This is a genomic window from Anaerohalosphaeraceae bacterium, from assembly GCA_037479115.1.
Taxonomy (GTDB): Bacteria; Planctomycetota; Phycisphaerae; order Sedimentisphaerales; family Anaerohalosphaeraceae; genus JAHDQI01.
In genome coordinates this window covers 1-104,767 of record JBBFLK010000011.1, presented here as the reverse complement: position 1 = coordinate 104,767, position 104,767 = coordinate 1, and the positions used below count along the sequence as shown (strand labels likewise).

91 protein-coding genes, 2 tRNA genes, 1 other RNA gene and 2 riboswitches are annotated in these 104,767 nt (G+C 55.7%); of the genes, 31 read left to right on the top strand and 63 right to left on the bottom strand.

Annotated elements, in window-relative coordinates:
- Window positions 1-111: 111 nt before the first annotated feature.
- Both WHS88_07285 and WHS88_07280 read left to right on the top strand, forming a co-directional pair.
- Window positions 112-1,428 carry an NCS2 family permease gene (locus tag WHS88_07285; protein ID MEJ5259973.1) on the top strand — a complete coding sequence of 439 codons (1,317 nt, stop codon included), beginning with the start codon at window positions 112-114 and terminating at the stop codon, window positions 1,426-1,428.
- Window positions 1,429-1,478: 50 nt separating this feature from the next.
- Window positions 1,479-2,102: a CDP-alcohol phosphatidyltransferase family protein gene (locus WHS88_07280; GenBank protein ID MEJ5259972.1), complete on the top strand. Its 624-nt coding sequence runs from the start codon at window positions 1,479-1,481 to the stop codon at window positions 2,100-2,102.
- On the opposite strand, the gene WHS88_07275 is transcribed toward WHS88_07280, so the two are convergent.
- The 8 genes from WHS88_07275 to thiF all read right to left on the bottom strand — a co-directional run bounded on the left by WHS88_07275 (window position 2,056) and on the right by thiF (window position 7,577).
- The gene (locus WHS88_07275) at window positions 2,056-3,264 is read right to left on the bottom strand and encodes an MFS transporter (protein ID MEJ5259971.1); all 1,209 of its coding nucleotides are present in this window, start codon (window positions 3,262-3,264) and stop codon (window positions 2,056-2,058) included. The genes WHS88_07280 and WHS88_07275 overlap by 47 nt on opposite strands.
- 16 nt (window positions 3,265-3,280) lie before the next feature.
- On the bottom strand, window positions 3,281-3,883 hold the full coding sequence (locus tag WHS88_07270; protein MEJ5259970.1) for an isoprenylcysteine carboxylmethyltransferase family protein: 603 nt from the start codon (window positions 3,881-3,883) through the stop codon (window positions 3,281-3,283).
- Window positions 3,880-4,239, bottom strand: coding sequence for a DUF190 domain-containing protein (locus WHS88_07265; protein ID MEJ5259969.1), 360 nt, complete (start codon window positions 4,237-4,239; stop codon window positions 3,880-3,882). The genes WHS88_07270 and WHS88_07265 overlap by 4 nt, the downstream gene beginning before the upstream one ends.
- A gap of 14 nt (window positions 4,240-4,253) precedes the next feature.
- The gene (gene crcB / locus WHS88_07260; protein MEJ5259968.1) at window positions 4,254-4,631 is read right to left on the bottom strand and encodes a fluoride efflux transporter CrcB; all 378 of its coding nucleotides are present in this window, start codon (window positions 4,629-4,631) and stop codon (window positions 4,254-4,256) included.
- Between the two features lie 73 nt (window positions 4,632-4,704).
- Window positions 4,705-4,766, bottom strand: a riboswitch (Fluoride riboswitch).
- A 35-nt stretch (window positions 4,767-4,801) separates the two neighbouring features.
- On the bottom strand, window positions 4,802-5,956 hold the full coding sequence (thiH, locus tag WHS88_07255; GenBank protein MEJ5259967.1) for a 2-iminoacetate synthase ThiH: 1,155 nt from the start codon (window positions 5,954-5,956) through the stop codon (window positions 4,802-4,804).
- Window positions 5,949-6,722, bottom strand: a complete 774-nt coding sequence (locus tag WHS88_07250; GenBank protein MEJ5259966.1) for a thiazole synthase — start codon at window positions 6,720-6,722, stop codon at window positions 5,949-5,951. The genes thiH and WHS88_07250 overlap by 8 nt, the downstream gene beginning before the upstream one ends.
- A gap of 31 nt (window positions 6,723-6,753) precedes the next feature.
- On the bottom strand, window positions 6,754-6,969 hold the full coding sequence (gene thiS / locus WHS88_07245) for a sulfur carrier protein ThiS (GenBank protein ID MEJ5259965.1): 216 nt from the start codon (window positions 6,967-6,969) through the stop codon (window positions 6,754-6,756).
- Window positions 6,966-7,577, bottom strand: a complete 612-nt coding sequence (thiF, locus tag WHS88_07240; GenBank protein ID MEJ5259964.1) for a sulfur carrier protein ThiS adenylyltransferase ThiF — start codon at window positions 7,575-7,577, stop codon at window positions 6,966-6,968. Before thiF ends, thiS begins: the two co-directional genes overlap by 4 nt.
- Before the next feature lie 53 nt (window positions 7,578-7,630).
- Window positions 7,631-7,742, bottom strand: a riboswitch (TPP riboswitch).
- A gap of 99 nt (window positions 7,743-7,841) precedes the next feature.
- On the opposite strand from thiF, the gene WHS88_07235 reads away from it, so the two are divergent.
- A complete protein-coding gene (locus WHS88_07235; protein MEJ5259963.1) occupies window positions 7,842-8,459 on the top strand; it encodes a methyltransferase domain-containing protein in 618 nt (205 codons plus the stop codon).
- Between the two features lie 100 nt (window positions 8,460-8,559).
- Here WHS88_07235 and rpoN read toward each other — a convergent pair whose 3' ends face one another.
- From rpoN to ffs, 5 genes are all read right to left on the bottom strand, one after another.
- Window positions 8,560-10,035 carry an RNA polymerase factor sigma-54 gene (gene rpoN / locus WHS88_07230; protein MEJ5259962.1) on the bottom strand — a complete coding sequence of 492 codons (1,476 nt, stop codon included), beginning with the start codon at window positions 10,033-10,035 and terminating at the stop codon, window positions 8,560-8,562.
- Window positions 10,036-10,134: 99 nt separating this feature from the next.
- Window positions 10,135-10,737 (bottom strand): recombination mediator RecR, encoded by a 603-nt coding sequence (gene recR, locus WHS88_07225; GenBank protein MEJ5259961.1) that lies wholly within the window; start codon window positions 10,735-10,737, stop codon window positions 10,135-10,137.
- Entirely contained in the window at window positions 10,734-12,440 is a 1,707-nt protein-coding gene (dnaX, locus tag WHS88_07220; GenBank protein ID MEJ5259960.1) for a DNA polymerase III subunit gamma/tau, read from the bottom strand. The genes recR and dnaX overlap by 4 nt, the downstream gene beginning before the upstream one ends.
- Before the next feature lie 22 nt (window positions 12,441-12,462).
- Window positions 12,463-12,819 (bottom strand): four helix bundle protein, encoded by a 357-nt coding sequence (locus tag WHS88_07215; protein MEJ5259959.1) that lies wholly within the window; start codon window positions 12,817-12,819, stop codon window positions 12,463-12,465.
- A gap of 63 nt (window positions 12,820-12,882) precedes the next feature.
- An RNA gene (gene ffs, locus WHS88_07210) (signal recognition particle sRNA small type) lies at window positions 12,883-12,980 on the bottom strand.
- 183 nt (window positions 12,981-13,163) lie between these two features.
- Between ffs and WHS88_07205 the strand changes: the two genes are divergently transcribed.
- Window positions 13,164-13,346, top strand: coding sequence for a ferredoxin (locus tag WHS88_07205; GenBank protein ID MEJ5259958.1), 183 nt, complete (start codon window positions 13,164-13,166; stop codon window positions 13,344-13,346).
- A 12-nt stretch (window positions 13,347-13,358) separates the two neighbouring features.
- On the opposite strand, the gene proC is transcribed toward WHS88_07205, so the two are convergent.
- A complete protein-coding gene (gene proC, locus WHS88_07200; GenBank protein MEJ5259957.1) occupies window positions 13,359-14,174 on the bottom strand; it encodes a pyrroline-5-carboxylate reductase in 816 nt (271 codons plus the stop codon).
- 49 nt (window positions 14,175-14,223) lie between these two features.
- A complete protein-coding gene (locus WHS88_07195) occupies window positions 14,224-15,864 on the bottom strand; it encodes a sigma-70 family RNA polymerase sigma factor (protein MEJ5259956.1) in 1,641 nt (546 codons plus the stop codon).
- Window positions 15,865-16,019: 155 nt separating this feature from the next.
- Between WHS88_07195 and WHS88_07190 the strand changes: the two genes are divergently transcribed.
- Window positions 16,020-18,116 carry an FAD-binding protein gene (locus WHS88_07190; protein ID MEJ5259955.1) on the top strand — a complete coding sequence of 699 codons (2,097 nt, stop codon included), beginning with the start codon at window positions 16,020-16,022 and terminating at the stop codon, window positions 18,114-18,116.
- Window positions 18,113-19,780, top strand: a complete 1,668-nt coding sequence (locus tag WHS88_07185) for an electron-transfer flavoprotein:ubiquinone oxidoreductase (protein MEJ5259954.1) — start codon at window positions 18,113-18,115, stop codon at window positions 19,778-19,780. The genes WHS88_07190 and WHS88_07185 overlap by 4 nt, the downstream gene beginning before the upstream one ends.
- Window positions 19,781-19,798: 18 nt before the next feature.
- Here the strand turns inward: WHS88_07185 and WHS88_07180 are convergent, their stop codons facing one another.
- A complete protein-coding gene (locus WHS88_07180; GenBank protein ID MEJ5259953.1) occupies window positions 19,799-20,314 on the bottom strand; it encodes a DUF456 family protein in 516 nt (171 codons plus the stop codon).
- 84 nt (window positions 20,315-20,398) lie between these two features.
- Between WHS88_07180 and WHS88_07175 the strand changes: the two genes are divergently transcribed.
- The gene (locus tag WHS88_07175) at window positions 20,399-21,268 is read left to right on the top strand and encodes a radical SAM protein (protein ID MEJ5259952.1); all 870 of its coding nucleotides are present in this window, start codon (window positions 20,399-20,401) and stop codon (window positions 21,266-21,268) included.
- On the opposite strand, the gene WHS88_07170 is transcribed toward WHS88_07175, so the two are convergent.
- The 3 genes from WHS88_07170 to WHS88_07160 form a co-directional block, all read right to left on the bottom strand.
- Window positions 21,258-21,677 carry a PEP-CTERM sorting domain-containing protein gene (locus WHS88_07170; protein ID MEJ5259951.1) on the bottom strand — a complete coding sequence of 140 codons (420 nt, stop codon included), beginning with the start codon at window positions 21,675-21,677 and terminating at the stop codon, window positions 21,258-21,260. The two genes, WHS88_07175 and WHS88_07170, sit on opposite strands and share 11 nt — an antisense overlap.
- 173 nt (window positions 21,678-21,850) lie before the next feature.
- Complete coding sequence (locus WHS88_07165) at window positions 21,851-22,183, bottom strand: hypothetical protein (GenBank protein ID MEJ5259950.1); 333 nt, start codon at window positions 22,181-22,183, stop codon at window positions 21,851-21,853.
- A 53-nt stretch (window positions 22,184-22,236) separates the two neighbouring features.
- Complete coding sequence (locus WHS88_07160) at window positions 22,237-23,085, bottom strand: class I SAM-dependent methyltransferase (protein ID MEJ5259949.1); 849 nt, start codon at window positions 23,083-23,085, stop codon at window positions 22,237-22,239.
- Window positions 23,086-23,421: 336 nt separating this feature from the next.
- Here WHS88_07160 and dapF point away from each other — a divergent pair, with 336 nt between their 5' ends.
- On the top strand, window positions 23,422-24,300 hold the full coding sequence (gene dapF, locus WHS88_07155) for a diaminopimelate epimerase (protein MEJ5259948.1): 879 nt from the start codon (window positions 23,422-23,424) through the stop codon (window positions 24,298-24,300).
- A 14-nt stretch (window positions 24,301-24,314) separates the two neighbouring features.
- On the opposite strand, the gene WHS88_07150 is transcribed toward dapF, so the two are convergent.
- Genes WHS88_07150 through WHS88_07135 form a run of 4 tightly spaced genes read right to left on the bottom strand, consistent with a single transcriptional unit; the run spans window position 24,315 to window position 30,615 of the window.
- Window positions 24,315-26,708 carry a glycosyl hydrolase family 65 protein gene (locus WHS88_07150; GenBank protein ID MEJ5259947.1) on the bottom strand — a complete coding sequence of 798 codons (2,394 nt, stop codon included), beginning with the start codon at window positions 26,706-26,708 and terminating at the stop codon, window positions 24,315-24,317.
- An 18-nt stretch (window positions 26,709-26,726) separates the two neighbouring features.
- Window positions 26,727-28,169, bottom strand: a complete 1,443-nt coding sequence (locus tag WHS88_07145) for an MFS transporter (GenBank protein ID MEJ5259946.1) — start codon at window positions 28,167-28,169, stop codon at window positions 26,727-26,729.
- A gap of 29 nt (window positions 28,170-28,198) precedes the next feature.
- The gene (locus WHS88_07140; GenBank protein ID MEJ5259945.1) at window positions 28,199-29,191 is read right to left on the bottom strand and encodes a glycoside hydrolase family 130 protein; all 993 of its coding nucleotides are present in this window, start codon (window positions 29,189-29,191) and stop codon (window positions 28,199-28,201) included.
- 17 nt (window positions 29,192-29,208) lie between these two features.
- Entirely contained in the window at window positions 29,209-30,615 is a 1,407-nt protein-coding gene (locus tag WHS88_07135; protein MEJ5259944.1) for an MFS transporter, read from the bottom strand.
- A 563-nt stretch (window positions 30,616-31,178) separates the two neighbouring features.
- Here WHS88_07135 and WHS88_07130 point away from each other — a divergent pair.
- The 7 genes from WHS88_07130 to WHS88_07100 all read left to right on the top strand — a co-directional run bounded on the left by WHS88_07130 (window position 31,179) and on the right by WHS88_07100 (window position 41,144).
- Window positions 31,179-34,640 (top strand): DNA polymerase III subunit alpha, encoded by a 3,462-nt coding sequence (locus WHS88_07130; GenBank protein MEJ5259943.1) that lies wholly within the window; start codon window positions 31,179-31,181, stop codon window positions 34,638-34,640.
- A gap of 119 nt (window positions 34,641-34,759) precedes the next feature.
- The gene (locus WHS88_07125) at window positions 34,760-35,521 is read left to right on the top strand and encodes a hypothetical protein (GenBank protein ID MEJ5259942.1); all 762 of its coding nucleotides are present in this window, start codon (window positions 34,760-34,762) and stop codon (window positions 35,519-35,521) included.
- Window positions 35,518-36,186 (top strand): dTMP kinase, encoded by a 669-nt coding sequence (gene tmk / locus WHS88_07120; GenBank protein ID MEJ5259941.1) that lies wholly within the window; start codon window positions 35,518-35,520, stop codon window positions 36,184-36,186. Before WHS88_07125 ends, tmk begins: the two co-directional genes overlap by 4 nt.
- Complete coding sequence (locus WHS88_07115) at window positions 36,186-37,331, top strand: DNA polymerase III subunit delta' (protein ID MEJ5259940.1); 1,146 nt, start codon at window positions 36,186-36,188, stop codon at window positions 37,329-37,331. Before tmk ends, WHS88_07115 begins: the two co-directional genes overlap by 1 nt.
- A gap of 36 nt (window positions 37,332-37,367) precedes the next feature.
- Window positions 37,368-38,714, top strand: a complete 1,347-nt coding sequence (ricT, locus tag WHS88_07110; GenBank protein MEJ5259939.1) for a regulatory iron-sulfur-containing complex subunit RicT — start codon at window positions 37,368-37,370, stop codon at window positions 38,712-38,714.
- Entirely contained in the window at window positions 38,711-40,720 is a 2,010-nt protein-coding gene (gene metG / locus WHS88_07105) for a methionine--tRNA ligase (protein ID MEJ5259938.1), read from the top strand. The genes ricT and metG overlap by 4 nt, the downstream gene beginning before the upstream one ends.
- Window positions 40,721-40,763: 43 nt before the next feature.
- Window positions 40,764-41,144, top strand: a complete 381-nt coding sequence (locus WHS88_07100; GenBank protein ID MEJ5259937.1) for a Minf_1886 family protein — start codon at window positions 40,764-40,766, stop codon at window positions 41,142-41,144.
- Here WHS88_07100 and miaA read toward each other — a convergent pair.
- A complete protein-coding gene (gene miaA, locus WHS88_07095) occupies window positions 41,123-42,073 on the bottom strand; it encodes a tRNA (adenosine(37)-N6)-dimethylallyltransferase MiaA (GenBank protein ID MEJ5259936.1) in 951 nt (316 codons plus the stop codon). The genes WHS88_07100 and miaA overlap by 22 nt on opposite strands.
- 151 nt (window positions 42,074-42,224) lie before the next feature.
- Here miaA and WHS88_07090 point away from each other — a divergent pair, with 151 nt between their 5' ends.
- The 6 genes from WHS88_07090 to WHS88_07065 all read left to right on the top strand — a co-directional run bounded on the left by WHS88_07090 (window position 42,225) and on the right by WHS88_07065 (window position 49,880).
- Complete coding sequence (locus tag WHS88_07090) at window positions 42,225-43,088, top strand: polyprenyl synthetase family protein (GenBank protein ID MEJ5259935.1); 864 nt, start codon at window positions 42,225-42,227, stop codon at window positions 43,086-43,088.
- 3 nt (window positions 43,089-43,091) lie between these two features.
- Window positions 43,092-45,065: a 1-deoxy-D-xylulose-5-phosphate synthase gene (gene dxs, locus WHS88_07085; GenBank protein ID MEJ5259934.1), complete on the top strand. Its 1,974-nt coding sequence runs from the start codon at window positions 43,092-43,094 to the stop codon at window positions 45,063-45,065.
- Window positions 45,062-45,955 (top strand): NAD(+)/NADH kinase, encoded by an 894-nt coding sequence (locus WHS88_07080; GenBank protein ID MEJ5259933.1) that lies wholly within the window; start codon window positions 45,062-45,064, stop codon window positions 45,953-45,955. The genes dxs and WHS88_07080 overlap by 4 nt, the downstream gene beginning before the upstream one ends.
- A 9-nt stretch (window positions 45,956-45,964) precedes the next feature.
- Entirely contained in the window at window positions 45,965-47,374 is a 1,410-nt protein-coding gene (locus tag WHS88_07075) for a hypothetical protein (protein ID MEJ5259932.1), read from the top strand.
- 26 nt (window positions 47,375-47,400) lie between these two features.
- Window positions 47,401-49,371 carry a helicase C-terminal domain-containing protein gene (locus WHS88_07070; protein MEJ5259931.1) on the top strand — a complete coding sequence of 657 codons (1,971 nt, stop codon included), beginning with the start codon at window positions 47,401-47,403 and terminating at the stop codon, window positions 49,369-49,371.
- Window positions 49,372-49,499: 128 nt separating this feature from the next.
- Complete coding sequence (locus tag WHS88_07065) at window positions 49,500-49,880, top strand: hypothetical protein (protein MEJ5259930.1); 381 nt, start codon at window positions 49,500-49,502, stop codon at window positions 49,878-49,880.
- Here WHS88_07065 and WHS88_07060 read toward each other — a convergent pair.
- Together WHS88_07060 and WHS88_07055 are read right to left on the bottom strand one after the other, a co-directional pair.
- The gene (locus WHS88_07060; protein MEJ5259929.1) at window positions 49,858-50,280 is read right to left on the bottom strand and encodes a hypothetical protein; all 423 of its coding nucleotides are present in this window, start codon (window positions 50,278-50,280) and stop codon (window positions 49,858-49,860) included. The genes WHS88_07065 and WHS88_07060 overlap by 23 nt on opposite strands.
- 163 nt (window positions 50,281-50,443) lie before the next feature.
- Window positions 50,444-50,516: transfer RNA gene (locus tag WHS88_07055), tRNA-Arg, on the bottom strand.
- Between the two features lie 137 nt (window positions 50,517-50,653).
- On the opposite strand from WHS88_07055, the gene WHS88_07050 reads away from it, so the two are divergent.
- Complete coding sequence (locus WHS88_07050) at window positions 50,654-51,952, top strand: 3-deoxy-D-manno-octulosonic acid transferase (GenBank protein MEJ5259928.1); 1,299 nt, start codon at window positions 50,654-50,656, stop codon at window positions 51,950-51,952.
- Here the strand turns inward: WHS88_07050 and WHS88_07045 are convergent.
- The 9 genes from WHS88_07045 to WHS88_07005 form a co-directional block, all read right to left on the bottom strand.
- The gene (locus WHS88_07045; protein ID MEJ5259927.1) at window positions 51,933-52,814 is read right to left on the bottom strand and encodes a homocysteine S-methyltransferase family protein; all 882 of its coding nucleotides are present in this window, start codon (window positions 52,812-52,814) and stop codon (window positions 51,933-51,935) included. The genes WHS88_07050 and WHS88_07045 overlap by 20 nt on opposite strands.
- A gap of 133 nt (window positions 52,815-52,947) precedes the next feature.
- On the bottom strand, window positions 52,948-54,345 hold the full coding sequence (locus WHS88_07040; protein ID MEJ5259926.1) for a hypothetical protein: 1,398 nt from the start codon (window positions 54,343-54,345) through the stop codon (window positions 52,948-52,950).
- A 107-nt stretch (window positions 54,346-54,452) separates the two neighbouring features.
- Window positions 54,453-56,591 (bottom strand): DNRLRE domain-containing protein, encoded by a 2,139-nt coding sequence (locus WHS88_07035; GenBank protein MEJ5259925.1) that lies wholly within the window; start codon window positions 56,589-56,591, stop codon window positions 54,453-54,455.
- A gap of 290 nt (window positions 56,592-56,881) precedes the next feature.
- Window positions 56,882-57,745 carry a PEP-CTERM sorting domain-containing protein gene (locus WHS88_07030; GenBank protein MEJ5259924.1) on the bottom strand — a complete coding sequence of 288 codons (864 nt, stop codon included), beginning with the start codon at window positions 57,743-57,745 and terminating at the stop codon, window positions 56,882-56,884.
- Window positions 57,746-57,951: 206 nt separating this feature from the next.
- The gene (locus WHS88_07025) at window positions 57,952-58,800 is read right to left on the bottom strand and encodes a hypothetical protein (GenBank protein MEJ5259923.1); all 849 of its coding nucleotides are present in this window, start codon (window positions 58,798-58,800) and stop codon (window positions 57,952-57,954) included.
- Between the two features lie 8 nt (window positions 58,801-58,808).
- Window positions 58,809-59,303, bottom strand: coding sequence for a hypothetical protein (locus WHS88_07020; protein ID MEJ5259922.1), 495 nt, complete (start codon window positions 59,301-59,303; stop codon window positions 58,809-58,811).
- The gene (locus WHS88_07015) at window positions 59,284-59,703 is read right to left on the bottom strand and encodes a helix-hairpin-helix domain-containing protein (GenBank protein ID MEJ5259921.1); all 420 of its coding nucleotides are present in this window, start codon (window positions 59,701-59,703) and stop codon (window positions 59,284-59,286) included. The genes WHS88_07020 and WHS88_07015 overlap by 20 nt, the downstream gene beginning before the upstream one ends.
- 18 nt (window positions 59,704-59,721) lie before the next feature.
- Window positions 59,722-61,197, bottom strand: coding sequence for an endo-1,4-beta-xylanase (locus WHS88_07010; GenBank protein ID MEJ5259920.1), 1,476 nt, complete (start codon window positions 61,195-61,197; stop codon window positions 59,722-59,724).
- Between the two features lie 170 nt (window positions 61,198-61,367).
- Window positions 61,368-61,931, bottom strand: coding sequence for a hypothetical protein (locus WHS88_07005; protein MEJ5259919.1), 564 nt, complete (start codon window positions 61,929-61,931; stop codon window positions 61,368-61,370).
- Between the two features lie 278 nt (window positions 61,932-62,209).
- Here WHS88_07005 and WHS88_07000 point away from each other — a divergent pair, with 278 nt between their 5' ends.
- Together WHS88_07000 and coaD are read left to right on the top strand one after the other, a co-directional pair.
- Window positions 62,210-62,914 carry a hypothetical protein gene (locus WHS88_07000; protein MEJ5259918.1) on the top strand — a complete coding sequence of 235 codons (705 nt, stop codon included), beginning with the start codon at window positions 62,210-62,212 and terminating at the stop codon, window positions 62,912-62,914.
- Between the two features lie 46 nt (window positions 62,915-62,960).
- Window positions 62,961-63,482, top strand: a complete 522-nt coding sequence (gene coaD, locus WHS88_06995) for a pantetheine-phosphate adenylyltransferase (protein MEJ5259917.1) — start codon at window positions 62,961-62,963, stop codon at window positions 63,480-63,482.
- Between the two features lie 27 nt (window positions 63,483-63,509).
- Here coaD and WHS88_06990 read toward each other — a convergent pair whose 3' ends face one another.
- The 4 genes from WHS88_06990 to ilvD form a co-directional block, all read right to left on the bottom strand.
- Window positions 63,510-63,977, bottom strand: coding sequence for a ferritin family protein (locus tag WHS88_06990; GenBank protein ID MEJ5259916.1), 468 nt, complete (start codon window positions 63,975-63,977; stop codon window positions 63,510-63,512).
- A 157-nt stretch (window positions 63,978-64,134) separates the two neighbouring features.
- Window positions 64,135-64,563, bottom strand: a complete 429-nt coding sequence (locus tag WHS88_06985) for a hypothetical protein (protein MEJ5259915.1) — start codon at window positions 64,561-64,563, stop codon at window positions 64,135-64,137.
- The gene (locus WHS88_06980) at window positions 64,544-65,005 is read right to left on the bottom strand and encodes a YkgJ family cysteine cluster protein (protein MEJ5259914.1); all 462 of its coding nucleotides are present in this window, start codon (window positions 65,003-65,005) and stop codon (window positions 64,544-64,546) included. The genes WHS88_06985 and WHS88_06980 overlap by 20 nt, the downstream gene beginning before the upstream one ends.
- A complete protein-coding gene (gene ilvD, locus WHS88_06975) occupies window positions 64,996-66,666 on the bottom strand; it encodes a dihydroxy-acid dehydratase (protein ID MEJ5259913.1) in 1,671 nt (556 codons plus the stop codon). The genes WHS88_06980 and ilvD overlap by 10 nt, the downstream gene beginning before the upstream one ends.
- Before the next feature lie 246 nt (window positions 66,667-66,912).
- On the opposite strand from ilvD, the gene WHS88_06970 reads away from it, so the two are divergent.
- The 6 genes from WHS88_06970 to WHS88_06945 all read left to right on the top strand — a co-directional run bounded on the left by WHS88_06970 (window position 66,913) and on the right by WHS88_06945 (window position 73,177).
- Window positions 66,913-67,878 (top strand): hypothetical protein, encoded by a 966-nt coding sequence (locus tag WHS88_06970; GenBank protein MEJ5259912.1) that lies wholly within the window; start codon window positions 66,913-66,915, stop codon window positions 67,876-67,878.
- Window positions 67,879-67,891: 13 nt separating this feature from the next.
- Window positions 67,892-68,935 carry a hypothetical protein gene (locus tag WHS88_06965; GenBank protein ID MEJ5259911.1) on the top strand — a complete coding sequence of 348 codons (1,044 nt, stop codon included), beginning with the start codon at window positions 67,892-67,894 and terminating at the stop codon, window positions 68,933-68,935.
- A complete protein-coding gene (locus WHS88_06960; protein ID MEJ5259910.1) occupies window positions 68,932-69,447 on the top strand; it encodes an HIT domain-containing protein in 516 nt (171 codons plus the stop codon). The genes WHS88_06965 and WHS88_06960 overlap by 4 nt, the downstream gene beginning before the upstream one ends.
- On the top strand, window positions 69,448-70,542 hold the full coding sequence (locus WHS88_06955) for a deoxyguanosinetriphosphate triphosphohydrolase (GenBank protein MEJ5259909.1): 1,095 nt from the start codon (window positions 69,448-69,450) through the stop codon (window positions 70,540-70,542).
- A gap of 31 nt (window positions 70,543-70,573) precedes the next feature.
- Window positions 70,574-71,053, top strand: coding sequence for a phosphatidylglycerophosphatase A (locus WHS88_06950; GenBank protein ID MEJ5259908.1), 480 nt, complete (start codon window positions 70,574-70,576; stop codon window positions 71,051-71,053).
- Window positions 71,054-71,671: 618 nt separating this feature from the next.
- Window positions 71,672-73,177 (top strand): alkaline phosphatase, encoded by a 1,506-nt coding sequence (locus WHS88_06945; GenBank protein MEJ5259907.1) that lies wholly within the window; start codon window positions 71,672-71,674, stop codon window positions 73,175-73,177.
- A gap of 144 nt (window positions 73,178-73,321) precedes the next feature.
- Here WHS88_06945 and WHS88_06940 read toward each other — a convergent pair whose 3' ends face one another.
- Both WHS88_06940 and WHS88_06935 read right to left on the bottom strand, forming a co-directional pair.
- Entirely contained in the window at window positions 73,322-74,221 is a 900-nt protein-coding gene (locus WHS88_06940; protein MEJ5259906.1) for an H-X9-DG-CTERM domain-containing protein, read from the bottom strand.
- Between the two features lie 12 nt (window positions 74,222-74,233).
- Window positions 74,234-75,643 (bottom strand): hypothetical protein, encoded by a 1,410-nt coding sequence (locus WHS88_06935; protein ID MEJ5259905.1) that lies wholly within the window; start codon window positions 75,641-75,643, stop codon window positions 74,234-74,236.
- 555 nt (window positions 75,644-76,198) lie between these two features.
- On the opposite strand from WHS88_06935, the gene WHS88_06930 reads away from it, so the two are divergent.
- The gene (locus WHS88_06930) at window positions 76,199-76,843 is read left to right on the top strand and encodes a PEP-CTERM sorting domain-containing protein (protein ID MEJ5259904.1); all 645 of its coding nucleotides are present in this window, start codon (window positions 76,199-76,201) and stop codon (window positions 76,841-76,843) included.
- 164 nt (window positions 76,844-77,007) lie between these two features.
- Here WHS88_06930 and WHS88_06925 read toward each other — a convergent pair.
- From WHS88_06925 to WHS88_06820, 22 genes are all read right to left on the bottom strand, one after another.
- Window positions 77,008-77,081 (bottom strand) — tRNA-Val (locus tag WHS88_06925).
- A gap of 207 nt (window positions 77,082-77,288) precedes the next feature.
- Window positions 77,289-77,798 (bottom strand): prepilin-type N-terminal cleavage/methylation domain-containing protein, encoded by a 510-nt coding sequence (locus WHS88_06920; protein MEJ5259903.1) that lies wholly within the window; start codon window positions 77,796-77,798, stop codon window positions 77,289-77,291.
- A gap of 18 nt (window positions 77,799-77,816) precedes the next feature.
- On the bottom strand, window positions 77,817-78,248 hold the full coding sequence (locus WHS88_06915; protein MEJ5259902.1) for a type II secretion system protein: 432 nt from the start codon (window positions 78,246-78,248) through the stop codon (window positions 77,817-77,819).
- A 15-nt stretch (window positions 78,249-78,263) separates the two neighbouring features.
- Window positions 78,264-79,424 (bottom strand): type II secretion system F family protein, encoded by a 1,161-nt coding sequence (locus WHS88_06910; protein ID MEJ5259901.1) that lies wholly within the window; start codon window positions 79,422-79,424, stop codon window positions 78,264-78,266.
- Window positions 79,425-79,438: 14 nt separating this feature from the next.
- On the bottom strand, window positions 79,439-80,545 hold the full coding sequence (locus WHS88_06905) for a type IV pilus twitching motility protein PilT (GenBank protein MEJ5259900.1): 1,107 nt from the start codon (window positions 80,543-80,545) through the stop codon (window positions 79,439-79,441).
- Window positions 80,542-82,476: an ATPase, T2SS/T4P/T4SS family gene (locus WHS88_06900; protein ID MEJ5259899.1), complete on the bottom strand. Its 1,935-nt coding sequence runs from the start codon at window positions 82,474-82,476 to the stop codon at window positions 80,542-80,544. The genes WHS88_06905 and WHS88_06900 overlap by 4 nt, the downstream gene beginning before the upstream one ends.
- The gene (locus WHS88_06895; protein MEJ5259898.1) at window positions 82,473-83,114 is read right to left on the bottom strand and encodes a hypothetical protein; all 642 of its coding nucleotides are present in this window, start codon (window positions 83,112-83,114) and stop codon (window positions 82,473-82,475) included. The genes WHS88_06900 and WHS88_06895 overlap by 4 nt, the downstream gene beginning before the upstream one ends.
- Window positions 83,115-83,166: 52 nt before the next feature.
- A complete protein-coding gene (gene pilO / locus WHS88_06890) occupies window positions 83,167-83,703 on the bottom strand; it encodes a type 4a pilus biogenesis protein PilO (GenBank protein MEJ5259897.1) in 537 nt (178 codons plus the stop codon).
- Between the two features lie 16 nt (window positions 83,704-83,719).
- A complete protein-coding gene (locus WHS88_06885) occupies window positions 83,720-84,454 on the bottom strand; it encodes a PilN domain-containing protein (protein ID MEJ5259896.1) in 735 nt (244 codons plus the stop codon).
- Window positions 84,455-84,488: 34 nt separating this feature from the next.
- A complete protein-coding gene (pilM, locus tag WHS88_06880) occupies window positions 84,489-85,463 on the bottom strand; it encodes a pilus assembly protein PilM (GenBank protein ID MEJ5259895.1) in 975 nt (324 codons plus the stop codon).
- Between the two features lie 423 nt (window positions 85,464-85,886).
- On the bottom strand, window positions 85,887-86,882 hold the full coding sequence (locus WHS88_06875) for an NAD(P)H-dependent glycerol-3-phosphate dehydrogenase (GenBank protein ID MEJ5259894.1): 996 nt from the start codon (window positions 86,880-86,882) through the stop codon (window positions 85,887-85,889).
- Window positions 86,883-86,944: 62 nt separating this feature from the next.
- Window positions 86,945-88,267 (bottom strand): GTPase HflX, encoded by a 1,323-nt coding sequence (gene hflX / locus WHS88_06870; protein MEJ5259893.1) that lies wholly within the window; start codon window positions 88,265-88,267, stop codon window positions 86,945-86,947.
- A gap of 123 nt (window positions 88,268-88,390) precedes the next feature.
- A complete protein-coding gene (locus WHS88_06865; protein MEJ5259892.1) occupies window positions 88,391-89,659 on the bottom strand; it encodes a hypothetical protein in 1,269 nt (422 codons plus the stop codon).
- Window positions 89,656-90,489 carry an outer membrane lipoprotein-sorting protein gene (locus WHS88_06860; protein MEJ5259891.1) on the bottom strand — a complete coding sequence of 278 codons (834 nt, stop codon included), beginning with the start codon at window positions 90,487-90,489 and terminating at the stop codon, window positions 89,656-89,658. Before WHS88_06860 ends, WHS88_06865 begins: the two co-directional genes overlap by 4 nt.
- A 13-nt stretch (window positions 90,490-90,502) precedes the next feature.
- Window positions 90,503-90,691 (bottom strand): DUF2892 domain-containing protein, encoded by a 189-nt coding sequence (locus WHS88_06855; protein MEJ5259890.1) that lies wholly within the window; start codon window positions 90,689-90,691, stop codon window positions 90,503-90,505.
- A gap of 3 nt (window positions 90,692-90,694) precedes the next feature.
- A complete protein-coding gene (locus WHS88_06850) occupies window positions 90,695-93,547 on the bottom strand; it encodes an MMPL family transporter (protein MEJ5259889.1) in 2,853 nt (950 codons plus the stop codon).
- 24 nt (window positions 93,548-93,571) lie between these two features.
- On the bottom strand, window positions 93,572-95,269 hold the full coding sequence (locus WHS88_06845; protein ID MEJ5259888.1) for an FAD-dependent oxidoreductase: 1,698 nt from the start codon (window positions 95,267-95,269) through the stop codon (window positions 93,572-93,574).
- Window positions 95,270-95,290: 21 nt separating this feature from the next.
- Window positions 95,291-95,572, bottom strand: a complete 282-nt coding sequence (locus tag WHS88_06840) for a metalloregulator ArsR/SmtB family transcription factor (protein ID MEJ5259887.1) — start codon at window positions 95,570-95,572, stop codon at window positions 95,291-95,293.
- 204 nt (window positions 95,573-95,776) lie between these two features.
- Window positions 95,777-99,373, bottom strand: a complete 3,597-nt coding sequence (locus tag WHS88_06835) for a LamG-like jellyroll fold domain-containing protein (GenBank protein MEJ5259886.1) — start codon at window positions 99,371-99,373, stop codon at window positions 95,777-95,779.
- 137 nt (window positions 99,374-99,510) lie between these two features.
- Window positions 99,511-101,592, bottom strand: a complete 2,082-nt coding sequence (locus WHS88_06830; GenBank protein MEJ5259885.1) for a LamG-like jellyroll fold domain-containing protein — start codon at window positions 101,590-101,592, stop codon at window positions 99,511-99,513.
- A 126-nt stretch (window positions 101,593-101,718) separates the two neighbouring features.
- The gene (locus WHS88_06825; GenBank protein MEJ5259884.1) at window positions 101,719-102,564 is read right to left on the bottom strand and encodes a LamG-like jellyroll fold domain-containing protein; all 846 of its coding nucleotides are present in this window, start codon (window positions 102,562-102,564) and stop codon (window positions 101,719-101,721) included.
- 85 nt (window positions 102,565-102,649) lie between these two features.
- A complete protein-coding gene (locus WHS88_06820; protein ID MEJ5259883.1) occupies window positions 102,650-104,650 on the bottom strand; it encodes an alpha-L-arabinofuranosidase C-terminal domain-containing protein in 2,001 nt (666 codons plus the stop codon).
- Window positions 104,651-104,767: the final 117 nt, after the last annotated feature.

The window sequence follows — 104,767 nt, the reverse complement described above, 5'->3', positions numbered from 1 at the left end:
TAAGTGAAGGGAGTTGTAACTCCTGTTGACAAAAAACACGCTTTCAGAGATGACGTGGGTTCGCGTGGGAATGAACGAGGGTTTTGTCCGACACACAAAAGGAGACGGTTTATGGGCAGGGAGTTTGTTGCAATCGGAAGATGGAAAAACCGGATGCGGACGGAAATCATCGCCGGCTTAACCACCTTTCTGACAATGGCCTACATCATTTTCGTCAACCCGGATATCCTATCCAAAACCGGAATGGATGCTTCCGCTCTGATTCTGATTACCTGTCTGGTAACCGGAGTCTCCACAATCGCCACAGGCCTGCTGGCCGATACCCCGATTGCAATGGCCCCCGGTATGGGACTGAATGCGTTTTTTGCCTATACGCTCGTGCTGACGGAACACATTTCCTGGCAGACGGCCCTCGGCGTAGTCTTCCTGTCGGGTCTGTTCTTTCTGATACTGACCCTGGCGGGCCTTCGCCGAAAACTGGTGGAGGCGATTCCGCCGTGCCTGATTGCCGCCATTTCCGTCGGAATCGGACTGTTTATTACATTCATCGGTCTTCAAAATCTGGGACTGGTTCGCGACCATCCGGTCACGCTGGTAACGGCCGCCCCGCTGAATAAAACCATCCTGATTGGTCTGGCGGGGCTTCTGATGATGCTTTTTCTGGAAATTCGCCGCATCCCCGGGGCTCTGCTGCTTGGGATTGCCTTTTCGACCGCTCTGGCCGCTGTGTTTGGAGAAATCACTCTTCCCAGGCAGTTCATCTCAGCCGATTTTCGGATTTCCGCAGTCGCCTTTCAGCTGGATATTCTCGGTGCGTTAAAATGGGGGCTTTTTTCGAGCATTTTTACCCTGATGTTTATCGACATGTTTGACAGCATCGGCACGCTGCTGGCCGTAGCACCCCAGGCGGGGCTGGCCGATGAGACCGGAAAGATTCAAAAACTCGACCGGCTGCTGGCCATCGATGCGGCGGCAACGATGTTCGGCGCCCTGATGGGAACCTCTACAACAACCTCCTATATCGAATCGGCCGCTGGGATTGAGCAGGGAGGCCGGACAGGACTGACGGCCGTGGTAACGGGGTTTTTATTCCTGCTGTCCGCCTTTCTGGCCCCTTTAGTAGCAATTGTCCCATCCTATGCCACGGCGCCGGCCCTCATCATGGTCGGTCTGTTTATGATGAAGCGGATAAAGGAAATCGACTTTTCAGACATCGAGCACGGCCTGCCCTCCTTTTTTATTATGGTTCTGATCGCCCTTTGCTATTCCATCAGCGAAGGGCTGGCCTTCGGCTTTCTCGCCCATACGCTGATTGTCCTGCTGAAGGGAAAAATCAGACAAATCAACCCAACTCTGTGGATTATCACGGGGCTTTCTGTTCTGTATTTTGTCTTTAAGGTGCTCCGGGAAGCAGGCATCCGTTTGTAAACAAAGATTTGCAGTTTGCCGCAGAGTTCGGTATATTCCCAGCGAGCGATATGGAACAGCAGAGATTGACAGGCATCATTCGTCACCTTCCTAATGCCCTGACGGTGGCGCGTCTGATGATGACGGTGCTCTTCCTGGGGCTGATTTTGTATGCGCCCCGGACCGGCCATCCCAAACCCGCCGGTATTCTGATGACAGCATTCGCTTTGTTTGTCTTGGCCGGAATAACGGACATTGTCGATGGACCGATTGCCCGCCGATTCAATGTCACCAGCCGATTCGGACGGGTCGTGGACCCGCTGGCTGACAAAGTGCTCGTCTGCGGCTCTTTCGTGTGTTTTGCCCTCGTCGGACAGCCCCTGCTGGCCAATTTCCATCTCCCGGAATGGTTGGGGCATACCATCCGCTGGGGAACCGCCCTGCTGCTGCTGGGGCGGGAAGTGATTGTCCAGACCCTCCGGCACATCGCCGAAGCCAGAGGAGTGCCCTTCGGGGCCGTTGTCTCCGGCAAGATAAAAATGTTTGTTCAATCCTTCGGAATCGGCACCGTCCTGATTGGATGGGCCTTTGTCTCGCGGACCTGGGGGGACTGGTTTACCCTGATTACCTACCTGATTGTGCTGGCCGTTACACTGTATTCGGGTCTGGAGGCGCTGCGGAGACCGATTCGGTAAGGATGCGCATCCGCTGAACATACAGAATCAGCGGAACCGAAAGCAGCTGAGCGGCGGCGGAAAGAACCGCCGGCCAAATCAAAGAATACGTGTACAAAACCCCCATCAGGGCGCTGCCGGCAAACCAGGCCAAACCAAAGCCGGCATTGAAAATTCCAAATCCGGTAGCCCGGCGTTCTTTGGGAACCAGTTCGGACACAGCCGCCCGCAGAATCGATTCGAGGGCCCCCATCCCGATTCCCCACAAGACCATTCCCGCCAGAAGCCCTCCGCGAGACGTCAGAAAGACCAGCGGTGCACAGCCCGCCGAAAGAACCGCCGCTCCGGCCAGAATAATCATTCCCTTTTTGTCATACCATCGCCCCAAAACCAGCGCGGCAACGGCATCAATGCCCATCACCACCGCATAGAGAAACGGAATCCACGCATCGCCCAGCAAATGCGTCGTCTTGATATGAAAAGCGATCAGCGGAAAATCCACAAAACCAAAAGCGATACACGCAGCGGCTGCCAGATACAGCCAGAAGATGCGATGCAAACCGCCTCTTCCGCCGGAAGAACCTTGTGATTCCAGACTCGACGGACACGGATACAGAACCCGAGCCAGAACCAGGGCCGCCATCGCCAGCAGAGCCGGAATCAGCAGGACCGCAAACCCAAATCGGTAATCGCCTCTCCAGGCCAACACAGCCGAGACAATCAGCGGCCCCAGAACGGCACCGATTTGGTCCATCGCCTCGTGGATGCCGAAGGCCCAGCCGCGTCCGACCGAAGCGGCGGCGTGCGAGAGCATCGCATCCCGTGCGGGCGTGCGCAGGGCCTTGCCGAAGCGTTCGGCCATCAGCAGAACGGCGGCAATCTCCCACCGGCCCGCCAGAGCCAGCGCCGGCACAGCCAGCAGATTCACCGCATAGCCGACCAGCGTCATCAGCCAATACCGTCCGGTGCGGTCGCTCACAAGACCGGAGACAATGCGCAGGCCGTAGCCGAGCAGTTCCCCCAGACCGGCCACCCCTCCCACCACCGCCGCTCCGGCCCCCAGCACTGCCAGATACGGTCCGCTGATGCTCCGGGCGGCCTCATACACAATATCCGACAACAAAGACACCACCCCCAGGAGCACAACAAACCGCATCGCCGTTTGGGAAGAAGACGCTTTCATTCGAACTCCCGAATCACTAAGAAGGAAAATGCCACAAAACCGGCAGAATATTGTGTTCGTGCAGCAGCTCCAAAAAGTCTTCCACCTGCGGCAGCAGCAAGACGCCGATTGTATCCAAGGCAATCCGCCGAACCGCCTTCACATTTACTTCAACGTATTCAGGGCTGTGATAGGCGGAAAAACGGGGCCAGAATCGGGGAACCTTCTTTTGGTACTCCAGATAAGCCGTACCAAACCTTTCCTTCAAATGCCTTTCTTCCATGATGACGGTAAGAAAATGAACCGGAATAATCACCGCCGGCACCAGCAAAAGCATCAGAAGATTTTCAAAACACAGCCCGACACCGATGGACAGCAGAAACGTCCCCACATACAGCGGATTGCGGCAGATTGAATACGGCCCCTCGGCAATCAGTTCTCGGGTTTTTCGCCCTCCGATATAAAAAATACACCAAATCCGGACGGTCAAACCGCTCAGCAAAAACAGATACCCGAGCAATTCAATAAAAAAAGCCCGATAGGAATCGAGCGACCAGGCGGGCCGGACAAACACCACCACAAAAAGAATCGGCACAAAAAGGAGTTTCAGGAAATCTAATCTCCATTTTCGCAGCTTCATTTTTCTTTGGCTCCAGAGTTTTTCTCATCATACCGATAAGCAAATATATTGACGGTTTCGAGGGTGACCAGCCCTTCCTGAATCATTCGGTCCAGTTCCGGAAGGAACGCCTCGATGCGCTCCGGCTTATCAACAATCTCAATCACAATCGGCAGGTCTTCCGACAGCCGGAGGATTTTGGCGGTATGCAGACGGCTGTGCGCCCCAAAGCCCATCAGTCCCCGCAGAACCGTTGCCCCGGCCATCCCCCGCTGACGGGCCAGCAGGACAATCGCTTCATAAAGAGGTTTGCCGTCCCACTTGTCCGCCTCGCCGATAAAAATCCGCAGCAATTGTGCTTCTGAAGGCAGCTGCATCGTCCTCTCCTTTCTCAAATCCATTTTCCAATTGCAAGGCCTGTCATCATCGCCATCAGGCCCAGTCCGTTCTGCAGAACCAGATTGCCGGCAACCCAGAACCACTGAGAATCATCAATCAGCTGAACGGTTTCAAAAGCAAACGTCGAAAACGTCGTGAATGCCCCGAAAAACCCCAGAAAAATCACCCCTTTCAGCTGAACGGGAATATTCAGACGCAGCTCAATCAAGGCCCACAGGAGCCCAAACAGAAGACATCCCAGAATATTTACGACAGCCGTCCCGACGGGAAACGTAGTGGAAAGCATCCGATGAACAAATCCCGAAAGCCAGTAGCGACAGAGCGTCCCCAGGGCTCCGGCAAAACCTAAATAACATAATTTCTGCCACATGGTATTTTCTCCTGCATCAACAGTTCTGCAGGATGCACAAAGTGGGGATGAGAAAAAGACTCCCACAGATAGCCATCCTGCAGGAGTCATCAGCTCGCAGAGCGTTTAAAGGGGGACTCCATCCCCTTGGTCAATCCTTTTAGCCGAAAAAGGACAAAAAGTAAAGTTTTTTATGAAAAAGCAAAAGCCGCATCCCAGTCCTTCCAGACGGGGTCTTTGCCTTTGGAGCGAATCATTTGGGCAATCTGGGCGGGCGTTCGGCTATCGGCCACAACAAACTGCTCAGCCGTATCCTCATGGCCGGTATAGCCGCCGGGGTTGGTTTTGGAACCGGCGCTCATACTCGTTACGCACAGGTCAACCAGATGATCGCGCAGCTGGGCACGCTCCCGGGTGGACAGCACAATCCCCGCATCGGCGAAACACAGCCGCAGCGCCAGCATCATCTGCACCAGATTTCGGTCCGAAAGCAGATGCGGCCAGTCCGAAGGAGCCCCCAGAGCGGGTCGAAGCCGCGGGAATGAAAACGCCACCTGCGAACGCCAGTATCGTTTCATCAGATACGCCGCATGCTCCGCCAGCGCCAGCGTTTCCAGACGCCAATCCGTCAGCCCCAGCAGAACCCCCAGTCCAATCCGGCGCATGCCGGCGGATGCAAACCGGTCCGGTGCCAGCAGCCGCCAGTCATAATCCCGCTTCGGACCGGCCGGGTGATAATATGCATAGGCCTCCCGGTCATACGTTTCCTGATAGAGTGTCACGCCGTCGATGCCCGCTTCAAAGAGAATCCGGTATTCCTCCTGCGTCATCGGATAAATTTCGACACTCAGAGAACTGAATCGCCGGCGAAGCCGAGCCGCCAATTCCGCCAGATACGCCGTCGTCACAAAGGCACGGTCCTCGCCGCTGACCAGCAGAAGATGGCGGAAACCTTCCTCCGCAATCACCGCCGCATCCGCCAGGGCCTCTTCAATGGACAGGCGCGTCCGTTCAAACACCGTATGGCGATTGTATCCGCAGTAGCGGCAGCTGTTGATGCACACATTCGACACATACAGCGGAGCATACAGCTGAATGGTGCGTCCAAACCGCTGAATCGTCAGGCGTGCGGCCTGCTGCGCCATTTCCTCCAGACACTCCTCCGCAGCGGGACTAAGCAGCGTCAAAAGACGCGGAAAAGAATACTTGCCGGCCGGCTTGGACAATTCCTTCTGCACATCCTCCGGACGAATCCGACGCATCTGCTCGGTCCAGACCTGCCGGTCATGGTCGAGATTTTTTTGAGCCAGAATGGTTCGGATTTCCTCCATGGCCCGCCTACTCATTCCGCAAAAATCCGGTCAGGGGACTTGATGCCTGTGCCGTTGTGCTCTTGGGCGGCAGCCCCGCCTCATAGGCCAGACGGCCGGCTTCGACGGCCTGCTTAAAGGCCGCCGCCATCCGAACCGGGTCGGCCGCCGTCGCAATCGCCGTATTGACCAAAACGGCATCCGCTCCCATCTCCATCGCCTCGGCCGCATGCGAGGGCGCCCCCAGCCCTGCATCCACCACCACAGGCACCGTCGCCTGCTCAATGATAATCGCAATCGAATCCTTCGTCCGCATCCCCTGATTGGACCCGATGGGACTGGCCAGCGGCATCACCGTTGCACAGCCGACTTCCTGAAGCCGTTTTGCCAAAACCGGGTCCGCGTGGATATACGGCAGCACGACAAACCCTTCCTTGACAAGGATTTCAGCGGCCTTCAGCGTTTCCGTGCCGTCCGGCAGCAGATAATACGGGTCAGGCGTCACCTCCAGTTTGACCCAGTGAATCCCGCTGGCGGCCCGCGCCAGCCGTGCCAGACGAACGGCCTCCGCCGCATCGCGAGCCCCGGACGTATTCGGGAGCAGCTGGTACCGTGTCCGGTCAATGGCCGACAGCATATCATCAGACGGATTCTGAATATCCACACGACGGAGGGCCACCGTCACCATTTCTGTGCCGGAGGCCTCAATCGCCGCCGCCATCACACTCGCCGAGGCAAACTTGCCTGTCCCGACAAACAGCCTCGAACGAAACGACCTGCCTGCTATCACCAGCGAATCCATTAGGACTCCTTATAGGGAGGATTCAAGCGGCTTATCCGCCGCCCACAAAACGAATCAATTCAATCGATTGACCATCCCGCAAAACCGTCTGTGCAAAATGCTCACGGGGAACAACCTGCCCGTCCACCTCCGCCACAACGGCGGCTTTGTCCATCTGAAGCTGCTTCAATAAATCCGCCAATGTGGCCGGCTGCTCGGACGGTTCAAACGTCTGCGGAGTTCCGTTAATCTTCAATGTCCAGCTCATTGCACACCTCGCGATAACGGCCGATGCTTGAGGTCCATCAGGGCTTCGACAATGGCGTTGGCCTGATGATAGGCCGCCACGCCGACCCGGGCGGCCGTCAAAGGAATTCCCGGACCCGTACCGCTGACCCCGTCGCCGACCAGAATCAGCCGATTGTTGATAGGACGCGTCACTATTTCATTGCTGGCCCCCCAGCCGGCCAGACCGCTGACTGAAACAATCACCTTGTCGGGCATTTTTGACAAAACCGTCTCCACAATCATCTGCTTCTGGTCCGCACGGTCGAAACACTCGGCTATCACATCCGCAGAAGCAAAAATCGATTGGACCGTTTCGGGCGTCAGTCGAACTTTGTGCCCTTCCAACTGGGCTTCCGGCCAGATTCGAAGCAGATTTTCTATGGTGGCATCGACTTTCCATCGGCCGATTTGGTCATAAAAATATTTTTGACGGTTGAGGTTGCCGGCCTCCACACGGTCAAAATCCACCAGAATCAGCTTGCCGATTTTCATCCGGACAAGGGCTTCGGCCACATTAGACCCCAGTCCGCCGAGTCCGGCGATTCCGACAACAGCTGATTTCAATTCATAAAAGACAGGCGGCGTCATTGTTGGGCCTTTTCTATAACAAAAAAACGCTCCCGAATTCGGGAGCGCATTCATCCTTCAATCTTGTGCCTCCCTACGCCGGTATTAGCCGGATCAGGTTCAAAGGGTTGGTCTTTCCAGACCTCTCAGCGTCGGCAGATGCCTTGCGCTCCCCTGACACGTCTCTGTTAATACGGACAAAATAAAAGAAGGTTGGCTGCTTTGCAAGAAGATTGTCAGATTTTTCTTGTTTTCTACCTCCATTGTCTGGTATTATGTTACACCATGTCTGACACAACAAAGACAGCCAAACCGCAGGGTTCTCTGCAAACGGGTCGGCTTTTTATCAGGGAGTTTTTACGAAACCCGACCCGAATCGGAGCCGTCGCTCCAAGCAGCCGTGTGCTGGCCCGAGAGATTGTGCGTTTGGCCAATGTGGCCGAAAGCCGAATCATTGTCGAATACGGCGCCGGCACAGGGGCTTTCACGGAAGAAATCCTGCGCTGCAAAAAACCGGAGGCCTCCTTTCTGGCAATTGAAAGCAATCCGACTCTCGTTCAGGTCCTTCGGGAGCGTTTCCCAAATTTGGTGATTCTGGAGAATAGCGTGGAGGAAACCCCCCGGCTTCTTCGGCAGTTCCAGTTTGCCCACGCCGACAGCATTGTCTCCGGACTGCCCTGGAGCAGTTTTTCCGAAGAGCTGCAGGACCGGCTCCTGAAGGCCACCCTCGAGGCCCTGCGCCCCGGCGGGGTGTTCGCAACATTTGCCTATCTGACGGGGCTGGTGCTGCCCAGCGGCATTGCCTTCCGGAAAAAAATCAAATCGCTCTTCAGCCGCGTAACGATTTCTCCGGCCGTCTGGAGAAACCTGCCCCCCGCCATTATTTATCAGTGCATTCGATGAACACTCAAGAAAACGCGTTTATGCCATTCCGCATCATTGCGAAACAAAGCCCCTTCCTTTCGGCATCCTCCAATGGAACCGGTTTTTCAAACAAATTGTGTTAATATTTTTTTCGGAAGCGGGCGGTGGGGATATTCAGGATTTTTCGGTATTTGGCGACGGTGCGGCGGGCGATATTGCCCATCCCCGCCTCGGCCAGTTTCTGACGCAGCTGGTCGTCGCTGAGGGGGTTGGATTTGTCCTCGCTGTCCACCAGCTCCTGCAGCTTGGCCTTCAGAGCGTCCCAGCTGCGCTCCTGTCCGTTTTCATCCTCCAGCCCGCCGCTGAAGAAACTGCGAAGCGGCAGAATGCCCTGCGGACACTGAACATATTTGCCCGCCACGGCACGCGAGACCGTTGCGACGTGAACGCCGACCTTCTCAGCGATTACAGACATCGGCAGCGGTTTTAAATACAGCGGACCCTTTTCAAAGAAATCCCGCTGATAATCCACAACGGCCTGCGCCACCTTCTGCAGCGTCTGGCGGCGCTGGGCAATTGCATCCATAAACCACTGGGCCGAACGGATGTTTTTCTGGAGAAACTGCCGGGTTTGCTCATCGATGCGCCGGTTTCGGGCCATCTGCTGGTAGAAACGGTTGACCCGCAGATTCGGCAGGTCGGTTTCAACCAGTACCGCCCGGAATCCGCCGGACTCATCCGGCTCCACCAGAATGTCGGCGGTGATGGGGTGATTGTCATTGCGTCCGATCTGCAATCCCGGCGACAGGTCCATCTTGCTCATCCGCTCGATGGCCTTGTTGACCTCCTCCAGGGAGCAGTTCATCTTTTTGGCAATCTGCGGCAGCCGGTTCTCCAGCAGTTCCTGCCAGTGATTTTCCAGAAGACGGATTTCAAAACTCCGGTCCTCCGGACACTGCCGCAGCTGAATCAAAAGACACTCGCGGACATCCCGGGCCCCCACGCCCGTCGGCTCCAGCTGCTGAACCAAACCGAGGGCCTGCTGAAGATGCTCGAGCGTAAAAGGAGACTTGTCTTTCTGATACAGCTGCTCCAGCGGAACCGTCAGATACCCTTTTTCATCCAGATTGTCGATAATCTGCTCGCCGGCGGCTTTGACCTCTTCCGCGGCATCCACCAGCCGCCACTGGTCTTTCAGATATTCCTGAAGGGACTGGCCCGCCGCCGGAGTATTTTGGATGGCCTCCAGTTTTCGGTCGGGCTCCGACGGGTCGTACGCGCTGCGGCGGAAAAAATCCCCGTTGGAAATGTACTCTTCAAACTCCTCGTCCAGACTTTCCAGACGCTGAAAATCCTCCAGCCGGTCCGGGTCTTCCGAAACAACCATTTCTTTTTCCGGGAGGGGCTCCTCGGACAGCTCCTGCGCCGGGGCGGCTTGTTCGGTGGTTTCTTCAACCCGTTCGAGAACCGGGTTGCTGTTCAGTTCGGCCTCGATTTTTTCCTGAAGGGCCAGCAAAGGAAGCTGAAGCACTTCCATCGACTGAATCATGCGGGGAGCCAGCTTCATCCGCTGCTCCATCCGCATCTGGCCGCTCAGGTTCATTCGCATATTCATAGGCTCTTTCCGTTGTCCAAATCAGGGATTCCAAAAGCCGAACGAGTCCTATTGTACAAATCCTGTACCAGAAAGGCAAAAATTTTTCGCACGATTGCCCTAAAGCTCGCTGCGGCCGAGAATTGCATCCGCCAAAATGGTGCCGCTGGAGAACTCGATTGTTGAGCCGCTCGGCAGACCTCTGGCCAGGCGGGTCACTTTGACGGACAGCGGCGTCAAAAGCGAGCGGATATACAGGGCCGTGCCGTCTCCTTCGAGGTTGGGATTGGTCGCCATCACAACCTCTTTGATGCCCCCCTGCCGGACGCGTTTGACCAGCGCATCGATGGTTAAGTCCGCCGGCTCAATACCTTCCAGGGGGGCAATATGGCCGTTGAGAACGTGATAAACCCATTTGCAAAGCCCGGTCTTTTCGAGCATGATGATGTCTTTGGGCTGCTCAACGACGCAAATCGTGCTTTTGTCACGCCGCGGGTCGCTGCAGATGCCGCAGACGTCTTCTTCGGAAAGATTACAGCAGATGCGGCACTGCCGAATGCTTTCCTTGACGTTTCGAATCGCCTCCGCCAGCGCCATGGCCTCGGTCTTGTCAGCTTTCAAAATGTGAAAGGCCAGCCGTTCGGCCGTCTTCGGACCAATGCCGGGCAGTTTGCCGAACTGCTCAATCAAATCATTCAGACTTTTGGTATAAGCCGGATTCATTCTTCAGACTCCGTCGGTTCGGCTCCGCTTTCTTCGAGGGGTTCGTCTTCGGATTCCTGCTTTGATTCCTCCTCGGAAGCGGGCAGCTCCACGATTTCCACAGGGGTGGCGTTCAGCTCCTTCAGAATCATTTGAACTTTGGGGTCATCCAGCACCTCGATACGCTGCTGCCGGCTTGCCGGGGCCGTCGCGGCGGCCTTCGGTGCAGGCCGGGCATTCGTCTCGCCGGACAGCTCAAAACGGACCGTCAGTCGGCTGCCGAAAAAGTCCTGCAAAGCCCTCTGAATGTCCTCCTGCCGTTTTCGGCAGAATTCGGCGGCAAAAAGAAAACTCGACGAAAAACGAAGTGTCAGAACCAAATCGGCAAAACCGCCGATTACCGCCTGCGTCAGATAATTAGCCAGCATCCCGTTCCGTTGTGCCAAGGCCGCCAAAAACTCCTTCCATCGGCTTTTGAAAGCTGCCTCCGTCAGGGCCGCAGGGACCGAACGAGGTTGGGAAGCCGCAGGCGGAGGGCTTCCGGCCGCTATGTCAGGGAGCGGAGCGTTTTTTTTTATGTCGGAGACCGCGGCCGGCTGGCCCTGTGCCAGCTGGTCCAGGCCGATGAAATGCTCGCTGAGGGCCAGCCGCAAAAGCGCCGCCTCCAGCAGATAACGGGCCGATTCGCTGTTGCGAATCATCCAGCGAAGCCGCTCCAGCGCCGTCACAGCGTAAATCAGCCCCGGAAGGTCAAACAAATCCCCCAGCTGGACCAGCGTCTTTTTTTCCGCTTCGGTGAGAATCAGAATGCCGCTGTCCGCTCCGGCGGCCTTGAGCACCATCAGGTCGCGAAAGAGCTCCATCAGAGCATCACAAATCGTCACCGGCATTTGGCCCATCTCCATCAGCCGGGCCGTCTCCGCCAGTACGCCCGGCGCGCTGTGGGAGGCAATCTGCTCCGCCAGGTTCAGCAGGTGCCGGCGGTCCGGCCGACCCATGCACTCCATCAGCATCGCCGACGTCAGCGGCCGCCGGCCGACACTGAGCAGCTGATCGAGCAGACTGAGCGCATCCCGCATCGACCCGTTGGCCAGCCGGGCCAGATGAACCAGCAAATCTTCTTCGTATTCAACCTGTTCCTGCTGAAGGATTTTGCGGAGCTGCGCTGTGATGGTCTGCGCGTTCATCGCTGCAAAATCAAACCGCTGGCAGCGGGACTGAATCGTCGGCAGAACCTTATTGGGCTCGGTCGTGGCAAAAATGAATTTTACATAGTCCGGCGGCTCCTCCAGAATCTTCAGCAGCGCGTTAAAGGCGTTGGACGTGAGCATGTGCACTTCATCGATGATGTAGATTTTGAAGCGCGCCCGGGCCGGCCGGTAAATGGCATTGGCTATCAGCTCCCGAACATGCTCGACCTTGTTGTTGGAGGCCCCGTCAATCTCAATCACATCGATATCGTCGCCGGTATGGATTGACCGGCAGCTGTCGCACTCCAGACACGGATGAACCGTTGGTTCCTTGGAATTCAGGCAATTCAGCGATTTGGCCAGGATGCGGGCCATCGTGGTTTTGCCCACCCCCCGCGTACCGGTAAACAGATACGCATGAGCCACCCGCCCGGACAAGATGGCGTTTTTAAGGGTTTGCGCAACGGCTTCCTGCCCGACTACGTCGTCAAAGGTCTGCGAGCGGTACCGTCTTGCCAAAACCGTATAAGCCATACAATTGATTAATGATTATGGATTATTGTTTCTTCGACTGACTGGTTTTCCTGGAGGCGATGAAAATGGCGGTTAATTCGCCTGCTTCTTTTAAGAGCGCCTCGCATTTCTTCAGAGGTATTATACTTTCTTCAATGAGAAATTCTATCCAAAAAGCTGTTTCGTCCGTTTCTTCGATGACAATACTGAGTTTTGAGGAAAAGGCCGCTTTGGAAGGTGCTGCACAAACCGCCCTATAATTGGCCGCAACAGATGTACTGGAGCGGATAAGTTGATTTTGGACATGTCGGCAAAGAGAAGTTTCTGGAAGCGAAGAGGCCATTTGTACACAACGATGGGCAAACTGCTTGGTCCGTCTCTTTAATTCTCCCGCATCCATTCACGCCCCAGCGCCCCCCATTTTTTAATAAACAATAATCAATAATCAATATTCAATAAAAAAGGTGGCCGGGTTTGCCATACACAGCCCCGCTGCCGCTTAGGGCTGCTCGGTTCCCCGCCTGACCCGGTTCACGCGCGGTGCTTGCATGGGACCCGACCACAAAAAACCATATTTGGATGAGCCCCTTCTTGCTTCAAGGGCCCCTCTACTATAAAAACCCGACAGCAAAATTTCCACAAAAAACAGGTTTCCCGGAGCACATTTCCGGGCTACAATATCCCCGTTCGGAAACCGACGGACAGGGAGGTTGAAAAACCCGGAAAAACTGGAGGTGTTTTGGTATGAAAGTTCGAATTGAAGACAATTGCACAGCATGCGGTTTGTGTGTAAATACCTGTCCGGAAGTCTTCACAATGGGGCAGGATATGGCGGAAGTCCTGGTCGAGACAGTCCCGCCGATGTATGAAGAGGCGGTTCAGCAGGCCGCCGACGAGTGCCCCGTCGAAGCGATTATTGTCGAATAAATAATCTCCCTTTTAAGCCGACAATTCTCTGGAACGCCGGGCCGCCGCGAACAGGGCTTGCCGCACCATCACACCGAAGGAATGGTCAGCGAAAACCTTCAGGGCCGCCTCCGTGGTCCCGCCCGGCGAAGTCACCTTTTTTCGCAGGAGTTCCGGTGTTTCCCCCCGGCCGGCAGCCTCCTCCGCCAGAAGCGCCGCCCCTTTGGCCGTTTGCAGTACAAGGGCTCGGGCAGTCGCCTCATCCAGCCCCAGCTCCGCAGCGGCCTTGAGCATCTCCTCCATCAGCAGGAAAAAGTACGCCGGCCCCGACCCGCTGACGGCCGTGACGGCATCGAGCAGCTCCTCCCGTTCGGCGATAACCGTTTTGCCGACTGATTCAAATATCCGCAGGGCCTCCTGCATCTGCTCCGGCAAAGCCCCCGCATTATACAGGGCGGCGGCTCCCGCAGAAACCATAGCCGGTGTATTGGGCATCACCCGGATAACCGGATTCTGAGGCACAAACGAGCGGATTTTAGCCGTTCGAACCCCGGCGGCAATTGAAATCACAAGCGCTCCGCGGCGAATGCTGCCGGCGATTTCCTCCAGAACAGCAGCCATCTGCTGGGGTTTGACGGCCAGAATCAGAACGTCGGCCTGTTCGGCCGCCGCCCGATTGTCCGCAGACGTGTGAACCCCGTAGGTCTGCCGCAGAAAGTCCAGCCGTTCCGGAAGGACATCCGAGACCCAAATCTGCTTCGGCTGATATATCCCCTGCTGCAAAAGCCCTTTCAGAAGGGCCTGAGCCATATTCCCGCCGCCGATGAATCCGAGTGTTTTATTTTCCATTTTGTCGGCCTTTCTCTATCCGGACAATTTCTGGGGGGTATTGTATGCATCAGCCGGTCAGCAAGTCAAACTGTTCCGGACTGAGCGTCCGACGGAGCTTCTGGAGCGCCTGCAGTTCAATCTGGCGAACCCGTTCTTTGCTCAAACCCAGGGCATCCCCGATTTCCTTGAGTGTCTTGGGTTTGGGCGGGATGACCCCCTCACTAAGGGGGAACCGGTTCAGCACAACAAAACGTTCCCGCTCGTCCAGTTCCCGTTCAATAATATCCCGCAGACTGCGCTGGGCCTGTTCGACGGCCCCGAAGCCCGGCGCAGCCGAACCTCCCGACGGCTGAGCCACGCGGGACAAATCCGACCCTCCGGCCCGGTCCGGACGGGCGGTCTCCGCGGGGATGCGGCGGGCAAAATCCTTGGCGATTGCCAGAGCCGCATACGTACTGAAACGATAACCCTTGGTGTAATCAAATTTTTCCAGGGCCGCCATCAGCGACAGATTCCCCTCTCCTACCAAATCTCCTATGGGAGCACCAAACTGACTGTGTCTGCCCGCCACCCGAATCACCAGCGGCATATTCACCTGCAGAAGGAAATGCTGGGTCTGTTCGGCCGAGGCCAGATACTCCTCAATGCGGCGCAGCTGCCGGCTGGACGGATGAGCCGGCTGAATCTGCGACCGCTCCGTGAAGGCCAGATACTTCAAATAATTGTACCGACGAAACAGCGCCGTCTCTTCCGCTCGGCTCAGGACCGACGGAGGGGCCTCCGACAGCTCCCGGAAAAGCTCATCCGTCGATTCAACGATCGTGCGGTACGCATCCGGAGCATGAAACTCCGGGCTGTCCACATACTCCAGTTTCAGCCCGAGCAGTTCTTTGGCCCGCTGCTGATTGATGATTCGATGGACGGAGCTGCAGCTTAATCCAAACCGCTCCATCAGCTGTCGGACGGGCGTCTTCTGCCTGGCAAGTTTGTAAAGGGCGGCGCGGTCTTTGGGGCTCAGTCGGCCGAACGGTCGGTCAAATACGGCTTTTTCCGGAAACCGCCGGTCATGTTCGGCCAAAATAGACCGCACGGTTTCGCGTGCCCTTCCCAGACGCCGGGCCACCTCCTGCAAAATCGGCTCTTTCGCACGGCTCGGCTTTGCCTTCTGCAGCTGGGAAGCCAGTTCAATCACCGCCTTTTTTTCCTCCTCCGTCAGACGGGAAAACTTTTTGGCCTTCTCCAGATGCTCCGGATGCAGCGAAACAAACTGATTGACTGCAGACTCCGGAAATGCCAGCCGCCTCCGTCCGTCCGGAAAAAGGTAGTGTTTGCCCAAAAGCCCCTGTTTCTGCCAGCGCCGAATCGTTTTGCCGGACACGGAAAACCGCTGGGCCAACTGAGAAACGGTATAAAGCGGCTCCCTTTGCTCAGCAGCGGACAGCTCCATCCGGCGGCTCAGCTGCATTGAAAACACCCGCAGGTCATCCAGAATCCGTCGTCCGGGAATCAGAAGGTCCTCAAGGGGTCCGTGAACACGCCGCCCGCTGAGCCGAAAGACAATGAAATCGAACGGATATTCTTTCCGCGGGTCTAAAAGAAGGAGAAGTTTTTCTATATTATCCAGAATCTTTCTCTGCTCTGAGCGAGAACCCTTCTGAAAAGGTTCCAAAAACTGCCGCAAAGCCGGATGTTCAACCTGAATCGCCATTCTAAGGATTATGGAGTCCAAAAAGAATCAAAGCAAGGGCATTTCTGACACAGAATGAATTGGAAACTTCATCATTTTGAGTTGACCGGTGAAAATCTATTGCTAATATATGGCAGCTTTTGAAAAGGGCTTGAAAACGGCTATTGCAGGGAAACATGAGCGACTATATCGTTTTAGTCAAGCAAGTACCAGACGTCTCTCAGATTACAGACAATGCCTTTGACCCCAACACCGGCAATCTCATCCGAACCCGCCTGCCGAGTGTGATTAATGAACTCGATGCCCAGGCCCTGGCCTTTGCCCGCCGAATGGCTTTTCTGGCCGGTGACCAAAAAGCCCGGATTATCGCCCTGACAATGGGTCCCCCAATGGCCGCAGAGGTTCTCCGGTATTGCCTGGCCCGCTGTGCAAATACCGCCATCCTTCTGACTGACAAGGCGCTTGGCGGAGCTGACACGTGGGCCACAGCCAACCCGCTGGCCTGGGCCATCCGAAAAATTGCCAAAGAAATGCTTCAGGACCCGCAGGATTACTACATCGTGGCGGGTATGCAGTCTGTGGACGGCGACACAGCCCAGGTTCCTCCCCAGATTGCCGAAGAAATGAATATTCCCTGTGTTTCCTATATTACCGATGCTCACTTTCAGCAGGGGCGGTTCACTTTTACACGAATCATCTCCGGCGGCAGCCAAACCGTTCAGCTGCGGCGGATGCCGGCGGTTTTGACAGTCGCCAAATACGAATATCCCCTGTTCGCCTCCTTCCAACGAACCCGCCAGGCCTCCAAACTCCCTCTGATTCAATGGGATGCCCGAACCATTCAGGCCAAGGCCATTGGCGTGGAGGGCTCAAAAACCCGGGTCATTCGGGTTTTCCCGCCCGGTAAAACCAGCCGCAAATGTCAGCCGGTTCACTCTGCCAAGGAACTGGCCCAAGTCATTGCTCAATCCCTGCGGCAGGCCTCCTCCGGCGAACAGGCCCAGGAAAAAAGCCGGCCGGCTTATCTTCTGCCCGTCAGACGAAAGAGCCCCTTTGACCGCTCCTTCGAAGGAACCGCCAAAGAATTGGAAGATTTTCATGTCCTCACCCAAATCCTTCAGGAAATGAAGATTACCCGTCCGGAGGAAATCACAGACCAGGTCTGCGAACAAATTCTTAAAGACCCTCGTGTGGATTTTCATAAAAAAGCCCTCGAGGATATGATTGAAGGGTATCGGCTGACAGACCCGACCTACAAAGGAGAGGTCTGGGTAGTCGCCGAGCAGGATGAAACCGGAATCCACCCGGCGGTCTTTGAACTGCTGGGCAAGGCCCGCGAGCTGGCGGATTCGCTGGAGGTCCAGACCGGGGTTGTCCTGGCCGGCAAATCCGTCCGGCCTTTGGCCGATTCGCTGATTGCCGCCGGCGCGGACAAGGTCTATCTGCTCGAACATCCTCTGCTGGAGCCCTTTGACCCCTTTGTCTGGCGAAAGGCCGTCGCCGACGTCTGGGAAAAATATCGTCCGCAGATTGTCCTGTTTGCCGCCACCCCGCAGGGGCGGGTGCTGGCCCCAATGGTTTCCTACCGAACCGGCTGCGGGCTTACGGCCGACTGCACCGGTCTGGACATCCGCGACAGCAGCCGCAAAAAACAAATCGCCATCCTGTTCCAGACGCGTCCGGCCCTCGGGGGCAACGTAATGGCAACCATCTGCACAAAGGATTCCCCCTGCCAGATGGCTACCGCCCGGCCGGGTGTGATGAAACGACTGGACGACAATCCGTCGCGGCGGGGAACCATCGTCTCCCATTTGGTTCAGCTGACGGATGAAGACCGCTCGCTGGAGATTTTGCGGACGGAAAAAGGCACCGGAAAGGTCCATTTCGACAGCGACTGCATCGTCAGCGGCGGCAAGGGAATGCAGAATCGAGATAATTATGACCGGCTCCTGAACCTGCTCTGTACGGCGATTCGGGAGCGGTTTGCCGTCTCTGTGGAAAAAGGCGCCTCCCGCACGGCGGTCGAACAGGGCTTTGCAGAGCGGATTTATCAGGTCGGCCAGACCGGTACAGCCGTCGGTCCCAAACTGTATATCGCCGTCGGCATCTCCGGCGCCATTCAGCATATGATCGGCATCGCCAATACCGAAACGATTGTGGCGATTAATACAGACCCGCACGCACCGATTTTCAAACAGTGTGATTATTACCTTATCGGCAGCGCCGAACAAGTGATCCCCCAACTGGCGGAAGAATTGAGGACAATGGGATGAGCACACCGCAGGCAAATCCTGTTTCGGTTTTGATTATCGGGGCCGGACCGGCAGGCCTGTCGGCGGCCATTCATCTGAAAAAGAACCATCCCCAACTGGATGTGGTTGTGATTGACAAGGCCTCCGGGCCGGGTCATCACAATCTGTCCGGCGCCGTGGTTGAATCCGCGGCCCTCGAGCGGCTGCTGAACCCGATTGACCCGAACTGGCAAACCTCCGAACAGGCCAAAAAAGTGCTCATCGGACAGGTTCAGCAGGATGACCTGCTCTTTTTGGCCGGAAAATGCACCGCAATCAAAATCCTGCCCGCCGTCCATCTGGCCAAAGCTCTGGGTCTTGGATTCGGCCAGCTCAGCCATCGCGGAGACTGGATTTGCTCGCTGAGCCTGCTGACCGCCTGGCTGTGCGAACTGGCGCAAAAAGCAGGCGCAGAGGTCCTGCACGGCTTTGCCGCCGGCGAAATCCTCTGGAACGAGCAAACCCATCTGGCCGAGGGCGTTCGGCTGGTGGACCAGGGACTCGACAAAGAAGGACATCCGCAGCCCAACTTCCTGCCCGGGGAAATCATTCCGGCCCGGGTTATCCTGATTGCCGAAGGATGCGACGGGCAAATCGCCGAGCAATTCATCCAAAAGGCCGGCCTGCGGCGGCAATGCCCCCAGCTGTTTTCACTGGGCGTCAAGGAATTGATTAAGGTCTCGCCGCAGCAGTACGAGGCCTTCGGCACCGGGCGTGTCGTCCATGCGATGGGCTATCCGCTCTGGACGCCGCTGCTCGGCCCGGGAATGTTCGGCGGCGGGATTATGTACCCGATGGGGGCCGAGCAGATTGCCGTCGGGATGATTGTCGGGCTGGACTATCCGTATTACGACTTCAATCCGCAGGACGCACTGACGCTCTTTAAAGAGCACCGCTGGGTGCGGCGGTTTATCGAAGGCGGCAAGGTCGTTGAAGGCGGCGCCAAGATGATACCCGAAGGCGGCTTTTACGCCCTGCCGCGCTGCCCCCAGACCGGCTCCATCGGCAAAAGCAATGTCTGCCTTCTGGGCGACAGCGCCGGATTTGTGAATATGCTCAAAATCAAGGGCATTCACAACGCCGTCTATTCAGGTCTGGCCGCCGCGGAAGCCGTCGGGGCTAATCTGGACACCCCAACGGCCGTCGCCCGATGCTATACGCGGCTGCTGGAGGAAAACGGCGTCTTAAAAGAAATGGCCTCCGCCAAAAACTTCCGCCAGACCGTTGCCAAGTTCGGGCCTCTGCAGGGGCTGCCCCTCTCCGTTTTGGGCGATTGGCTGCCTGCGTTTTCCGTTGAACCCGACTGGAAAGCCATGCGCCGGCGGCGTTATCGGCTCAAACCCCCTGTGCGGTTTGACAAAGACACCTTCACCGCCGTGGCCGGCACGGCTCATCGGGAGGAACAGCCCTGCCACCTGACGATACGCGATGCCGCCGTATGCAAAGAAAAATGTCAGCCGACTTATGAAGCCCCCTGCATCACCTTCTGTCCGGCGGGCGTGTATGAATCCATTCAGGGCGTCGTGAAACCGGCCAATCCTTCGAATTGTCTGCACTGCAAAACCTGTCAGAGGAAATGCCCGTTTGATAATATCCGCTGGAGGTGTCCTGAACCGACCGGCGGGCCGAAATACAAAACCATGTAGCCGGCCGTCCAGCTCTCGTTACGGCCAAAAGGCCGCCGCCGCAATCAAAAACCAAATCAGGACGCCCATCAAGACTTTCAGGAGTGCCCCGGCCGCCGTCCCCAGACCGGCTCCGATGCCGGACCGAATGGAAACCTGCCGGGGCTTTCCGGAACGACGCTCGAACGCCCAGGCGGCCAGACCCGCTCCGATGCAGCCGCCCAGCAAAGTACCTGCAAAAGGAATCGGAATCAAAAACGTGCCCAAAACCGCCCCGGTCAGGGCCCCGCCGACAGCCGCCAACGAGGCCTTCCAGCTCGCCCCCGCCCTTCCGGCACCTGCAAACCCGGCCAAAAGCTCGGCGACCTCTCCCAGCAGGGCCAGCATCGCCGCCGCCGCCAGCGTCCAGATGGAAAAAATCCCGCGGTCCGCCTGCCACCAGGCAAACCCCGCCGTCGTGAGCACCATCAGCCAATTGCCCGGCAGATAAAAAAAGCCCAGCACCAGCCAGAAGGCATTCACCAAAAGCAGCAAGCTCAAATACACATAAATCATGACGATGGATTGACCTTTTTTCTACATGCGATTACGCTGACTGTCAGCATACGCCGGAAAGGTCGATAGGGGAAACAAAAACCGATGAAAAACCGGTTGGCCGAAAAAGCAAAGGTTCTTCAGGAAAATCTGAGCCGCTGCACGCTTTGTCCTCGCCGCTGCGGCGTCAACCGATTGGCCGGTCAGAAAGGCTATTGCGGGACCGGGGCCCGGCCGGTCATCAGCAGTTTCGGTCCGCATTTCGGCGAAGAAAGTGTGCTCGTCGGACACGGCGGCTCCGGCACGGTCTTTTTCACCGGCTGCAATCTGCGCTGTGTCTATTGTCAAAATTATGACATCAGTCAGCTGCATCAGGGCGAGGAATTCCCCGTCGAGGCCCTGGCGGAGATTTTCCTGCGGCTGCAGGCACGAGGGTGCGTCAATATCAATCTGGTCACGCCAACCCATCAGATTGCGGCGATAGTGCCCGCCCTCCTGAAGGCCAAAGACGAGGGACTGCATCTTCCGATTGTGTACAACACCGGCGGATACGACCTGCCGGAAACGCTGGAGATGCTGGACGGCCTGATTGATATCTATATGCCCGATATGAAATATGCAGATTCATCGGCGGCCGCACACTATTCTGATGCTCCGGATTATCCCCAGGTCAATCAGGCGGCTGTCCGCCGAATGCACCGGCAGGTCGGCGATTTGGTCATCGAAAACGGTCTGGCTGTGCGGGGACTGCTCATTCGCCACCTGGTCCTGCCCGGCAATCTGGCCGGCAGCGAACAGATTTTCGACTTTCTGGCCGAACGGATTTCCCCCCACACAGCCGTCAACGTGATGGACCAATATCACCCCTGCTTTCGGGCTGATGAGCATCCGCCGCTGAACCGCCGCCCGACAAAATCCGAATACGAAACCGCCCTCGCCTGTGCCCGACGAAAAGGCCTGCGGCTCATTCAATAATCCGCTCATCTCCGAAGAAGCCGGCTGCCCGCTTTCTTAAAACCAGCCCCCCCAAAACCGTCAGAAAAAATGTTGTCGGTTCAGGAACAGCGCTGACTTTCAAAACAACAATTTGATTGGCGGCAAGTTCCTCTATGACATACATGGAATTATCCGGCCCGAAAGTCAAACACTTAATGGCTTCATCTGCACTGCCTGAAAAAGCAAAGCGAGTCCACCGCCCTTCCGGAGAAATCCTTCCGATCGCCCAGCTTGAGCGGCAGCCGTACAGAAACCCGCCAAACGCTCCCGCGGAAGTTGTATCGAACTCCAAGTCCAAAATCCAAGTCATCGAGCAGAAAACCGATGCCGTACCATCCGGGTTGACCACAAAAACTGAAGAGTTTTCCTGAGGGTCCGTCACAGACATATATAAACGTCCCCCATAAAGACCGGAAGAATCAGACTCAATATCATGACCGGACCAACCGGCACCCAACTGAAGAAATAAACTCTTCTGTCCGCTGGATGTTATCCGATACAAATCTCCATTGCTGTACCGAACCGGCACAAAAAAACTGTTTCCATAAAGACCGGACTTGTCTAAGGTAATGCCGATCGGTTTGCCGGAAAAAGATGAAAAAGCCGTTGTGGTCCCATCCAGACGTCGTTTATAAAGCCGTCCCAAATCCGCATCATTAAAAAAAGCGACGAATCATATTCTTCACCTGCGTAAAAAATCCCCTGCAAATTTCTGTACCTTGCGATGACCTCGGCCTGTCCATTCGGCCCAATCCTGACCAGCGACCTGCCATCGTGGGTAATATACAGATTTCCAGACGAATCAAACTCTGCGTACTTTGCCTGTCCGACGTCCGGACGAGAATATTGAGCATAGGTCTGCAAAATATATTGTTCCGGATTTTCAAGAACCAAGCCATATGTTTCCGCAAGACAGCATACAAAACAGCCTCAAACCCATCCTTTCCTCATACTTTTCTCCTTTCCCCATTGTCCTTCTTCCGATAAATCCCGACCGCAAAATCATTCTGAACCTGACCTGTCTGAGTCAAAAAATCTTCTATTTGAAATAAAAAATGCAAGCAAGACAATGCATCCGGATCTTCCGTAACAAAATTATGGGCGATTCCCTCCAAAACCAAATGCAAAACAGCACCGCGATAACCGCGAACCTCAATTTCCTGAAAAATGCGGGCAGCCAGCGGGAGAATCTCCGCCGACTGGACTGCTTCCGAAGGGTCTTTTAGGATCATACTTAATCGACTTGGACGAATAATTCTTTTATCCGTTCTATCGTCAATCACATGGCTTCGAAATCTTTCCGGAATAAGTGCACGAACCGCATTAGCCAAGTGAAGCTGTCTGTCCGTCCACTGAAAGCGGGAAGGTCCGACATATTCATCAAAAACGAAATAGCCGTCCGCAGCCAGCCAGCCGTGAATCTTTTTCAAGAGCGGTTCGAGAGGACTAAAATGATGAAGTGCATGTTCAATAAAAATTACGTCATACTGGCCTTCGGGCAACTCCAGCCGGTTCACGTCGTCGATTTTGTAATGAATGCAGTTTTGAAGACCCGCCTGTCGGGCCATGAGTCGTGCTTTTTCGAGACGTTCAGTGGAAAGCTCGTACGCCTCGATTTGAGCGAAAAGACCCGTTCGTGCCCAATGCAGCACCTTTTGGCCCTCTCCGCATCCGAGTGTCAAACCCCGCAAGTTTCGGCGACCGGACAAATAAACTGAACAAAAATAGTCGCGAAAACTGATATTTTCGTCCCCCGATAGAAGCTGATTCCACCGTTTCTGAACAGCCGGTATCATCCACCACGCGGACGGCTTAATTTTCCGGGGTTTCCAGGCATCCTGAATTCGCTCCAAATGCCCTTTGGTCAGTCGGGAAAGAATCAAAGGCAGGTAGCCGTAACGAATACCCCAAATCAATCTTATAAAATCATAGCGGTTAATCAGATTGTTGAACACCTTTCCTCCATCCAAAAAACTTCCTTATATATTATTTTTATTTTCTTTTCGAAAACAATCAAGAAAAAAATAATGATATAGATATAATTTATACATTTTTCTTTCCATATCTCTTTGGTTGCTTTTGATGGGGATTTTGCATATACTGTTTTTCTGAAATTTTTAAAGGTAATCATTATGGATTTTGTGAAAATGCATGGGCTGGGCAATGATTATGTGTATGTGGACTGCTTTCGGCAGCAGGTGGACAATCCGAGTCAGCTGGCGGTGGAAATCAGCGACCGCCACTTCGGCGTCGGCTCCGATGGGCTGATTCTCGTGTGCCCTTCGGAAAGAGCGGATGTCCGGATGCGGATGTTCAATGCCGACGGCTCCGAAGCCCAGATGTGCGGCAACGGCATTCGCTGCCTGGCCAAATATTTCTACGAAACCTATCACCCCCATACGGCCGACCACGAAATGTCGGTCCCCGGCCAGCGAACCTTTCCGGCAATGCTGCGGGTGGAGACCGGACGCGGCATCCTGACCGTCGGCCTCGAACTGGATGAACACAACAAGGTCAGCCGTGTGTGCGTCAATATGGGCCAGCCGATTCTGAAGGCCCGCGAGATTCCGGTGGCACTCGACGCCGAACAGGTCGTCAACGTCCGGATGCCGGTGCACGGACAGGAACTGTCAATGACCTGCGTGTCGATGGGCAATCCGCACGCCGTCTTTTTCTGTGAAGACCTCGATGCCATTGACCTGCCGCTGATCGGACCGCTGATTGAACACCACGAATTGTTCCCGCAGCGGGTCAACGTGCACTTTGTCAAAAGCGACAATCCGAACGAATTCACCATGCGGACCTGGGAGCGGGGCAGCGGCATCACACTGGCCTGCGGCACCGGCGCCTGCGCCTCGCTGGTGGCGGGCGTTTTAATCGGACGCTGTCAGCGATTGGTGCGGGCCCATCTGCCCGGCGGCGATTTGGACCTGAACTGGTGCGAGACGGACAACTGCGTATATATGACCGGCCCGGCTGTAGAGGTCTTTCGCGGCGTCTGGCCCGACTGAAAATCCGTCTCCGGTCAGCCCAAGATAACCCGGACCTCGTTTCGGTCTTTCATCCGGTCGGGGCGAATCAGATTGCCGTCAACGGTCTGACCGTTCACAATCAGCTGTTTGACCCCTTTCTGGACCCCCTTGTCGTTTCGGATTTCTATGTCAAACCATTTGTTCCGGAAACGCCGGCGAAGGCGAATCTCTTTCCAGTCGGCAGGCACACACGGGTCCAGGCGCAGCCCGTCATAATCCGGCTGCACACCCAGGATGTACTGAACCGCCGCATAATAGGACCAGGCCGCCGCCCCCGTCAGCCACGGCAGACGCGAAGCCCCGAACCGAGGGCTGTATTTGCTGTGCGTGAACTGACAATAGACATAGGGCTCAATCTGGCGAATGTCCGCCCGGCTGTTATACGCCGCAGGCAGATAGGCACGAAAATAGCGATAGGCCTTCTCGCCGCGGCCCAGCATCGCTTCGGCAATCACCGCCCAGCCCTGCGTATGCGAAAAAATGGAGGCATTTTCCTTCATCCCCTGATTAAAAAGAGAGGCCTTGATGATGTGATGATCCGTTTTTTCATAGGGCGGGTCGCAAATCATCAGGCCGTACTCCGTCGCCAGGTGCCGGCCGACCTCCTCCATCACCGCCAGGGCCCGCGGCCCCTGCAAATATCCGCTCAGGACCGCCCAGGTCTGCGGATTGAGCCAGATGCGGCCCTCCTCATTCTCCTGCGAACCGAATTTCATCCCATCCCATCGATACGCCCGCAGGAACCAGCGCCCGTCCCAGGCATACCGTTCGATATTCTCATCCAGCCGCGTTAAGTGCCCCTGTGCCCAGCCGGCCTCATCCCGCCGTCCGAGCCGTTCGCAGATTTCCATATAAGTCTTCAGCGCATACCGCAGCTGAAAGGCCGCGAAAACACTCTCCCCCCTGTGCCCGAGCTGCAGGCAGTCGTTCCAGTCCGCCGACAAGCCGCACGGCAGCCCGTGGGTTCCGCTTCGTTCGAGCGAAAACGCTATCGCCCGCTTCAGGTGCCCCAGTACGGTATCCTCCCCCCGGTCGGCATACGGAAGAACCTTGTCATAAAAGGCCAAATCGCCCGTTTCCTTCACATACGCCGGCACCGTGCAAAACAGCCACAGGCAGTCATCCGAACGATACTCCTCCTCTTTCGGAGGGCTCTCCTGCCCCGGACGATGAGCAAACGGCTTGACCAGCGGCATCGCCCCGCCGGTGGAGACCTGACCGGTGAGCATCAGCTCCAGCCGCCCGCGGGCCTCCTCCGGAATCAGATGCATGACCCCCAGCAAATCCTGCACGGTATCGCGATAGCCCAGCCCATCCCGCTCGCCGCAGTAAACCAGACTGGCCGCACGCGACCAGGCATACGTAATCAGGCAATTGTAGGGGCTCCACATATTGAGCATGCTGTTCAGGTCCGCATCCGGAGTCTGAACCGTCAGCCCTTCCAGCCGGCTGTGCCAGTACTGCCTGAGCTGCTCAAAGGCCTGATGAACCCTTTGCAGATCGCCGTACTCCTGCACGGTTTTGCGTCCCTCGACGGCGGCCTTGCCGATGCCCAAAAAAACAGCCAGCTCCTGCGACTGGCCCGGCTCCAAAACGACGTCCATCTGAAGCACTCCGCAGCCGTTATCGCCACAGGCCAGCGACTGCGTGCATCGGCCCTGCTCGACAATCAGCGGATTGCGATACGTGCGGTACGGCCCCAAAAAGACATCGCGGTCCGTATCAAACCCGGTAATCTGTGCCCCCACCGCCGCCAGAAAGGTATGGCGGTTGCCGTCGTGATGCGGCAGACTGCCCGTGCTGTCCGGCAGCAGCACATTGATGCCGTGGTCAATGATATTGTCCACAACCTGCATCCGCACAATAAACTGCGTGTACTGCAGATTGATAAAGTCCTGCCAGACATGCCAGTTGTTAGCGTACTCGACAAATGAAAACAGCCGCAGCCGCCGGGGGACCTTGTCCAGATTCGTCACCTTCAAAAGCCAGCACTCCAGGTGTCTGCCCAGCGGAACAAAATACGTCGTCTCCGTGCGGATTCGGCCGTATTCAGACTCGATAATCGTATAGGCGGTGCCGTGCCGGCAGACGGCCTTGTACTGCTCGAGGGGCTTGCCGACCGGCTGCCAGGAGGCCGACCAGTAATCCCCGCTGTCCATATCCCGCAGGTAAATGTAGCGTCCGGGCTGGTCCATCGGGATTGCATTAAAGCGAAGCCGCAGGAAGCGGCCCTGAGCGGCTGAATGAAAAAAACCGTAGCCGCCGGCGTTGTTGGTGATGATGGCCCCGTATTCGGTCGAGCCCAGATAATTGCTCCACGAACGAGGCGTGTCCGGACGCGTGATGACATACTCTTTCCGCTCGTCGTCAAAGTATCCGTACTGCATATCCCCTCCGCAAACCATTTACACCCTGCCGCGCCGCGCCTCCAGCTCCGCTCGGATTGCCTCGCATTTCTCCCGTGACAGCGGCATCCGCAGCACAAAGAAAATCACCCAGAGCAAACCGAGAATCGGTATCAGTGCCAGCATCGCCCGAATGCAGAAAATTGTTCCGGGATTCTGCACAGCCACTTCGCGATTAAAACCGGACAAGTCCAGGAGCAGCCCGGAGACAAAATATCCGCCGGCATTGCCCAGTTTGAGCAGATAGGAACCGCAGGCGGTAAAAGACCCTTCCCGCCTCGTCCCCGTCTGCCATTCGTCATAATCAATCACATCCGCCCCAATCGAGCCGAACAGCATCCAGAAGCCCGCCGCCGCCATTCCCATCAGTCCCGCCGCCAGGGTCTGGAGCCAAGGAACCAGCGGCGTGTACAAAAACCACGAACCGCCGTATCCGAAAATCCCGATAACTGCGGCCGCCACAACGGCCCGGCGTTTTTCCGTCCAGTACGCAACCCGATTCAGCAGCGGCCCGCCCAGCAGCCCGCCGAGCATAAAGGCGATGCCGTTCCAGAAATTCCAGTTGTCCCCCTCAATTGTATTGCCCCGGCAGACATAATAGACTGTGGCATAATACCCCAGCGCCCCAACCATGCTGGTTCCGAGACTGAACGAGGCCCCGAACCCCATCATCAAACGAAACGGCCGGCATTTCAGCGTTTCATAAAAGGAGCTTTGCAGAGAAATGCGCCGAGCGGTTTTGACCACCACTTTTTCGTAATACCGTTCCGGCACCCGCAGGAAAATCACGAGGGCAAACAGGGCCATCAGCCCCCCCAGAATCGCCGTATAGACCTGCATCCCCAGCAGTGTATTCTTTTTATTGATTTCCGGCAGCAGAAACCAAGACAGATTCGTAAAACGAAGGGCATAAAAATTGCCGACTTCAAAGATTTTCTGCATCACACTCCGATAGGTCATCACGGAGGTGCGCTCTTCGTAATCCGGCGTCATTTCCGCCCCCAGACTGTTGTAAGGAACGGAAAACGCGCTGACGATGGGGATGTAAATCAGCGAAGAAAGCATCATATACCAGAACACCGCCGACAGCCCCAGAATCGTCACCTGCGACCAGGAAGGTGAAACCCAAAACAGCGCCGGCAGCCCCAGCCCGCTTGCAATTCCCGCAATCAAAATAAAGGGGCGGCGCCGTCCGTGCCGGCTTCGCAGATTGTCCGAAAGCCACCCGGCCAGCGGGTCCGATATAGCATCATAAATCCGAATCAGTGTCAGAGCCAGTCCGACCAGCCACGGGGGGACACCCAAATAGATATTGAACACCGCATAGGCCACCGCCGGATACAGCCAGAACCCCCACATATCCAGGGCCGTGCCCAATCCGTAGCAGACTTTGGTCAGGACCGGCAGCCTGTCTCGTTCGGGTTTACACTGACTGGCTTCCAACAGGGCCTCCAAAAGCGTTTCAGACTGATTTAAAAGACTTCGGAATTGTTCCGGATATAGTCAATCAGCTCATCCACCTGCGCAAAGGCAATCGCCGTGCAGGTGTCAGCGGCTCCGTAGTAAATGGCGATTCGCCCGGTGTCGGCATCATACAGATTGGCACAGGGAAAAACCACATTGGGCACAAAGCCCACCGTTTCGTAGGATTTTTCCGGTGTCAGCAGATAATCGCGTGTGCGGTACAGCACTTTGCCCGGGTCGTTGATATCCAGAATCGCCGCCCCGAAGCTGTACACAAAACCGTTGCAGGTATTCGAAACGCCGTGATAGAACAGAAGCCAGCCGGCCGTCGTCTCAATCGGCACTGGGCCGGCACCGATTTTGGTGTTCTGCCACCAGCCCTGTCCGCCGCGCCCCATCACCCAGCGGTGACGGCCCCAGTGAATCAAATCCGGGCTTTCGCTGAGAAAAATATCGCCGAACGGCGTATGCCCGCTGTCGCTCGGACGGCTCAGCAGCAGGTATTTACCGTTGACCTTGCGCGGGAACAGCACACCGTTGCGGTTATACGGCATCAGCGGATTGGGCATTCGAATAAACGTCTTGAAATCCTTCGTGCGGCCCAATCCGATGGACGGCCCGTGCATATCATCGCACCAGACAATATAGTACGTATCCTCAATCTGCACAAACCGCGGGTCATAGCCGAAACTCAGCGGGCTGGGCTTGCCCTGTTCATCCACCCAGTCAATCGGGTCCGGGCCAATCGTCCAGCGAAGTCCGTCCGGACTGCGGCCGAAGAACAGCGTGGCCCGTCCGTTCCGCTGGTCGCCGCGGAAGACGCCGACAAACTCATTTTTGTACGGCAGGACCGCACTGTTGAAAATCCGCGCAGCCCGCGGAATCGGATTCCAGTTCAAAACAGGATTGCCGCTGTAGCGCCACACAACATCCCGGCACCCTTTCGGTTTGTCTTCCCAGGGGATGTTCGGCAAAGCAGAGCCGAGAATTGTTTTTTTCATACCGTTGCGTTCCTTTCCTATATCATAGATGTCTTATCATTTTCCTCAGAAACCAAAGACATCTCCTGCTGTCTTCGCTCCTGAAGTTCAAGACCGATTTGTCGGAGTTTGTCCTCATCCAGATTATAAAACAACATAATCACAATCGAAATCAGGCCCGCCAGCCCGGGGATGATGCTCATCAGCAGACGAAAACCGAAAATCACCCTTTCCGTCTGTTGGGTGTCGGGCTGATAGCCGAACCAATGCAGCAGCCAGCCGGTCAGAAGAGCCCCGAAGGCCCAGGCGAATTTCTGTGCCATCGTCGAGGCGGAAAAGACCAACCCCGTGGCCCGCCGCCCGTTCTTCCATTCCGAATAATCCGCCGCATCGGCATACATCGCCCAAATCAGAGGCGTCAGCGGCCCGCCCGCAAACGAACCGACAACCTGTGCCGCCAGAATCAGAACAAGATGGTTGGGGGTATAAACAAAAAAGGAAATCGTCAGGACATTGGCAATGAGGAACAAAACAATGAATGCCCTTTTCTTGCCGAGCAGACGGGCAAACCCGCTCACGGCCGCCACACCGGCCAGACTGCCGACGATTCCGGCCGTATTGAAAATTGAAATCCATTTTTCATACTTGCCGGGAGCAATATAATACTTGAAATAGTAATTGATAACCCCCAGCCGTATCGAAACCCACAGAAGCATCGTGAGCGTTGCAAAAAGCAGAAGCAGCCATGGGCCGTTGGTCAGGAGGTCCCGAATATCTTCACGAATAGACGTTTTCTGGGAAGCCGGCGGCAAGACTCTTTCCCGCGTGGACAGAAACGTAATAAAAAAGAACACAACGGCCGCCGCCCCAAACACAAGCATCGTAATCTTCCAGCCGAACGGAGAACTGCCGGAACCGCCGATCCATTTGACCATCGGCATCAAAAACGCAGACACCACCAAAGCAGCCCCGTAAGCCCCGAAATACTTAAAGGACGACAGCTTGACCCGTTCGACCGAATCAGGCGTGAGCACCCCGAGCATCGCCGAATAGGGAATATTGATGACCGTATAAAGCATCATAAAAAGGTTAAAGGTGACATAGGCATAAATGAGTTTGGCGGTGGGACTCCAGGAAGGCGTTGTAAAAGTCAGGACGGCCGCAGCGGCCAGCGGAACAGCCGTCCAGAGCAGATACGGTCTGAATTTGCCCCAGCGGGTGGACGTGCGGTCTGCAATCAGCCCCACCAGCGGGTCATTGATGCCGTCCCATAGACGTGACAGAGAAATCATCGTCCCTGCTGTAGCGGCACTGAGGCCAAACACATCTGTATAAAAGAATAGCAGATGCAGAGAGATGGTCTGCCAGAACAAAACCGAGGCAAAATCTCCGCAGGCATAGCCGATTTTTTCCCCAAGTTTCAATCTTCCGCTCGGCTCATCCATTCAGTCGCTCCGCCTTCCGATTCCCGACAGATATTGGCTTCTTTATCCGGCAGGGCAAAAAAACCCTGAAGGGGCTATCCAAATCCATCAAACCCCTGCTTGTCAAGGAAAAATTTTTTAGCAAAAACCCTATGCAAATATTTTCGAAAGGCGAAAACCAATTAATAGATTTACTGGAGATGTATTAGATAGTATAGATTTGAAAACAGGAAAAGACCCTTTTGGAACTTTTGGGGTTACCGTTCGGGTCTCTTCCTTGGAGGGGAGAAAACATTTTATCAGTTCTTAGATTTATACGTAATATTACTGAAATGGGTCTTTGATTACAACCTTTTTTTAGAAATTTTTATATATTCTATAAGTATCTACAAAACAACCGGTTGCAGAATATCGTTGGAAATTATTTAAATTTTATATCAGTATTTATACTGATAGTTTTTTACGGCTTTTCCCAGATTAACCTCCATTCCTGTCAGAGAATCCCTTCACAAAAGTGTTGATTAGCCCTTTCAAACCCCTTATGATACCCCCAGAAACGGTTCGGAACGGAGTGATGAACAATTATGGATGATAAAGGCTTTATTCACCTTCACTTACATACACAATACTCCCTGCTCGACGGCGCCATTCAGCCCGATGTGCTCTTTGAACGATGCCGCCAATTGGGGATGAATGCCGTCGCCATTACCGATCACGGCAATCTTTTCGGAGCTCTCGATTTCTATCTCCAGGCCCAAAAATACGGCATCAAACCTATCTTAGGAATGGAGGCCTACATCGCCCCCGGGTCCCGCTTTGAGCGGCAGAAAGGCGGCGGTGTCAAAGACAACACCTATCACCTGCTCCTGCTGGCCGAGAACCTCAAAGGATACCAGAACCTCCTGCAGCTGAGCAGCATCGGCTATACAGAAGGGTTTTATTACCGCCCGCGAATCGACAAAGAAGTCCTGGCCCAGTTCAGTGAAGGATTGATTTGCACCAGCGCCTGCATCGCCGGCGAAATCCCCACCGCCCTTGTCCGCGAAGACCGGCAGACCGCCCGCCGAGCCGCCCAGGAGTATCTGAAAATCTTCGGCCCGGAACGATTCTTCATCGAAATCCAGCAGCACGAAAACGATGAACATCCGCATCTGCTGCCGGCTCTGGTTGATTTGGCCAAAGAACTGGGAATCGGGCTGGTCGCCACCAACGATGTCCATTTCCTGAATGCCGATGACCACGAAGCCCACATGGTCCTGTGCTGCATCAACACCGGCAAGAAGATTACCGATGTGGACAAGATGGAGTATCCGCCGGATGTCTATTTGAAAAGCCCGGAGGAAATGAGAACCCTTTTTGCGGCCTATCCGGAGGCCTGCGACAATACCCTGACGATTGCAGGCCGCTGTCAGGTGGAACTGGACCTGAAAACCCGCCATGCCCCGCGCTATCACACCCCCCCGGGAAAAACGGCCGAACAAATGCTCACCGAACTGGTGCTCGAAGGGGCCAAAAAACGATACGGCCAAATCTCCCCTGCGATTCAGGACCGAATCAACTGGGAGCTGGAAGTCATTAAAAGCAAAGGGTTTGCCAGCTACTTCCTGATTGTCTGGGACTTCTGCAATTACGCCAAAGAACAGAACATCCCCGTCGGGGCACGCGGCAGTGCCGTCGGAACCATCGTCGGATACTGTCTGGGCATCTGCAACATCGACCCGCTCCGCTATGACCTGCTGTTTGAGCGGTTTATGGACCCCGAACGCAACGAGATGCCCGATATCGATATCGACATCTGCCAGGACGGCCGAGAAAAAATCCTGAATTACGTCCGACAAAAATACGGTCATATCGCGCAAATCATTACCTTTGGAACGATGAAGGCCCGCGCGGTCATCCGAGATGTCTGTCGGGTCCTCGATGTGCCGCTGGCGGAGGCGGACCGCCTGGCCAAACTGGTTCCGGCGGAACTGAAGATGACCCTCGATAAGGCCCTTGAGGCCGAACCGGACTTAAAAAAGGCCTACGAAACCGATGAAAAAACCCGCCGCGTGATTAACATCGGAAGAAAACTGGAGGGGCTGGCCCGCCACGCCTCCGTCCATGCCTGCGGTGTTGTCATTGCCGATGAACCCCTGACCCGCTTTCTGCCGCTGTACAAGCAGGCCGGCTCTGAGGAACTCATCACCCAGTTTGAAGGACCGTTTGTCGAGAAGGCCGGCCTGATGAAAATGGACTTTCTGGGCCTCAAAACCCTCAGCATCATTCAGCGAACCGTCGATTTGATTCAGGAAATCCACGGCAAAACCATCGATATCGAAGCCATCGATATTATGGACCAGCGGGTCTATCGGGAAATCTTCAGTGCCGGCAGAACCAAAGGCATCTTCCAGTTTGAATCCAGCGGGATGCAGGAGATGCTTCGCAAACTCCGGCCCGACCGGCTGGAAGACCTCATCGCCGCCAACGCCCTGTATCGACCTGGGCCGCTGGCCCTGATTCCGGAGTTTATCGAACGCAAGCACGGCGCCCGCTGGTCGGCCCCCCACCCGATTATGGAGGAAATCCTCGCCGAAACCTTCGGCATCATCGTCTATCAGGAACAGGTGATGCGTATCTGCAATCGGCTCGGCGGCATTCCGCTCCGCGAGGCCTATACGCTGATTAAAGCCATCAGCAAGAAGAAGGAAGACGTCATCCAGGCCGAACAAAAACGCTTCATCGACGGCTGCATCCGGAATGGACTTCAGCCCGCACAGGCTGAGGAAATCTTCGCCCTGATTCGCCGGTTCGCCGACTACGGCTTTAACAAAAGCCACGCCACCCGCTATTCGTTTGTCGCCTATCAGACGGCCTGGCTGAAGACCTATTACCCTGTGGAGTTTATGGCGTCCCTGCTCACCTACGAAATGGGCAATACCGACAAAGTGGTCGAATACATCGGCGAATGCCGAGACATGGGCATCGAAGTCCTGCCTCCGGATATCAACGAAAGCTTCGTGGACTTTACAGTGATTTACGATGAGCAGAAAAAGAACGGCCTGATTCGCTTCGGTCTGGCGGCCGTCAAAGGTGTCGGCTCCAAGGCCGTCGAACAGATTATCGCCGCCCGCGAACGTGTCGGAGGATTCCGCAGTCTCTTCCACTTCTGCGAAAGCGTGGACCTTCACACCGTCAACAAACAGGTGCTCGAAGCCCTCATCAAGGCCGGCGCCTTCGACTCCCTCGGAGGCAGCCGTGCTCAGATGGCCGCCGCCCTCGAAAAAGCGATGCAGTGCGGGGCCGCCTTTCAGGCCGACCGCCAGAAAGGCCAAATGAATTTCTTCCTGAACGGTCCCCTGGCCGCCGAAGAAGCCAAAACCGAACCGATGATTCTGCCCGATGTGCCGGCCTGGTCCGAACAGCAGATGCTGTCCTACGAAAAGGAGGTCCTCGGTTTCTACGTAACCAGCAACCCGCTCAGCAAGCACGCGCAGATTATCGAACTGTATTCGACCTCCAACACCGCCAAACTCCGCCTGCTGCGGCAGGAGCAGGAGGTCATTGTCGGCGGAATGATTACCAAAATCCGCTACACCGTCACGAAAAACGGCAAAAACGCCGGCGCCAAAATGGCCGTCGCCGAATTGGAGGACCTCCAGGGTAAATGCGAAGTGGTGCTCTTTCCGAAAACCCTCGAAAAATGCGGGCATCTCCTCCAGCCCGATCGAATCGTCTTCGTCCGCGGCACCGCCCAGACCCTCCGCGAAATCCCGAATATCCGCTGTGAGGAACTGATTGACATCGAGGAGGCGGGCCGCCGATTCAGCGCCAGGGTAAAACTGGAAATCGATGCCCAGACTGTGGATCAAGCCCTGCTGGAGAAAATCCGCCAAATCTGCCTGAACAACCGCGGCAAAAGTCCGATTGAACTGACTATTTACACGCCGAAACGGTTTCGAATCACCGCCAGAGCGGACGCCAACCTGTCCATCCGCGCCGACCTGGAGTCGCATCGGAAACTCGAAGCGGTGCTCGGACGCGGCAAAGTGCACTTTACGGCCTGACCCTCCGCCGACTTTTTGAGTAGCACAGAAATGGTTTTCTCTTATAATGGGCTCAAGTCAAAACGGGGAAGGACATCGGTTCTCCCCGAAGGAAAAATCAGCAAAGCGTTTGGTGTCGAATGCCTCAGAATGTGATGAAAATCCTGATGGTCCGCTGGCCGGAAGCCCTTATGCTCACCGGCCTGTTCGGCGGCCTGTCCTGTCTGGCCGCACGGATGAATCAGGAGGCCGTTCCGCAGGGCCTGCTGGCCCAGATGCCTCTTTGGGCGGGCTTTCTTCTCGGTGCAGGATTAATGATTGGGATTATTCTGATTGGAATGCTCTTTACGGGCTTTCTGCGCTCGACGGTTCTGGCTCCTCTGTCAGCTCGGCATCCACTCGAGCTGCTTCATATCGGCCGACCGTTCTTCTGGAAGCTGTTCCTGCCCTATCTGGTGTTTGAACTGGCCTGGTCCTTTTTATCCATCCTGCTGATGATGCTTCTGCATGTCCTGCTTTATAGAAGACTGCCGACGGAGCCGACCCCGGAATGGCTCCTGCGGGTCTGCCAGCTGATTGTTCTGTGCATCCTTATCAAACCGTTTCTGCTGGTGCCGACCCTGATTCTTCTGGAAAATCGTCCGGTCACGGAAACCCTGGCGGCAATCCGTCGAATTCCGCTGACCGCCGTAAAACCCCTGATGAAAGTCCTCGAACAGGGCCTGCTCATCATGGCGGCTGCCCTGGTGCTTTTGTTTGTAATTCCGTTTCCCAAACCCTTTTTTTGGATTCGAAGCGGCCTGTTGAATACGGCGGGCGGTGCAGTCCTTTTGGTCTGTTTCCTCACCGCGCTTCAGGAATTTGGACAATACTTCGGCCCCCACTCTGAGGAGAAGCAATGACGGCGAACACCCCGGGACGTTTTTTGGTGCTGGACGGAACCGATGGATGCGGAAAATCAACACAGATTCCGCTGCTGCGAAACGTCTTTGAGCAGCGGGGATTCTCTGTGGTTCAGACCTACGACCCGGGCGGAACGGACATCGGCGAGCAAATCCGAAAACTCCTCAAGTACGACGCCAAAGGCAAAATGGATGTGCACACGGAAACGATGCTGTTTATGGCCTCGCGGGCGCAGCTGGTCAGCGAAGTCATCCGTCCGGCCCTGTCCGAAGGGAAAATTGTCCTCTGCGACCGTTTCGTATCCTCGACCTGCGCTTATCAGGGTGCCGGCGGGTATCCCATAGGGGACATTATCAATCTGGCCCGCTATGCCATCGGAGAAACCTGGCCGGATTTAACCATTATTTTGGACCTGCCGGCGGAAAAAGGGCGGCACCGGACAGGGCAGCGCAATGGACAAAATCACTCCAATTCCTCCGCTCATACCGCCGAAGACCGATTCGATTCCAGAAGCCTGGAGTATTACCAGCGGGTTCGTCAGGGCTTTCTGGCCCTGCCCCAATACTATCCCGCGCCGGTCGAAATCGTGAACACAGACGGCCTGTCCATCGAAGAAGTCCATCAGAAAATTGCAGCACTTTTACAGGAACGGAACTGGTTTTGATGCAGATGCGGGACATTCACAGTCAGGACAAAGCTGTGGCGGCCCTCCAGCAGGCCTATGCGGAAGGGCGCATCCCGCATGCCTATCTCTTCGTCGGCCCGGACGGAGTCGGCAAACGCACCACGGCGGAGGCCTTCGCCCGCCTCCTGCTTTGTCGGTCCCCCATTCAAAACCCAGACCGAAGCGGCCCTGTTAAGACAGACAGCTGCGGCCGGTGCCCTTCCTGCCAGCTTATGGATGCGGGAAATCACCCCGACTTTGTTCTGATTTATAAAGAACTGCTCCAATACACCGAAGAGGGGAAAGAGAAAGATGCACCGGTGGAAATGCCGATTGATGTCGTCCGCGAATTTTTCATCGAGCGGGCAGCCCGAAAACCTGTCATGGGGCCTTATACCGTTTTTGTGATGGAGGAGGCGGAGAAAGTCAATACCTCCAGTCAAAATGCAATGATGAAAATCCTCGAAGAACCGCCTTCGTTCTGCATCATCATTCTGTTATGCAGCCGGCTGGAGGAAATGCTCCCCACCACCCGCTCCCGCTGCCGGATTCTTTCCTTTGGACCGGTCAGTGAAACCGTCATCGTTGAGGAACTGACACGAAAAGGAATCGACGCCTCGCAAGCCCTCTTTTGGGCGCGCTTCAGCGAAGGCCGTTTGGGAGAAGCCCTGCGGTGGGCCCGGCTCAGGGAAAGCGGTAAACCCGTGGACGCCTACGAAATCAAAAAAGAGCTGGCCGAACGCCTCAGCCGCCTGGAGCCGGCTGACCTCATCGACACGGCCGGATGGCTTATCCAGTCCGCCAAAGCCGTCGGCGATGCCTGGGCCCGACAAAAGCCCAATGTCAGCACCAAAGACCTCTTTCGCACGGCCGAAAAAGGGCTGCTGCGGATGGTCCTGACCCTCTTGGCCGACCTGATGAAGATAACATATTCAGAGGAATCTTCTCTTGTTTACTCAGATCAAATAGAAATCGTCAGACAATTGAGCAAAAAAATAAATGCAGAAGAGGCCGCAGAAAAGATAATCAATATCCAGAAACTTCTCGGCTGGGTCGATGCAAATGTTAACGAAAAACTGATTTTCGAGCGGCTCTTGTTAATCTGGACCTTCTCTGATATACTGCCCGTTCGGTCGGACGACTGAACCGACCTCAAAAAGGCCCTCGGAGTATGCCTTTCCATGACACAGGATGAGAGCGCAAAAACAAAAGCGCAAAAACATAACAACAAATGGATGCTGGTTCGTTATGGCAAAATGGGAATTCTGGGCTGGTTTGAGCACAACGAATCCCAAATTCCCAAAAACAAGCCGTACGTCATCGTCAAAACAGACCGCGGCCTCGAATTAGGCCAGTTGGTAGGCCCCTACAACTACAAAGCGGGAAACTACCGGTTTACCCCCGAACAAGTCGAGGCCTATTACACCCAAGGGAATAAGGAAATCTCCATTACAACGGGGGGCAAATTCGTCCGTTTTGCCACCCACGAGGACATTCGCGAGCAGGAACATCTGGAAGTATCTGCCGCCGAAGAGGCCAAATGCTGCCAGCGGTTTGCCGACGAACTCGGCCTGAATATGAAGATTATCGAGGCCGAACATCTTTTTGGAGGCGAACGAATTATTTTCTATTTTACCAGCGACGGACGCGTCGATTTCCGCGAACTGGTAAAAAAACTCGCCCGCGAGTACCAGACCCGAATCGAGCTTCGCCAAATCGGCTCCCGCGATGAGGCCCGACTGCTCAGCGATTACGAAAGTTGCGGGCTTGAATGCTGCTGCAAGCGGTTTTTGAAGATTCTGGACCCCGTCAATATGCGGATGGCCAAACTCCAGAAAGCCACCCTTGACCCGTCCAAAATCAGCGGCCATTGCGGACGTTTGAAATGCTGTTTGCGGTATGAAGACTACACATATCGAGAATTAAAAAGCAAACTGCCGCCGCGCAACACTCAGGTCCAGACCCCCAAAGGCGCCGGTATTGTCGTAGATTTTCAGGTATTGACTCAACTGGTTGTTGTTCAGACGCCTGACGGCGAAAAGCAGGCCTGGCCGCTGGAGGAAATTCAAATCCTGTCCGACAAGCCGGCAGCAACACCGCCGGCGGAAACTCTGCCGGCAGGAGATTCAGACGCATCCACTCTGCCGCAGGAGCAGGAGGAACTATCCTTTTCGGATAACGCTTCAGACCCAGCTCAAAAAGCTGAACTGACTATCCCCGAAGCCCTTGCAGAGGAAGTGGCCGAAGAAATCGAAGAAGTAATTGACCAAATCGAAGAAGGCCCGCTCGCTGATGCCGCGGACGGGCCGGAGGAAGATTCGATTCCTTCGAATAGTCAGGAAAACAACAGCAAATCCGACTCTCCCGCCGCTCCGCAAGGTCAGCCCGGGCAGGACAAACCTTTTCCGAGAAAAAAACGACGCAAAAACCGGCGCCGCCGAAATCGAAACAACCGAAACGGTTCCGCTCAGACGGGGAATCGTTCGCCCGATTCGAATCCTTCTTCAAACGGGAATCCATCTGTATGACACGAAAACTGATTGTCACCTCGGCTCTGCCGTACGCCAACGGTCCCATTCACATCGGCCATCTGGTCGAATACATCCAGACCGACATCTGGGTCCGATTCCAGAAGGCCTGCGGAAATGAATGCTACTACTTTTGTGCCGATGACACCCACGGCACCCCGATTATGATTCGGGCACGTTCCGAAGGAATCTCCCCGGAAAAACTGATAGAGCGGATGCACAAAGAACACCTGCGGGACTTTACCGGCTTTCAAATCCGATTCGACAATTACTACAGCACCCATTCGGAAGAAAACCGTCAGCTGAGCGAGCGGATTTATCAGGGGGCTCTCCGAGCGGGGTCGATTGTCAAAAAGACTATCCAGCAGGCCTACGATGAACAGGAAAAAATGTGGCTGCCCGACCGCTATATCAAAGGCACCTGCCCCCGCTGCAAGGCCGAAGGCCAGTACGGCGACTCCTGCGACGTCTGCGGAGCCCATTATCAGACCACCGAACTGATTAACCCGGTCAGCGTCATCAGCGGAAAGCCGCCGGTTCTGAAAGAAAGCGTGCACTACTTTTTCCGGCTGAGTGACTACGAAGCCGCCCTCAAGGACTTGTTCGCCAAAGGGTACGTCCAGGACTCCGTCCGCAACAAACTGGATGAGTGGTTTGCGGCGGGCCTGAAAGACTGGGACATCTCGCGAGACGGTCCCTATTTCGGATTTAAGATTCCCGGCGAGCAGGACAAATACTTCTATGTCTGGCTGGATGCCCCCATCGGGTATATGGCCTCCTGCAAGAACTTCTGTGACCGGAACGGAATGGACTTTGAGCAGGTCTGGAACAGCGGCGAGTACGAAATCTGCCACTTTATCGGCAAGGATATTATGTATTTTCACGCCCTGTTCTGGCCGGCTTTGCTGATGAGCGCCTCACTGCGGGTGCCGACCAAGCTTTTTGTGCACGGCTTTCTGACCGTCAACGGCCAGAAAATGAGCAAAAGCAAAGGCACCTTCATCACCGCTGAAACTTATCTGAAACACCTGGACCCGCAGTATCTCCGCTACTATTACGCCTCCAAGCTCACCGGAGATGTGAGCGACATCGATTTAAATCTGGAAGACTTCATCAGCCGCGTCAATGCGGACCTGGTCGGCAAACTGGCCAATCTGGCCAGCCGATGCGTCCCGATGCTCACCCAAAAACTGGACGGCCGGCTCGGCCGCCTGGATGAGAAAGGAAACGCCCTGCTGGAACAGCTCCTTGCGTCCTGCGAAAAAATCAAGGCCGACTACGAAGCCCTCAACTACGCCTCTGTGGTGCGGACGATCGCCTCGCTGGCCGACATCTGCAACCGCTTCGTTGAGGACGCCCAGCCCTGGGTGACGCTCAAAACCGAGCCGGAGAAGACCCGGACTGACCTGACGGCCGTCCTGAATGCCGTTAAGGTGCTGACGATTTATCTAAAACCGATTCTGCCGGTCTTTGCAGAAAAGATCGAGACCGTTCTGGACATTCCTCCGCTGACATTTGCCCAGACCCACGAGCGGCTCGAAAACAAACTGATTCGTCCTTATATCCGTCTGGTAGAACGTATAGAAAAAGAAAAGGTGGACGCTATGCTCGAAGAAAGCAGACAGGAAACGGCCCCGGCGGCACCGGCCCAGCCGGCCCAGCTGGAGGAACCGCTCGCTCCGGAATGCACGATTGAAGATTTCGCGAAAGTGGACCTGCGGATTGCCCGCATCAGCCGGGCCGAGCGGGTCGAAGGCGCTGACAAACTGCTCGCCCTCGAACTGGATTTGGGGGCTCTGAAAAAGAATGTCTTTGCCGGCATTGCCAAGGCCTACAAACCGGAGGATTTGGTCGGCCGGCTGGTCGTCTGCGTGGCCAATCTGAAACCGCGTAAGATGAAATTCGGCATTTCCGACGGAATGGTCTGCGCCGCCGGCTCGGGCGGGGACCAGATTTTCCTCCTGACGGTGGACCCCGGCGCCAAGCCCGGCCAGCGCGTCCATTAAGGTCATCCCTTTGCTGCACAGGAGAGGGAACTGCGAAAACTCTATGAAAAAATCGATAGAAGAAATTGCACGGCAGGACGGTCGATACGACCCGAAGGCCCTGAAGTTTGTTTTTGAAGGACTGGCGGAGACAATCGACAAAATCCGAAAGGACGAGGGAGACCCGGCCCACCCCCGCCACATCACCGGTCAGGAGCTGGCCTGGGGGCTGGCGGATTTGGCGCGTCAGCGATGGGGCCGGCTGGCGGAGATGGTGCTCAACCAGTGGGGCGTTCGAACCACCCGCGACTTCGGCGAGATTGTCTATCTGATGATTGCCAACGACTGGATGACCTGTCAGGAAAGCGACAGCATCGACGATTTCAACAACGTCTTCGACTTCAAAACGGTCTTTGAAGACCACTATTCGTTTGACAGCCGCTGAGCCGAATCCAGGATTGAAAGACACCGCTGGAGCACCGTCTGAAGAGTATCCTCCGGCCCGATGTCAATCCAGCGCACTCCGCAGAAGGTCTTAAACCAGGTCCGCTGGGCCTTGGCGAGCCGGCGCGTATTGATTTTGATTTGCTCAACCGTCTCCTCCAGCGGCCGTTTGCCTTCGAGATGCTCAATCATCTCCGCATAGCCGATGGCCGCCCGGGCCTGCGGACTCATCGGACGGGGTTCATTCAGCAGTCCCCGCACCTCCTCCAGAAAGCCCTCGTCCATCATTTTTTTGACCCGCTGATTGATGCGTCGGCTTTCGAGCTCCTTCGGCCGGCGAAGCCCGATAACCGTCCAGCCCTCCGGCTCCCGGCGGGTCCACTGCCGCTGAAAAGAACTGATGGGTCTGCCGGTCAGCCGATAGACCTCCAGCGCCCGGATGATGCGCTTCTGGTCGTTCGGATGAATCCGCCCGGCGGCCTCAGGGTCCACCCGAACCAGCTCCCGATGAAGGGCCTCCAGCCCCTTTTGCTCAATCTCCTGCCGAATCTGTTCCCGCAGAGCCGCATCCGTCCCCGGCCCTTCAAACAGCCCATACAGCAGGGCCTTGATATACATCGCCGTGCCCCCCACCGCAATGATGGGCTTTTGGGCCTTGGCAATCTCGTCAATTGCCTGATATGCCATGTCCAGAAACTGGTCCACGCTGAACGATTCCCACGGCTCGACCACATCCACAAGGTAGTACGGAAGCTGTTTTCTTTTTTCCAGGGGCGGTTTGGCCGTCCCGATATCCATCCGGCGATAGACCTTCATCGAATCGATGCTGATAATCCCCCCGCCGAGTGTGCGGGCCAGCTCAAAAGCCAGAGCCCCTTTGCCGGAGGCCGTCACCCCCAAAATCAGTATCTTTTTTTGTCCGGAATCCACCGATGCTCCCAAACAGCCGTTTCGTTTTTTCTATCCTATTTTTGATTGAGTTTTGTTATAATATCTGTTTTTCAGAAAGAATCCAGTTTGGAACATAATGGACGTGCAGAATCTTGAAAAATCCGTCTCCGAAATACCTTTTTCGGAGGAATTGACTGCCTGTGCTGAGGCGACCGACCGAACCCTGCGTCGGCTTCTGGACGGCCAAAAAGAGATTCCGCCTCGTCTGAAAGAGGCGATGATTTATACCGTTCTCAGTCCGGGCAAGCGCATCCGTGCCGCCCTCGTTCAGTGGTGCTGCCGGGTTGTATCCGGACAAGTGAATGAAAACGCCCTGAACGCCGCCGCTGCGGTGGAGATGGTTCATACCTATTCGCTGATTCACGACGACCTGCCTGCGATGGATGATGATGACTTTCGCCGCGGCCGTCCCAGCTGTCATAAGCAGTTCGACGAAGCCACAGCGATTCTGGCCGGCGACGCCCTGCTGACGCTGGCATTTGAAGTCCTTGCCGAAGAAATTACTCCTCCCCAAACCGCCGTCCGGATGGTGCGGATATTGGCGGAGGCGGCCGGCCCGGCCGGAATGATTGCCGGACAAATCAAAGACCTCCAAAGCCAGGGCGTCGAGGGAACCCTCTCGGAGCTCCAGTCCATTCACATCTGCAAAACCGGACGGATGTTCGCTGCCTCCGCTGAATTAGGCGCTGTTGCAGGCCGCGCTTCCAAAAAACACCAAAAAGCCCTGACCCAATACGGACTGGACATCGGGCTGGGCTTTCAGATTGCCGATGACCTGCTGGATGTGTCGGCGACCAGCGAACAGCTGGGCAAAACCGCCGGCAAGGACAGCCGCCAGAAAAAACTTACGTATCCATCCCTGGTCGGAATCGAAAAGGCCCGTCAGATTGCCGAACAAATCACGCAGCGGGCGCTGGAGGATTTATCCGGTTTCGGCCCCGAAGCAGATATCCTGCGGCGGCTGGCCGTCGAACTCCTGAATCGAAAAAGGTAGCCTATGAGTTCCAACGAAGGTTCATCGAAACAGAATGCATCCATCTTAGAGCGTATCCGCCAGCCGGCAGACCTGCGGACCTTATCTGTCGGTGAACTGGAACAGCTGGCCGCCGAAATCCGTCAGCTTATCACCGAAGCCGTCAGCCGCTGCGGGGGGCATCTGGCCAGCAATCTGGGCGTCGTGGAGCTGACCATCGCTCTCCACTATGTCTTCGACTTTTCCAAAGACCGGCTGCTCTGGGACGTCGGTCACCAATGCTATGCCCACAAAATCCTCACCGGACGCAAAGACCGTCTGTTCCAGCTTCGTCAGGAAAACGGGTTGAGCGGGTTTCCCTCTCCTCAGGAAAGTCCGGCGGATGTGTTCAGCGTCGGCCATGCCGGCACCTCCATTGCCACCGCACTCGGGATGGCCCTCGGGGCCCAGCACAATAAAACCGATGAAAAAATCGTGGCCTTTGTCGGGGATGCCAGCATCGTCAACGGCCTGTCTTTCGAGGCTCTGAACAACCTCGGACTGGTCAAGCGGCAGCTGCTGATTGTCCTGAATGACAATTCCATGGCCATTGACACCACGCAGGGTTCGCTGGCTTCTCTGCTTTCACGGGTGCGGCTCAGCCACACCTACGAAGACATCCGCCAGACGACTGCGATGATCTTAAACCACCTGCCGGTCATCGGCAAACCGATGGAAGAGGCCCTTCAGAATCTGAAAAAGACCATCCGAATGGCCATCACCCCAAGCCGGTTGTTTGAAAGCCTGAACATCCACTATTTCGGCCCGGTGGACGGTCACGATATCGGCTCGCTGATTCAGATTTTCAAGGGGCTCGCTGAACTGGACCGCCCGGCCATTCTTCACGTGTTCACCAAAAAAGGCAAGGGCTTTACCCCGGCAGACAAAAACCCCAGACGCTTCCACAGCACCGGGCCGTTTGCTCTGAACGGCGAATCTGTTTCGCCCAGCCCGCAGGGACGGACGTTCACCGATGCGTTCAGCGATGCCATCCTCGAAGCCGCCCGAAACAATCCTCGGATTATCGCTATTACGGCGGCCATGTCCGACGGCACCGGCCTGTCCGAATTCCGCCGGCAGTTTCCGGACCGCTACTACGACGTCGGCATCGCCGAAAGCGCGGCGGTGGATATCGCCGCCGGCCTGGCCAAACAGGGTTTTCAGCCGGTCGTGTGCATCTATTCCACATTCCTCCAGAGGAGTTTCGACCAGATTTTCCAGGAGGTCTCCCTCCAGAATTTGCCGGTGGTTTTCTGCATCGACCGGGCCGGGGCTGTCGGCGATGACGGGCCCACCCATCACGGTCTGTGGGATATCGGCTATCTGCGGATGCTGCCGAATCTGATTCTCGTTTCTCCCGCCAACGAAAAAGAAATGCGTCAAGCTCTCTTTTATGCGCTCCAACAGAACCAGCCCGTCGCCATTCGCTACCCCAGAGACCTCCTGCCCGCCTGGGAAAGCGGCGCTGAACCCTTCCGGACCGGCCAGAGCGTCTGGATACGCAGGGCCGATTCCGAGCTGGTCCTTGTCGCATTAGGCCCTCTGACAGCCGAAGCCCTCGAAGCCGCTGAGGAACTGGCCCGGGAAGGCCTCGAAGTGTCCGTCATCAATGCACGCTTTGCCAAACCGATTGACCCGGCTCTTGTGGAACTCTTTGCACAGGGCAAAACCGTCATTGTGCTCGAAGACCACAGCCGGGCGGGAGGATTCGGCGAGGCCCTGCTGGCTCAAGCCGCTCAACAAGCTCCGAACGACAGCCAAAACCGAACATGGGAATCCATCGGCAAAGCCGTTCTACTGGCTGCACCGGACCGATATATCCCGATTGCCAAACGGCGAACCCAGCTGGAATGGATGGGGCTGACGGCGGACCAAATCAGTAAAACCATTCGAAAAGTGTACAGCAAAGGCTCTGACATCCGATGCAAACAGGAGGCATTACGGAGTCTGAAAGAATGAATCCCTTGTCTCTGATTCTGTTCGGCGACGCACGAAAGGCCCTGGCCAAAGAGGCCCTCGAACGTTTTGTCGCCTTTGCACAGGGCCGTGCCCGAATTTTGGCCAACTGTATGGAACGTCCCTGCTCCCTCGATGTGCTCAAACAGGCCGATTATGCCGTCGTCTTCGGCGGCGACGGAACCCTTCTGTCCGCCGCTCGGCAGCTGTGCCAGTCCAAAATTCCGGTCATCGGCGTCAACGTCGGAAAACTCGGCTTTCTGGCCGAATTCAGCATCGAAGAGCTGCTCGAACAGTTTGACCGCATCGCCTCCGGTCAGGTCGTCATTGAAGAACGAATGGTTCTGCAGTGCTCCCTGTACCGCAGAGGACAGCCGATTTTTTCCTCCACCGCCGTCAATGATGTCGTAATCACCGCCGGGGCCCCGTTTCGAATGATTGAGTTTCAGGTCACCATCGAAGGACAGCCCCTGGCCGGATGCATCGGCGACGGAGTCATTGTCTCCACGCCGACCGGTTCTACGGCCTACAATCTGTCCGCCGGCGGCCCGATTCTGGCCGCCAATCTGTCGGCCATCGTGCTGACCCCCATTTGTCCCCACTCGCTCAGTTTTCGTCCGATTGTCATCCCGGCGGACCGCCGAATCGAAATCGCCCTGCTCCGTGTCAATCAGCAATCCTCCCTGCTCCTCGACGGACAGCTTCAAAGCCAGCTGGAGCTGGAGGACCGGATTCAAGTGCGAAAACATGACGGGCGGTTCCTCGTCGTCAACAATCCGCTGCGAACCCAATGGGATACACTGGCGTTCAAACTTCACTGGGCCGGCAAACCCCGCTATACGTCCGTCGGCCCCAATGAACCGGCAAAAGACGGCAAAAGTACATCTGAATAGAGGCCACTTATGAAAACAAAAATCCTGACAGCTGTGACCTTTCTGGCGGCAATCACCCCGGTTTGGGCGGCGGAGGCCCCGGGGGCTCGCTCGCCGATCGGTTCTCCCACCCAGGTTCCCAGTGCAAACCGAACAACAGCCATTCCCAGCCAGCCCAATCTGTACGGGTATGTAGGCAATCTGACCATGACGGGCAATATCGGCGGCGGACGCCACTTCCGCGGGTTTATTCCCTACAGTTCCAGCGACTATATCGACCGGCGTCTCCTCGACCCGCAGTCAAGAGCCGTCAGCTCCTTCATCAGACGCTCCGCCCAGCCGGAGGCCTTTTTCGACCCCAGACAAACCGTAGCGTCCTTCCAGCGGCCCGGCGGCTCCGGGCTGGGAGCACCCGCTATAACGCCGCAAGTCCGCACAACAGCATCCAAGCAGTGGCTCGAATCCTTCGATATTGCTGATGTCATTCGTCCTCCCCTGCAGCGTCCTCTGGCTCCTTCCACGCAGACCCTCGAGGCCGTCCTTCAGCAGCATCTGACACAAAGGACTGCCGAAAAAGACAAAAGAATCGTCCTGTTCGACCCTCTTCAGACACCCCCAGCGGGTTTGGACCCCCTCAAAGCCCAGCCCGAACCCAGACCGGCACCAGCTCTGATTGACAAAACCGTACGAAAAGACCAATCCGATGATTTTTCCCAGGCTTCCGCCGTTCCTTCCCAAAGCATTTATGCCCAAATCCGCCGTCAATTAGGACTAAAAACTGACCGGGAACAGCCGGAAAAGGAATCCCTCCAAACCGCCGAAGAGCCGTCCGCTTCTGAAGAAAAAACCAGACCGCAGCCCTCTTCCGCCCGTTCCTCCCTCCGGATGCGGCCGGAGGATTTCGTCAAACCGGAAGACGGAAGGGCCGTGCGGAAAGACTACCCGGACTTCGAACACCTGGCGGCGGCAAAAGCGGAAGATTATCTTTTTTTGGGTGAGGAATTCCTCAAAAACGGCCAGTATTACAAAGCCGCCGACGCCTTTGAACTGGCCTCCGTCTGGGACTGGAAAAACCCGCTGCTGGTGCTGGCCCGCTCTCACGCCCTGTTTGCGGCGGGGGAATATATGAGCAGTGCCTTTTATCTCAGTCAGGCGATTGAGATGGAACCGAAGGTCCTCCAGAGCCGTTTTGACTGGGCCTCGCTGCTGGACAGCCGCGATGCCTTTGAAAACCGCCTGACGGAACTGTCCACCTGGCAGCAGCGGAGCAATTCGCCGGAACTGGCTCTGCTGATGGGCTACATCCTCCTGCAGGACGGCAAACTGACCCGGGCCCGCATTTCCGCAGAGTTTGCTCAGGACACCATGCCCGACAGTCGGGCCGCCGCGCTGCTGGTTGAGGCTGTTCAGGCTGCGCTGCAATCTTCTCCGGCCCCTTAATTGCCGAGCTGTGGAGTGGAGATGAGATGATTGCCCATGCTCCTCAGGAAGGTTTGGAGGCGCATCAGCTGCTGGGACCAAACGGCTGGGTGGCCCGCTGCAGTACCGATTATGAATATCGCCCCCAGCAGATTGCCATGGCCTCCAAAGTCATCGAAGCACTTCGCCAGAAATACATCCTTGTGGCGGAGGCCGGTACAGGTGTCGGCAAAAGTTTTGCCTATCTGGCCGCTGCTCTTGACCAGGCCTTTCGGAAAAACGGACGGGTGCTCATCAGCACGTACACCATCCACCTTCAGGAGCAGCTGATGGAAAAAGACATCCCCTTCCTTCAGCAGGCCGTCCCGCAGCCCTTTACGGCCTGTCTGGCCAAAGGCCGAAACCACTACCTGTGCCTGCGGCGGCTCCGCTATGCCCAAAACCGCCGGCAAACCCTCTTTGAAGACCGCGGCAGCGAATTATCCATCCTGACCGAATGGGCGCAGAACACCCAGGACGGTTCTCTCAGTGATTTGAAAGCCCAGCCCTCCACGCCGCTCTGGCAGACCGTCCGGAGCGAACACGGCATCTGCCGGGGCCGCAAGTGTCCTTCTTTTCGGGAATGCTTTTACTGGCGGGCCAGACGAAAACTGGAAACCGCCGACATCATCATCGCCAACCACGCCCTCCTGTTCAGCGATTTGGTTCTCCGACAAAGCGGCGCCGGCATTCTGCCCCCCTATCGTTATGTCATTCTCGACGAAGCCCACAATCTCGAACATATGGCAGAGGAACATTTCGGAATCGAATTGAGTCCTTCTTCCGTCCGATATCTGCTGGATACGCTCTGTCATCCTCGCTCCCATAAGGGCCTGCTGGACAGCGGCTCCTCGCATCAAAAGGCCCGCAGGCTCGTCGATGAGTGCCGCCGTCAGGCAGACCTGTTCTTTGCGCAGGTTCAGGCCTGGTATGAGCAGACCGCTGAAGAAACCGGCGGTCGATGCACCCCCGAATTCGTCAGCGACAACCTCACCGAACCGCTGCGTCAGCTTCGCCTTGAGCTGAACCGGCTGGTCAAAGAAGAAGAAAATGAAGACCAGCGGCTGGAGTTTCAGCGGATTATCGACCGCTGCCAGGAGACCGAACAGGAGCTGAAAATCTTTCTGTCCCAATCCCAGGAAGGATTTGTGTATTGGGTGGAGGAAGAAACCGGTCCCCGCAAAAACGTGGTCCTTCGCAGCGCTCCTCTGGATGTTGGACCGTATGTCAAAGCGTGTCTCTTCGACGTGTTTGACTCCGTTGTGCTCACCAGCGCCACCCTCAGCAGCGGACAAACCGAAGACGGTTTTGGCTTCTTCACCCGCCGAATCGGACTGGAAAAATTTCAGTCTCTTCAGGTCGGCTCTCCGTTCGATTACAGCCGTCAGGTACGTCTGTATCTGGAAGCCAACATGCCCGACCCCAACAGCGAGGCCTTTCAGGAAAAAGCCGTCCGGGCCATCCAAAAATACCTCCTGAAAACCGAAGGCCGTGCCTTTATTCTCTTTACCAGCTATACCATGCTCCGGCAGATGGCCGACTGCCTGGCCGGCTGGCTGGCTGAACAAAAAATGACCGCCCTGGTTCAGGGCGAAGGACAAGACCGGGCCGCCCTGCTGGCCCAGTTCAAAACCCTCCCCCGCTGTGTCCTCTTTGGGACAGACAGTTTCTGGCAGGGTGTCGATGTTCCGGGTGAACAGTTGTCCAATGTGATTATCGTCCGGCTGCCGTTTGCCGTTCCCGGACACCCCCTCATCCAGGGTCGAATTGAGAAAATCCGGGCCCAGGGCGGCAATCCATTTTACGACTATCAGGTTCCCATGGCTGTCCTGAAGTTCAAACAAGGATTCGGACGCCTGATTCGCCGCAAAACCGATCAGGGTATCGTCGCCGTATTAGACAGCCGAATCCTTCAAAAAATGTATGGGAAACAATTCCTCCAGGCCCTTCCGGAATGCCCCATAACTATTGAAGAGTAATTTTATCCGCTTAACACATTCTTTTCTTACTCTCGTTCAGTCCTCCTCGTTTCTGGCCGATAAAAGCAAAGATTGAACCTGTCATTCCTGCCAACGCGGGAGTCCGGAAAAATGGGGCAGACGGGAGTATGAAGAAGAATTATACGGAATCACTAATACTGGATGACTGGCATCGCCTTTGGTGTGCTTATCAGAAACACCTCACTCTGTTTATCCTCGCTTTGGCTGTCGACACCGTCAGCACAATTCATTTTATGAGTTCCACCGGACCTGAACAGGAGTTTCATCCTCTTGTTCGAATTGCCGCATTTGCATACGGACCTTTTATCGGTCCGATTCTGGCAGCCTTTTATAAGCTGATAGCTGCTTTGATTGTTGTGCTGTATTGGCACAAATACGCTGCACCAATTTTAACCACAGCCGCATTGTTTTACCTGTTTGCGGCCTTTTACAACTATTTTGCGGTGGAATTGTATTTAAGAGGGATTATGCCCTGGCTTCCATTTTAGCCGCAGAAAAACCCCGGGCCCGCTCCGAACGCTCACTGTGTCCCATGTCCAATTCTTCGAACAATTCCATATCCGGAGCGGTCAGCGTTTCCAGAGAATGGTACGAAATCAACAGATGGGGCTTGAGGCGAACGGCGTCCGAGAAGGAATCCGCCACATAACGGCACTGCTGAAGAATCGGTTCGGATGAATACTCCGGAAAGGCCCACGTCACCTCCCACCAGGTGCGATGGTGCTTCTGGGCCCATTCCGCCAAAACCTCCTCCTCATACCCCCCCTCCAAAACAGAAAAATACCCCGCCGGAATCCGAATTTGACGCCAAATCGAAGAAGCCGGAGATGTCTTCAGCAGGATGGGCCAAAGCTCCTCAAACACCATCAGAAGGGTCTGTCTTTTCATAAGACCTCCATCATCACAATTTCTTCCTCCGAAGCCGCCGACAGGATAAAAGAAAAATATTGTGAAAAGATTGACGACAGGTGTTTTTTTGATTATTTCAGGAGCCGTTCAGGCGAGAAATACAAGGAATTCCACAACCCCCTTCATCAAAAGAACTTCCAAACGTCCCCGAGAGGAGTCGAACCTCTAACCTTTGGCTCCGGAGGCCAACGCTCTATCCATTGAGCTACGGGGACTTACTTTCTTACAAATACGCCAAAAACCGCCGCAAGTCAAGAAGGAAAAAGCCATTCCGGCGTTTTCCGAATTTTTCCCCGGATTGACAGACGCCCGGATTCGGGTAAGATGCCCTTTTCCTAAAACAGCGAATTCTATGAGATACCTGATTGATTTGGCTTACATTCTTGCACTGCTCGGATACAGTCCGAAGATTGTCTATCGGATGCTGAAGGAAAAGCGCTACCGATCCGGCTGGGACCAGCGTCTCGGAAAGATTTGGCGGCGGCTTCCGGAGCGTCCCTGCCTTTGGATACACGCCGTCAGTGTAGGAGAGGTCAATGCCGCCCGCACCCTCATCGATGAACTTCTTCGGCAAATGCCCGACTACGAAATCGTCCTGACCTCCACCACCGACACCGGTCTTCAGCGGGCCCGCTCGCTGTACGAGAAAACCCTGACGGTCTCCTATTTTCCGTTCGATTTTTCCTGGATTATGAAACGGGCCTTCGAACGAATCCGGCCCCGCGCCATCCTGCTGATGGAGCTGGAGGTCTGGCCGAATTTAACCGCGCTGGCATTTGAGCAGAAGATTCCGGTGATTGTGGTCAACGGACGGCTCAGCGACAAAAGTTTCCCCCGCTATCTGAAAATTCGTCCCTTTGTCCGGCGCACCTTCAGCCGGCTTGCCATGGTGCTGGCCCAAACGGAGGAATATGCCCGCCGCTTTATGGAATTGGGCTGCCCGCCCGAACGCGTCCGCATCACCAGCTCCCTCAAATATGACACCGCACGAACAGAACCCGACGCGCCGGCCGTGCAGAAACTTGCCGAGCAGCTTCATCTGGGCAAGGAACCGCTGTGGGTCGTCGGGGGGACCGGGCCGGGCGAAGAGCAAATCGCCCTCGAAATCTTCAGCCGGCTCAAAAAAGAACCCTCTTTTGAATCCCTCCGAATGGCCGTCATCCCGCGCAAACCCGAACGATTTGAAGAGGTCGCCGAGCTGATTCGCCGCTCCGGCTTTCCGTGGGTGCGGTACAGCCGCCTCAAAGAACAAAATGCCGCTGCGGAGGGAAAACCGGACATCATTCTCGGCGATACCATGGGCGACCTCAACAACTTCTATGCCCTCGCTTCTGTGGTCTTCGTAGGACGTACGCTGGTGCCGCTGGGCGGCTCGGATATGATGGAATCAGCCGCACTGGGCAAATGCACACTCTTCGGCCCGCATACCTTCAATTTCAAGCAGACTGTACAGGAACTGCTGGCCGGACAAGGCGCCATCGAAGTCGCCGATAAAGAACAGCTCTTTGAGATGACTCGGAAGTGCCTTCTGGACAGAGATTTTGCACGCCGAATTGCCGAAAACGGACAAAACATCATCCTGCGCAGCAAAGGGGCCACGCAGAAAACGCTGCAGGCCCTTCGGGAAGTGCTCAGCGGCGGATGTGCCTGACGGCCGCGGCCAGATGTTCCGGCGTTGTCCCGCAGCAGCCGCCTAAAATCACCGCCCCGGCCTGATAAATCCGCTCCAGGCCGCGGGCAAACTCCTCCGGTGCAAGGTCATAGACCGCCCGCTGGCCTTCCAGACGGGGTTTACCGGCATTCGGTTCGGCCAGCAGAAGAATATCCTTGCCCGACAATGCCGCGGCATACTCCTTTGCCAGTCGAACATAGGAATCCATATCGAGTGTGCCGCAGTTAAAGCCGACTGCCGCAATCCCCTGCCCCGCCAGCCGACCGACGGCCTGCGGCGGCGAAACCCCCATCATCGTCCGAAAACTCTCTTTGGCCGGGTCAAACGCCAGCGAAACCAAAATCGGCAAATCCGAACAGACCGACCGAACGGCCTCAATCGCAACCTCAATCTCCTCCAGGGCCGTCATCGTTTCAATCAGAAAGCCGTCCACGCCGCCGTCCAGAAGCCCCCGCACCTGCCGGACAAAAGCGGCCTTCAGCTCTTCCGTCTTGAGCGTTCCGATGGGCTCCAGAAAATCTCCGCACGGGCCGATGTCGCCGAGCACATATCGGTCCGGCCCGGCCTCCCGGCGTGCCAGCCGGGCCCCCGCCTCATTCAGCTGTTCCGTCCGGGCATCGACCCTGTGCCGCCGCAGCGAAAGCGAATTGCCTCCGAAGGTATTGGTCAGCACGGCATCACAGCCCGCCTCCAGATACGACCGGTGAACCTCCGCCACAATCTGCGGCTGCTCGACATTCAGCCGCTCGACACACTGACCCTGATGAACGCCGCGGGCAAACAGCTGGGTGCCCATCGCCCCGTCCAGAAAAAACACGCCGTCCTTCAGCCGCTGGAACAATGGTTTTTTGATAGCCGTTCTCCTGAATAGAGTCTTTGTTTTGCTCCCTTTACAGGAAAACGATTGTTTCGTCAAATAAAAAAGGCCCGCCGAATCGACGGGCCTTTGCAGAATCCTTCCGGAACACAATCCGTTAATTGCACGGCTCCAGCGTGTTGTCGCACACCAGCCAGTTGTTGACAATCAGGGTCTGCAGGTCCGTCAGGTTCACGATGCAGTCCTGATTGACATCGGCCGGATTGTACGGCTGATTGTAGAAGACATGGCTGGCGTCGCAGGAGGTATTGCCGACGACCACGCGAACCGTCGCCGAGGCACTTTCCGCCCCGTCGCTGGCCGTCAGACGGAATGTGTAGTCCCCGGCCTGCGTAAAGTCCACCCGCGTTGAGGAACTGTTCGGGCTGACAATGACGGCTGTTGTCGGCCCCGCCGTCCGCTCCCACAAATAACTCAGCTGGCCGGGCGGAATCGGAAGCCCGTCATCCTGAGCAGACCCAATCAGCGTCACCGACGTCGTCCCGGCCACCAGCCAGGTTGCCTGAGGAGAGCCGACGGAGACATTATACGGCGGCTGATTGTCGTTTGTATAGAATGACCACATCTCCCCTTCAATCTTTCCCTTGGTCGGGTCATAGCAGTCCACAACCCAGTAATACCGGGTGTAATTGGTCAGCGGGACAAAGTGCGGGAAATTGGCCGCCGTCAGGGCCACACTGGAAATATTGTTGCCCAGCGTCACCTTATCCATCAGAAGCCGGTTAGGTTCCGTGCCCAGATAGACATCACAATAAATCGGCTGGCCCGGCACATTCGGCTCCGGATTCGTCCAGGAAAGCTGAGCCAGATTTGTCGGCACCTTGTCATATCCGTCCGCCGGAACAGGGTAATCCGCCCCCAGCGGCGGGAAGACCAGCGTCAGATAAGGCCGCCAGGCCGCTGTGGCATGGTCATGCGTGGCAAAATTAATCAGCAAAGGCGAATCATGCAGAACAAACTGCACGATGCCGTCTGTATCCGCCTTGACAGCGTCAGTCACGTCAACGGTAAACGCCTGACCGGCTACCCCGTCCGTAAAGGTAATGGTACTGATATACGTAGTCTTGCTGGAATCCAAAGCCCCCAAATCCGTCGTCAGATTGCCGGGGGCATTGTTCCACGTCAGGGCATAGATTCCCTGCTCCGGATTGGCCAAACTGGTGTGGTCCACCCAGAGAATATTCTCCACGCAGCTGTCATTTACGGCAGAGACCTTGCAGCTGTTGGCCCCGGCCTTGCCTTCATGCAGAGCCACCGTCAAATACGCCGCCCGCACCTTGGTCAAATCATAGGAACCGAGCCCGCTGAACTTAATCCACGATTTGTTGCCGTTGCTCGTATTGCGAACGCTTAATTTTGAGCTGTCATGCCGGTTCTGGTCCGCATAGCCGCCGCCCTCTGTCCGACAGCTCATACTCGACATGACCTTCACATCCAGCGCCAGAGCCGAAACGCTGAACACACAGAGCAGAAGAAAGAAATATGTCTTTTTCATGGTTTATCTCCTCGTATGAATCCGGATTTCAAGCAGAACCGGTACGGGGCACACACCCGAACCGTATCCCGTGAAAACTTTTCTTCGGTTCATAATTTCATCGCCTCTTAATAACACCCGGTCAGCAGGTTTGTGCAGACCCGCCAGTTCTTGCTGAGAAACTCCGCAAAATCCTCCAGGTTCACGATGCAGTCCTGATTGAAATCACCGGCCATATACGGCTGTCCTGTGGACAGATGGGAGGCCTGGCAGCTGGTTTCGCCAACCACCACTTTCACCGTATCAGAAGTCTGCTTCTCGCTGTCATTGGCCGTCAGTCGGAACACATACACGCCGGCTTGCGAAATCGAGACGGATGCATTCAGCTGATTGTCGGGGCTGATGGTGACCGCCGGCCCGCTGTCCTGCGTCCACTGAACGGTCAATTGCCCGGGCGGGTTGGGACGTCCGTCATCCGAGGCGGTTCCGGACAGGGAAATGACCTTCGGCAGCCCCCAGGTAATCTGGTCCGGCCCGGCATTCACAATCGGCGGCTCGTTGTTGTTTACATAGAACGACCAAACCAGACCCTCCAGCACCCCTTCGCGGCTTGAATCATGCACATCCACAATCCAGTAATACGTCTGCCGCTCCTGCAGCGGCACAAACCGCGGGAAATTCGCGGACGTAACCGCCACGGTATTCACACCGGCCCCCAGGGTAACTTTATCCATTTGAATCCGATTGGGCTCCGTGCCCAGATAGACATCGCAGGTAATAACCCCGCCCGGCCGGTTCGGGTCCGGATTGGTCCACTGCAGAAAGGCCAGATTGGTCTGAACCGTCTGGCCCTGATACGGAATCGGCCAGTCTGCCCCGGCCGGTTTTTCCAGCACCGTCAGCACCGGCCGATAAGCAGCGGTTGCATGATTGTGCGTGCAGAAGTTCATCAGCACATTGCTGTTGTGAAGCACAAACTGAACAATCCCGTCTGTATCGGCCTGAACTACAGGCAAGACCCCAATGCTGTATTTTTGTCCAATCAGGCCGTCAACAATGGAAAGAGTCCCCACCAGAGTAGTCTTTGTCGGGTCCAAAAGAGCCAAATCCGTCGTCAGATTTCCCGGGGCGTTATTCCAGGTCAGCGTTGTGCGGGTCCATCCGATATTATCCAGACAGTCATCATTCACTGCCGACACATCACAGGTATTGGACCCGGCTTCCGGCTCCTGAAGGGCCACCGTCAGCGAGGCCGCCCGCAGCTTGCTTTTGTCAATCTGACCCATATTGAATTTAATCCAGGATTTGGCACCGGGAGACGAACGCCGCACACTCAGTTTGCTGCTGTCCGCCACGTTGGTATCGGGCTGGCCGCCGTCCGTCCGGCAGCTTTCCACCGCGGTAAAGACCCGCTCCACACCGACCAAAGGGCCGCCGTAAGCCGCCGGAATCTTTTCAATCTTGATGCTGTTGTAATCCACAATATCCGCCGTCCCCGTATAGGTGGACAGACGAATGAACAGCTGGTCAAACAACGTATAAATCGGAAGACTGCCCAAACCATTATCCGTTAAGGTACTCGAAGCTATCTCCGTACTGCCCTGCAGAAATGTAAAGGTCACCTTCATTTCCGCTTCTGCCGTACGCTCAAGCAGCAGTTTCATTGTATATTGCGTATTCAGACTCAAATTGGCCGCCTGACCGGAACCGGTATTCCAGGTATAGGTGCCTGCAGAACTCAGGAGACCGTCCGTTCCGGTGACATTGGTCCGTTTGCCGACCTGAATTGTCCCGGCCGTCGAATCCGGACTGAGCGTAAACATCACGGCATAACCCCGAGAGTCCACCCAGCGTCCGCCGCCGGTATCCGAGTTGGTATCCTGCAGAAGCTGCTCATCTGTCGGGTCATAAAAAAGTCCCAGTCGGAAGTTTTTGGAACTGGTGCTGTACATTGCCCCGCGCGGGGTAAATGTTATTTCGGCGACAAGCTTGTCCCCAACCCCCAGCGACACGGGGGAACCGTTCGGAGCAAAATACGTCCACATCTTGGAACTGGTGTTGCCGATCGCCTGCTGATTGACGGCCAAAGAGCCGCTGCTGACCGTCAGATTAGTCGGATGCGAAAACCATACGGCTGACTCTGTCGGCAGGTTGGTTTCTGTACGGCTTCCGTCGGCAAAGGTATCATAAAGCAGAACCTCCGCCGAGCAGACCGCACCCAGGACCAAAACCGCCGTCAGAAAGGTAAACTGAAGTGTCCTTGCCATTGTGCTTCTCCTCATCTTTTTATGAATCCCTGATTGGTTGATTTTCTCCGCAGTCCTCGTCCTGCAGAGACGCCTTGTATAGAAAACGACTTGGATTTATCTTCGGCAAATCAGACTGTTTAGACAAGTCAATCTTGCGCCAAAACAAGAATGATTTTGCGCAACAGAATGCTCAAAACCCGCTTATCAATACTGGAAACGCCTTTTTTCTCCTATCTAAGAAACCGGCCCCTGCCGCTGGGCGATGGGGCCGGTTTTCTATGTGAAGACGGTTCGTTTCCGGAGGATACTTAGCGTTTCCTGCGGAACGCCAGCAGCCCGCCGATTCCCAGCAGAGCCAGCGTTGCCGGTTCCGGGATATACTCAATCTTGATGCTTCGGATATCAATGATGTCGGCTGTTCCGGAAGCCGCAGAGAACCGGAACAGAAGGAAATCAAAATTCGTGTAAATCGGCTTGCCGCCCAGACCGTTATCCGTCAGAGAGGCCGAAGTGGAGAAGCCGTAATCATCCATAAACGTAAAATCAACCTGCATCAGGTCGGCGGCCTGGTAATCCAGAACAAACGTCATCGTATAAACCCGGTCCAAAACGAGGTTGCTCGCTCCCCCTGTGCCCGTTCCCCACTGATAGGCCCCGCTTGTCCCCAAAAGACTGGTGACTGTAAAGTCTGTCCGCTTACCCACCTGAATCGTGCTGGCTGTTCCCGAGCTCAGCGAAAACTGGACCGCATAGCCCGTCGCATCCTGCCAGGAATTGCTGACGCCGGAATCCCCGATATTGTCAGCCCGATGCTGGGGGCTGGTCGGGTCATAAAACAGCCCGAAACGGAAATTGCGGCTCGTGGAGCTGTACAGAGCACCGCAAGGTGCAAACTCGATGGTGGCCACCAGTTTGTCGCCGACATTCAGCCCCAGCGGACTGCCCTGATCAGCAAAATACGTATGCAGCCGTCGGCTCGCAGTGCTCATCGCCTGACGAACCGACCCCACGCTGACCGTCACATCGGCAGGGGACGAGGCATACAGCGCCGACTCATACGGCAGATTCGTTTCCAGACGGCTGCCGTCCGCAAAGGTATCGTGGAGAATGACAGTGGCCTGGCCGAGAGTACCTAAAAGCAGCACCAGCAGAAAAAGAAATGATTTCTTCATCTTTCCTCACTCCTTTCCAAAATGGTTTTTGGAATTTAAAAAACTTGAAATGTTTCGAGGATTTCCCTCACCCAACACACACATCACACACACTCCAGCACATTGTGAATTATCCGAAAAAAGGGGAGAAATGGACAAGACAATCTTGCGCATAAATAAAGATAAATTCGCGCAAGACCTTTTTTTCTAAGGAAGTTGCAAAAAAATCAGCGTCCGACCTGCACAAATTCACAGGCACTGCTCAGACGATAGACCGTCCGATAATTCTCTTCAGATGGACGGGAAAAAAGGCGTTGAGCCCGGGCAGGGTCCACTTCGAAAAGCCCCACCCCCCGCAGCTCCAGCCGCAGCGATGCATCCGCTCGCCCCCCGGAAAAATGCCGGGCCTCTATTACACTCGGCACCGAAAAGCCCTGTTCTGTCGGGACATAATTGTCCATATGAATCTGGACATTTTGCCGCCCCTGCGAGTCGGCGGATTCAATCGAAATCACCTGATAATCGCAGGCCCTTATCCAGATTTTTCGAATCAGCACCCCCTCCGAATCCGTCAGGGTCAGCACATCAAATCCATTGTGCCAATCGAGGGTCCAGTTTGTATCAACCTGGACCACCCCGAGGGCTTCAATCACATTCCACGGGTTGAACTGGAGCATCTCCCTACACTGTTCGGCCGCCTGCCGGGTTCCCCACCAATAAGTGTCAATCTCCGGCTTGACCATCATCCAGAAGGCCTCCGAATTGGTGCCGAAGCGAATCTCGCCGAACTTGTCCCCCCGGACAAACAGGCAATCCGGCGGAACATACCGAAACTGTGCATCAAACGTCTCTTTGCGGACCCTCCCTTCCGAATCCGTCCATTCGAGAACACAGCGGGCCGATGCCTTCAGCGGGTGCAGATTGGCCCGTTTGAGTGCCAGGGCTTTGACGGCCTCCTCAATCGTCCCTTTGCCCCGACAGGGCCGAACTTGCACCGGCGGCAGCGATGAAGGGGAGGCACAGCCGGCCTGAAAGGCCGCCCAGACGACCAGAATAATCCATCCGTTTCGAAACACGCTTTGCCCTAATCCAGTTCCGTCTGAAGAATCTGCCCCATCTGCTCAGACAGCTGCTGAATCTGCTCATCCGTCAGGTTGGGATTGACCACCTCTTCCAGCCGCTCCTGCCCGACTACCCGGACCGTCCAGACTTCGCGCCCCCCTTCCACTCGGCTGGCCTCATATTTCAGCCGTTTCTTGCGCATCAGAATCAGCATCAGAACAAAACGGAAATTGAGCTTTTCCGGTTCCGTTTCCGATGCCAGACGGTCAAAAAAGGCCAGCAGCATCTCCGGCTCAATGAACATCTGCTGCTTTTTTTTCTGGGGGTTGGGCATGCGGGTCTTCCAGAAACAGTACACTTCGGGTCGATTTGTCTCCCAGTATTCCCGGCAGAAATCGCGCCGCTCAAACCCATCCGGCGTTTCCACCAGCGCAGCATAATATTCCTCTTCCGGTGCAAACTCCCGGCCTGTCACCCAGCAGCGTCCCAGCGGTTTTTTAATCTCCCAATCCGACATTCTGACCTTCGCTCGTTTCCTCGGTTCTCTGCTGCAGTTCCTGCTCAAATGCAAGAAACGGGGCAATCTTGGATACAGTCTTCGGGCCGATTCCCGCTACGTTTTCCAAATCTTCCGGCCTTTCAAAAGCCGGTCCCTCCGTCCGCTGCCGATAACGAACGGTCTGCAGGGCCCGCACCGGCCCAATCCCCTCCAGCCGCATCAGACTGCCTATCGATGCCGTATTCGGATTGACCGCATCCGCCAGCGGCGCTCCCGTCTTTCCCTTCTGCAGCTGAAAATACATCCATCCACAAAACAGCCCAAAAACGATAGACAGCCCCACAAGCAGCTGAGCCCCTCGAAGTCCCTCTTCCAGAACGATACCGCCGCTGAAAGAGTTTATATCCTTTGCCGCCATACCCGCACGCAAACCTGTTTATCGCTTTTCAATCAATTTCTGAAATTTTACAATGCTCAGAAGGGCTTTTTTGGGATTCAGATGCTCATCCAGAAGCCCCTGACCGGCCATAGAATTCTGCGTTCCGTCAGCCAACGCCCCGTATGTAACGGTATTGATAAAAGAACGGCTCAGCGCCGCTTTATAAAAACTTTCAATCCACTGGGCCTGAATCTCCTCCGTCCACGGTTTGTGCCAATAGCCGCACAGCTGCGGGTCCCCCTGCGGCATCGAAATCCGATCCGGAACGGCCACACTCGTAATATGAACCGGCTTGGCCACCTGCGCAAAGAAATCCAGACGCGAGGAAATCTGCATCATATCCCGGACATGCATTCCCGGCTGGTTGGCCCCGAACTGCAGCTGCAGACCGACGGCATCAAAGTTAATCCCGCTCTGGATAATCATATCCGCATAAACAAGGGGCGGGATGGTTGTGCGGTCCGTGGCGTAATACTCACCCCAGGGAAACACAATCTCGATGATTTTCCGCGACTTGGTATCCGCCGACTTGGCCGCCAGACACGCCGTCCGCGTCATTTCAATCACCTGTTCAAAGGTAAACCCGAAACAATTCCACGCGTGCATGCCGGAAATCACCCGCCAGGCATGAACGTATTTGGCATACCGGGCTACCGTGCGGACCACAAACTCATACGCCGCTTCCCGGATTTTTTCAAATTCTCTGGCCTCCGAAGCCAGCCAGGCAGGCAGACTGGCGGGGTGAAAGCGAAGCAAGGGACCGGCACAGAGGGCCAGGCGGCGTCCCGCCAGCAATTCCATACACCGGTCAATCGCCTCAAAATCATAATGTCCGGGTTTTGTCTCAATCCGCCCCCATTCCATCGGAATCGTCACAAACCCGAAAATCTCAAGCAGCCATTTTCGATAAGTCGGGTCCTCTATTCGTTCCAAATCAATTCCAACCCCGAGAGAATGACGTCCGAGCCCCCGATGTCGGCAGCGCAAAGCCAAAAGCTGGTCCGCATGTCGAGCCGCCAGCTGCTCGGAGAACTGAAGCCCCTTTTCCAGAGAGCGGTCCGCCAGCACCGATGCCTGCGCCGGGTCCGAAATATGCAAAAGCGACTGGATGAACAGGTCCTGCGCTTCGTGGGCCAAATCGGCGAATCGGGTATCTTCTTCAAAGAGGGCCCAATCCTCTCGCTTCAGGGTAATCTGCATCAGGCGGGCCCTTGCCAGCTCCACGTTCAGATTGTAGGGCTCCGGCCTGTCCGGAAGCCGCGTCGTAGACAAAAGGAGCCGCCCGGCCCCCTCTACCGGCCAAAGCAGCGCCAAACCCGCTGAATCCGGACTTTTCTTGGTACACTCCAGAACCCCGTCCTTATAGTCCATTTGCACCTGATAAAGAGGAATCTGGTCCGCCCCGAACATATAAGCAGCCGCCGGAGAAAAATCCTCCGCCGGCTTACCATCCTGAAACACCAGAAATTTCAACAGTCCGCTCCCGTTTGAACTAAATGGTTTCAAAATCTTCAAAAAAGAGAACCTGATGGATTATAGCAAAAGCGATTCCGGATGCAATTGATTCCTCCGGCCCCTTCGCGCAGAAACAAAAAAACCGCGGTTAAAAACCCGCGGTTTGGGACAATCCAAAATCGGACAGTTCAAAACTGCCAGTTTGCAGGGTAGTGGATATATTGCGTCTTGATATTGAAGCGGCGGCTCAATGCCTCTACCAACGCCGCAGTTCGACGCAGCTGATAGGCCGTGACCGGGCTGTCGTACAAATCGGCCACGACGCAAATCCGAATAATCCCGTTATTGCTCTTCTGCTGAATCCAGCTTTCGGTGCACTCAATCTGACCGTCGCCGGCCCCTCGGCCGTTCCCAACCAGAAAATGAAAATCAGCCCGGGCTGTGCCCCGAAGGGAGGAAATCATCGCCACATCGCCCGCATTCCCCGAATTGGTCCGGCTGTAATAGACCTCGATTCGATTCCATTCCGCAGGCCGCGCTGTTATCGGACGAAAGGCCGCCTTTTCAATGGGATCCAATCGTAAATAACTGGCCAGACTGTAGGCCCCGGTCATAGGTGTCTTCTGGTCGAGGGCCATCAACAGCAATCCGGCGATAGTCATTGACGCAACCAGTGAGACCCATACGAAGAACGTGCGATTCCGACGATTCATGCCCATCCCTGTGCGCTCATTCCAAGATTTCCATCTCATAACTCGTCCCGCCCATTGTACCATTTATTTCGGCGCTTCAAACAAAAATCCTGAAACTTTTTCACCTCGTCTCACAAAATATAAATAATAAAATGCACTCTCGATTCCTAAAATAGCGGCCAGACCAGTCGTACGCTCTGTAGCGAATCCGCCGAGAAGCGTTTGTAAGGTTTATACGGGATAAATCAGCATAAATTTGCCCTCCGGCACGAGAAATTGCTTGACGCAATCTTGCCTATTTTCTTACTATAGCAGTGCGCACACAGGAGGATGGATGCATGGAAGAGTTAGAAAGGATTCGCCGACTCGCAGAGGAGGTGTTAACCTTTCAGCTGCCGTCAGGGTGTACCGAACGATGGCTGTGGGAAAAAACCTTACACATCGCACGGAACGCTGAACTCATTTCCAAATTACCTGAATTAACAAAAAAGGGCGAATCCGTTGATACGTTTTCCCTCCTGGCCGCCGCCTACCTGTCCGATTGCGGATACCGACTCTACAGCCGCATCAAAGAACGCTCCCTTTGTGAAGCCGTTTCGGAGCTGCGAGGCAGACAGTTGAGGGAGTATTCTGTCCAGTTCGTCAAGGAAAAACAAACGGCCTCATTGTTAGGGGACAAAACAGAGTTAATATGTCGGGTAGTTATAGAATCCGAAAGCCGCGCTTCCCCGCTTGTTGAGGCTCAAATCCTTTCCGACGCCCGTCTCCTTGACGAAATAGGAGCCTTTGGGCTTCTGCACGAATTCCGCCGATACTTTCTGCAGGGCAAAGGAGCAGCCGCTTTGCTGGACGGCTGGGACCGACGAGTCGAATACCGTTACTGGGATGCCCGCCTGAAAGAAGGATTTCACTTCCAGACGGTCCGACAAATCGCCCAGTCCCGTTTTGCCGCCATGGAGCAATACATTCGCCAGCTGCGAAACGAATACCTCGGGCAGGACTTCCGGAACATAGAACTTGAATCCTTCAAGGCAATCTCCTAATATTTTTCAAAAACGACAAAACCTCCGAACCGAAAAGGAACCTTCGATGAAACCGCAGTCCATTACGGCCATTTTTCCGGGGTCATTCGACCCCATCACGAATGGGCATCTGGATGTGATTCGCCGGGGATACAAACTGTTTGACCGGCTGATTGTGGCGGTCGGACAAAATCCCGGAAAGGAAGAGCTGTTCACCAAAGCGGAACGAGTGGACATGATTCGCAATCTGGTCTCGGACCTGCCGGGTGTGACCGTGGAAAGCTATGACACGCTCACGGTGGAGTTTGCCGCCCGCAAAGGGGCCCAAGTCATGCTGCGGGGGCTGCGAAACCTCACGGATGTTGAATATGAGTTTCAGCTGGCCATGACCAACCGAAAAATCGCCGGCATCGAAACCGTCTTTATCATGACCAGCGAAGAATACGGCTACGTCAACTCCACGATGGTCCGCCAGCTGGCCCTGCTGGGCGGGGATGTCTCCGGGCTGATTCCCCCCTCCGTCTATCAGCGGCTCCGGCAGAAATTAACCGTTCGAAAACCCGCCAAGCAAAACGACGTCCCGGAATAGCCCGGTTTGCCGAGAACAAAATCTTTCTTATATTTCCGGTTCCGGAAAAAGAGATTTGTAATCTTTCTCCAGCTGCAGCAGATAGCGCATTTCCTGTTCGGCCAGTCCGAACAGCACATCGGCCGTTTCCGAATTTTCCGCCCGGTACATCATCTCAGAAAATTTTCGAAAGATGGTCCGCTGTCTTCTTATGGCCAGTTCAAACGCATCTTTCACAGACATCGGCACTGTCAGAAACAGCAGTTCCGGCCATTCATCCAGCGGTGAAACCGAAGGCGGTTCAGACACCGTCGCCCCAATCTTAAACAGTTCCAGTTCAACAGCCTTTCTTCGTCGCTCCTCCGCCCCGGCCAACGCTGTAAAAATTGACTGAACAGCGGGTTCCGCCACAGCATCCGATAAGTGCAGATAGAATTTCCTTGAGGATTCCTGAAGGGCCAGGGCAAACCGTAAAACATCTTCAACGGTATGAAAATGCACCATAACCGTTCTCACAAAAAAACAACCTGTGAGTCAAATCCCTGTCTGGTTTTTCTACCCTGCATCCGAACAAAAAGTTCTTGTTTCTTTCATCGTCAAAAAAATTTTCTTTGTAAAGACGGATTTTCCCTGAAGGGTCGATAAGAAAAAATCTGAATCAGGAGCTGAAAAATTACGCAAGCCACAGGTCGGGCCGGCTGAGTGCATACTTTAAATCGATGTATCGATACGGCAGATTGTACTGAACACAGATTTCCTTAAACCGACGGATGGCTTCTTCGCTGAGCTGATGCTGCCGCCGCGTGTCCGATGTGCATGTAAAAATCCGGCAGGCGGCAAACCGGTACATATAAACACTGCATCGTCCATTTTCCCGATACGGACAAACCCCATCTGTCATCATACGAAAATCCAGAGACAGGTGATGGAGAAAATAGAGCACCTCCGGCGTCGTGATGTACAAACGATGTCCGTAATTCTCAAAATCGCAGCAGGTCCCGCAGGCCCGACAGGCGGGATTCAAAACCTGAATCGCTTCCGCCAGCCAATCATACACCTGCCGAACACGGACAAGCACTTCCTCAAGTACATCCGTCGGCATCGGGTTTTGCGGTTCGCAGGGATTCAATCTGTTCCACACTCCAAAAAGTACCCTGATTGATTCCGGGGCATTTCTGTCCCGTCGCTTCCCACGCCTGGGGCGTGCGAAGGTTTTCATTCCAAAACGGCCAGGTTCGGCACTGAAGCGGCCGCACCGGATAGATCGCGCAGCCGCGCCGGCCGCCGCCGAAATCCGTCAGAAAAATGCAGTCTTTGGTTCGCGGATGCTCGATGAGGCTGAGACGAAAACCCACTCGACGGACATATTTCTCCCGAAAGACCTGCGGAGATATGCCTAAATATTCCGCCGCCCGCTCAAGTTCCCTCCGCGTCAGCCAGATATACCCTTCCTGCGGTCCCGCACAGCAGCCCCCGCAGCCGGTACATTCAAACCGCAATCCCCCCGCGTACCACTTGTCGGTCCGAATGTCCATCAATCCCATTTCAGAACAGCTCCGGTATCGGCGCTTGTGGCCATTGCAGCATATCGGCCCAAACAACCGTGGCGAATCCGTGGAACGCCGGGCCTCCACTGGCTGATTCGCTGGTTCATTTCCTCGGCACTCAATCGGACATCCAGCCTTCGGGCCGGAATATCTATCTCCACAATATCCCCGTCTCGAAGCATCGCAATCGGGCCGCCGACCGCCGCTTCGGGGCTGATATGGCCGATGCAGGCGCCGCGCGTGCCGCCGGAAAACCGCCCGTCCGTAATCAGCGCCACGGAATCCCCCAGCCCCGCCCCCATAATATAACTGGTGGGACTGAGCATCTCCTGCATCCCCGGTCCGCCCTTGGGCCCTTCGTACCGAATGACTACCACATCGCCGGGTTTGACCTTGCCGCCCAGGATGCCTTCGCAGGCCTCTTCCTGGCTTTCAAAAATCACCGCCGGCCCGCTGTGGCGCAGCATCTTCTCCGACACACCCGCCGTCTTAACCACACAGCCGTTGGGAGCCAGATTCCCGCGGAGAATCGCCAGGCCCCCTGTCTTTGAATAGGCATTTTCGAGCGGACGGATGCACTCCGGATTGCGAATTTTGGCCTTTCGAATCCGCTCCCCGAGCGTAACGCCGGAGACCGTCATACACTCCGGATGCAGCAGCCCTTCAATCTTACTGATTTCCTTCAGAATGGCGCTGATTCCGCCGGCCGCATCCACATCTTCGATATGCCAGTGGCTGGAAGGAGAGACCTTGCAGATATTCGGGCACCGTTCACTGATGCGGTTGATTCGGTCCAAATCATAGGAGATGCCCGCCTCATGGGCCAGGGCCAGCGTATGCAGCACCGTATTGGTAGAGCCGCCCATGGCCATATCACAGATGAAGGCATTGTCGATAGACTTTTCAGTAACAATGTCGCGCGGCCTCAGATTCTCCCGCACCAGTTCGACAATCCTCTGTCCGGCCGTACGGTACAGTTTCTGCCGCCGCCGGTCCACCGCCGGAATCGTACCGTTGCCCGGCAGGGCCATTCCAATCGCCTCACACAGACAATTCATACTGTTGGCTGTGAACATCCCCGAACAGCTTCCCGGAGTCGGACAGCCCGAGCATTCGAGATCATGCAGCTGCTCATCGCTGATTTTGCCGGCGTTAAACTGGGCAACCCCTTCAAAGATGCTGATTAAATCCGCCGTCTTTCCGTCTTTGGTCTTGCCTGCCAGCATCGGCCCGCCCGACACAAACAGTGTCGGGATGTTTACCCGAACCGCCGCCATCAGCATCCCGGGAACGACCTTATCACAGTTCGGAATACAAACCATCCCATCAAAACAATGGGCCTGAAGCATTGCCTCCACAGAATCCGCAATAATCTCCCGGGAGGCCAGAGAATATTTCATCCCCGTATGCCCCATCGCGATGCCGTCGCAGATAGCAATCGTATTAAACTCAAAAGGAACGCCGCCGGCCTGCCGAATGGCCTTTTTGACAACTTTGGCTACCTCGCGAAGGTGAACATGCCCGGGCACAACATCGCAATAGCTGTTTGCCACGGCGATAAACGGCTTGTTGATGTCTTCTTCCTTCAGTCCGCAGGCCCGCAAGAGGCCCCGGTGCGGCGCCCGCTGAAACCCCTGCTTAATCCGGTCGCTGTTCATAGGCTTCTCCCAAATCACGGTCTTTGATTCGTTCTTAAAAACCGCATTATAGCGAAAAACCCCGTCAACCTGAACAGAAATTTACAAACCCGGCCTCGCGGAGCCCCCAATGCGGACACCCAAAATCCTGATTTTGCCTTTCTCCGAGAATTTTCAGTTGTCAACCGTCCCCCGACCTTCTATAATTCCTATCCGGCAGGAAAATAAAAAAGATAAGGATATCTATCAATTTGAAGGGACAGTCCCATGCGTCGTTCGGTAATCTTGAGTCTGGTTGTTCTTTCTTTTGTTCTCACTGCTTCTCTTATGCCCGGCTGCAAAGGCCCTTCCAAGCGAATGTCCTTTCAGGCCGCCCAGCAGTTCCAGCCGCAAACGGCGGACATTTATGAAATCACAATGACCACGACAAAAGACTTCAAGTTTGAGCAGCCCGCTCTCGAGAAACTCCGCCAGGAGGAAACCACCACCTCCGTACGGATGACCGTAGAGCAGCGAATCAATAAAGTAGATGAGAACGGAGCGGCGGAAGCCGTTATCACCATCCGGGACATCGCCTGTCGGGTCATCCAGCAAAACAATGTTCAGATTGATTTTGACAGCCGCCGGTCCGAAGACCAGGCCAATCCGCTGGCCAAACTGGTCGGCCAGTCTTATATCGTTCGGCTGACCCCGGACGGCAAGGCCGAAGCCCTCGATACCAGCACCATCAAAACCGCCGACATTCCCGGACAGGAAGGACGCCTGGCGTCCCGACTTTTTACCAAAGAAGAAATCGCCAAACGGCATGAAATCCTTGCTCTCCCCGACCTCGGTACACCGCTGAAAGTCGGTGCGACCTGGGAACGCATTGTCCCTTCACCGCCGGGGCTTCTGTCCAGCAAAAACTTCCGCAAAGTTTATACCGTCACCGGTCTGCAGCAGACCGACAGCGGAAAGACCATGACGGTTGAAATGAACGCCTCTGAAAGTGCTGCCAGCCCCGATGCCGGCCAGGGCAGCATGGGCATCTTCGCCAAAATGCTCGACAACGAAAACCAGTACACCGGAAAAATGACGATGAATCTGGACAGCGGAAAGGTCCTCGAATACGGCGAAACCCTGATCAGCACCTACACCGCTCAGGAAGTAAACCCCAAGGCCAAACCGGACCAGGGACCCGATACTCTGGTGATTCGGTTTATCCAGAGCATCGAACGCAAACTGGTTCCGTAAAACGGTTTTTCCGATGAAACGTTCCGCGTTGAGCCAATCAGTAAGCCGGACCGTCCTGCTCCTTTGGATGCCGGCGGCTGCTTTCCTCGGCGGCTGCAGAACCCTCCCGCGCGGGGAATATATGGCTCTTGAGTTCCGCGCAGACCCGCCTCTGCGGTATCGGTTTGTTTCCTCCCGGGAAGTCCAGATTGAGCTGACCAGCGGCTCGTCCGGCAAAAAGGAAGATTCCAAACTGGCCAATGAATCCATCGAAATGGTCTTCCGCATCCGGCCGATCGAGGCAAATCCCTACGGTCTTTCCACGGTGGAGTTTACCTGTGAATCCGTAGAGGCCAACCGGACAACCTTTTCAGGAAAAGCCGCCCCCGCCGATGCGATGCAGCATCTTCGGGGACGTTCCTATACCCTGCAGGTCAGTCCGACCGGCCAGATTGAACTGACCGACTCCTTTCGGGAGCTGCTTCGGGAAATCGGCCGGAAAAGTTTTGTCGAAAAGGGGGACACGGCCCAGCGCATTAAAGACCCCGATATGATTCTGGACTGGCTGTTCTTCCAGTACACGCTCTGGGACCTGACAGCCTCCAATCCCAAACCCCTGCGGGGCGTTGTCCCCGGCTCCAGCTGGCAGAGCGAACAATTCCTGCCCTGGCCGGTCCCGATTCAGAACCTTCCCAGCCGCATCATCACCTACACCGTTGAGACCCTTGAAGAACAGCAGCAGGTCAAGCTGGCGTCCGTGAGCACACGCTATCAGCTTCGTGAAAAGCCGCTGCTGAATTTTCCGCTGCCGTATGAAGGCAGCTATCAGATTCGCGGCTCCCTGTTTTCGGTTCTTCGCAGTTTCCGCCACGAATCGCTGGAGGGCACCGGGCGGCTGGTTTTCAACCTTACCGACGGACAACTCGAATTCGCCCAGGATGACTACACACTCATTACGGCTGCAGATTTCATCCTTCCGCTCGGGGACAGTCTGCCGAAACTGACGGTTCGCCAGCATATCCGCATTGAACGGCTTTCCGACAACCCGCAGAACCCGGCACAGACGGAACAAAAATGACGACGGACAGCAAGAATCTGTGGGCTCCGTGGCGAATGCCTTACATTCAGGGCCTGCCCGAAAAAAGCCCCTGCTTTCTGTGCGATTACATTCGCACGCCGCAGCAGGACCGGGACAACCTGGTGCTCTGGCGAACGGAACGCTGCGCCGTCGTCTTCAACCGCTTTCCCTACAACAACGGCCATCTCCTGATTGCTCCCCTGCGGCACATCGCAACACTGGAGGAAGCGGACAGCGACGAACTGCTCGAGATGATGAAACTGATTCGCGAAAGCCAGAAGGTGCTCTCGCTGGCGCTTCATCCGCACGGCTTCAACGTCGGAATGAACTTCGGACGCTGTGCGGGAGCGGGGCTGCCGGAACATATGCATATCCACATCGTCCCCCGCTGGGATGGGGATACCAACTTTATGTCCGTCTGCAGCTCCACGAAGGTCATCAGCCAGAGCATGTCCGAACTGTACGAGGAACTGACCCGCCTGTCGCGGGACCATCATCTGCCGAATCTGTAAATGAGAACGCCGCCTGCACCGTATGCCGTCACGCCGCAAAACAGCCGCGGACGCCGGGTTCCGCAGCCGCCGCACCCCTACCGCGGTCCCTTCGAGCGAGACCGCGACCGCATCATTCACAGCGCGGCCTTCCGCCGGCTCGAGGGCAAAACGCAGGTCTTCATGCCCGGCGTCAACGACCATTACCGCACGCGGATGACCCACAGCATCGAGGTCGCCCAAATTGGACGCACGATCGCCCGGGCCCTCGGGCTCAATGAAGAACTGACCGAAGCCGTCTGTCTGGCCCACGATATCGGCCACAGCCCCTTCGGCCACACCGGCGAGCGGGTCTTAAATGAACGAATGGCCTCCTTCGGGGGTTTTGAGCACAACCGCCAGGCCCTGCGGATTGTCGATTTTCTTGAAACCCCCTACCCGGACTTTCGGGGACTGAATCTGATGTACGAAACCCGCCAGTCCCTTGCCGGCCATCAGGGGCCGTACGACGGCGGCTGCTCCGCCGAGTTCGCCGAACCGGTCTGCTGCCTGGAGGGGCAGATTGCCAATCTGGCCGACCGCATTGCCTACAACTGCCACGACCTGGAGGACGGCATCCGCGCCCGGCTGATTGAAGAGGACCAGGCCCGCACCTGCGCCCTGTTCCGAGAGGCGCAAGAGCAAATCCGGGCCGAAACCATCGACGATTTTGTCATTCGGCGAACCCGCACCGCCAAGGCGATTCTCGACCGGCTCGTCGGGGACGTGATAGAAACCAGCCGCCGAGCCATTCAGGAAGCCCGCATCAGCACCCTCGAAGAGGTCTATCAATACGGACAGCCGCTGATTCGACTCAGCGAACCCACGCAGACCCAGCTGGAGGAATTGGAAAACTTTCTGATGTGCCGGCTGTATTCCCATCCGAATCTGAAGGCGGTGGACCGTCAGATTGAACAATGGCTGAATGATTTGTTCGACCGGCTGTGTCGGCACCCTGAACAGATGCCCCGCTATTTTCGCAGTCTCATTGAAACGGAGGGCCTTCAGCGGACGGTCTGCGATTACATCGCCGGGATGACCGACCGTTACGCCCTGTCCCTGCTGGAAAAAGTCTGAGCCGTCCGGCGAAAATCAGCGTAGAAAAAATATGAAAGAATGGTTTGCGACAACGTTTGGTCTTGGCAAGCTGCCCGCCGCTCCGGGCACGTTCGGCTCTCTGCCGCCGGTGATTCTCTATCAGGCGTTCGGATTTCTCTGGCCCGCCGCAAATGTTTATGCCATGGCGGCTGTAACCATCCTGTTCAGCTGGTTTTGTGTGCAGTTTGCGCCGGCGGTCATCCGCCGCACCGGTCAAAGCGACCCGCGCGAAGTGGTCGCCGATGAAACGGCAGGACAGGCCCTCACCCTGCTGGCGATTGCCCTGATGGGCCCTGCACATATCTGCAATACGGCTGTGCTTGGCTTTGTTCTCTTTCGTCTCTTTGACATCGCCAAACCCTGGCCGATTCGCAAACTCGAAACCCTCCCAGCCGGCTGGGGCATCCTGGCCGATGACCTGGCCGCAGGCCTCTACGCCGCCGCACTTGCCCTCCTTGTCATCCGCCTCTTTCCCGCTCTCTTCGGATAAACAACACCAACAGCCCGCACATTCCTAACCAAAAACTCCCCCCTTTCTTTCCTCCGTCAACACAGACAGAGCAGAATCCTGCAATTGGAATTCTGCCTGCGGACCTTTTCTGACAGACTTTTGTTCTATCGAACAATCCGTCTGATTCCGCCGTCTTTTCAAACTATTCCTTTTGATGCCATAAGAACGCCTGTGCCTGCATTTCGTTGAATCTCATCCGGTGTATTGATTTGCCGGTTTTGGATCATCGCTTCTTTGTCGCATTCTCAATCCTATTCAACAGAGATGCTGGTTGTTATTCCTGCTATTATATACAACATTCGTTTGTCCCCTTCGTTAATTCAACACAAAAAACTGTCTAACAATGATTCAATCTGTCGCTCATTCTGTTTAAAAAATTTTTTGTATACATATCTCCGACGTTGCTGCTGTAAGACTTCAGCCGCTTTTTTTCAGCCGATGTTTTCGGGTACCCCTGCAGGAGACAGTGCGCGCTGAAAAGCACTCGGGCTATGGAGTGTTTTCACAAAGGCGGGAGAAAGTGCGCGCTGAAGGAAGAGCGTTTGAACAGGAAGTGTTTTCAAAAAAAGAAAGGGACAAAGCATTATGAAAGGAAAGATGAGAAACAGATTGTCTTTGCTCGTGACGATGGCAGCGTTCATCCTGTCGATGATGTCTGCCCCGGCGTCTGCGTCGAAAAATGTTATTGTGATGATCTCGGATGGAGCCTCATTCGGCGCCTGGGATGCAGCCGATCTATATGAATACGGCACAGCCTGTGCAAGCCCATACTTCGGGTCAGAATGGGTCAAGTACTTAATGACGACTTATCCGCTGAACACCTCTACGACGCCAACCGGCAACATGAGTCCTATGGTTGGCTATGACCCTTCCCAGGCGTGGGGGTTGGCCAGCTATAATACGCCCTCCGGTTATCTTCACAAAAATGCCGTCGACTCTGCGGCCGCCGGGACGGCATTGAGCACCGGTCAGAAGACCTATAACAATGCCATCAACTGGAGCAACTTAAATGCACCCATTATGCCCACGCTTCCGGAACTGGCCAAGGCGAACGGCAAGGTTGTCGGCACGATTTCATCAGTACAATGGTCCCATGCCACGCCCGCCGCATTCAGCGATGCCCATGACATCAGCCGCAACAATTATGCGGCCATTGCCAATGATATGCTCAACGGCAGCGTGATGGACGTCATTATGGGCGCCGGCAATCCGAACTATACCAACAATGGAACCCTGAGAACCAGCGGACAGGACTACAGCTACGTCGGGGGACAAACCGTTTGGAATCAGCTGAATGCCGGCACTCATCCCGGCGGCTGGAAGTCCATCCAGACAAAAGCCGAATTCGAAGCGCTCGCCAGCGGCAATCTGTCCATTCTCGACGGCAAGACACGAGTGGTCGGAACCGCCCAGGCGGCTACGACGCTCCAGCAGGGCCGCAGCGGCTACAGCCATACCGACACGGTATTCAGCGACCCCTTTAATGTCTCTGTTCCTTCGCTGGTAACAATGACGCTGGCGGCTTTGAATGTACTCCAGCATCTGGATAACGGCAGCGGAATCTTTTTGCAGATTGAAGGCGGGGCGGTCGACTGGGCGGCGCATTCGAATCAGACCAGCCGTCTCGTTGAAGAGCAGCTCGACTTTAACAATGCCGTCAAAGCCGTGATTAACTGGATTGAAAACAATGGCGGCTGGGAAAACAACCTCCTGATTGTTACCACAGACCACGGCAATTCGATGCCGAGCGGCGAAAGTTCCAATGTCATTCCTCACGAGCGGATTTCGCGGGAGAATGTCCTGGCAGGAACCTACACCAGCAGCAACCCGAACGGTGTTCGCTGGTGGAGCGGCAATCATACAAACGAACTGGTGCCGTTGTTTGCACGCGGCTATGGTGCTGACCGTTTTGCCGCCCTGGTGGACGGAATCGACAGCAATTTTGCCGTCTATTACCCCGACTGGGCTGCCATGGGATTTGACGGACGCTACATAGACAACACCGATGTGTTTGTGGTGGCGTCCTCGGTCATCCCGGAACCGGCTACAGTGGTGATGCTCGGATTGGGCAGTGTGCTGATGTTTGCCCGAAGAAAACAATAACCCAAACCACTTTTCAACCGCTGCAGGGGTATTTCTACGAGGGCAGGCAGGTCCTGCCCTCCTTTTTCCTTTCTTGAGGGATGATTTGAACAGGCTTTTCCCCTGACCACCTGTATTCCTGTCTTCCTGTCTTCCTCCGCCGATTCAAGGGCGGTTTTGTGGGATGCAGAACCAAATCTGGCTGTTTCGTCCGTCATCGGGGGTACTCGAATTGTTCTGATAGAAAAACAGGGACTCCTTCTTGAGAAATTCGACATGGCCGTCAAAAAAGGACACATTCGCACCTTCTTTGTGACGATAGTAAACCGGATGCCACATATTTCGGGCACGGTATTTGACGATGTCCTGCCCGAATAGATTCCAGTAGGTTTTGTAGTCCGCGCCGGCTTTGCGAATCCAGATGTCGCCGCCGTCGGCAAACATAATCGCCTGAGCGGGTGTGCGGAGCACTCCGACCCGGAAGCGGCAGGACCAGGTGCTCACCGGAATGTTGCCGCTCCAGGAAACAGGGCTGCGCGAGTCGGGCCCCCAGTCGGTCAAATTATAGCCGTAGCTGACAAAGTTGGCATACGTCACGCCCGCCTGATTCCAGTAGGTCGGGCTGGATTGGGTATCCGAAGGACACAAATACTCCGGCGGCAGAACATAGCTGCTGCCGACATAGGCGGTTTGAAGGCCGACCAGTTCACGAAAGAGGACATTGGAGTTCCACGTCGGCTCACCGCGGGCGGTCATTGTGGTATCAATCACCGGCACATACCAGCTGTCCCACCGCGCAGCATACAATTCATTGGCCAGAGCCAGCGTTTTCAGATGGGTTCGGCAGACGACGGCCCGGGCGGACTCCTTCGCCTTCCGCAGGGCGGGAACGATGACGGCCAGCAGAAGGGAGATAATAGCGATCACAACCAGCAGTTCCATCAGCGTAAAGGCGGCAGGTCCGGTCTTTTTCGCATTCTTCCGTTTTCCAAAAAAAGAAAAGGCCGGCGTGTCTCCCGGCCCTTTCTTTCGATAAATCTCAATGCTTGTCGGCGGCAGATTCATGCTTTCATTCCATCAGGGTGTGCAGCCGAGTTTGGCACTCATACAGCTCAGCCACGTGCGGGCAAGGATAACCAAATCCTGCAGGTCAATTTTGCAGTCGCCGTTGATATCCCCGTGTCCGTTCGGATAGCGGGCGGGAATGTCCGACGGGTCCTCGTTGGCTGCTTCGCACGCACTGCCGTACACTCCTACGTTCACCACATCCGAGGCCGAGCCGATCTGGTCCTGAACCGTCAGCACAAAGAAGAACCAGCCGGTATTGTCAATCGTCACCGGAGTCGTCAGACTGTTCGGGTTGTGGATAACAACCTGCGTAGCCGGGTCTGTCTGGGTCAGAACCGGATCGAGGGCCCAGGTCACCGTCACCGGGCTCTTGCCGTCATCCACATATGAACCGGAGAGGGTAAACGTGACCTTGCCGTCGTTGGGAGTGCCGTCGTCCATCGTCAGCCAGACATACTGGTCCGGCCCGGCGTTGACGCTGGCCGGCGGGGCATCGAAGGTCTGGAAATACCAGGTAAAGCCCTTGATGGTGCCCGCTGTGGGGTCGTTAACATGAACCGCCCAGTAATAATATTTGTCCGGCCGAACCGTATATCCGGCGGTGAGCAGATTGATGCTCGATTCCGTAATATCATCGGCCACTTTCACAACACCGGGGTCCACCAGGACCGGCCCCAGATTGGGCTCTGTGGCAAGCAGCACATCGCTTTCCAGCACATACACATCCGCCGTCAGCGTATCGCCCGGCCGATTGGGGTCCGGATAGGTCCAGCTGAGAATCGGGTTGGCCGGATTGACGCCTCTGCCCACATAGGGAACGGGCTTGAGTGCCGGCGTGCCGCCCAGGATGGCAAAGAAGACATTGTCAAAACCGAACCGGGCAACCCCCTGTCCGTTGTAGTTTACATTGGTCAGAACCATCTTCAGACTTACGGTATTGGCGGGGATGGTATATTGGGCCGAATACCGCTGCCAGGACGTGGTAACAGGAAACTGGACTGCATAATCATTTATCATGGCCGTATTCCATGCCTCAATTTTCAGACCGCCCACCGTGTTGTTGCCGTCCGGCCCCAGGTCAATCATGTCCGCACCAAAGATAATGGTCGTTCCAACAGGAATTCCCCAGACGTTCAGGTTTTCATTGATGACCTGATACCAGACAGACCAGGTATTGTTGTTGGTTTGAAGCGTCACATAGCCGCCCGGGTTTCCGCCGGTGGCCACGTGGGCCGGTGCCCAGGGACCTCCGCCGCCGGCCGCGTTCCAGTCGGCGGCATTGATATCAAAGCCGCCGTTGTTCACCAGAAACAAGGCCCGAGCCGGCACCGCCGACAAAAGAAAAAGAAGCAGAATCGCCGTCAGCCGCACCGCCTGTCCCCTGGGAAATCTTCCGATAAAGAATGCTGTTCGGGTCATACACAAACCTCCTGTATTGATGATTTTTTGAATCGAACCGATGCCGTTTGCCGACCGCTCAGAGCACTGTTAAGACCCTTGTACTATACTTTTTCTTTCGGTCGTTTGCAAGCAGAAAAATCGAAAATTATCAAAAATTATTGAATAGCAAACGCTTGCTATCAAATATAACAGCTCCGCTTTTCCCGGACCTTATGCTGCCTGACGCTCCAACAGAAACGCCTGCAACCCGTTGCGACACAAGAACTTCCAAACAAAAATCGGACGCAGGCCCCACCCGTTGCAGCAACGCACAACTTCCCGGATAGAACCCGCCAAAAAAGTTTTTTATTTTTTTTCTTCCGAAAAAGGGCTTGACATCCCTTTTCAAAAATCGTAAACTGTGCAATTAGAAACCGATTGCTATTGCCCTCAGTAAACTGTTAAGACAGCAGCTGTGCACAAACATCCTCGAACGAAAAGGCGGTGAAGTGTGTGTGAGGAGCGAGTCGTTTTGCTTTAGGTTCAAATCGGCGGTTCGAAAACAAGAAAAAATTTTGTACGGAGGAAATGAGGATGAAAAAGGTATTCGTTTTAGCTGTCCTTTGTCTGATGGGAGCCGCTCAGGCCGATGTCGTAGTGAACGGGGTTGACCCCGGCGCAACCTGGTATGGGTACATGAATGTCTTTGATATGAGCATGAATTATCAGTGGGGAAGCCCGTGGGGCACATCGGACCTTCGGGCCGGTTTTGTCGGGAATACCCTGCTTCTTCAGTCCAACACCAACTGCTGGAATCCGGCAGACCCGTATTGGGTTGTTAACGGCGCCCCCAACAAAATGATGGAAGGCAACTTCTATCAGGAATGGTACGGCGGGCTGGCCGGTCAGACGGTCACCTTCAATTACCTGGTGCTGAGCAACAACCTGGCGGCTGAAGGATACAGCACGAAGGCGTTTATTAAAGTCCTGGATCCGGCCAGCGGATGGGCAACGATTAACATGGTGTCTGCGGACCTGACCCCGGGTCTCAATACACTGACCCTGACGGTCAATCCGATTGCTCTGCCGGTTACCCAGGTCGGCTTTGCCGTTCTGGGCCCGGTCAGCGACCCGGCCGGCGCGATTGCCTCCAAGGCCGTCGTGATTTCCACCGTTCCGGAGCCGGCCACGCTGGCCCTGCTCGGTCTGGGCGGTCTGCTGCTCCGAAGGAAAAAATAATACCGGACAGCCCTGCGCCAAACACAAAAGGCCTCTTGAACCAAGAGGCCTTTTTTCTTTGCAATTTTCGACAAGTCATTCCCCTCCCTTGTTCTCCAAAAGCTTTGAGCAGGAAAAAAGGCCGGGAAATCATTTCGGATACAATCGCCGCCTTCGGGGGGAACTGGGCGATACAGGATTCGAACCTGTGACCTTACGGGTGTGATCCGTACGCTCTAACCAGCTGAGCTAATCGCCCGTTTTCCAGCGCCAGTAAACTATAATCCGGGCGGGTTGTCAAGAACGTTTTTTCAGAGGCAGTGAAATCCGAAATGACGCAAAGGGTTTGTTTCCAGAGACTTAAAGCACATTGACCCCGAAACCGCCGTCTGGAGAAAAACCCTTCCTTTCGGCGGAGGCCCCCTGCGCGTCTGCTGTGCCCCCCTTACAATGTCTTAAAATCCGCTTACAGATTTCTGCGGACAACAGCGGCAGCCGCCAGTTTTTTAGACGTTTGGCCCGACTCATCCGTTACCGTCATCGTGATGCGAACGTTGCGGACCAGCGAGGGCTGGCCGGGAACCATGCCCCGAACAAACGCCAGTTCCGAAACATTCCGGCAGAGCACATAAGAACTGGTCGAGCCGGAGGAATAAATATCCATATACAAGGCCTTCTGGTTTCCATCAAACCGATAGGTAATATCCGCCAGGCCGTCTCCGTTTTGGTCAATGCTGCACTCGGCAGTGTCTGAATCCGCTACGACCTCGCGGGCCGTTCGAATATCATTGGTAATCCGCAAAAGGGCGGCACGGGCTCCGTTGATTTGCTTGGCCAGGGCTTGATTGTCCTTGTAATTTTTCATCGAGGCGTCGAATGCCACCGCTACGGCCGCCATCAGAACGGCCAGGATGGTCATCGATATCAGCACCTCCATCAGCGTAAAAGCGCTTCGAACAGGAAAACCTTTTTTCATAAGATTTCTCCTGAAATGTTACAGACGGGCCCGAATCCAGCTGGCCGAGCTGATCGGCCGTCCGTTTTTGAGAACCGTAACGGTCACCCGAACAAAATCCGTCGGTCCTGTGACCGTCTGGGTCAGGTTCGAGGCGTTCACATACCGAACCTGTATCTGCTGCGTAAACGCCGAGAAATCCTCCAGCGGCGTTTTCTGCAGGTCCACGGGCGGATTGTAAGACTGATTGTGATAGGCCGGCAGCATATCAAAGGATTCGGACGCCGTCATTTCCCGAATCTCTTCGATGAGAAACTCCGCCGTGGACAAATCCGCCCCGGCCGCATTCTTCATCGTAAAGGCACTGCTGGTGCCCAAGAGAGCGGCAATCGCCAGGCCGATCAGCACGGCGGCAAACAGCGCCTCCAGAAGTGTAAATCCCCGTCTCCTTCGATAACTTCCGGGTCTCATAAACAGGTCTCCTTATCAGCCGCTGGTGACAACGCTGGACATCTTGAAGATGGGCAGAATAATGCTCATCGCAATAAAGCCCACCAGCAAGCCCATCACCACAATCATCAGCGGCTCAATCATGCTGGTTACCGTTTTAATAACCGTCCGCAGCTCGCGGGCATAAAACTGCGAGATGTCATTGAGCACATCCCCGAGGGTGCCCGATTCCTCGCCGGACTGAATCATCTGAACCACATTGGAGGGCATCAGCGTAAACTGGGCCAGACTGGAGGCAATCTTCTTGCCCTGCCGGACTTCCTCAAACACCCCCTTCCACATCCCCTCATACAGGGTGTTGCCGGTGATTTGTGCGGTAATCGAAATGGTGTCGAGGATGGGCACACCCGCATTCGTCAGCACCCCCATCGTATGCATGCTGCGGGTGATATATAAACTTCGGCACAGGGTTTTCAGCAGAGGAATCCGCAGCTTCGTCCGGTCCCACCAGCGCTTGCCGAATGGGGTTTTCCGGGTGAAGTACCAGAATCCGACAAACAGCATCCCGATTGCCGGAAACACAATAAACCAGTACGCCCGGATGCCGGTGCTCATGGCCATAATCAGTTTGGTCGGCGCAGGCAGCAGATGCTCCTTGCCCTCAAAGACAACCAGAAACCGCGGCAGAACAAACGTCAGCAGAAACGTCACGCAGGTGACGGCCATCACGCCGATGATAATCGGGTAAATCATCGCACTGATGACCTGGCTTCTCGTCTCCGCCTCCTGGTCAAGGTATTCGGCCAGCCGCTGGAGCATCGAACTCATCGAACCGGAGATTTCCGCGGCCGCCACCATATTCACATAGAGGTTATTGAAGACCTCCGGATGACCGGCCAGGGCCTGCGAGAAGCTTTTGCCGGCTTCAATCTGCTGCCTGAGGTCCAGAACAATCCGGCGGAATTTCTGCTTTTGAATCTGCATCCCGATTGATTCGAGGGCGTCCTGCAGACTGATGCCCGCCCGCAGCATGACCGCCAGCTGATTGGTAAAGTTCAGAATATCTTTGCGGCTGGGGCCGAATTCCACCCGAAAGCCCTGCGGTTTGGGTTTCGGGGCTGCATGCGAAACAGCCGCCGCTTCTTCCAGACGCTGGGAACGGGATGTTTGGGTGCCGAGTTTTTCAAGAATATTCATCGTTTCTTCCTCCGTCAGACAGTTGCTTTGGCTTTCGGAGAAGCAGCCGTTTTCCGAATGGGAGCCGGAGCAAGCAGTTTTTCCATTTTGGCCGGATTGCTCGAGCGGTTGATTGCCTCTTCGCGGTCAATATAGCCGGCCTCATACATCTGCTGAATGCTGAAGTCCATCGTCTGCATCCCCAGACGCCGGGAGGTTTCGATAATGTTGGGAATCTCATAAATCCGGTTTTCCCGAATGCAGTTGCGCACCGCCGAGGTGCACAGCAGAATCTCCGTACAGGGCACCATGCCCGGCTGGTCGACGCGGCGGAACAGCGTCTGGGAAATGACCGCCTGCAGGGTATTGGCCAGCATCGCCCGAATCTGGTTCTGCTGGCTGGCCGGATAAATATCGATGATACGCTCGACCGTCTGGGACGCATTTACCGTGTGCAGGGTGGACAGCACCAAATGCCCTGTTTCGGCGGCGGTAATGGTCGCACTGGTCGTTTCCAGGTCGCGCATTTCACCGACCAGAATGATGTCGGGGTCCTGCCGCAGGGCATGCCGCAGACCCGAGGCGAAGGTCGGACAGTCCGACCCGATTTCCCGCTGTTCAATCATGCACGACTGATTTTCGAGCAGATACTCGATAGGGTCCTCCAGCGTAATAATGCGTTTTTTGTATTTTTTGTTGATAACCCCGATCATCGAGGCCAGGGTGGTGCTTTTGCCCGACCCGGTATGACCGGTGACAATCACCAGCCCGCGGGGCAGGTCCGTCAGCTCCTTGACGATTTCCGGCAGGTGCAGGTCGTCAATGTTCGGCACCTTGTTGGAAATCGCACGGAAGGAAATCGCGATGCTTTCCTTCTGGTAATGGGCGTTGACGCGGAATCGGCTGCCGTCGTCAATCATCGTCGAGAAATCCAGGTCGCGCTTTTCTTCAAACTTCTTGAACTTTTCCGGCCCGACCATCTCCAGCACCATCGCCGCCGCATCCTCCGCCGTCACCTCCGGCATGTCCATCAGAATCAGCTCCGTGTTGATGCGCATCACCGGAGGCAGATTGGTATTGATATGCACGTCCGACGCACCGGACTGAATGGCAATCGCCAGAATATCCTTGACTGAAATCATGCTTTCTTCCTCGCTCGTTCCGTTCGTTTCTTTTCCGTCGAAGCCGTTTCCTCTGAAACAGCCGGCGTTTCCGAAGCAGCCCTGACGGCTGTCTTAACCGGCGGCTCCTCTTCCTCCAGGCGAACCTCTTCGGTCACCCGAAGGACTTCTTCAATGGTCGTGATTCCTTTTTTGACTTTCTGCAGGCCGTCTTCAAACAGCGTCGGCCAGCCGCTTTTGGCGAAGGCCTTGCGCATGCTGTGGACGGAGGGGTCCTCGTGAATCAGCTGGCGGAACTTCTCATCCACCACCAGCAGCTCAAAGATGCCCGCCCGGCCGGAATAGCCGCTCTGACGGCACTTGTCGCACCCTTTACCCCGCATCATTTCGCTAATCTCAATCCGGGCCCGCTCAAAGTACCGGCGCACCGAATCCGGAACAGGGATGGATTCCTTGCAATTCTCACAAATGCGCCGCACAAGACGCTGGGCCAGAATGGCATTCAGGGAGGCGGCAATCAGGTACGGCTCTACACCGATATTCACCAGTCGGGAGACGCTGCTGGGGGCATCGTTGGTGTGCAGCGTGGACAGCACCAAATGCCCCGTCAGAGCCGCCTGGACGGCAATCCGGGCGGTCTCCTGGTCGCGAATCTCGCCGATCATGATAATATCCGGGTCCTGACGAAGCAGGCTGCGCAGGGCCGCCGCAAAGGTCATTCCGGCTTTTTCGTTCACCTGAACCTGGTTGCAGTACTCCAGCTGATATTCGACCGGGTCCTCCACCGTCGAAACGTTCAGCCGCTCGCTGTCCATCTGAGCCAGGGCTGAATAGAGCGTGGTGCTTTTGCCGCTGCCCGTCGGGCCCGTCACCAGCAGAATGCCGTGCGGCAGCTCAATCTGCTCCTGAAAGGCCTTCAGCACCCGGGGCTCCATTCCCGATTTATCCAGCCCGAGCATAATGCTTTTGCTGTCCAGCAGCCGGACAACAACCTTCTCCCCGTGACAGGTCGGCAGCACAGACACCCGCAAATCCACCCCGCGTCCGCCCATAATCACGGCGATTTTTCCATCCTGCGGGATGCGCCGCTCGGAGATGTCCAGATTGGCCATAATTTTCAGACGCGAGACAATGGCCGGATGCATCTTGGCCGGCGCCTGCTGAATTTCGAACAAAACGCCGTCGATTCGATAGCGGATTTTGGTGTATTTTTCCTTCGGTTCAATGTGGATATCGCTGGCCCCCTCCCGCAGGGCGTTGCTGAGAATATAATTGACAAACTTAATAACAGGCGATTCGCCGGCGCTTTTCTCAAGGTCTTCAACGCTCTCTTCGGTCTCCTGGACCAGTTCGATTTCGCCCAAATCGCTGATGATTTCATCGACGTTGTAATCGAACTTGCTTTCATCCAGTGCATCGCAGACAGCTTCGATATTCTGCGGCGTGCAGACCACCACCCGAAGGTTCATCCCCGTCTGGCGCTTGACGTCGTCAAACCCGAACACATTCGACGGGTCGCTGGCGGCCAGCACCAGTACGCCGTTTTCCACAGCCACCGGCATCAGATGATTGCTGCGAATGTAGTCCTTGTCGAGTTTTTTGAAGGCCTCCCGGTCCACTTTTTCAGGGTCCAGGCGGACAAAGTCATAGCCGTACAGACGGGCCTTGGCCTCCAGAATCGCATCGGGACAGATGCCCTTCTTTTTCAGGTGCTTTTCCAGCTCCTCCCCGCGAACCTTCTCGGCGCGCAGTTCCTGGAGCTGCTCAGCCGTCAGAACCCCCATCTCCGCCAGCACATCCGCCAAATCGCGGACATGCAGGGAGGCCTTCGGCTCCGGACAATACAGATTCCGCAGACCGGGAGCCAGCTCAATCTGGCCGTCCTGCGGCTCAAGGTCCGCCAGCGCCACCGGTTCGGAAACCGGCTTCAGTTTGCCGAACAAACGCTTCATTCTTCGATTTTCAGCTCCACCGTGAGGTCTTCCCAGCCCAGAATGACCCGGTCTGGATGAATCGCTTTGACCACAAAGCCGCTGACTGCATCGCCGACATACAGCACCTTGTCGCCGATCATGCAGCAGGGCCGGTCCGCACGAGCGGTGATGCTCCACAGTTTCAGCCCGGCGGCTTTGCGCCGCATCTCTTCCTTCCGCATCAGGGCCTGGCTGAAGGACAAATCAGGCCCTCCGGAGGCCGGCTCCTGACGGAAGGGATTTTTCTTCAGGTCCGATACCGTAATCTGGCCGAGCTCTGAAACCTGTGAAAAACGTCCGGCAACGGAATTCATCTGGGAATTCATATCTTTCTGAAACGAGCTCAGCTGTACCAGGACCTGGTCGATTTGAGAGGTTTCCGCCGCCGTAGACCCCTGCGCCTCCGACAGGCCGGACTTTTTGACCATCCACCAGACCGCCGCCCCGCCGGTCAAAAACAAAATCGTCAGGACGATGGTTCCCTGCCTGACCGTCTGGTTTCGAACAGCCGGACGCAGAAAATCCGATGACGCAGGTGTCGGCGAAGCCGAAGCCCCTTCGTTTTCCATCCGGGCGGCGGCCGGCGTCTGACTTCCATCTCGCAAAAAGGACAGCATAGCACAACTCCTCATACATTGGGGGCCGCAGAGCGGTGCCCAAAACGGCCCGTTACGCTTTCGAATTCTGGAAAAAGATGCTCATAATAAACTTGGCTTCCGTCTGGCCCTCATATTTCGATTTCTTTTTCAGCTCGAGCTGACGGATTTTCGTAATGCGGTCCAGCCGCTCCAGTTCCAGCAGAAACGCATAATATGAATTGAAATCGCCGTGCAGCTCCATCTCCATCGGCTGTTCGATATAGCCGCTGTTGGTCGTGGTCTTGAGGGTGCGAATCATCTTGGGCACCAGTCCGTGCCGCTGGGCGATCAGGGTCACATTTTCAAGCACGGTATGAATCTCGCTGCTGGGCGGCAGCTTGCTCTCGAACTCCCGGATAATCTTCTCCATCTGCTCCAGCTGAACGGAGAGGTCCTCCGAGGCCGCCGTGGCCCTCCGGAGCTCCTCCAGTTTCGCCCGCCCGGCCTCCATCTGCATCCGCTGCTGCGTCAGATGCTCATTCGCCGGGCGAATCATATAGGCGTACGAAACGTACACCATCGCAACAATCATCATAAAAAAGACAATATGCCGAATTCCGCTGTTCATCGGACTTTCCTTTCCGTCAGATGGTTTGGTCGCGCTTTTTGCGGATTTCCTCAATATCCTTTCGGGTCAGCTTCAGGTCCGGACGAATCCGCGCCGTCAGACGAAACTCCCGAAACTTGATTCCCTCCACATCCCGCTCCTGGCTCTGAACCAGCTGAACCTGATCAAAGAGGACCGCCTCACTGAGATTGGCAATATAGTTGGCCACTTCAATATCGCTGGGCGCCAGCCCTTCAATGGTCAGCGTCACCTCCGGTTCCGGAGGAGCGGCAGGCACGGAAGACGCGGCATTGGCGGTCGCCGGACCCGGTTTGACGGAAGCCGTCGGCTTCTGCGCCGTGCCGGCTTTGGGCGCCGCAGATGCCGGCGTCGGTGTTTTGGGGCGTTCCCGTTCTTTCATATCCAGAGCCGTCAGAGACACCCCGCCCGGCAGGTTATTGGTCAGACAGGCCAGCAGAATGCTTCGCGGCACCGGCTCAATCAGCGAAGCCGTCATCATCATCACATTCAGCCGCGTCTTGTTTTTGCTCTTTAACTCCTCCAGTTTGGCGATTTGCTCTTTGGCCTGACTGAGCTGGCGGCTCAGTTCATTCAGCTCGGCCTGAACCGAACGCTGCCGCATTTTCAGCACGGAAAACGTGGCTCCGATTCCGCACAGAACCGCCACCAGCAGAATCAGATACAGCGAATTCGCACGGCTGGACTGCCGCTGCTGAATGTAATCATCCGGAACAAAATTGATCGTTGCCATTTTGATTCTCCGTCATTCAAAACGGTTGAATTCTCTATCCTTTCACACCCTGCAGGCTCAGCCCGAAGGCCAGAGACCAGTCCACCTTGGAATTGCGCCGGTCGATCATCATTTTCTGCTCCACCGGGTCCAGCCGAATCGCCGAAAGGACATCGCCGACCTGTGCGGCAATCTGCATTCGCTGGGCCAGCTGCGCCACCCCGTCGCACATCGCCCGGCTGACCCCGCTGCCGGCCAGAAACACCAGCCGCTCGATCGGGGCGGCCGACGGCATCGTTTGATAATAGCGGGCACAGGCATCCAGCTCGGCAATCAGCCGGTGCATCAAATCCCCTTCCCCGCTCAGTTCGCTGAATCCGATAGGGACCACCCGCGCAAACAGAAGTGCCGTGCCCCGGCAAATCACCACATTGCAGTGATGCGTGCCGACTGACATCAGCATGGAAACACGGTCCTGTTCATTCCGGCGGCGGCAGAAAAACCGGGCATAGCTGGTTACCATTGCCAGCGGCCACGGAATTATCCCCGCCACCTCCAGGCCCGCCTTCTCATAAATCGCCAGATGCACTTCCAGCGCCAGCCGGCCCGCCCCCATCACCACCACCTCTACTTCCGAACCCCGGGCTTCCGGATGTTCGGCCGGAATATATTTCAGCAGCCCCTCTTCCGGCTTAAACGGGAGCTTGCCCTGAACTTTGGCAAAAGCCGCCTGTTCAATCGCCGCCGCAGACGAAGACCGCGGAACGCGAACCTGATCAATAAACAAATCATCAGAAGGCAGGGCCGTCATCACCTTGACTCCCTTGAAGGAATTTTCGCGAATGATTTCCCGCAGGGCCTCCAGCGCCCACCGCTGCCAGTCCGGTGTGCCGAACTTGATTTCCTCGGGTTTCGTTTTAATCCCTCCGGCCTGAAGAAACAGACCCTGTCCGTTCTGCCCGAGCTGGACTGCCCGCAGATGGCCGCTGCCTAAATCCACTCCGATTGGACCGTACTTCTTACCGAACATATTCCGTTCCCTGGCACATGGCCTCTTGACACTCTATCCGCTTCACCACCCAAGCCGTCCGGATAACACCATCGAAAGACAATTTGTCTGCTCTTTCGTCGTCAGGAATCCCCTTCAACATTAGCACGGTCTGAAAGGGTTATCGCTGACAGCAACGCCGGCGCATTTAAAGTGTACATAATCTTCCGCTTTTCAGTCTCGCCAAAGCAGAACCGACACTCTGCACGGGAGTTCGTCCGATAAAATCACGCAGTTTTTCTTTGCAGAAGGGAGATATTTTTTTCCCGAAAACCCTCTTTTCTTTTTTCAAAGCCAAAACCCAAGAGGAGTTTTCGAAAGGAAAGAGCGTCGGCTTGTTCAGGTCCTATAAAGAGAGAGGACAAAAAGGGATGTACCAGACATAGAATATTGTTTTTGCAGCACTCACTCCGCCTTCAGAGAACGGCCCATCAAAGATGAAATGGCCTCCTTAGCCGTCATCCGGCCGGACACAACAGCCAGGACTGCCTCGGAAATCGGCATCTCAACCCCCCACTTGGCCGCCAGGTCCACCACCGAACGGCAGGTCGTCACCCCTTCGACAACACCCGCCGTCTGGGCCAGGGCCTCCGCCGCGGTCATCCCCCGTCCGATTCGCTCCCCGAAGGTGCGGTTGCGCCCTTTGGGGGATATGCAGGTAGTCACCAAATCGCCCAGGCCGCTCAAGCCCGCAAAGGTGCTCTCCTGCGCCCCCATGGCCACGCCCAGCCGCTTGATTTCCGCCAGCCCCCGTGTAATCAGGGCGGCCTTGGCATTGTCTCCCGCCCCGATGCCGTCAATTCCGCCGGCGGCAATCGCAATCACATTTTTCATCGCTCCGGCCAGCTCAACCCCCTTCAAATCACTGTTGGTATAAACCCGGAAAAAGGGAGTCGAGAACGTCTTTTGAATCGCCTCGGCCAAAGGCAAGTCTTCACAGGCCGCCGTCGCGGTGGCCGGAAGCCCCCGCATCAATTCCTCCGCAATCGTCGGTCCTGACAGGGCGGCAAAGGTTCGGTCAGCTCCAAGAACATCGGCCAAAATCTCCGACGGGCGAAGCAGCGTCCCGTTTTCCAGCCCTTTGGTCACGCTGACAATCGGGACCTTCGGCGGTACAAACGGTTTCAGGCGGCTCCAAACGGAGCGAACATACTGACAGGGAATCGCCGACACCAGCAGCTGGGCTCCAACCATCGCCTTGGCGTCATCCGGCTCCAGCCGCAAATCCTCCGGCAGCCGATAACCGGGCAGAAAGCGGGTGTTTTCCCGCGCTTTCTCAAATTGAGCCAGCTGGGCGGCATCATACCCCCACAGCGTTGTCCGGACCCCGTTGCGGCACAGCAGCATCCCGCAGACGGTCCCCATCGCACCATCGCCGATTATTGTTACCTGTCGAAACATACCGACAGTAAAGCATACAAAACGGTGTTTGGCAAGAAATGTTCCCTGGTTTAACGGACCGCTCAGAGGCAGATTTCTTCGGGTTGGGCTCCCAAATGACGCAGATGAGGCAGCTGATTACGGCCCAGCCACCCTTCCAGAAGCACCCCCTGCTCGTCGTAGGATTCTTTCAGCCCCGCCGCATGCGTCCGCAGAAAAGCAATGATTTTGCCTTCGGACGCCCCGCAGCGCAGGCGGATATAGATATTCTGTCCTTTGACATAATCCAGAACCCGCTGCGCCAGCAAATCCAGATTCAGGCCGGAGCGGGCCGAAATGCACAGGGCATCCGGATAAACCGACTGAAGAGAATCAAACAGCCCTCCGTCGGCGATTCGGTCGCACTTGTTCAGCAGCAGCAGAACCGGTTTGCCGCCGCAGCCGATTTCCTCCAAAACAGTCTGGACACTGCGAATCTGTTCAAAGGCCTCGGGGCTGGAGGCATCCGCCACGTGAAGCAGCAGGTCGGCGTGGACGGCCTCTTCGAGTGTGGCCTTAAAGGATGCAACCAAATGATGCGGCAGTTTGCTGACAAACCCGACGGTATCGCTCAAAAGCACCTCCAGACCGCCGTCAATCCGCCACTTGCGGGTGCGGGTATCCAGCGTCGCGAAAAGTCGGTCCTCCACGAGCACATCAGCCCCCGTCAAAGCATTCAGAAGGGTGCTCTTGCCCGCATTGGTATAGCCCACCAGGCAAATCTTGAAAAAGTCTTTTCGGCCGGCGATTTCCCGCAGAATCCGCCGGTCAATCTCGGCCAGTTCCCGCCTGAGCTCTGTAATGCGTTTGCTGACGAGTCGGCGGTCGATTTCGAGCTGCTTTTCGCCGGTACCGCGTGTGCCGATGCCGCCGACCGCACCGGCCGCCGTACCGCCCCCCGCGCCGGCCACGTTATCCAGATGGCTCCACATCCGCGTCAGACGGGGATAGGTGTATTCGAGCTGGGCCAGTTCCACCTGAAGCTTCGCCTGTTTGGTCTGTGCCCGTGTGGCGAAGATATCCAGAATCAGTTCACTGCGGTCCAGAACCCGCACTTTGACGATTTTTTCGAGCTCCCGAATCTGCCCGGGTGTCAGGTCGTTGTCAAAGATAACCAGATTGGCCTGGGTTTCCTGGACCTTTTGGGAAAGGTATTCGGCTTTGCCTTTTCCGATATAGGTTGAGGGATTGATGCGGCTGAGCCGCTGCTGCAGACGGCCTACGACGATCGCCCCGGCACTCTCCGCCAAGGCCGTCAATTCCGCCAAATTATCATTTTTCTTTTGACCGTTTTTATCCTTTGGATAGGCCCCGACAAGAATGGCGCGTTCCTGCTGGACCTTGATATGCTCTCTGATTTTTTCCAATTCCCGCTAAATCACCTCCACAAACAACCTCTTCTTTTCTTTCTCTATTATAACATTTCTTTGAAAAAAAAGAAAGGTTCACCGCTCAGCCCATTGAAACCCCGACAGGGGTACTTCACACCTCTAAAAACTATAACGAATTGCTGCATAAAGATTTGTGTTGTCTCGAAACTGCCCGAAAAAGGTGTTTCGATAGTCGCCGAAAAAGATATTGGACCCCATTTCCATTGACCAGCGGTCGCTGGCTTTGTAGTGCACATTCGGCCGCAGATAGGCATCCTTGTCGGAGGGCGAATAATACCCAAAGAAAGAAAGCGTCAGGTTCTGGTTCATCAGCAGTTTCGTCAGCCGCAGCGTCAGAACATGGCGAAACTCATCCCGCGTCATCCCCGGCGACTGTTTGTAGGCGTCATAATCGAGCATTTGCTCCACATAATACTGCAGTCCGGCCGTGAAATCCGTGCCGATTTCCTGCGTATAGCCGAGCAGATACCGCATCTCAGAGTTGGCCGTCATCGGGTCATCGCCGTTTTCATCATCACGCGACTGATAATAGCCGATTTCCGCATTCCCGATGCCTTTGCCGACCTGGCCGCGGACGCTGGCACCGTACACATTCAAATCCGGAAACGTGGCCAGACCGGCCGCATTCTGCCCGGCAGGACTTTTCCAGAACCCGTGATAGCCGTACAAGGCAAACTCGTAATTATTGATGTTTTTGTACAACCGCAGGGCAACTTCATCATCCCGGAACCAGCGGTCGGGCTTGTCAGTATGAATGTGCACATCCTCCCCGGCCGTTCTTCCAAGAGTCGAATTCCAGTATGAGATTCCCTCGCCTCGGATGAACCGATCACTGTCAAACTGGGGTGTATAAACGATATCCAGATTCGCCCAATCATGGAAGAAGCTCACTTTGACCGCATCGGAAGGGGCTTTCAGGTATTCCACATCGCGCCCGATAAAGAAGGACTCCCAGTCTTTAGGAAACAGGTCGTTGATAAACAGCATATCCCCTGTGCCCCAGGTGAGGACCTGGCGGCCCACTTTGACATCCATCCAGTCGCTCGGACGGAAAAACATCCACGTCTCACGTGTCTGGTAGCGGCCCTTTTCCTGAACCCAGTCCCCAAAGACATCGCCTTTGTATTTAAACTCCGCCCAGTCGCTATAAGTAAACAAATCCAGCTGGAAGCGGGTTTCCATCACGGACATATCCTTCTGATAGCGGTCATTCTGCAGGCGATAGCCGCCGCGGGCCTCCCAGAAGCCGTGCACCTCCGGCGGAGCCCATTGACTCCAAAACGACTGTTTCTGTACTTCTTCGCCGTTTGCCGCCGCAATTGTCCAGAGCAAGACTGCCGCTGCACATCCTCCCGAAATTGTTTTCATCGCATCGCCTCCCGCGGCGGACGCCGCAGATAGCGTTCCGTAAACAAATCGTCATTCAGGCCCAGATTATACTGAACATTGCTGAACTTCATTTCCGTCGTGCTGCCGGTTTTGAGGTCTTTGACGACCGATTCAGTCACCGTCAGATACTCCACCTGCCGGTCACCTTCTTTGGCGGAAATCGGCTCAACCTTTTTGGCCTCGATGACCCGGTACAGAGTACCGCTTTTGTCGAAATATTCCATCTTCATCGGCATATAGGTCTTGCGGTCGATTTCCACCGTGAAGTAGGAAAACTCGACAGAGGCCGGATTTTTCGGCGTATTCTTAATAAGAAACCGCTCCTCGGTCACCTGAGCCAGCTCGTGGACATCTTCCTCCAGACTGCGTCCGGAAACGTCTTCGTAGAGAAAATCAGAGCCGACGAAGCTGGTTCGCTTATCCGAGGCGGCGATGCGGTTAACCAGGTCCAGCGAGGGCAGGTAAAGCCAGCGGTCATCATCTTTGTTGAGAGCGGCAAACTTGTGCACCATAAAGACCATCCTCCGCACATCCGGCGGCTGCAGGAAATACACGAAATATTTCTGATTGCCGCCGTCGCCGTTTTTGCGCAGGATGATAAACTCCCGGGTGCGGACATTGCCGTTTTTGTCGGTAATCTTCATCGATACGGTGCTCTTGCCGTCCAGCCCCTGATAATAGGCCATATGGTTAGCCCGCTGAACAATCTCATCGACGGAAGGGACCGCCTCTGCTTCCTGAGCCGCCGCCGGCAAAACCGCCAAACCGGCCGTCAGCAGAACCGTCAGCCAACATACGAGTGCTTTCATCGCATTCTCCTTTCTATCCTCGAATTCCAAGTTTTCGCAGGAAGGTCATCATCGGACACCAATTGGTAATGGCCGACTGCAGGAGATTGGCTCCCACAAAGGCCGTAAACCAGAGCCAGTACAGGCTGTGCACAACCGCCAGCCCGACACTCAGCAGGACAAAAAACCCTGCAATCCCGCGCAGCATTCGTTCCACCGTCATATTTTACCTCCCTTCTTCAGAAGAAACAGCATTTTTCGGTTCACTCATCCGGCAGGCCTGCCGGCGGGACAGAAGCCCGCAGGTCAGAGCCAGCAGCGGAATCAGGCCCAGACTGATCCAGGTGAGTTTTCCGACCCCGACCTGCCAGTATTGGTGCACATTCAGAGCGATCAAGACCACCGTTGAAATCGAAAGAATCAGACAGAATCCGCAGTTGCAGGCCGGACCGACCGGCTGAGCAACCGGGCGGAACAGGACTTTTTCGCCGATTTTCAGCAAAGCCGGCAGCACCAGCAGCGTCACCACACCCGAGAGAGCCATAATCGCACACAGAAAGATGCCCACGGTCTTATACGGCACCAGCGGAGCCGCCAGCAGCGGCAGAAAGCCGATGGCAATCACCAGCACATTGCGGGTAATGGCCCGGGCCGGTTCGCCGAACATTTCTTCGGACACTTTCTCCCACGACCCAACCTTTCGGTAATGCTCCCGCGCCCGTTCGAGAAAATGAATGGCAAAATCCACCGCCATCCCGAGCGTCAGGGCGCTGAGCACCGCCACAGGCATATCATAATCCTTGCCCAGCCAGCCGATCAGACCGTATATCATCACTATCGTGATGGTCAGCGGAATCATACAAATCAGACCCCACAGCACGGAACGGAACAGAATCGCCATCATAATAAAGACCACCAGAAAGCTCCCGAGGAACGACTGGAGCATTCCCCAGACCATCTTGTTCTGCCAGATGATATTGATATACGTCAGCCCCGCCCACTGATGCTCCAGCGCAATCGGCGGCGGACTGTTCTTCCAGTATTCCTCCACCGCCCGTACCACCCGCTCCATATCCCGGTTGTCGCCGCTGGTCAGCTGCATCCAGATAACCGCTTCGGTCATCTCCTGCGTGACCATGTGCCACAAATCCTGCGGACGATGGCTGTTCTGGTACTGAATCAGACATTCGGCGACCTGTTCGACTTTCTCCGGAACCCGGAAACTTTCCGGTCGGCCGTCCACCAGTTCCTGATTGACCTTCATCACAATATCCGCAATCGAATTGCTCTTGCCGACCAGGCCGGCCTTCTCCAGATGGGTTTGGAGCCCTTTCATCCAGACCAGAACCTCCGGCCGTTTGAACGGCCGAAGCCGCTCCCGCTCCACCCCGAAAAAGGCCTCCAGTTCCTGCCAGCCGTAAAAATCCTGGTCCGAGGCCTGCTCCATTCGGGTCTGAGCAAAGCGAATCATCTCTTCCATCAGGGCTGTTGCCGTTGAACCGTTGGCCGCCAGTTCCTGCAGTTTGTTCCCAGCCGACACCGCGGCTTTTTCAATGGACGGCTCTTCATCTTTGCGGTGCTCCGCAAGCTGCCGGAGCCGCTCCTGGACTTCCTGAACAAAGTCCGCCTGGGCCGGATGTTCATCCGGACTTCGAAGCACCAGATAAGCCATATACGTGCCGCCGAAATGTTCATTCAGGGCGATATCGGCCTGCCGTATCGGATGACGTTTGGAGAACCATTTGACCGGATTGTCGTTGATGACAATCTGTGTAATGCCGTACACGGCCCCTGCTGACAGCAGCACCAGCACCGCCAGAATCGGCTTGGCCTGCCGCACAGTCATTCGTCCGGTCCGGGCCAAAAGCCGCGTCAGCCACGTCTGGGCCTCTTCCTGATGCACCGCCAGACCGAAATTCGCCAGGGTTCGCTCCGGAAGCAGCATCACATAAGCCGGTACAAACGTCACGGTAAAGACCCAGGCAATCATAATCCCGACCGACACAAACACGCCGAATACCTGCACCGGCGGAATCGGCGTCAAAGCCAGCGACAGAAATCCCGCCGCCGAGGTCAGCGAGGTGTACAGCATCGGTACAAACAGAACATGCATCACTTCCAAAATGGTCTGTCGGCGGCCTTTTTCTTGGGTATAGCGGTCAAAAAACTCCGACAAAATATGCACGGAATCGACCACCGCTATCGGCATCAGAAAGATGGGAATCATCGAGCTCATAATATGAACCGGATACCCGAACCCGATGAGAAGCCCCATCGTCGTAATCACCGACACCATCGCGATTATCATCGGCGACAGAATCAGCACCAGTTTGCGGAAGAACAGCAGCATCAGAAGAAAAATCGTCACCATCGCCAGCGGTGCAGAGACCGCCATCTGAATGAACATCTCCACCCCGAACGTATCCTCCGCCACCGGCAGACCGGTAATATGATACGATTCGGTTCCGCGCAGCTGCGCAATCTTCTTATTCAGGGCCGAATAGACGCGATAACTGAGGTGTTTGTCCGTCAGCGGCAAAAGCAGCATCAGCGCCTTGCCGTCCTCGGAGACCATTGTGCCGCGAAGGAGCTGATTGGACATCACCTTCTCGCGGATTTCCAGCGCTTCCTGGTCCGTCTTCGGCGGCTGCGGCATCAGCCATTCAAACCGCACCATCCCGCCGCCCCCTTCGATGTGGTCTATCAGCGAAGGAGCAATGATGTCCACTTCCACCACACCGACCTGTTTGCCGGGATTTTTCGGGTCCTCCCACCGCAGCGTCCGGGCAAATTCCGTCAGTTCATACACACGGTTCAGCGTGGCCGCATTAAACACCCCGGCCGGATGTGTTTCATTGATGACCCCCAGTACCACAATGTCGCTTAAGTCAAACCGCTGTTTGGTCTGATTGTGAAAAACCCGAACCGGTTCATCCGAAGAAAGCATATTCTCCGGGTCTGTATCCACCCGAATCATCGGAATCATCACAGCACAGGCAAGCGTAAACAGAACCATCGTCCAGGTAATCCATTTCGGATGGTCCGCCGAAAAAGCAATGATTTTGTCCTTCAGTTCCATCGCTGCTCCTTTCCGCTTCTCCAATCAGACAACACAAAACTCTTCTTTTAACTGCTTGGCTGTTTGGGAATCCGCCGGATGCCGGCGGGCAATCGAACACCAGGTCTGGTATCCGCCGCTCAGATTGCGCACATCAAAACCATTCTGCAGGAGAATCCGCGTGGCGGCATAACTGCGCACTCCGACGCCGCAATAGGGATAAATCGTGCGGTCTTTGGGCAGCTCGCTCAGACGCTGCCGCAATTCATCCAGCGGAATATGGACAGCGCCCGGGACATGACCTCGCTTCCACTCTCCGTCCGTGCGGACATCGAGAACCAAATCCCCCTCTTTCAGGTCTTCAAAATGCGCCAGCGGCATTGTGCCGTCCAGCACATTGGCCCCGACAAACCCGACCATATTGATGGGGTCTTTGCCGCTGCCGTACGGCGGCGCATACGCCAATTCAAAGTCCATCAGGTCATAAACGGTCATCCGCTTTTGCACTGCGACCGCCAGCAGGTCGATCCGCTTATCCACGCCCTCGCGGCCGACAATCTGGGCGCCCAAAATCCGCCCGTCCGGCCTGCTGAACAAAACCTTGATATGCAGAGGAGCGGCTCCAGGATAATAGCCCGCATGATGAGCCGGATGCAGGTAGATTTTCTCATAGTCTATCCCTGCCTTTTTCAGAGCCGCTTCGGCGGCCCCCGTCATCGCCGCCGTCAGGTCAAAGACCTTCAAAATACCGGTTCCGATGGAGCCGGCGTACCTGCGATTCAGACCGCAGATGTTGTCGGCCGCCATCCGTCCCTGCTTGTTGGCCGGGCCGGCCAGCGGTATCAAAGCCGCTCCGCCAAGAACCGGATGTCTTACCTCGATTGCATCACCAATCGCATAAATTGACGGGTCACTCGTTTGCAGGGTGTCTGACACCTCAATTCCCCCCAAAACCCCCAGTTTCAAACCGGCCTCTTTGGCCAGTTTTACTTCCGGCTTGACGCCGACTGATAAAATGGCAAAGTCGCACTGCAAAAGCATCCCGGATTTCAGACGCACGCGAAGAGCATCGGCCGTTTCCTCAAAAGCCGCAACGCCGTCATTGAGCCACAAGGCCACATTCTGCTGCTGCAAGTGTTCCTGCAGATAGAACGCCATCTCCGGGTCCATGGCGGCGGGCAAAACCGAGGGGGCCAGTTCCACAACAGCCGTCAGCAGTCCGCGCTGACGAAGATTTTCCGCCATTTCCAGTCCGATATATCCTCCGCCGACAATCACAGCACGCTTCGGACGGTTTGACTGAATAAACGAATCAATCGCATCCACATCCGGAACTGTGCGCAGGGTAAAAATCCGTTTCGAATTGATTCCGGGAATCGGCGGTCGGAACGGTTCGGCCCCGGGAGAAAGGATTAAATAATCATAGGATTCTTTGTAGGACCGGCCTGTGCGGCGGTCCAGAATCTCGAGTTGCCTGTTTTCCCGTTCGATTCGAACGGCCTCCTGCTGAACCCGGACATCAACACGATACCGCTTGGAGAAACTTTCCGGCGTCTGCAGAAGCAAATCCTGGCGATTGGCAATCGTTCGCCCCAAATAATACGGCAGCCCGCAGTTGGCAAAGGAAATATACGGTCCACGTTCGAGAAGGATGATTTCGGCTTGTTCATCGAGACGGCGAAGCCGTGCCGCCGCCGTAGCCCCGCCCGCTACTCCTCCGACAATCACAACCTTGCGACTCATTTGTTTGCCTCCATGATGGAATTAGGGCTCACAATGATTATAAACACAATGGAGAAGATGAATCACGTTTTTATTTTTTATGCGGTAAAAAACATTGGTCCCTTCTCTGCGGCATTCGAGAATATCCTTATCCCGCAGGATGGCCAGCTGCTGGCTGACCACGGCCTGCGGACAGCCGATTCGCTCCATAATCTTGTTCACGCAAAGCTCCTCGTGGGCCAGCGCCTCGATAATCTGAAGGCGAATCGGATGAGCCGCCGCCTTCAGAACCGCCGCCGCTTTTTGAGCGATTTTCGCATCCATAAACTTTCCCCTCAAAACCAGAAACATATCTATATATTAATATATTTATATTCATATATTTAAGAACGATTTTCTTTGTTCGCAGAATTTTTTTGAAATTTACGCAACTATCTATTTTATCGACAGATAGGATTAATATAAAAAAGGGGCTTCCTGCTCTTGCACAGGAAGCCCCTCTTGTTCTCAAACTGAAATTGGTTTGGCTTACTGCCTGCTGACGGCAATCACACCGGCGGAATAGGCCGGCATCCGCAGGCGAAGGGTCTGACCGCTTACACCGACAACCTTGGCTTGGACGTGCACCGCATTCGGCTGCGCCAGCGTGTTGCGGGCCAGCAGACTGCCGGGCGCCACATAACGCATCACCGCCGTTTGAGGCACAAACGAGCCGTCAATCTGGAAGGCCAGCGATTTGGCCGTCGGGTCCGGATTGACGATGCGAATGATCAGTGTTTGGCCGTCTTCCGACAGGACACTCACCACATTCAGATTGCTGTCCTGTCCGGTGGTCTGAACACGATACGGTGCATAATGCTCGCGCCACAGCTTCATTACGACATAATTGGGAGCCGGAAACCAGCCGGTATGGTCAAAGTTGATAAAAGCATTGTCCCAGTCACCGGCCGATACATGCCGCAGGAACAAAGCAGGCCCGCCGATTCTGAAGTTGGCCCCCTGCCGCTCATACACATTCAGAATCCCGCCGGCATACAGGCCTGTCCGCCAGTCCGTGCTCTGGGCATTCCACTCCGAGTTGTAAATCTTGATGTCCGGATTGGCGGAGTTGGCGATCCGATTGGCCAGATTGAGCAGATAATTCTCATAATTCACCGGTCCGGATTTAAAGTTGCTCGGATCTTCGTAATGATGCACGCTGATAAAATCAATCAGCGGCGCGCAGCTGTCCAGAATCGCCTGATTCCAGCTCTGGTCATAGCCGCCGCTGCCGACGGCAATCAGATAAATCGGCACACCCAGCTGGGCCGCTTTGGCCCGCATGGCCGGTGCAAAGAGCTGAACCCGGGCAATATAGGCCGCAGAGCCCGCCGCCCACGTTTCGTTGTCGATTTCCCAATAGACCACGTTGTACGGCTCCGGATGGCCGTTGGCCGCCCGCACAGCCCCCCAATACGTTGTCTGAGCATCCCCGTTGCAGTATTCCATCCAATCGAGAGCATACTGCAGATACGTCTCCGGCGTATCGGGACTTAATTTCCACTGGGCCGGAGCCCCGCAGGCACTGTTCAGAACCCCGGTATTGATGCAGATCAGCGGCTCGGCTCCGATGCGCTCGCACATCCGCAGAAACTCATCCGTTCCGAAGGAGTTCGTATCCTGGTCTTCCCACATATACGCCGTGTATTTCCGCCGCTGATGCTGCGGGCCGATGCCGTCTTTCCACAAATACAGCGAAGCAAAACATCCGCCCGGCCAGCGGATAATCGGCGGACGCAGCGCCTCCACGGCCGCCAGCAGGTCCGGACGATAGCCGCCCGTCGCCAGCGCATCCGCCCCCATCATGCTCACCTGGTCAAGGGTAACCGTCCCCGGCCCCAGCAGCACAATCCGCAGCGAACCGCTGTTTGTCGAACCCGTCGAAGCAATCTGGAACGGATACTCCGCCCATTGGCCCGTCGGGGCCGGCAAATCCGCCTGCCCGAGCACAGTCGAGCCGTTCATCAGCTGCACCCGAACCCCGGCCGGCAGGGTCCCCTTCAGCCACAGAGAACCGCTGTACAGCTGCGGGACAAACTTGAAATTGTCCTGCTGAAGTCCGGCCCCGGCCGCCGATGCCTCAATCCGAACCGCCGCATCATCGTTCAGGGCATCCGACACAATGGAGGCCGTGCCATTTCCGAAGAATGCCCAGTTTTTCGCCGCAAATTGTCCGGACGGCAGGGTCGGAAGACCGCTGAACAGCACCGTCGAATTCGGAATCGAAACAACCTGAATATTTCGATAGCGGGCTTGCGTCGCCCACGTTCCCAATCCGACCATTCCGGTCAGGTGCGGGCTGCTGCTGTCCGTATAGTCAAACAGCTGCGTGTCATTCAGCCACACCCGGAAACGATTGCCTTCACATCGGATTCGAATGGAATACCAGACTCCCGCCGTGATGCTGCCGGGCACAAAGGAGGTCACAACACTTCGTCCGCCGTTGACTTCTTTTTCAATGGCGTGCTGCGTGTTGTTCCAGCCGCCGATATTGCACCAGTAAAAGTTGTCGGCATTGGACGCCCGGAAAAGAATGAGAAAGGCCTCATTTCCGCCGTCCTTCTTCGCCTCGAGCGTCAATTCATAATCGCCCCAGGACGGGTCGCCGAACTCCATATGGACATCGGTCGCCAGCGACGACTGCACCAGTTCATCGCCCTCAATGGACCACCGCCCGCCGCCGCTGGAGACATCCAGTTCAAAACTGCGGTTCCAGACCAGCTCGCCCCACAGCCCGCCGTTGGCGGAATGATAGATATGTTCGAGGAAATGTCCATAGACCTTCTCATCAATCGTATTGACGACAACGGAAGGATTGACGGCAAAGGGCTGCGGCGAAATCTGAATCGACCGCTCGTACAGGTCTTCCTGATACATCAGCGTATCCCGCAGCCAGTCCCCCGCCAGCAGCTCCAAATCCAGCGGCGGCTCCGTTGCCAGCCAGACGCGGCTCAAAATCGCCAGGTCCTCCAAATCCACAACGCAATCCAGATTGTAGTCGGCCTCCACATATCCCCAGACCCCGCAGACATCCTCATAAATAGCAACCTCAATCTCATAGAGACCGCCGTTATAGGCGGGGTCGCTGCTGGAAACCGTATGAAGGATTTGTTCAGTCGTTCCCAACTGTCCGACATTCGCAATCCCCACCGTCACCGTCTGCGGCTGATTCCAGTTGGAAGGAGTAAAGGTGAGCGCAATCGGCTGTCCGCCGCCGCTGCCGACGGTCAGAGAAGCCGGCGGCTGAACCGTGAGGACCACATTGGAAGACGGTGCAGCCAGAAGCTGAATCGTATAACTGTCGGTCCGAGACGGCTGACTGGTAAACAGGACCGTCCGTCCGTCGCTTTCGGTAAACTGAACCAGCGGCTCACGGAGGGCATTCGGCCCCCAGGAGGCATGCTGGGCAATTTCGGCGGCGCTCAAGGCCGAATCCCAAATCCGAAACTCGTTGATGGAGCACTGCACATACGGGTCGGCATTGTACAGACTGCGGGCCAGATAGGCATAGGTCGTGCGCAGCCGGCTGAGGGTGGTTGTCCCTAACTCCGCCGTGCCCTGCAGAACGCCGTCGATATAATACGCCAGTGTGGTTCCGTCGATGGTCAGGGCATAGTAATGCTCCCGGCCGTCATTGAGTTCCGGGCCGTTGACGCCGACCTCATAAGACCACGGAGCCGAGCTGCTTTCGGTGTTGGCGATGGCCGCCCGTGAGACCTCATCGCCCCGGGTCGTGCACAGCATCAGATAATCCCGACCAAACCCGTTTGTATAACGGCCGCCGAAGGCCGCCGTCATCGAATAGCCCTGATTGAGCGGCGGCTGGGTGGACCACAGCTCGAGGGTAATCGCTGAATAGGTATTGACGGCAATCGTCGCGGCAGGCAGCTCCACATAATCATCGCTGCCGTCACAAATCACCTGTCCGCCGGATACATACGCCCCGTTCATCAGAACCCCGTGAGCGGAACCGATACTGTCCGAGGCATCCGATGTAAAACTGTATCGATGCCGAAGCGCACCCGAGGCCGAGCCCCATAAAATCCCAAAGACCAGAAGGAAACCCACCCACGTTTGTATTTTCATAGTACCCCCAATCGCAAGAAACAATCCGTTTTCATTCCCCCCGCAGGATACACAAATCCGCTCCGGCACGGACTTGAGCCGTGCCGGAGCGGTAAAAACCTCAACTCTCTAAAACCAAGTCGGCACAATCCTGCCGCTTACTGGCAGGCACTGGCCGGATAAATCCCGCAGTTGAGCCACTGCGAAGCAATCAGAGCAAAATCAGACAGTGTTACTTGGCAGTCATTGTCGACATCATATGTCGGTTTCCACCGGCAGTACGGACCGGCATCGGCCACGTACAGGTCGGCCACCTGGTCTGCCGTCAGGGCATAGTTGTAAATGCGGAATTCATCCAGACCGCCGTTGTAGTACTGGTCACCCGTCCAGGCACTGCGCCCAATCCAGCTGTTGGTGCGGGCAATCAGATTCGGCGTCTGAACCGTTCCGCTGGCCACCGGAATGCCGTCCTTGTAAATCACCGCCGCACCCGTTTCGGTCATCGTCACCGTAAACATCTGCCATTTGTTCAGTTCCAGCACACCGGGGGCATCCAGAATACCGCCTGTTCCGGTAGCACCGCGATACACATGGAACCGCAGCGTCGTGCCCGTCCCGACCCGGCTGAAGAAGATATTGTCGGCATTGGGACCGTTGTTGAGCGAAATAAACCGAGCCCAGTTGGAGGCCGCCGCCGGATTCGCCCACAGCGAGAAGGTCAGTCCGCCGGTGAAGTTGTCAAACACATCCGGCATATCCACATAGGCCGTTCCGCCGGACAGGAAGATGGCCTGGCCGACTTTGCCTGTTCCATAACTGAAAGTATCCCCGGTTGCCGTTCCGTTATTGCCGTTGCCGGAATAGTCATTGGAATCTCCGTTGAACGGATAGTAGACCAGCATCCGCTTGGTCACCAGACGCGCTGTATTGGAATCCTTGCTGCCGCCTGTGCTGGTTGCACGCGCAAAATAGACGCCTTCATCCGCCAGCTCCGTGTTGGCAATGCTCAGAGTAGAGGTCCAATAATCGCCGTCATTGGTCAGTGTAATCGTCACATCCGGGTCCGCCATCGTGACTTCATTGTTATTGCGGAACCACTTGACCGATACCGGAACGGTGCTCAGACAGGTAGCGGTCATCACCGTTGTCTGACCCGGGAAGACGGCTGCATTCGACGGGTGAACGGTGAAGACAGGCCCTTCCGGAGCCGTTGTAAAGAAATACATCGGTCCGACAAAACGAGTGCCTGTACCGGCCTGAATCGTATCCACACGCCAGGCATACTTGGTTTGGTTGAGCAAATTGGCAATAGACACAGACTGATTGGTCGTTGTGGCCGTCGGTGTGCCCACATTGCCCTGGAATGCAGAATTCGGGTCAATCAGGTTTGCATCAGAGGAAACAAACACCTCAAAATGCTGGACACTGATTGCCGGGTCCACTGTCCAGCTTAACGTCGCTGAAGGATTGTAGGGCACATCAATCGTATCGTTGGCCGGAGACATACTTAAAATGACACAGTCCTGATAAAGATCCGGCCCCAGCTGACCGCTCAGGATTACCTGGGTCGGCGCGAAGGCATGGTTGTAAATTCGATATTCATTGACCGCACCCGTCCAGGTCTGGTCCACTGTATAAACCCCTTTGCCCAAGTAGGCCTTCGCCGTGCTGATATTCGCCAGAACATCATCGCCGGTCGCCGTTCCAATCAAAACCCCGTTGATGTAGTACGAAATCGTTGTACCCGAAACGGTCATCACATAGTGATACTCCTTTCCGTCTGTGTACTCCGGACCGTCTATGCCGGTTTCATAATTCCAGGGGTCTGAACTGCTGGGCGTATTGGCAATGGCCACGCGAGACCCCAGATTGCTGCCGTGCGCACCAGTCGCAAACATCAGATAATCCCGCCCGTATCCATTGGGCCAGGTATCTCCAAAAGACGCTGTCATCGTAAACGGGTTGTTGATGGTCTGGGTCGCCCACAGTTCGAGCGTCAGCGCCGGATACGTATTAACTGCAATCGTCGATGCCGGCAGATTCACAAAGGCACCCGCTGCATCCGTACCGCCGAAAAACTGGATTTGCCCGAGTGAAATCACCGGATTGTTCACCAGGGTTCCATTCGCCCCGCCCACAGAGTCGCTGGCGTCGGACGTAAAACTGTAGCGGTGCCGCAGCGCCGCCGAGGCCGGCCAGACCAGCAGACCCGCCAAAACCAAAATCGTCAATCGTTTCATAACACAATACCTCCACAAAAAACCTTTTGGGTTTGCGGCCTTGAAGACACACCCTCCAAAGCCCTTTTCTTCACGTACCCCTTTTGCTCAAAGAACAGTTTCTCAACTTAAGACAATCACATATTTTCAGGACCGCCTGCGTCCCAGCATCAGAGCCCCCAGTCCCAGCAGCATCATCGTGGCCGGCTCCGGAACCAGAAACTCACTCGGACTGAGCGCAACATCCGAAAACCGAATGTCATCCATATACCCATTGATGTGGTCCACAAACCAGGTGTTGTACCAGCCGCGTCCGAACGTCCAGTTTGCGTTGATCAGGGCCAGAGCATTATTCCCGCTGCCCATCGCCGTCTCAGCAGCCAGGACCCATCCGGCACTGCTGTTGGGCGTATCATTCACCCACAGCCGAAGCGTTACTCCGTCACTGGTTGCCGCAATCCGGTACCATTTGTCCGCCTGCATCGTAAAATTTGAGGTCGCAATGTAGCGAGCACCGTCCGCCGTGCGGAAGTTAATCCGGAAATAGTTGTCCCAGGTCTTCTGCAGATACAGTATCGATTCCGGATCCACACCCGGATCGGCGCTGCCGTCACGACCGATAAACGTCTGCCATCGGTTATCGGCAATCCCGCCAATCAGCTTAACCGCACACTCTATCGTCCACTGGGACGGAGCCCACGCCACAAGCCCGGCATCGTAGGAATAACCGTCCTGATGGAAATCGGCATTCCGCATGGCAATCCCTGTACCGGTCGGTGTATGGTCCGTCCAAGACGGGCCCCAGTAATCGTCCCAGCCCCGCATCATATAGCCGGCTACCAAATCCCTCGACCCGCCTGAACCATTGGGTTGTCCGGAAGGTGTAAACGCCTGACCGACGATGCCGTCCTCAAAATCCCAGTAGGCAATCGTAGCCCCCAAACTTGCTGCACTCAGCGACATCAGCAATACAAACGCCATTTTTGTCTTCATCGTTCCACAACCTCCAAAAAAGTGAGTCAAACCGCTTGAAAAAACCCAACCACACACTCCACACTTCACACGCTTTTCACACACACTATGGTTTCAGCGTCAGCACCGTCAGGGAATAGGGGGCAAACTCATAGACAAATCGGCCGCCGACGCCGTCAAATTCACGTTTTTTCGGAACAACCTGCTGCGGACGTTCCATCGTATTCTCCTCTTCCGGCCGACCGCTGAGCACAACCGCTTCGGCCTTCGGCGAAAAGACCTTGTCTCCCTGCAGCTGAATATCCGCCGAAATCGGCTGATCGGACGGATTGACCGCTTTGAGATAGACCCGCCCGTCCGCATCCTCCGTAACGGATACATACAGCCGCTGCGGTCCTTCCGATTTCACCTCGCTTTTCAGCCAGCCCGTTCCCTTGTAATGGCTGAACAGCTTCTGCACATAATAACTGGGCGTCCCAAAGCTCGTCAGATTATCAAACCAAATCAGATTCGGCTTCCACTGCCAGCCGTCCACATGGGCCGTCAGCGGCGCATACGCCGTCATCACAACCACATCGCCGTTGCGTTCCAGCCCCGTCAGAAACGCCGCCTCCGCCAGGGCACAAATCAGATTGTTGCGGTTCTCCGGACTGGCAACCCCGTGCGACATCGCGGCATACTCGCCCACAAAAATCTTCGGCCCCTGCCGATCGTAGGAATCATAATGGCTGACTAAATCAAAAAACCGCGGATAACGCCGATAAAAATGCTCATCGACAATATCGGGCTTCAAAATGCGCCACTGCGACCACAGATACGCAACCTCCGCCGGGCCGTTGGGGAAAATCTCCGGCTCCGAGCCGCAGGCGGCAATCAGCTTAATATCCGGATATTTCTCTCGAATGGCCTTTTCAAAAACCTTGTACCTCTCAACATACTGCGGCCCCCACTGCTCGTTGCCGATTCCGAGGTATTTGAGACCGAACGGTTCCGGATGGCCCATTTGAGCCCGCACCCGCCCCCACCGGCTGTCCGCCGGACCGTTGGCAAACTCAATCAAATCCAGCGCATCCTGAACATACGGCCCCAGTTTATCCACCGCGCAGGTCTCCCCTGTATTAAATTGACAGGCCATCCCGCAATTGAGAATCGGAAGCGGTTCCGCACCGAGCTGTTCAGACAGCAGAAAATACTCAAAAAACCCCAGCCCGAATGACTGATAGTAATCCGGTGTCAGACGATGGCGAAACTCTGTATTCCACCGATTAATCAGCGTCTGGCGGTCACGAAGGTCCCCGATGGTGTTTTTCCACTGATAGCGAAGCGCCAGCGTGGCCCCCTCCACGATGCATCCGCCCGGAAACCGCAGAAAAGCCGGCCGAACCTCCGCCAGCAGCTGAACCAAATCCTTTCGCAGTCCGGGAATCGGACGGTCAGCCTGACGAGCTGTATCGACGGGAAACAGCGACACCATATCCAAATCGACTGTCCCCTTCGCCATCGCCAGGACATTCAGTCTGGCCTTCGGCTCCGTAACGGCCGCCTTCATGGTAATCGGATAAAACGCCCAGTCCGCTCCTTTGACTTCGAGGGTCCCTTCGAGCACCTTCACCCCTGACGGAGATACGGCCTCAATTCGAAGCGGCATTGAGGCGCCGCTCGGGACCCGGGCAAAGACAGTAAAATAATACTCCCGGCCCTGATGAAGACCAATGCCGCGGAAGCCCTCGTTGGATACGCCGAACCCTTTTCCGGGCTCGTCCACCGTTATTCGCAGAGCACGGGCATCCGATTCTTTGTAAGGCTGCTTCAAAATGACGGCAGCATCTCCACGGGCTTCCTCCAGCCGGAGTACCGACCAGCCCATCATCCCATCGGGAAACTCGAACGAGCGGTTCTTGACCTTCTCTTCATACAAACCGCCGTCCGCCCCGAAATTGATGTCTTCAAAAAACAGTCCATACATCATCGGGCTGATGGAATGCGTCGGCCGGTCTGTGTAAACCGTCAGATTGACCTGGGGCTGAGCCGTACAAACAGCCCCCACCCACAAGAGCATTCCCGCTGCGGCGGCCCTGCCGCTTTCAAACATTTCCTTCCTCTTCATCAAACTGCCGTCCTTCGCTGAAAGGTTCCTTGCCTTGCTTCACAACCGTCGGGCACAGATTCTTCTCACCACCAGAACCACATGCCGATTTGAATCCGCGGATTCATCCGGGCAAAA

Excerpts from the sequence above, each read along its gene's own strand:
- WHS88_07205 (MEJ5259958.1), top strand. The coding sequence starts at position 13,164 with ATGAAAGTTCGAATTGAAGACAATTGCACAGCATGCGGTTTGTGTGTA.
- WHS88_06920 (MEJ5259903.1), bottom strand. The coding sequence starts at position 77,798 with ATGAAAAAAGGTTTTCCTGTTCGAAGCGCTTTTACGCTGATGGAGGTG.
- WHS88_07065 (MEJ5259930.1), top strand. The coding sequence starts at position 49,500 with ATGAAGAAGAATTATACGGAATCACTAATACTGGATGACTGGCATCGC.
- WHS88_07270 (MEJ5259970.1), bottom strand. The coding sequence starts at position 3,883 with ATGAAGCTGCGAAAATGGAGATTAGATTTCCTGAAACTCCTTTTTGTG.
- WHS88_07050 (MEJ5259928.1), top strand. The coding sequence starts at position 50,654 with ATGAGATACCTGATTGATTTGGCTTACATTCTTGCACTGCTCGGATAC.
- WHS88_06965 (MEJ5259911.1), top strand. The coding sequence starts at position 67,892 with ATGAAACGTTCCGCGTTGAGCCAATCAGTAAGCCGGACCGTCCTGCTC.
- WHS88_06950 (MEJ5259908.1), top strand. The coding sequence starts at position 70,574 with ATGAAAGAATGGTTTGCGACAACGTTTGGTCTTGGCAAGCTGCCCGCC.
- WHS88_06980 (MEJ5259914.1), bottom strand. The coding sequence starts at position 65,005 with ATGGGATTGATGGACATTCGGACCGACAAGTGGTACGCGGGGGGATTG.
- dnaX (MEJ5259960.1), bottom strand. The coding sequence starts at position 12,440 with ATGGCTTATACGGTTTTGGCAAGACGGTACCGCTCGCAGACCTTTGAC.
- WHS88_06940 (MEJ5259906.1), bottom strand. The coding sequence starts at position 74,221 with ATGAATCTGCCGCCGACAAGCATTGAGATTTATCGAAAGAAAGGGCCG.
- WHS88_06875 (MEJ5259894.1), bottom strand. The coding sequence starts at position 86,882 with ATGTTTCGACAGGTAACAATAATCGGCGATGGTGCGATGGGGACCGTC.
- proC (MEJ5259957.1), bottom strand. The coding sequence starts at position 14,174 with ATGGAAAATAAAACACTCGGATTCATCGGCGGCGGGAATATGGCTCAG.
- ilvD (MEJ5259913.1), bottom strand. The coding sequence starts at position 66,666 with ATGAACAGCGACCGGATTAAGCAGGGGTTTCAGCGGGCGCCGCACCGG.
- WHS88_06865 (MEJ5259892.1), bottom strand. The coding sequence starts at position 89,659 with ATGAAAACAATTTCGGGAGGATGTGCAGCGGCAGTCTTGCTCTGGACA.
- WHS88_07080 (MEJ5259933.1), top strand. The coding sequence starts at position 45,062 with ATGAATCCCTTGTCTCTGATTCTGTTCGGCGACGCACGAAAGGCCCTG.
- WHS88_07000 (MEJ5259918.1), top strand. The coding sequence starts at position 62,210 with ATGGAAGAGTTAGAAAGGATTCGCCGACTCGCAGAGGAGGTGTTAACC.
- WHS88_07070 (MEJ5259931.1), top strand. The coding sequence starts at position 47,401 with ATGATTGCCCATGCTCCTCAGGAAGGTTTGGAGGCGCATCAGCTGCTG.
- WHS88_06820 (MEJ5259883.1), bottom strand. The coding sequence starts at position 104,650 with ATGAAGAGGAAGGAAATGTTTGAAAGCGGCAGGGCCGCCGCAGCGGGA.
- WHS88_07195 (MEJ5259956.1), bottom strand. The coding sequence starts at position 15,864 with ATGGCGATTCAGGTTGAACATCCGGCTTTGCGGCAGTTTTTGGAACCT.
- WHS88_06960 (MEJ5259910.1), top strand. The coding sequence starts at position 68,932 with ATGACGACGGACAGCAAGAATCTGTGGGCTCCGTGGCGAATGCCTTAC.
- WHS88_07180 (MEJ5259953.1), bottom strand. The coding sequence starts at position 20,314 with ATGATTTATGTGTATTTGAGCTTGCTGCTTTTGGTGAATGCCTTCTGG.
- WHS88_07015 (MEJ5259921.1), bottom strand. The coding sequence starts at position 59,703 with ATGGCGGCAAAGGATATAAACTCTTTCAGCGGCGGTATCGTTCTGGAA.
- ricT (MEJ5259939.1), top strand. The coding sequence starts at position 37,368 with ATGACACAGGATGAGAGCGCAAAAACAAAAGCGCAAAAACATAACAAC.
- thiS (MEJ5259965.1), bottom strand. The coding sequence starts at position 6,969 with ATGAGCTGGACATTGAAGATTAACGGAACTCCGCAGACGTTTGAACCG.
- WHS88_06885 (MEJ5259896.1), bottom strand. The coding sequence starts at position 84,454 with ATGGCAACGATCAATTTTGTTCCGGATGATTACATTCAGCAGCGGCAG.
- WHS88_07175 (MEJ5259952.1), top strand. The coding sequence starts at position 20,399 with ATGAAAAACCGGTTGGCCGAAAAAGCAAAGGTTCTTCAGGAAAATCTG.
- metG (MEJ5259938.1), top strand. The coding sequence starts at position 38,711 with ATGACACGAAAACTGATTGTCACCTCGGCTCTGCCGTACGCCAACGGT.
- WHS88_06830 (MEJ5259885.1), bottom strand. The coding sequence starts at position 101,592 with ATGAAACGATTGACGATTTTGGTTTTGGCGGGTCTGCTGGTCTGGCCG.
- WHS88_07275 (MEJ5259971.1), bottom strand. The coding sequence starts at position 3,264 with ATGAAAGCGTCTTCTTCCCAAACGGCGATGCGGTTTGTTGTGCTCCTG.
- WHS88_07020 (MEJ5259922.1), bottom strand. The coding sequence starts at position 59,303 with ATGTCGGATTGGGAGATTAAAAAACCGCTGGGACGCTGCTGGGTGACA.
- WHS88_06970 (MEJ5259912.1), top strand. The coding sequence starts at position 66,913 with ATGCGTCGTTCGGTAATCTTGAGTCTGGTTGTTCTTTCTTTTGTTCTC.
- WHS88_07265 (MEJ5259969.1), bottom strand. The coding sequence starts at position 4,239 with ATGCAGCTGCCTTCAGAAGCACAATTGCTGCGGATTTTTATCGGCGAG.
- WHS88_07125 (MEJ5259942.1), top strand. The coding sequence starts at position 34,760 with ATGCCTCAGAATGTGATGAAAATCCTGATGGTCCGCTGGCCGGAAGCC.
- WHS88_07285 (MEJ5259973.1), top strand. The coding sequence starts at position 112 with ATGGGCAGGGAGTTTGTTGCAATCGGAAGATGGAAAAACCGGATGCGG.
- WHS88_07005 (MEJ5259919.1), bottom strand. The coding sequence starts at position 61,931 with ATGAGATGGAAATCTTGGAATGAGCGCACAGGGATGGGCATGAATCGT.
- WHS88_07075 (MEJ5259932.1), top strand. The coding sequence starts at position 45,965 with ATGAAAACAAAAATCCTGACAGCTGTGACCTTTCTGGCGGCAATCACC.
- WHS88_06910 (MEJ5259901.1), bottom strand. The coding sequence starts at position 79,424 with ATGAATATTCTTGAAAAACTCGGCACCCAAACATCCCGTTCCCAGCGT.
- thiF (MEJ5259964.1), bottom strand. The coding sequence starts at position 7,577 with ATGACGCCGCCTGTCTTTTATGAATTGAAATCAGCTGTTGTCGGAATC.
- WHS88_07280 (MEJ5259972.1), top strand. The coding sequence starts at position 1,479 with ATGGAACAGCAGAGATTGACAGGCATCATTCGTCACCTTCCTAATGCC.
- WHS88_07100 (MEJ5259937.1), top strand. The coding sequence starts at position 40,764 with ATGAAAAAATCGATAGAAGAAATTGCACGGCAGGACGGTCGATACGAC.
- recR (MEJ5259961.1), bottom strand. The coding sequence starts at position 10,737 with ATGAATCCGGCTTATACCAAAAGTCTGAATGATTTGATTGAGCAGTTC.
- coaD (MEJ5259917.1), top strand. The coding sequence starts at position 62,961 with ATGAAACCGCAGTCCATTACGGCCATTTTTCCGGGGTCATTCGACCCC.
- WHS88_07140 (MEJ5259945.1), bottom strand. The coding sequence starts at position 29,191 with ATGAAAAAAACAATTCTCGGCTCTGCTTTGCCGAACATCCCCTGGGAA.
- WHS88_06905 (MEJ5259900.1), bottom strand. The coding sequence starts at position 80,545 with ATGATTTCAGTCAAGGATATTCTGGCGATTGCCATTCAGTCCGGTGCG.
- WHS88_06935 (MEJ5259905.1), bottom strand. The coding sequence starts at position 75,643 with ATGACCCGAACAGCATTCTTTATCGGAAGATTTCCCAGGGGACAGGCG.
- WHS88_07185 (MEJ5259954.1), top strand. The coding sequence starts at position 18,113 with ATGAGCACACCGCAGGCAAATCCTGTTTCGGTTTTGATTATCGGGGCC.
- WHS88_07130 (MEJ5259943.1), top strand. The coding sequence starts at position 31,179 with ATGGATGATAAAGGCTTTATTCACCTTCACTTACATACACAATACTCC.
- WHS88_06825 (MEJ5259884.1), bottom strand. The coding sequence starts at position 102,564 with ATGAAGACAAAAATGGCGTTTGTATTGCTGATGTCGCTGAGTGCAGCA.
- WHS88_06835 (MEJ5259886.1), bottom strand. The coding sequence starts at position 99,373 with ATGAAAATACAAACGTGGGTGGGTTTCCTTCTGGTCTTTGGGATTTTA.
- WHS88_06900 (MEJ5259899.1), bottom strand. The coding sequence starts at position 82,476 with ATGAAGCGTTTGTTCGGCAAACTGAAGCCGGTTTCCGAACCGGTGGCG.
- WHS88_07040 (MEJ5259926.1), bottom strand. The coding sequence starts at position 54,345 with ATGAAAAAGACATATTTCTTTCTTCTGCTCTGTGTGTTCAGCGTTTCG.
- thiH (MEJ5259967.1), bottom strand. The coding sequence starts at position 5,956 with ATGAGTAGGCGGGCCATGGAGGAAATCCGAACCATTCTGGCTCAAAAA.
- WHS88_07150 (MEJ5259947.1), bottom strand. The coding sequence starts at position 26,708 with ATGCAGTACGGATACTTTGACGACGAGCGGAAAGAGTATGTCATCACG.
- WHS88_06850 (MEJ5259889.1), bottom strand. The coding sequence starts at position 93,547 with ATGGAACTGAAGGACAAAATCATTGCTTTTTCGGCGGACCATCCGAAA.
- WHS88_06930 (MEJ5259904.1), top strand. The coding sequence starts at position 76,199 with ATGAAAAAGGTATTCGTTTTAGCTGTCCTTTGTCTGATGGGAGCCGCT.
- dapF (MEJ5259948.1), top strand. The coding sequence starts at position 23,422 with ATGGATTTTGTGAAAATGCATGGGCTGGGCAATGATTATGTGTATGTG.
- WHS88_07170 (MEJ5259951.1), bottom strand. The coding sequence starts at position 21,677 with ATGTCTGTGACGGACCCTCAGGAAAACTCTTCAGTTTTTGTGGTCAAC.
- WHS88_06860 (MEJ5259891.1), bottom strand. The coding sequence starts at position 90,489 with ATGAAAGCACTCGTATGTTGGCTGACGGTTCTGCTGACGGCCGGTTTG.
- WHS88_07160 (MEJ5259949.1), bottom strand. The coding sequence starts at position 23,085 with ATGATACCGGCTGTTCAGAAACGGTGGAATCAGCTTCTATCGGGGGAC.
- WHS88_06955 (MEJ5259909.1), top strand. The coding sequence starts at position 69,448 with ATGAGAACGCCGCCTGCACCGTATGCCGTCACGCCGCAAAACAGCCGC.
- WHS88_06840 (MEJ5259887.1), bottom strand. The coding sequence starts at position 95,572 with ATGGATGCGAAAATCGCTCAAAAAGCGGCGGCGGTTCTGAAGGCGGCG.
- dxs (MEJ5259934.1), top strand. The coding sequence starts at position 43,092 with ATGAGTTCCAACGAAGGTTCATCGAAACAGAATGCATCCATCTTAGAG.
- WHS88_07235 (MEJ5259963.1), top strand. The coding sequence starts at position 7,842 with ATGTCTGACACAACAAAGACAGCCAAACCGCAGGGTTCTCTGCAAACG.
- WHS88_07030 (MEJ5259924.1), bottom strand. The coding sequence starts at position 57,745 with ATGAAGAAATCATTTCTTTTTCTGCTGGTGCTGCTTTTAGGTACTCTC.
- WHS88_07250 (MEJ5259966.1), bottom strand. The coding sequence starts at position 6,722 with ATGGATTCGCTGGTGATAGCAGGCAGGTCGTTTCGTTCGAGGCTGTTT.
- WHS88_07135 (MEJ5259944.1), bottom strand. The coding sequence starts at position 30,615 with ATGGATGAGCCGAGCGGAAGATTGAAACTTGGGGAAAAAATCGGCTAT.
- WHS88_07035 (MEJ5259925.1), bottom strand. The coding sequence starts at position 56,591 with ATGGCAAGGACACTTCAGTTTACCTTTCTGACGGCGGTTTTGGTCCTG.
- WHS88_06945 (MEJ5259907.1), top strand. The coding sequence starts at position 71,672 with ATGAGAAACAGATTGTCTTTGCTCGTGACGATGGCAGCGTTCATCCTG.
- WHS88_07215 (MEJ5259959.1), bottom strand. The coding sequence starts at position 12,819 with ATGGATGCGGGAGAATTAAAGAGACGGACCAAGCAGTTTGCCCATCGT.
- rpoN (MEJ5259962.1), bottom strand. The coding sequence starts at position 10,035 with ATGAATATGCGAATGAACCTGAGCGGCCAGATGCGGATGGAGCAGCGG.
- WHS88_06845 (MEJ5259888.1), bottom strand. The coding sequence starts at position 95,269 with ATGAGTCGCAAGGTTGTGATTGTCGGAGGAGTAGCGGGCGGGGCTACG.
- WHS88_07190 (MEJ5259955.1), top strand. The coding sequence starts at position 16,020 with ATGAGCGACTATATCGTTTTAGTCAAGCAAGTACCAGACGTCTCTCAG.
- WHS88_07060 (MEJ5259929.1), bottom strand. The coding sequence starts at position 50,280 with ATGAAAAGACAGACCCTTCTGATGGTGTTTGAGGAGCTTTGGCCCATC.
- WHS88_06895 (MEJ5259898.1), bottom strand. The coding sequence starts at position 83,114 with ATGCTGTCCTTTTTGCGAGATGGAAGTCAGACGCCGGCCGCCGCCCGG.
- pilO (MEJ5259897.1), bottom strand. The coding sequence starts at position 83,703 with ATGAACAGCGGAATTCGGCATATTGTCTTTTTTATGATGATTGTTGCG.
- crcB (MEJ5259968.1), bottom strand. The coding sequence starts at position 4,631 with ATGTGGCAGAAATTATGTTATTTAGGTTTTGCCGGAGCCCTGGGGACG.
- WHS88_06855 (MEJ5259890.1), bottom strand. The coding sequence starts at position 90,691 with ATGACGGTGGAACGAATGCTGCGCGGGATTGCAGGGTTTTTTGTCCTG.
- pilM (MEJ5259895.1), bottom strand. The coding sequence starts at position 85,463 with ATGTTCGGTAAGAAGTACGGTCCAATCGGAGTGGATTTAGGCAGCGGC.
- WHS88_06985 (MEJ5259915.1), bottom strand. The coding sequence starts at position 64,563 with ATGCCGACGGATGTACTTGAGGAAGTGCTTGTCCGTGTTCGGCAGGTG.
- WHS88_06915 (MEJ5259902.1), bottom strand. The coding sequence starts at position 78,248 with ATGAGACCCGGAAGTTATCGAAGGAGACGGGGATTTACACTTCTGGAG.
- WHS88_07115 (MEJ5259940.1), top strand. The coding sequence starts at position 36,186 with ATGCAGATGCGGGACATTCACAGTCAGGACAAAGCTGTGGCGGCCCTC.
- tmk (MEJ5259941.1), top strand. The coding sequence starts at position 35,518 with ATGACGGCGAACACCCCGGGACGTTTTTTGGTGCTGGACGGAACCGAT.